This is a genomic window from Candidatus Nanosynbacter sp. TM7-075 (assembly GCF_022828255.1).
In the GTDB taxonomy this organism is placed as follows: domain Bacteria; phylum Patescibacteriota; class Saccharimonadia; order Saccharimonadales; family Saccharimonadaceae; genus Nanosynbacter.
Genome location: NZ_JAJQJW010000002.1, coordinates 57,672 through 172,440, shown reverse-complemented (window position 1 = coordinate 172,440; position 114,769 = coordinate 57,672). Strand labels below are relative to the sequence as shown.

The following is a 114,769-nucleotide window of genomic DNA, read 5'->3' as shown; positions in this document are numbered from 1 at the left end:
ACAGGTTCGTATTTTGACGATTAACGACGCAGTGTTAGAATATGTTGATAAAATAACAACTATATTATCAGACATTACCCTCATGGAGCCAGTTAGATATAACGATGTAAGATTTACAATAGATTCTAGAAATGAATCATTAGGCAAGAAGATTAGGGAAGCTACCTCTATGAAGATACCTGTTCAATTTATCGTAGGACCAAAGGACATGGAGGCTAACGAGGTTAGTGCTCGCACGCAATCTGGCGAAGAAAAAATATCGTTGGAACAGCTCGCTGAGTATATAAAATCTTTGTAGGGTTGAGTTAATTGGATAGGTTTATAAAATTAGATAATGGCGTTGATGAAGGTCGCCTACCACTAATTGTAATTGTTGGTCCTACCGCTAGCGGCAAAACGTCATTAGCTATACAATTGGCAAAGAAGTATAGAGGAGAGATAATTTGCGCTGATAGTAGGACTGTCTATCGTGGTATGAATATTGGGACAGCTAAGCCTTCTTTGGGTGAACGGCAAGGGGTCTCTCATTGGGGTCTTGACTTAGTAGATCCAGGAGATTCTTTCAGTGTGTCGCAATTTAAGGACTATGCCTGTCAAAAGATTAAAGAAATCCGAAGTCGAGGAAATATTCCATTTCTTGTTGGTGGAACGGGGTTGTATATTGATTCTGTTATATTTGATTTTCAATTTGGAGGTAAATCCAGCAAAGAAAAGAGAGCTAACTTACACAAAATGACGATATCTGAACTTCAACAATACTGCGTCAATCACGATGTAGCCCTGCCGGAGAATAGTAAAAATAAAAGATATCTAATTAGGGCTATTGAGCGAGCCGATGAAAAGCCGTCTGGACTGGAGGCTCCATTGAATAATACTATCGTTGTCGGAATTACCACAGGTAAACAACTATTAAAACGGAGGATTACAGATAGAGCAAAAAAAATGTTCAAGGACGGTGTTGTAGAAGAAACAATAGGACTAGCCAATAATACCGGGTGGTGTAATGAGGCTATGACGGGTAATGTTTATCCTATTATTAAGAAATTAATCGAGAAAGGAATAGACGAAAATCAGGCTATTCAGGAGTTTATTGTTAGTGATGTAAGCTTAGTAAAACGTCAGTTGACGTGGTTTAGGCGAAACCCATTTATTGAATGGGGAGATGTCCATTCGTGTGAACAATATTTATCTCGAGTATTAGATAGTAAGTAAAAAATATGTTACAATTATAGTACAATGATTGATTCATTATTTGGTTCAAAAACTAGGGTAAAATTATTACATCTTTTTCTGAATAATCCAGAAAAGTCATTTTATGTGAGGGAAATTACTAGGATGATCGATGAGCAGATAAACTCCGTCCGTCGAGAGCTAGCTAATATGGTGTCTGTAGGCATAGTGCAGCAAGATGCTATTGATAATAAACTGTACTATAGTGTAAACGAAGACTATCCTTATATTAAGCCGCTTGCAGCTATATTCTCAGATAAAAGTACAGAAGGCGGCACGGGTGCTGCAAGTAGTGTTTCCTGGAAAGATTCTTTAGGGAGAATGAGAGGTTTAAGATTGGCTATTATTTCGGGGAAATTAGTAGTCGGATCAAGCTCTGCCGTTGATTTGCTATTGGTCGGCGATGATATGTCTGCCGTAACTATAAAAAATCTTGTTAAAAAAATCGAAAAAGATAGAAAAATAGAAATAAATTATGCAGTAATATCTTATGATGATTTCTATTATAGGATGAGTGTCAAAGATAGGTTTATAATGGATATCGTAAGAAACAAGCACTCTGTATTAGTAGATACGGAAAATATAATGAGAAAGGAGTAGGTATGTTTGAAATAGAGTATAAAGGAGCAAATGCTGTTATTATTACCACAAAGAAACTTCGTGTGGTATTTGATCCGAATTTAGAGATTGTCGGAGGAAAAAATGTTTCTGTGAATAATGACGTAGAAGTGGTTACGGAGGATCGGTTTGCTGTTGTGGATTCTACACCAAGACTACTATTTTCGGGTCCAGGTGAATATGAAGTCGGAGATGTCTCGTTATTAGGAATTCCAGCGCGCCGACATATCGACGCTGCGGATGATGTTAAAAAATCTACAATATATAAAATTACGATTGGTGAATCTAAGGGAGTGGTTGTTGGTAACATTGAGAATAAACTAACTGATGATCAGCTCGAAAATATAGGTGTTGTTGATTTTGCAATATTACCTGTCGGTGGAAATGGATACACATTAGACGCAATGGGAGCAACTTCAATAATTCGTCAATTGGATCCTAAGGTGGTGATTCCGGTGCATTACAATGACACTACTCTGCATTATGAAGTTCCACAGGATGGTGTGGATGAGTTTGTAAAAAATCTAGGAGCTCCAGTTGTTGAGGCTGGTCCAAAGTGGAAGCTAAAGAAAATAACGGACTTGCCGGATAATTTAACGGTTGTTCAGATATCGAAAAGCTAGGGTCTTCTCGTTGAATTAAAAATAACTCCGATAATACAATCGGAGTTATTTTATTAAAATTTGATTTAGCGATTACTTATCAGCAGTTGCGCTCAAAATACCTTTTTTCTTCAGGGTGCGAATAGCTTTCGTGCTTAAAGTCATGGTAATTTTTTGACCGTCAACAACAAAAGTCTTCTTCTGAAGGTTTGGTTTGAAAACACGCTTAGTGCGGCGCAGGGAGAAGCTGACGTTGTTGCCATGCTGCTTGCCTTTGCCTGTTAAATCACATCGTGATGCCATTTCCACTCTCTTTACTTTATTATTAATAACAATCCTTATTATTGTAGCGACATTTGTGTAATTAGTCAAGATCGTGTATTGATGCTATAATAACACTTATGATTTTAGAAATAATAATAGTTTTGATTGTTATATTATTGTCTATGACTATTCACGAGGCTATGCATGCTTTTATGGGATATGCATTGGGTGATAATACCGCAAAAGAAGAGGGGAGATTGACACTTAATCCCATAAGACATATCGATCCTGTGATGACTATTTTGCTTCCTTTGATTATGGCGATACTGCATGCTCCAGTTTTTGGAGGAGCTAAACCTGTTCCATTTAGTCCAAATAGAGTCCGTTTTAGCGATTGGGGGGCGGCTCTTGTTGCTCTTTCTGGTCCAATTACTAATTTAGTAATCGCCTTTATTGCGTTTGGCGTCGGAGTGTTTAGTGGCGTTATTAATAGTGTTGGAACAGTACAGTCTACGATATTTGGACTGATTATTTCTACCGCTGTATCGGTGAACCTGGGTTTTTTTGTTTTTAATATGCTACCAATTCCACCTCTGGACGGGTCTAGAGTACTGTATGCCGTAGCGCCAGATAGCGTCAGGGGCGTTATGCAAAAAATTGAGCAAAACGGCGTTCTTTTGGTGATGATTATAGTTGTGCTGTTCTCTGATGTAATCGGGCAGGTTATGTCGGGCTGTATTCAGGCAATTTTGCGTGTATTTATGAACATATTTGGTGTATAATAGGAGTGTACCCTGGATTTATCCGTGGGCGCGTATGATTTTCCTAACATCATACAATAGGGAGCTTTAATGATTTATTGTCGTGGCAATAAGTTGCGAGCACCCACCTTGCATTTATGCGGGGAATATCTAGCGCCCACAGACAAGTCTGGGGTTTAGTGCTATAATATATCATGTAGTCTGTTAGGCAATCGCTTAAGTTATACTTAAGAGGAAAGTCCGGGCAGCGAAGGATACGACAGTCGTTAACGGCGACCGGAGGCAACTCTAGGGAAAGTGCCACAGAAACGAAACTACCTTCGTATTTTATATACGATGGAAAAGGTGAAACGAGTGGGGTAAGAGCCCACAGTCGTCTATGGCGACATAGACGAGAGGTAAACCCTGTCGGCTGCAAGGAGATTTGCAAATAGGATTATCCGTCCGCAGATCGATAACCGCTTGATTTGTTTGGCAACAAGCAAACTAGATAGATGATTGCCCTAGACAGAACCCGGCTTATAGGCAGACTATGAATAAAACACCCTGCGCATAATGTCAGGGTGTTTTATATTGGTAGATTTTCCGACTATAGACTAGCTTTTACTATTTCAGCGAAAGCTTTTGGCTCGTTAACTGCCAATTCTGCTAATATTTTTCTATCAATCTCAATGTTTTTAGATTTCATAGAAGCTATAAGTTTGCCGTAAGTTGTGCCTTCTTGTCGAGCGGCTGCATTGATTCGGGTAATCCATAGACCGCGTAGATCGCGTTTCTTGTTTCGGCGATCGCGGTAGGCGTACTGTAGAGCTCTAATAACACCCTGTTTTGCAAGACGGAAACTTCTGGTGCGATTATGCTGCATTCCCTCAGCTGCTTTTAAGATTTTCTTGTGCTTAGCGCGTGCGGCAACTCCTCGTTTTACTCGCATAACTATACTCCCATTGCTCGACGGGCGTTCTTAGCCATCGAACCAGTTACTGTTGCTGTTGTGTTGATTGCGCGCTTACGACTTTTTGACTTTTTAGCCAACAAGTGGCCGCCAAATGCGCGCTGGCGGGTCAATTTTCCGGTGCTGGTCAGCTTGATACGCTTCGCAGTGCCTTTGTGGGTCTTTAGCTTTGGCATTATTTACTCCTTATTACTACACTCAGATTGCGACCAGCCATCTGAGGTTTTTGCTCTAATATTGCGTCCTCACTAAGGTGTTCCATGATTTTGTCGATCAATTCGTAGCCGATCTCTTTATGGGCTATTTCGCGACCTTTGTAGACCACTTGTATACGAACTTTATGTCCGCCCTCTAAAAATTTACGGATCTTCTTCAGCTTGACCTCTAGGTCTCCAGCTCCTATCTTTAGACCGAAGCGCATTTGCTTTAGGTCTCCAGATTTGGCTTGACGCCGATTCTTCTGTTGATCCTTCATCTTTTGATACTGGTATTTACCCCAGTCAATGATTTTAGCAACTGGCGGATTGGCTCCCGGTGATATTTCAACTAGGTCAAGATTCATGTCGTTGGCCTTACTTAAAGCCTCTTTAAGCGACATTATTCCTAGTTGCTCGCCATCAGGACCAATTATCCGCAGTTCTCTTGCACGGATTGCTCCGTTGATACGGATTGATTTATTAATCTCTGGCTCTCCTTTTTGAAGCAATTTTAGATTAACTCAGTTGCTATTGTAACAGAGATGTTTGTTATTTTCAAGGATAATAATTAACCTATGTTAATCTGTCTATATTGTAGGCTTTCTGCTATATGTGGAATTTCTATGGATGTGGATCCTTCTAAATCTGCGATAGTGCGAGAAACTTTTATGACTTTGAAGTAGCTGCGAGTGCTTAAGTCTAGTTTTCTGGCTGCGTTCGTCAAGAAGGTTTTTGCAGATTCTGATATTGATGTAATTTTATCAACACGATTACTTGAAATGTCATTGTTGTATTTATAGCTACACTTATATCTGCCTCTCTGAATAGAGTAGGCTTTATGTATCTCAGATAAAAATGTCTCTTGTTGTGATTTTGTCGACATTTTATTATTTAATAATTTTTCATGGGGAACTCGCGAAACCGATACAGTTAGATCTATTCGATCAAGTAGTGGCCCTGATAATCTTTTTTGATAATTGATAATTTGATTTTGTGAACATATGCAAGTTTTTTCTGGATCCCCAAGAAATCCACAAGGACAAGGATTCATTGTGGCTACTAATAAGAAATTGGCAGGGAAGTTGAATTTACCATTTGCACGGCTGACGGTAATTTCGTGATCCTCTAAGGGTTGACGAAGTGATTCAAGTACAGTGCGCGGATATTCGAGTAACTCATCAAGAAATAGGACGCCTCTATGAGCTAAACTGATTTCTCCCGGCTGCACTTTCGATCCTCCGCCAATAATAGAGGCTCTACTTGCGGTGTGATGTGGCGACCTGAATGGTCTATCTACTATGGGATTATTTATTATAGTGTGTTCTCCAAGACTGTGAAGTTTTGTCACTTCTACTATCTCATCCTCTGATAGGGCTGGTAATAGATTCTTCAAAGATTTTGCCAACATAGTTTTTCCTGACCCTGGAGGGCCGGACAATAAAATATTATGCCTTCCGGCAACGGCTATCTGGATAGCTCTCTTTGCTTGCTCTTGTCCGTAGATGTCGTCGATGGTTGGAGCGTTTTTATTATTGTGAGATACATTTTTTATTGATGATCTGTCTATTGGCTTAATAATCTTTTCTTTTTTGAGATGCAAGAAGAGTGATTTTAGGTTTTCTACTGGAAATACATCAATTTCAGTCACTAGCGCCGCTTGTTTGGCGTTTTGGGCCGGCACGTATACTGATTTAATCTTTTGGTTTTTAGCCACTTCAGCTGTAATAATTGCTGATCGTATTGGACGTAGGCTGCCGTCTAGCGCTAGTTCTCCCGCAAAAACCGCATTACTTACGTCGCTTTGGTTGAGTACGCCGTTGATGCATAAGATAGATAAGGCGATGGGAAGATCAAAGTGGGATCCGTCTTTTGGTAACTCTGCCGGTGCTAAGTTAATGATTATTTTTCCTTTCGGAAAATCCAGGGAAGAGTTTTTTATTGCACTACGTACTCGATCTCTGGACTCATCGATGGCCTTATTACCCATTCCGACAATTTGCAGACTAGGAAGTCCTTTTGACATATCTCCCTCAACTTCGATGATTTGCCCGCTAAATCCATAAGGTGTAGCTGAAATAACTCTACTAATCATGAATCTATTAAAACATAAGCATGTAGATTTTTGAATGAGATCAGGGTATAATATGAATCGATATGTGGGGCTGATATAGCTTTCGACAATTGGACCTTATCAGGATATTCTGCAAGCCGATGATACGCGTAACGTATATTTTTAGATGCAAAAAACTTTGCAAGCAAAGTTGCGGGCCTATTCCAGGTTCGTGCTTTCGCACCAGCTGTAGCGTAATTTTCTATAGCCATCTTGTCGCGCAGGCAACATAGTGTGGACGAGGTGTTATATTTATGTTGCTCGCTGTGATTCTGGAAGTAGCAGACTCATGGGACTTTTTCTACGTAACGTAGCTCGGTATTTTTGGCTTATTTTTAAGTCGAGTGGCGTTATAAATTAAATTGAAATAAGACTATGCTTGTAGACGAATATCGTGATACCAGTTGGACCCGGGGGCAGTACCCGGCAGCTCCACCATATAGATTAGATCAAAAGTCAGCCTTATCGCTGGCTTTATTTATGTTAAAGAGTAGAATTTATCTTTAATATAGAAAAACAACCACCTGCGAGTAGTGGTTGTTTTCAAAAAAGTGGAGTTTTACAATTTCTTTTTATTTTTGGCCTCTGTATAACTTTTTTATTCAGAAGCTACCCCTATAATAAGCTATATAAATGCTTATGTCAACAATATTTTTGTAAAAAGTTTAGTAAAAAATACCACACATTTTATAATCTTCTTTCTAATTTTCGCAACTATTTTTTCTAATGGCTTTTACTATGAAGTTATATGTCAGAGACTGATGTTTGTTTGATTGCTTTTTATGTCTTTTATGTGTGCGACAAATTAAATTATCGCACATTTTCTAGGACTCTTTTATTGAAGCGTAAAGGGTGGCTTTGTGTGCTATGAATAAACTTTATACTTTCGTTTTGTAATTTTTAATTAAAACTGTTGTATAACATTTTTGATGTATAGAATTTAATATGCGTACTAATGTTTGGATGTTCTTGTAATAATATAAAAAATAATTTTGTTAAGTTTGCTATAGTGCGACAATAAAAGTGAACAGAGTTTTATAAAGCGGGGAATAGAGAATATTATTTTATCGCGGATTCGAGTGTTAGGCGTCGGTCTGATATTGACTGTACGAACCTATTTTTGTGGCAATGTTTGGATGACGGGTGATCATAGGTTAGTCGTGCAATTGGGTGGTCGCTAAGTCAACGATACCTTCATTAAATGGTACGTAATCTGTGCTAGATAATACTCAAAAATGACAAGATTGTTGTAAAATACACAGATAGCTATAAAGTGATAAGAGAATAATTAACAGATGATAATTTTAACAACATTAAAAAATAGGTGAAAATTACAATATTTTTGGCCGAGTAATGGTTGACATATAAATAGGGCTATGCTAGTATAAGGTTAAGCTTTTAGAAAAACAAAAAAGCAAAAATACATTAACAATAAAATTTATATAAAGCCGCGTTTTTACGTATAAATCGACGGATAGTTGGCTGCATGATTTTTATAATGACGCAGCCAATGCTCCGCCCTTACTTCGTAAATTGTAAAAGCGTTGAGCGCGCGGTTAGTACCGCATACATCCAGTTAATCCTCGTTAAAGGACTAGCGGTGAGAATCCTGGATGTATGCAGAGGAACACTGCAAGGATGCTCCTTAATTAAGGAGCGGTCAAATCGCCTCGAGCGGTAATAGGCAAGTAGCACCCGCGCCTAATAGTTATTTTTTATCGGCGGATGGTTTGTGTCTATATGCTATAGTATTATCGCTCAGGCTTCTTGTGTATAGTATGATGTGAGTATGGGGATGAAGATAATTAGTTTTATAGCGTTGGTTGCATTGATTTTGACTGCGGTTATTTTGAACGCGACAAACCCGAGTTCTGCTGGTCCGTTTGGGATTTTAGCGTTTTTTGTATGTTTGTATGTACTGTTTATCTGTCTAACTTATGTAGTATTTTTAACATCGGAGCGAATAGCTGCGAAATTTTTTAATTTCAAGAATAGTCGCAATGAATCTAAGTATAAGACGTATTATTACTCTACTGTAATCTCTCTTGCTCCAGTTATTTATGTGGGTATGCAATCGATGGGAGATGTTGGGATTTTTGAGATATTATTACTTGGTGTGTTTGAGCTGCTGGCGTGCTTTTTTATACATAAAAGATACTAATTCCGTCCTGAATGTAGTCGTGTATTTTAAGTAGTTACGTGGTACAATATATTTATGAATCCCGAACTGCCACAAGTTAATAGGACCCCTGAGGTGCAGCCACAAAATATAGGTGGCGGTGAGTATAATGTAGAAAATACATCATTAAATCCTGAAATCGGAAGAGAGTCCGAGCAGTCACTTGGTGCTAGGGTTGAGCAATATAACAATATCCCCGTGGCTTTGCCTGTTGATAATACTACAACAGTTCCTTTATCTCAATCTCAAAACGACGATCAAAGTGCGAAGCAGTCAGGGGTAGTAGTTGATGATGATACTCCTCTGGTGGCAGCGGATGAAGACTTGATAGAAAGAGAATGGGTGGATAAAGTTAAAAAGATTATAGCTTTAACAAAAGATAATCCATATGAGAGGAATAGAGTTATTGCACAGCTGCAGGCTGATTATTTAAAAAAACGATATAATAAGACTTTAGGTCAAAATGACGACGGTAGTAAGTAGGGTTTTGTATGGGTGCGGGTCCTTTGATAGTTAGTTTTATCGCGATTGTTATTATAGCCGCTGGTTCTGCGGTAGCTTTTGTGTTGTATCGTAACATGCTGAGGGAAGCCAAAAATTATGAACGAGGCTTGAAGATGGTGCCGTTGCTTATACATTTGCCTCCGACAAGTGAAGACGTCAATAGTTCAAATCGAGATGAGCGAGATTTAACTGAAGAGGTGCTGTCGCAAGCCCAGGTGATGTACAATATTATCTCAAGTACGGCAACTAAAGGGTTTAAAAGTAAAGTCTACGGCCAACGTCATATATCGTTTGAGATTGTTGCACATGGTGGGTTAGTTCATTATTATGCTGTTGTTCCGCTAGTGTTAGTTGATGTTATTCGTCAAGCTGTAGCGGCAGCATATCCTTCTGCTAGGCTAGAAGAGGTATCTGATACTAATATATTCAGCAAGGTCGGCAAGATGAGCGGAACCATCGGCGGCGAATTCACCCTGAAAAAGTCCTTTGTTTATCCAATATCGACTTATCAGGAGTCGAAAAGAGATGCTTCCAGGGCGTTATTAAATGCTTTGTCTTCGGCATCTAAAGAAGATGGAATAGGTGTACAATTTTTACTGCGTCCGGCGTATGACGGTTGGTCTAAGGCTTCAGAGTCTCATATTGACGGCATGAAGAAAAATAAGGGCAAGAAGAAAGGCTTTGGAGGCGTTGCTCCTATGGATATTATGGAGGCTCTGTGGAAACCGCCGGAGAATAATGAAAAAGACGGTGGCTCTAGTTCTGAGGACAAGCAGCTAACATCTTTAGAGCAGGCGGAAGTGGATGCTATCAGTGAAAAAGCTCGCTATCCTGCGTATGAAGTTTTGGTGCGTGTTGTAATTTCGTCAAACACTGCGGCGCGCTCTCAAGTGTTGTTAAAAAATATAATAGCAGCCTTCTCGCTATTTGACTCACCGCGCAATAACGGGTTTAAGTTCTCTTTAACTAGGAATGTTGAGGAAATGACAACAGCATATATTATGAGGTTCTTCCCCCAGGAAACTCGTAGTAATATTCTCAACAGTGTAGAAATGGCAACGTTATTCCATTTGCCTGGAGCTAACGCGATTCCGACTTCACAAGTTAAGCGACAGATGTCTAAGCAGGTTGATGGACCAACAGACGTTTTGGATGAGGGTTTGCTGATTGGGTATAACGAATTTCGAGGAGTCAAAAAACCTATTCGAATCGGCACAAAAGACCGCCGCCGCCACGTATATATTATTGGTCAAACAGGCGTCGGTAAATCTGTCTTGCAGGAAAATATGGCTTATCAGGATATGATGGATGGTAGGGGATTCGCCTTTATTGATCCGCACGGTGATTTGGTTGAATCTTTATTGGGTAAGGTTCCGAAAGAGCGTGTCGAGGATATTATTTACTTTAATCCTGCAGATATGACTAATCCGATTGGCCTTAATATGTTTGAATTTGATTCGCCGGATCAAAAAGACTTTTTGGTTCAAGAGGCAATTAATATGCTTTATGGACTTTACGATCCTGGCCATACGGGAATTGTTGGTCCTCGCTTGGAGCATATTTTTAGAAACTGCGCCTTGCTGTTGATGTCGGATCCTGCTGGTGGAACGTTTATTGACGTGCCGAAGTGTCTTATTGATCCTGAATTTGTGAAAAGCAAGCTTAAGTATGTGAAAGATCAGCAAGTTATTGATTTCTGGACAAAGGAATTTCCTGCGTCACAGAGGTCAAATGAGGCGGGTGAGGTTATTTCATGGGTTGTATCAAAGTTTGGTCCATTTATTTCCAACGATGCAATGCGCAATATTATTGGTCAGACCAAATCTGGATTTAATTTGCGTGAAATTATGGATAATAATAAGATTTTGCTAGTTAACTTGTCAAAAGGTAAGATGGGCGAGCTTAATTCAAAGCTTCTGGGTATTATTTTTGTAATGAAGTTTCAAGCAGCAGCGATGTCTCGGGCGGATATTCCAGAGGATCAGCGAGTTGATTTCTCATTGTATGTTGACGAGTTCCAGAACTTCGCCACTGACAGCTTTGAGTCTATTTTGTCTGAGGCCCGTAAGTATAAATTGAGTCTTATTATGGGTAACCAGTTTATGACGCAGCTAACAGATAAGATACGAGAAGCTATCATTGGTAACGTCGGTACGGTTATTTCTGGACGTATCGGTGTGACTGATGCTGAATTGATGGTTAAGAAGTTCCAGCCGACCTTCGATGTCGACGACTTGGCTAAATTGCCAAACTTCCAGTCTATAACTTCTGTGATGATTAATAACGTGCCGTCTGCGCCGTTTAGTATGAATTGGATTCCTCCGATGGGGCAAGTTAATAATCAGCTGAGAGACGCGTTAGTAAGGCTATCTGCTGCTAAATACGGTAGACCGCGAGCTGTTGTTGAGAAGGAGATATTTGACAGGATTAGAGGTAGTGTGCAACCAAAGACGAGTCCTTCTCAATTAGCAACTTCTACTGGTCAAAAATCGTCGGGCGGTGGGTCATCGTTCTTGGATGAATGGCTAGCGAAGAGACAACAATTAGGAGGAAAGCCTGCTTCTAGCTCAACCGTAAGACCGGCAAATTCGCAAGCTCCACAGACTTCCTCGCAAATACAGAATCCGCAAGGCCGCCCAGGGGTGGTTAATAATGCGTCTTCTAATATAAATAGCGTAAATGCTACGGCTTCTACTCTTGTCAGCAAACAGAAAAGTCAACCTTCTGCGATAGATAGTGCTGTCATCAATAGAACAAATGCGTCTATGACTACGAATAATAACCCTGTCTCTTCTGTAAATGTAAAACCGAGCCAACCTGTGGTTAAGAATCGGCTCGATTTGCGTAATGGTGATGATGACGATAGTGAAGTGATGATTAGCTTGAGATAAGATTCAATATCTATCTAGCTATTTTTCCTGTTGTTAATAAACCCTACTCGAGCATACTCAATAACAGCGCCGATAGACCAGCCGGCTACAAACAGGATAATAGTTTCTGATCCTGATAATAGATATCCGTATCGTTTGGCGATAAAATACACGACAACAGAAGCTATTGCGCCTAAGGCGCCAGAGATGATTAAGTTAGGGCGGGCAACGGTATTGCCAATTGCGTCACTAGTTTTTTCGACGACTGGATTATGAATAACCTTGCTGAAAGCCCTGGATGGAGCTGATAGTTGGTCTTGTACACTTTCCAAAGTCTTCTTATACGAAGCTTCAATATCTTTTTTTGTAAGAGGCTTATCTTCTTTTATCTCTTTAGATTCTTTTTGTTCTTGCCGCTTTTCTTGGCGGGCGGCAATTTCTATAGCCTCATGTTTAATGCTATTTTCATTTTCGGCATTTGATTTTTCTTTTTCAGCCGCCTTTTCTAGGGATCTTTCGATTTCAGCGGCTTTTTCTCTGCTTAAATCTGCTAATTCTTTGACATCAACAGCATTCTCTATGGTAGATTTTAATTTTTCACTCATTTTTCACCTCCTATAAAGTTCCTGCGGACATGTCTCGCCGAATGATTCTAACTTCTTTATTCAATTGACGTGATCTAGCGTAGAAGTATACGACTACTGCTGCAATAATTCCTGCGAACATCATATTCTCGCTGGCACCAGTTTTTGGTAGTTGCGAAGTGGTTTGTTCAATAACTTTCGGTGCAGGACAGTCAATTTTTGTGCTGACAGTATTACCAAATGTGTTGTCGATCCTACAGTCATAAGACATTGGATTACTTTTACCGCTAGCCATTGCCGGAATGCTATTCTTTATTTGGACGGTAAAGCTGCGCTTCTGGGTTTCTCCTGGCTTGATCTTGATAGGGTTCCATACTAGTACTTTTGCGTTGCCGCTGCCCGCGCTAGCACCTTTATCATCTGTCAATGTTCCACCGCCAGCGTCGAATATGTCTGCATACTCTAATAGGTCACTGACTTGATCTTTAAACGTAAATTCTTCCTCTTTAAGACCTTTGTTTTTTACCGAAAGAGTGTAGGTAATTCGATCTCCAGATTTCGCAACCGTAGTTGTTGCATCGGCATTATTTTGGGTGAGATTAACTGCGGTTTTTGTCTGCACGAACGAGGCAGAACATCGACTATCGTTAATCCATATCGTAGAATCGCCTGGGCATGGTTGGCACTGAGGGTCGTCCTTTAACAATTTAGGGTTTTGAGGACATCTTGCTGGCTCTGGTATAGTAAATGTCTTTACGCAGGCGTCTGAGGTCTTATCGCCCAGCGAGCTTTTTACCGTTAGAACAACTTTGTATGATCCTGGTGTTTTCTCTGTATAAGTTACGATTTTATCGTTGCCTTCGATAGTCTTAACTAGAGTATTTCCTCGGTAAATGCTGTATACATATTTTTGGATTGTCGCACCGTTAGCTGCACTGGCGTTAGCAGTAAATTGATATGTATCGCCATTCTTCTTTATGTCTAAGGCGTTACACGTAGCTACTGGCTGTGGCGGAGTAGAGCAGTCGGGGTATGTTCCGACTTGCCCAGTTGGACATTGATGGTTCGGTGGTGCGATTTTAAGGATTAAGTTACCGCAGTTAAGCATGATTGCAAACCATCCGGTTCCAGCTGAATATCCAACGAATGCTCTATATGAGAAGCTGCCCCAGAGGTTGTGAGGTCGATAGTAGAAAGTGCGAGCACTGCCTTGTGACGTACGAACTACGTAAGATCCTTCACCTCTTGCTGCGCCAAAGTGAGGTGTAAGTCCCCATGAATAGGTACCCATATTGCTATTTAAGGTCTGAAGATTACCAGTAGCTGCTACCAAATCAGAGCGGCTAATACCAAGATGATCGTAGAGGTCGTGAATATTATTTGTGTTCGCGTCATAATGAGCCATCAGTTGCTGGCCACTAGAAATTCCGCCGTAAATTAGGTCGCTGGAATCTGCTGCGTTGGCTGATTCTGGCGGTGAAAAAACAGTGAAAGATTGCACAATAAGCGCTAGGGCAGTTAAGATAAGCCCGATCTTTCGAGTAGCTTCTTCCTTACGTAAGCGTTTCGCATAAAAGCCCAAACTGTGGATCATTGAAGGGCTGTATGGTAGGCGCGAGATAATTTTTTTGAACATTTTGACCTCTTTTATTTTTGTTGTTATATAACTTTAATCTAACTTTAGCATAAGCATACTAAAAAAGTAAATAGTTTGAGAATATATCTATTTTGATGTATAATAAGGTTGTTGAAAAGAGCTGATAATTCAGGTAATAGTGAGGGAGATATGGCTAAACAAACAAATGAACAATCTTATGATGGCTCACAAATCCAGGTCCTAGAGGGTCTTGAGCCGGTTCGTAAGCGTCCAGGAATGTACATCGGTAGTACGGGGTATGAGGGCGTACATCACTTGATTAAGGAAATCGCCGATAACTCAATTGACGAGGCAATCGCTGGTTATGCTACAAAGGTCGAAGTAACTTTGTTAAAGGATGGTGGTGTTCGAGTATCTGATGACGGTCGTGGTATTCCTGTCGATAAGCATCCAAAGACGGGTAAGAGTACATTGGAGACGGTATTAACAATCTTACACGCCGGCGGTAAGTTTGGTGGCGGTGGCTATAAGGTCTCGTCTGGACTTCACGGTGTTGGTTCTAGTGTTGTGAATGCGCTGTCTACTCGGATGATTGCTGAAGTTAGGAAGAACGGTAAAATCTATCGCCAAGAATACGCAACAGGCGTGCCTCAGACAGAATTAGAAGTAGTCGGAAAGTCTGATGGTTCTGGTACGACAATTACTTTCTATCCAGATCCAACCATCTTTAAGGAGACGGTTAATTTTGACTATAAATGGGTTGTTAATTATCTTCGTCATCAGGCATACCTTACGAAAGGTATTCACACGTCGGTTATTGACGAACGAACTGGCGAACGAAAAGCTTTCTACTTTGAGGGTGGCATTCAGAGCTATGTAAAAAACCTGAATATCGGCAAGGATGTTTTATCGGACGATATATTTTACGTCGAGAAGCAGGTTGAAGATTGTATGGTGGAAATTGCGGTTCAGTATAACGACACTTACGTTGAAGTGGTAAAGCCATTTGCCAATAACGTCTTAACTCCTGATGGTGGTACTCATTTGGTTGGTTTTCGAACAGCCCTCACGCGTGTAATTAATGATTATGCTCGTAAGAATAGTCTGCTGAAAGAAAAAGAGGATAATCTGACTGGTGATGACATCCGCGAAGGTTTGACGGCAGTTATTTTGGTGAAGTTGCCAGATCCTCAGTTTGAAGGTCAGACCAAGAATAAACTTGGTAATCCAGAGATGCGTCGCTATGTTGACCAGGTGATGAGCGAATATTTTGCGTATTACTTGGAGGAAAATCCAGCTACAGCTAAGAAGGTTGTTGGCAAAGCTACGCTGGCGGCACGAGCTCGTAAGGCGGCAAGGGCTGCGCGCGACAACGTTATCCGTAAGGGAGCATTTGAAGGCTTAAACTTGCCATCTAAATTGACGGATTGCTCATCTCGTAACCGAAAAGATTGTGAATTATTTATTGTCGAGGGTAATTCTGCTGCGGGTTCAGCTAAGGATGGTCGCGATTCAACTATTCAGGCTGTTCTTCCTCTTCGCGGTAAGGTGTTGAATACGGAGCGCGCAAGGTTTGATAAGATGTTTGCTAATGCTGAAATTGTTTCCTTGATTAAGGCTATGGGTGTTGGAATCGGCGACCAATTTGATATCAGTGGCATTCGTTACGACAAGATCATATTTATGACAGATGCCGATGTTGACGGTGCACACATTTCTACGCTTTTGATGACATTCTTCTTCCGATACATGTCTGAAGTGATTGAAGCGGGCCACGTGTATCTGGCGAAGCCGCCTCTGTTCGGGCTGAGTAGAGGAACTGGCAGTAATCGTAAGATAGATTACGTCTATGATGAAGTGGCTCTCGAACAAAAATTGAACGAAAAGATTAATGAGCGCAAGGCTGCTGGTGTAAAGATTGATGAAAATGCTGAGAAATTTAAGCAGGCGGGCTACACGGCACAGCAACGATTTAAGGGTCTTGGCGAGATGGATGCTGCTCAATTATGGGAAACGACTATGAATCCAGAAAATCGAACATTGGTGAAGGTTAATATTGAGGATGCAGAACGGGCAGACGCGATATTTACGAAGCTTATGGGTGATAGCGTAGAATTGAGGAAAAATTTTATTCAAACAAATGCCGCTAAGGTTAATGTGGAAGATTTGGACTTTTAAGGAGGAGATATGGCGGACAACGACAATAAAAATATAGTAGAACCGGAAATTCTGAACGAAGAGCCAGAAGTTCGCGGTATTGAAAAGTCGACAGTTGAGCGTGTTATGGAAGATTCCTTCCTTAAATACTCTATGTCGGTTATTATTGACCGTGCTTTGCCGGATGTTCGTGACGGATTGAAGCCTGTTAATCGTCGTATTTTGTATGCGATGAATAAGAATGGTTGGCGCGCCCCTCACGCTACAGTGAAGTCGGCAAAGATCGTCGGTGAAGTGATGGGTAACTACCACCCGCACGGTGACTCATCGATTTATGACGCTATGGTGAACTTGGCTCAACCTTGGAAGATGCGCTATACGCTAGTTGAGGGTCAAGGTAACTTCGGATCAATGGATGGTGATGAGCCAGCAGCCTCTCGTTATACTGAGGCGCGAATGGATAAAATTGGTGGCGAGTTGCTGTCTGACATTGACAAAGAAACTGTTGACTTTCGTGATAATTTTGACGGAACAGAGAAAGAGCCGGTGGTTTTGCCGTCGGCCGTTCCGAATATCCTACTGAACGGTCAGATGGGTATTGCCGTTGGTATGGCGACGAATATTCCACCGCACAACCTTAGTGAGGTGGTTGACGCTACAGTCGCTCAAATAGATAATCCTGAAATTACATTAGACGAACTATTGACACACATTAAGGGTCCTGATTTTCCGACAGGTGCGGAAGTCTATGGCGGTGCGCCAATGCGTCAAGCATATGAAACTGGGCGCGGCTCAGTTACGATTCGTGCGGTTGCGTCGATTGAAGAGCGCAAAAATGGCCGTTACAGTATTATAATCACCGAAGTTCCGTATGGTATGAGCAAGGAAGGCTTTGTTGATAAGGTTCGAGAACTTGTCCTTGCCAAAAAAATAACGCACATTGCTGATGCGCGAGATGAAAGTGCTCGCGGTAAGGTTCGAGTTGTTGTTGAACTGAAGAAGGATGCTTATCCAAAGAAGATTCTTAACCAGTTGTATAAATTGACTGGATTGCAAACATCATTCCATTATAATGTCCTGGCTTTGGTCAATGGTATTCAGCCTAAAGTTATGGGCTTGAAAGAGATTTTGGCGGAGTTTATTAAGCATCGTCAAGGCGTTATTCGACGCAGGACTGAGTTTGAACTTCGAAAAGCTAAAGAGCGGGCGCATATTTTGGAGGGTCTGAAAATTGCGCTTGATCATATTGACGAGGTGATTAAGACGATTCGCGAAAGTTATGATGATGCCGACAAGCGTTTGATGGAGAGATTCGGTTTGTCGGAAATTCAAGCGGCCGCAATTTTGGCGATGCAACTACGACGATTGCAGGGATTGGAGCGCGGCAAGATTGAAGAAGAATTGAAGCAGCTTCATGAACTGATTAAGAAATTGGAGTCAATTCTGGCTGACGAGAATGAGATTTTGCGTGTTGTTAAGGAAGAATTGCTTGCTATGAAAGAAAAGTATGGCGATGAGCGACGCAGTAAGATTATTAATCATGAATTAGGAAAGTTCTCTGATGAGGAATTGATTCCAGAGGAGGAGTCGGTAATTCTGCTTACGAGTGAAAATTACATCAAGCGAACCTTAGTAAGTGATTATCGTAGGCAAAATCGTGGTGGTAAGGGCAAGCGTGGAATGACGACCAAGGAGGAAGATGTCATTGATCAAGTTGTTCAGGCAAGCTCGCATGATTATTTGCTATTCTTCACTAATATGGGTAGGATCTTCCGATTGAAGGCTTACGAAGTGCCAGCTGCCAGCCTAAGTGCGAAAGGTGTTGCCGCGGTTAACTTATTGCAACTTCAGCCAGAAGAGAAGATAACGGCAATTATCAAGCACGAAAAGAACGCCAACGAAGACGGATATCTGTTCATGGCGACAAAGAAGGGTACAGTTAAGAAGACTCCTGTGAAAGATTATGCCAATGTCCGTACGAATGGATTGATTGCTATTAAATTGGACGAAGGTGATGAACTGCGCTGGATAAAGAGGACGACTGGCGAGAATGATGTGATTATCTCTACATCTGCAGGACAAGCCATTCGCTTTAATGAGAAAGATACTCGCCCAATGGGTAGATCAGCTCGTGGTGTCCGTGGTGTAAGACTGCGTCCAAATGACTCTGTTGTTGGTATGGATATCGTTACGGGTGATGACCAAACCTTGTTGGTGGTTAGCGAAAAAGGCTTCGGTAAACGCACAAAGGTGTCGAATTTCCCAAGTCATAAGCGTGGCGGAGTTGGTATAAAAGCCGCTGTCGTAACTGCAAAAACTGGTCCGATTATCTCTGTGCAGACTATTGATCCAGAAATAACAGAGGCGCTATTGGTTTCTCAGAATGGTCAAACTATCCGCCTGGGCTTGAGTGATATTAAATTGCTCGGAAGGACGACTCAGGGTGTGACGATTATGCGTCTATCTGATGGCGACGCTGTTTCGTCAATCGGCTTGATGGCGGATCGCCCGCAGGATGAGGGTAATTAGTAGTGAAGGTCTTGATAGTTCCAGTAGTCGCATGGGCGATATCCCAAGGGTTGAAGCAAGTGTTTCATCTCATGGGGCGTAATCGTCGAGTATTCAGTGGTGATACGAACCCAAAAATACTTCTATCTGGAGGTATGCCAAGCGCTCATAGCGCAATTGTCGTGTCATTGGCGGTATTTCTGGGGCTACAAGACGGCTGGGGCAGTTCTGTATTTGGACTAGCTACTTGGCTGGCTATTATAGTAATGTATGACGCTATGATGGTTCGTTATTCGTCCGGAATGCAGGGTGAAACGCTTAATAAGCTAATTTCGGAGCAGGGTAGTAAGTTGAAAAAACTTCGCGTTGCTCATGGTCACACCCCTGTAGAAGTGGTGGCTGGGGCGGCTATTGGTGTGGTTGTAGCTGCCGTTGTATTTTTCGCAACAAAATAATTGTGAAAATCTATTGACCTCGGCAATTATATACTGTAAGATTAGTAACAAGTCTGGTTGCTGGAGTGCGAGTTAAGCAACGATTTACAATCTGTAAAGCGAGGTAAATCATACTTCAGTCTGACTTAAGATGAACTTTAACAATTTGATTGTGCAATATCATCGTCAGTTTATATTTTTGTAGAGCCTTAATACTTTGATACAAAGTAGATTTTAACGGAGAGTTTGATCCTGGCTCAGGATGAATGCTGGCGGCGTGCCTAACACATGCAAGTCGAGCGGCAGCGAGTTTTACACTGAATTCTGGAAGCTTCTGGATAATATAGAAGATTTATTCAAGAATTTTGTGTAAAATGTCGGCGAGCGGCGGACGGCTGAGTAACGCGTAGGAATTTGCCCCAAAGTGAGGAATAACTGCCCGAAAGGGTAGCTAATGCCGCATATGGTCTTCGGATTAAAGCCTTCGGGCGCTTTGGGAGAAGCCTGCGTTGGATTAGGTAGTTGGTAGGGTAATGGCCTACCAAGCCGACGATCCATAGCTGGTCTGAGAGGATGATCAGCCAGACTGGAACTGAGACACGGTCCAGACTCCTACGGGAGGCAGCAGTGAGGAATCTTCCACAATGGGCGAAAGCCTGATGGAGCAACGCCGCGTGAAGGATGAAGGCCTTCGGGTTGTAAACTTCTTTTATGAGTGAAGAATATGACGGTAACTCATGAATAAGCACCGGCTAACTACGTGCCAGCAGCCGCGGTCATACGTAGGGTGCAAGCATTATCCGGAGTGACTGGGCGTAAAGAGTTGCGTAGGCGGTTTAATAAGTGAATAGTGAAACCTGGTGGCTCAACCATACAGACTATTATTCAAACTGTTAAACTCGAGAATGGTAGAGGTAACTGGAATTTCTAGTGTAGGAGTGAAATCCGTAGATATTAGAAGGAACACCGATGGCGTAGGCAGGTTACTGGGCCATTTCTGACGCTAAGGCACGAAAGCGTGGGGAGCGAACCGGATTAGATACCCGGGTAGTCCACGCCGTAAACGATGGATACTAGCTGTTGGAGGTATCGACCCCTTCAGTAGCGAAGCTAACGCGTTAAGTATCCCGCCTGTGGAGTACGGCCGCAAGGCTAAAACATAAAGGAATTGACGGGGACCCGCACAAGCGGTGGATTATGTTCTTTAATTCGATGATAACCGAAGAACCTTACCAGGGCTTGACATCCAGGGAAGGTCTGCGAAAGTAGACTGTGCCTTTTGGAACCCTGTGACAGGTGATGCATGGCCGTCGTCAGCTCGTGTCGTGAGATGTTAGGTTAAGTCCTTCAACGAGCGCAACCCTTGTGAATAGTTGTATTTTTCTATTCAGACTGCCCCGGTAACGGGGAGGAAGGAGGGGATGATGTCAGGTCAGTATTTCCCTTACGTCCTGGGCTAGAAACGTAATACAATGGCTAGTACAATGCGCAGCGAAGCCGCGAGGTGAAGCAAATCGCATCAAAGCTAGTCCCAGTTCGGATTGTAGGCTGAAACTCGCCTGCATGAAGTCGGAATCGCTAGTAATCGCAAATCAGCAAGTTGCGGTGAATACGTTCCCGGGTCTTGTACACACCGCCCGTCAAACCATGAAAGTGACCAACACCCGAAGTCCGATTCGTCGGCCTAAGGTGGGGGGCATGATTGGGGTTAAGTCGTAACAAGGTATCCGTACCGGAAGGTGCGGATGGATTACCTCCTTTCTAGGGAGTAACGATGCCAATCTGTCGAGCAATCACAGATTGAGCTAGGTCGGTCTCGTAAATGTGTCGAGCTTACATATTTACAATAGTCCTCTCGAGGACGAGACAAAAGTTCAACCTTTCTCTACGATAAACCGATTGATGAATTGCACAATCAAGTTGTTAAACGAAAAAGTCCCTCTATGAGGGGCTTTTTATATGGCATATTTAATTAAATCTGATATTTTGGTAGAACTGTGATTATAAAAAATAGCCAATAATGTTTGGCTATTTATGTTTTTTGTGGGCGCCTATTATAGTCCGCCGCCAAAAAGGGAGTTTAGTAACCAGTTTAATGGGATAGTGTGTAGGCTGAGCATAATAGCGAATCCTACTCCACATGTAACAAGTCCCCAAAATTTGAAACGGTCGTAACTACTTACGCCGCTTCCCAGATTGTCGGCTAATTTTTGATGGAAAACGACGACGATTCCACCAGCAATTAAGACTAAAATCCCAAAAAATAATGAGCCAAAACTAAATTGATATAACATATTATTAATTATACACTTGTCAGAATTAAAAAGATACTGTACAATTAAAAAGTCTCGGCAATTTATGGGGACATAGCTCAGTTGGCTAGAGCACCTGCTTTGCAAGCAGGGGGTCCAGGGTTCGAGTCCCTGTGTCTCCACCATATGGGGTGAAGTGGGCTTACGTCCACGACGCTCCACCAAGACGAATGAGGGCGATTAGCTCAGCTGGTTAGAGCGCGTCACTGATAATGACGAGGTCGGAGGTTCAAGTCCCTCATCGCCCACCATATTTTTAATATGGGCGCTTAGCTCAGTTGGCTAGAGCATCTCGTTTACACCGAGAGGGTCGGGGGTTCGAGTCCCTCAGCGCCCACCAATCATAGATAGTCAGGATTATCGCCGAGTAGGCGATTTTTTGTTTACAAGTAACCTTGCTTAATAAAGCATAGATAGTTATACTCTTAGAATATGTATAAGCGTATTATTAAGCCGATATTATTTTTGTTAACACCAGACTTTACTCATAAATTAATTATTTTTTGTGGACGCGTAGCACAAGCATTTTCTCCTATTAGATGGATTATTCGTAAGCTATGGGGCTTCCAGGACAAGTCGCTACAGCAAGAAATTGATGGAGTTGTATTTAATAACCCAATAGGCTTGTCGGCGGGATTTGATAAAAACGTACAACTGTCGCCCTTAATGGAAGACGTTGGATTTGGCTTTGCTTCTGGTGGATCTGTGACTATGGAGCCGAGAAGGGGGAATCTGCGACCATGGTTTCATCGATTGCCGAACACCAAATCTGTAGTTGTGTACGCTGGTATGCCGAATTATGGATTAGAGAAGATTAGTGACTACATTGAATTAAACAGATCTAAAGTTAAATCAATGCCGACAGCTGTGTCTGTGGCTGTTATTGCTGATAAATCCACGAAAGACAAATTTGGGCCAGTTGTTCCGGAGGAATATATAATTCGGGACGTAAAAAAAGCGGTTAGTTATATCGTAGAAAACAATCTGGCAAGCGTTATAGAGATTAATATTTCTTGTCCGAATGCTGGCAAGGAGCCGTTTATCTATGCTGATACGCTAGAGACTTTATTAAGCGAATTAGATTCTGTAGGGAGAAATGTTCCTTTCTGGGTTAAAATGCCACATTTGTATGATCTGAAGCAACTCGACTCGCTATTAAAGGTTATTGTTGAGCATAATATTCAGGGTGTAACGGTCGCTAATTTAATAAAGGATCGTGAGAAGGTAGATCTTAAAGATCCTTTGACTGATGATATTAGGGGAGGATTAAGCGGCGAACCTACTCGCGCACATAGCTTAGAATTGATTAAGCATACATATAAAAATTATGGAGATAAACTAACTATTATTGGTGTTGGCGGAGTTTTTTCGGCCGAAGACGCATACGCTAAGATTAAGGCAGGTGCTAGTCTAGTTGGGCTTATCACTGGGCTGTTTTTCGAAGGTCCGCAGTTAATTGGGCGAATGAATCGCGAGTTGTCTCAGTTGCTAAAAAATGACGGTTTTTCTAGCATTTCTGAGGCGATTGGCGCTGATTTTAATAAAAAGCAAAAAAAGTCGAAAAAACTTTGAAAAAACCCTTGCAAAAGAATCTCAGCTGCTGTATAGTTAATTACTAGTTAAGCGAATGTTCAAACGAACCTCTGGCAATACACTGCAAAGCGTGCGAGGGCAGTGAGAAAACATCTGAGTGTAGATAGATTTGTCAATTTATTGACTTGTCGATTGTGCACTCAAATGTGTGAGGCACTGATCATTAACAATTTGAGAGTAAAAGAAATTGAGTTTTTAATTGACGGTAGTAGTAATTGCAAAGTAGCAACTACTAGTTAAGTCAATGCATAAAAAGGTACTCAAGGGCGCTAAATGGATGCCTAGACGTATATTACCGATGAAGGACGTGGAAGACTGCGATAAGCTTCGGGAAGCTGTCAACAAGCTTTGATCCGGAGATCTCCGAATGGGGAAACCCAGCATGAGTCATGTCATGTTGCCACTTGCTGAACACATAGGCAAGCGAGCGGGAACCATCTGAACTGAAACATCTTAGTAGGATGAGGAAGAGAAAGTAAATAACGATTGCGAAAGTAGTGGCGAGCGAAATCGCAACAGCCCAAACCTTTTAAGTTTTTGCCTATTAATTTAGGCAAATAAGTTGATAGACGAATACTTATAAGGGGTTGTGATATTACATATGACCAAGTCAGAGAATTTGATTCATTCAAATAATCTGATTTGCGATAACTGGCTATCAACAGTTAATAAGGTAAGAAATCGGCGTGGTTAGTAGAATAGTTTGAATGACTAGCCAAAGAACGTGAAAGCCGTGTATATGAAAACGACGCTGACCTTATGTATGTTTTATCGAGTAGGACGGGGCACGAGAAACCCTGTTTGAATCTGGCTGGACCACCAGCCAAGGCTAAATATAATATACGATCGATAGTGAACTAGTACAGTGATGGAAAGGTGAAAAGAACCCCGGGAGGGGAGTGAAATAGATCCTGAAATTTAGTGCCTACAAGGAGTCGGAGCCGGCTTGTCCGGTGACGGCGTGCTTTTTGTAGAACGATCCAGCGAGTTAATTTTTACAGCGAGGTTAAGTCAATTGACGGAGCCACAGTGAAAGCGAGCCTGAATAGGGCGATTAAGTTGTAAGGATTAGACCCGAAACCGGGTGACCTAACCATGAGCAGGTTGAAGCCACTGTAACAGGTGGTGGAGGACCGAACCAGGATACGCAGCAAAGTGTTTGGATGACTTGTGGTTAGCGGTGAAATGCCAATCGAACTCGGAGATAGCTGGTTCTCCTCGAAATAGCTTTAGGGCTAGCGTCGTGTTAGTAGCACATGGGGGTAGAGCTCTGTAAAGGACTGGGGCGGGCAACTGTACCCACCCTTAACAAACTACGAATACCATGTGTGTAATCACGGCAGTTAGAACATCGGTGCTAAGATCGGTGCTCAAAAGGGAAACAGCCCAGACCATCATCTAAGGTCCCTAAATTAACGTTCAGTGGGAAACAAGGTGAGATTTCTTAAACAGCTAGGATGTTGGCTTAGAAGCAGCCATTCATTTAAAGAGTGCGTAACAGCTCACTAGTCAAGAGATCTTGCGTGGAAAATGTAACGGGGCTAAAACGTTATACCGAAGATATGGATTACACGCTAAGTACAAAGTTAAAGTTGTGTTACAATCAATTTATGGAAAATGAGATTTATATAGGTAGCGTTTATAAACACTATAAAGGCAATAAGTATGTTGTTGTAAGTATAGCTGTTCATACTGAGACGCTTGAAGAGCTTGTAGTTTATCGAGCCATTTATGGCGACGGAGAGCTGTGGGCTAGACCTAAGAAAATGTTTTTAGATAATATTGAAAAGAACGGAAAGATCATTCCAAGGTTTAAATTGATTAAAAAACTTTGATTTTGTTCTTAGTGTGTAGTGGTAGAGGAGCGTTCCTATCAGCAGTGAAGTCGAATCGGAAGGTTCGGTGGAGCGGTAGGAAGTGAGAATGCTGGAATGAGTAACCATAAGAGAGGTGAGAATCCTCTCGGCCGTAAGAGCAAGGTTTCCTGAGCCATGGTAATCATCTCAGGGTTAGTCGGGCCTAAGCCGAGGCGCAGAGCGTAGGCGATGGACATCAGGTTAATATTCCTGAACCGGTTAAGTTTTGTACACTGTTCACGGGGAAGTAATCGAAGCGGATTCATGGTTTATCCGTCCAACCGAGCGGGAACGCAAAGGGAGTGAAAGTGATTCTTCGGAGTCGCGATTTTGGTGAAAGCCCTGGCTAGAAAAGCAGGTGTACGCGTGGACTTAGCCGCCCGTACCGCAAACCAACACAGGTGCTCGAGTCGAGTAGACTCAGGCTTACGAGCGAACCTTCGCTAAGGAACTCGGCAATACAGCGACCGTAACTTCGGGATAAGGTCTGCCCCCACTTCGGTGGATATCAGCCGCGTTCACTCAGTGAATATTAGGTTAAAGAGTACATTTTTAATCACAAAACGAATTTTCTGAGATAGAGCAAACGAATTGTTCTTTTGAACGCGAACCTCTGACGTCTAACGATGTGGGGGCCGCAGCAAAAGAGCCCACGGAACTGTTTATCAAAAACACAGGTCTCTGCTAACACGAAAGTGGATGTATAGGGGCTGACTCCTGCCCAATGCTGGAAGGTTAAGGGGAGCGCTTCACGGTGCGAACTGAAGCCCTAGTCAATGGCGGCGGTAACTATAACCGTCCTAAGGTAGCGAAATTCCTTGTCAGGTAAGTTCTGACCCGCACGAATGGAGTAATCATGTGGGCACTGTCTCAGCGAAGGACTCGGTGAAAGTGCATTGGCGGTAAAGATGCCGTCTGTCCGTACCAGGACGAAAAGACCCCATGGAGCTTTACTACAGCTTTACATTGAATATGGTTTCAACATGTGTAGCATAGGTGGGAGACTTTGAAGCAGATACGCCAGTATTTGTGGAGTCACCAAGTGAAATACCACCCTTGTTGTGATTGTGTTCTCACGCTGACCGTTATCCGGTTAGCGGACCGTGTATGGTGGGTAGTTTAACTGGGGCGGTTGCCTCCTAAAGAGTAGCGGAGGCGTTCAAAGGTTGGCTAACTTCGGATGGAAATCGAAGTGATAGTGTATGCGCATAAGCCAGCTTGACTGTGAGGAGTACATTCCAATCAGAGACGAAAGTCGGAGCAAGTGATCCGCTGTACGTACATTTGTACATGAATGTGGGATCGACAGCGCAAACGGATAAAAGTTACCCTGGGGATAACAGGCTTATAGCGCCCAATAGTTCACATAGACGGCGCTGTTTGGCACCTCGATGTCGGCTCATCACATCCTGGAGGGGGAGCACCTTCCAAGGGTTCGGCTGTTCGCCGATTAAAGTGGTACGCGAGCTGGGTTCAGAACGTCGTGAGACAGTTCGGTTTATATCCGGTATGGACGATAGGAAACTTGAGAGGATCTACCCCTAGTACGAGAGGACCGGGGCGGACGCACCTCTGGTGTATCGATTGTGGCCACCTGCTGCATTGTCGAGTAGCTATGTGCGGACTAGATAAGCGCTGAAAGCATATTAAGCGCGAAACTAGCCTCAAGATAAGGTTTCCCTATGAGGACACAGAAAGACTATCTGTTTGATAGGCGCAAGGTGGAAGTACAGTAATGTATGGAGCTAAAGCGTACTAATAGTCCCATTGCCTTTTTATGTCCTTGTCCGTGGAGTTTATGCTTGCATAAACATTGCGGATAAGGTAGACTTAACTAGTAATTGGTGCTTTTCAAAAGTACCGGTCAATTAAAAATCAATTCCGTGCTGATGTTGGACATCGAAGAAAGGGGTTTGGCCCACCGTGGAGTATATACGGAACCAAGCGTCGTAACCCCCTCCTTCGGTGCCCATAGCGAGGAGGAAACACCTGTTCTCATTCCGAACACAGAAGTTAAGCTCCCCAGCGGCGATTATACTGCGAAAGTGGGAAACTAGCACGGTGCCGAATTATAAGAAAGCCATCCTAATAGGGTGGCTTTCTTCTTTGTCTTAAAACGTTTGTGGTATGTTTTGGTGGGTGATAGAATATAAGTATGTGTATAGTGTGCAGGGTGGCTACTGGCGGTATGGCGATTGCTGTTGCCCTAACGCCAACGGTTAATATAACGGCACCCAATGAGAATAAGAGTGATGCGAAGAAGGCGATTAGTGCTAAAATTTTCTCTGAAATAAAATCTCCCTCTTCTTTATCAGGCTTTAAAGCGCCAGATATTCAGATTCCAGATTGGCACTCCGCATCTCAATCGTCAAAAAAATCAAATTCTGGGGTGAAAAAAGAAGTCACATACACAATATCAACAAAGGGTAATGTCCGATCAAATTTGTCTGAATTCTCGAAACAGGTAAACGAAACCTTAAACGACAATCGAGGTTGGGCGCGTATGGGAATTGTTTTTAAAGAAGTGAAAGAGAGCGGGAGCTTCAATTTAGTTCTGTCGCAAGCTGAATTAATGTCCTCGTTCTCATCAGGTTGTGACGCGGATTGGAGTTGTCGAGTCGGGTCTTCTGTCATTATCAATGATAATCGATGGTCTGGCGCGACTACAGCGTGGAATAAAGCGGGTGGTGATATTCGTAATTATCGACATATGGTAATCAATCATGAAGTTGGACATTGGTTGGGGCATGGGCATTTGAATTGTTCTGGGGTTAATAATCCAGCGGCGGTTATGCAGCAGCAGTCAATTGATTTACAGGGGTGTGCTTTTAATCCTTGGCCGCTTGATAGTGAATTATGGTCAACTACGCTGGGGATAGAACTATGAAATTGATAAAAAATCATCGCACACTTAAATTGGCTATTGTCATGAGTTTTATAACGCTGATAATGATATTGGCATATGGATTTGTGAGCTGGAAATCTTGGGAAAATGTTCAAAGTGTAACAAAAAATACTAATGAAGTGGAGAGTTCGCTGTTTATTAATTTGCAAAAAGATAAATTATCCGCTAAAAAATTGAACGAATATTTGGCTGATTTAAAAAATAAACGCCGAAGCTGCGATGTAGTATTTTTTGTATCTTGGCAGAAGAACGTTAATACTAGATTTAAAAAGTATTCAGAAGAATGTAATGAATCGGTAGAGAAGATGAACCGAACTATACAGAGTATGGAGAAGATTGTTAGCTTTATGGAGTTTGATAAGGAATTGAGCGGTGAAATACGTATGGTGTCAGATAGCCTATCGAAGACCAAGCAAAATGACTTTATTGCTATGGAGAAAATATGGACTGGCGTAAAGAAGAGGTTGGAGTACAGAGAAGACGAGGTCGACTTACGTAAGTTAGTGATGAAGAGAATAGACGCTATTTTATTGGCTGTGCGTGATTTGAAGTCGGCTAACGAAAAGAAAGATAGCGACCAGTTTACTATAGCCAGGGATAGATTTACCGTGGCTATTAACGCCTGGATTGGCTTGCAAAATGAACTAACGCAAGAATCTCAGATTAGGATAGATAATCTATTAAGAGAGTTTTAGAATAAATCTGCAATAAAAAATATCCCTCTATGTGATAGGATATTTTTCTTCTCGAATCTCGCAGAAAACGAGAATTTTTTGTGGTGGAACTCATAATTTCTAAAGCTCCAACAGGTGCCGTCAGTAACTGACTTTATTAGTATAGCTAACGCGTCAGTAAAATGCAATATTTTATTCACAATAAAAAACTACTTATGTAAATATTGACAAAGTATTAGTAATATGCTAGCATATAAACATAACACATATCATGTGTGATATATAAAGGTGAGGGTTTCCATTTAAATTTATGTGGAAATCTTTTTTAAAAATGGAGGAAAACCTTCCTATGGCAGGAACAAAGGCTGGCGGCTTAAAGGCTGCTCAAAAAAATCTAGCTCGCGATCCAGATTTTTACGCAAAAATCGGACGTAAGGGCGGTAAAAACGGTCGAACTGGTGGCTTTGCTGCAAATCCAGCTTTGGCTCGTATCGCTGGTGCTAAGGGCGGACGCATTTCACGCCGTACTAAGAAAACAGTACAAAAAATTGCAGAATAAGACCGCTCCAATCTCTTAAAATTAGCCTCCGTATGAGAGGCTTATTTTATTTGATATCTTTTAAGTTGGCAGGATTTCGCCTGATTTACGCGCCATTCTGAGTGGCAATTAATACACTTGTAAGATGAGGAAGCGATCTGTAATCCAACTGCGCCACACTGAGGGCAAAGACTGCGTTTATGTAGCCAGTCCCTGTAACTATCCAAAGAATCTTGAATATTATCGTCGTCCATACTGAGGGTTAAGCCGTATTTTGACGCCAAAGTATCAACGGCGTACTCCCAGGCGGATCTTTCCATTTCGATCAGCTGGACATCATATTGATAATTTTTATGACCAAGCTTAGCGTGGGCGATTTCGTGTAAAAGTTGCACTAAGTCTTCTTGTGAATCTAATTTTTCGTAATAGATTGTTTGCGAATTAGGATTCCAGGAAAATACTTCGCCCTCCTTGAACTGCAGTTCTGGAAAATCGTGTTCAATTTGAGGCAAGCTGACTAATGGCATTGTCGTAGCATCCGTATAATACAATTTCTTCTGGGTTGGGAGCGCTGATTATTTTTGGTACTGATATGGCGGCGGGTAAGTTTTCTGCCAGAAGACCGCTTAAAATATCTGAAAAATAGGATGTGAATACTCCCACGCTCCCGCCAATAACAACAACATCTGGTTGTGTAAAGGCAATGAGCGGTTGCAATCCAGCTTTTATCCTATTGGCGACCTCTTCCCAGACTTCCAGGGGTGTGTCTGATGATAATTCGCCAAAAATTCTCTGTAAAACTCTACCCGCAGCAATCTCTTCCCAAGTGGTAATCTTGCCATTGTAATTTAAGGACATATGTCCACCTTCGCAATCGCTAAGCTCTTTATGCAGATTCCCATTCAGGATTAGGGAAGTGCCAACGCCGGTTCCTAAGGTGATGTATAGACCGCATCTGGGAGTTTTGGGCAATCTGAGCATACTTGCCAGTCCTGCCATATTGGCGTCATTTGCGATGAATATTGGTATATTAGGAAAGTATCGGGAAAGCAGCTCGCGGATAGGTTGATTTTTCCAACCGAGATTTTGACACCACACTGCCATGCCGTCTTTGACTACTCCTGGCAGGGCTATGGAAATTGCGTCAATTGGCTTATCATTCGTAATCAGGTGAATTTGATCGGCGACGCGTTGAATATATTGGTCTACGTTTTTAGGGGTGGGGAATTTAATGATATGCTTAGGATTTTTTTCCTCGTCAAAGCTGGCTACTAATGTTTTGGTCCCACCTGTGTCAACCGTAATAATCATATATTTATTATATCACCAGCTTTACTTATAAGAGGTCATTATGATATAATAAAGAAAATTTGAGTGGAGATATAATATGAAGCGAGTAAATCAGGCTGGATCAATTGGAGTTTTTGTAGTAGTAGGCGCTATTTTAGTGGCTATATCTTTGGCTGTTCTTTATGGAATTAGGCAGAATAATTTGTCGCAAGATGGGTCACCAATTTCTAGCGATTTGGTAGCATCAGATAATAGCAATAAGAATTCACAAAACAACAGCACATCTCAGCAGTCTGCAGATCAAAAAACGAATGGTCAGTCGGGTGGAAGAGGTGAGGCGCGAACCGACGTAAAGACTGAAGAGCCAAAAAAGACAACTCCTGCGTCTGAATCTTCTCAGTCTCAACAATCACCATCATCTACAACGCCAGCTCCATCTACTCCTTCTAAGCAATCTGATAAAGGATTGCCAAAAACTGGACCAGAAGATGTGGCTATTTCTGCAGTAACTTTTGGTATTTTGGCGTTTTTAACGGTGGCTTATCAGCGATCTCGCTATCTTATCTAGCTTTGACTTCTATCTATCTGTTGTGATATAATTGTGATAATCTGTGGGGATATTTTTATTATGTCCCTGAAGAATAATATCAATTTTAAGGAAGGGGTCTTTAGAAGACTTATGGCAGATGCCAAAATTACAATGGATGACTTGCTGGCTCAAGCAGGCGATAGTGTTAAACAACTTACTGTCGGTGAAACAGTTGACGGTACTGTTTTATCAGTAAAGAAGCACGAAATTTTAATCGATTTAGGACCTTTGGGTGTTGGCTTGGTTCCACGCCGCGAAGTTAGCCTTTCAAAGAACTACAATGTTGGCGATTCAGTAATTGCTAGCGTAATTGATACTGAATTGGAAGATGGCTATTCGCTACTTTCATTGCGCAAGGCTGCGAAAGATCGTGGTTGGGATGAAGTTATGGCTAAATTGGAATCTGGTGAAATCATCACAGTTGTGCCATACGATGCTAACCGTGGTGGACTATTGGTTGAATACGAAGGTATTCGCGGATTCTTGCCAGTATCGCAATTGTCAGCTGAACACTATCCTCGTGTAGGTTCTAGCGACAAGGACGAAATCTTGCAACGATTGAATAGCTTGGTAAAGAAAGATATCAAGGCGCGAATCTTGGATGCTGACCGAAAAGCTAACAAATTGATCTTCTCTGAAAAAGAGGCGGTTAAAGAAGGCTTGGCGGAGCGATTCCAGAAGTTGGCAATTGGCGACACAGTTACAGGTGTTGTTACAGGTGTTGTTGACTTTGGCGTATTCGTTAACGTTGAAGGTATTGAAGGTTTGATTCACATCTCAGAAATTAGCTGGGAGCGTGTTAATAACCCATCTGACTACGTAAAAGTTGGTCAAACTATCGAAGCTAAGATTATTGCAATCGACAAAGAGCGCTTGAGCTTGAGCATGAAACAATTGACCAAAGATCCATGGTTGGATGAAGTTGAGCAATTTAAGCCTGGTGAAAAAGTTGAGGGAACTGTAACCCGAATTACTCCATTTGGTGCATTCGTACAGTTAAGTCCAGCGGTTGAAGCTTTGGTTCACGTGTCAGAGCTTGGCGGTGACGGTACTGATCCTGAAAAAGTATTTACATTGAACGAGCGTAAAGAATTTACAGTTTTGGATATCGATAAGGAAAATCGTAAGATTTCTCTTTCACTCGGTAAATCATCAAAGAAAAAATAATACAAATCCCCTGAAGCGTAGTTACGCCCAGAGGTGAGAGGAGCTTATTATGGCAGAAAAAATCGTCAATATTGCGGATTCGGTAACGGTTGGCGAGTTGGCCGAAACTCTGGGATTGTCAGTAACTACGCTGATTGGTGAATTGTTTAAAAACGGAATCGCTGCGACAATTAATCAGCGACTAGATTTTGAGACTGCACAGATTATTGTTGAAGAATTGGGGCTGGATGTGCAGCTGAAGCGAAAGACGGTTTCTGCGGAAATTCATCACCATGCGCACAAATTATCAGACAAGGCAGTTCCTCGTCCACCAATTGTAGCTGTGATGGGGCATGTTGACCACGGTAAAACGAGTTTGCTAGATGCGATTCTTGATAAGAAAACAGCGGCTAGTGAAGCCGGAGGCATTACTCAGCATATTAGCGCTTATCAAGCTCAGCGCAACGGACGGACTATCACTTTATTGGACACTCCAGGTCACGAGGCTTTTGCGGCGCTAAGACAGCACGGAGCTACACTGACTGATGTGGTGATTATCGTGGTGGCGGCGGATGATGGAGTTAAACCTCAGACTGTTGAAGCTATTCGATTTGCTAGGTCAGCTAACGCTAAAATTGTGGTGGCAATTAATAAGATTGATAAAGAAGCAGCTAATCCGCAACTAGTAAAAACTCAATTGGCATCTGAGCATGGTTTGAACCCTGAAGAATGGGGTGGCGATACTGTGATGGTTGAGGTTAGCGCAAAAACCGGTCAGAACTTAGATAAGCTTTTGGATATGGTTTTATTGGTGGCGGATATGGAAGATTTACGTGCGGATGAAGATGTTCCTGCTGAAGGTTTGGTTATTGAGGCGCACATGGAAACTGGTCGTGGTGCCGTGGTTGGTTTATTGGTGGAAAATGGTCATTTGAGACCTGGTCATTATTTGGTTGCTGGGACGGCTTACGGGCGAGTCCGAACGCTTCAAGATTTCCGTGGTAAAACCGTTAAAGATGCCGGTCCAAGTATGCCAGTGAATATGACCGGATTTAAGGAATTGCCACAATTCGGTGATGGATTTGAGATTGCGAAGAGCGAAAAAGAAGCTCGCAATTTGGCGCAAAAGGCTAAAATTGAACAGGAGAGAATGGCAGCCACAACCAATGTTACTGGCGCAGATATTCTTAAGATGATGAATCGGAAACTTGATGCGGAAGAATTTAACGTAATCGTTAAGGCCGATGTTCAGGGTTCGGTAACGTCTGTGGTTGATAGTTTGAAGCTGATTGATACGAATGGCGAAGTTGAGCTCCATGTTGTTGGAACTGGTGTTGGCAATATTTCTGAGAACGATATTCATTTAGCGGTCGGTGAAAATACGGTGATTTATGGCTTTAATGTCGATTTGCCACCAGCAGTTAAGCGGTTGGCGGCGCGTGAACATGTGGAAGTGCGGATTTTTAAGGTAATTTATGAATTGTTGGATGACGCTAAGGCTTCAATGGAGGCTTTGCTAGCGCCAGAAATCGTTGAAACTGAAATTGGTGAGCTGGAGGTTAAGGGCGTGTTTAGGACGATGCGCGAAGAAGTGATTGCCGGCGGTGAAATGAAGCGCGGTAAAGTCGCTAAGGACTTGCTGGCGCGCGTAAAGCGTGGCGGAGAACAAATTGCTGAAGTGGAAGTTTCTTCTGTGCAGCGTCAGCAACAAGAGGCAAAAGAGGTCTTTGAAGGCGAAATGTGTGGGTTGAGCCTCAGGACGAAGAAAAAGATTACCTTAGAAATTGGCGACAAATTGGAGTTCTTTACTAGGGAATTAGTGAAGAAAACTCTGGGGTAAACTGTTCTAAGTATTGACTTTTTTATGTATTTATGATAGTATCTTAAATATACATAAGTTTATTGCCATTCTGCGTGCAGAAGGCGAAAGGAAACCACCACAAAATGGACAAGAACCAATCAGATAAATATAGAATACCTAGAGTAGTAGGTGAATATGATTCTGCAAAGCGTCGTGATAAAGGTTTGCCTGGGCGTATAGGAGAGGCTGTAATGAGAGCAGCTAGTCGTGTAGTAACGACAGGAAAAGAGTATGCTAAACGCATAGGCGCGGACGCAAAAAGGCCTGAAAATGATAAGGGATTGATGGGAAAGCTTGGTTTTCCTGGTAATCCCGAAAATCCAACTGGAGCTTCAGAAGGCTCTACTGATACCTCAAAACCTGGCGCGAATGAATCGAAAACTGAAAAGAGGAAGGTTAATGCTCTAGGAGAATCAGCGACGCTAGAAGATTCTAATGAAGGTAAAGAAATGAAGTCTGGTGATAATCCAGAAGGCTTAACGCCATACGAACAGGCTATGCGAGATAAATATCTTGGTGATGAGTATGATGAAGCGGAGTATGGCGACGATAAACCAGAGAAGAATGATAATCCAGAAGGCTTAACGCCATACGAACAGGCTATGCGAGATAAATATCTTGGTGATGAGTATGATGAAGCGGAGTATGGCGACGATAAACCAGAGAAGAATGAGCGGGTTGAAGATTTGAATTCCGAAGGCGCAACTTATGTTGATGACACCCCAACAGAGAAGATTGATTTGAAGACATATGAAGCTGCTACTAATCTTAAGATTGCTCGAAGTAGATTCGCTAAAGCGAGCGTTGCCGTTGAATCACACTTCTTTAAGAGGTTCTTTGGTGGAAAGAAGCGCCAAGCTGAATTAGAAGCTGCTACGGAACAATTGAAGCAGTGCGAATTGGAATACATGCGTCTTAAGTTTGCTGATAAAATCGAAGCAGCAAAACAGGATCCAGAAAAGCAGGCTGAATTAGCAGCGGAAATGGGTCAAGCGGCGTTTGCAAGTATGCAAGAAACCTCAAGAATGACGACAGATAAGTATGACGACATGCTTGATGATCGTGGTAAATTTAAGAAAGCTGCCGCTAAAGTTGGTAAATGGTTTAATAAGGGTGGTAGGATTGCTCAGTTGTTGAAGTTGGGCGGTACTGGTTTTGCGGTAGGTGCTACTACAGCAACCTTCGCTGGATGGCCTATTACTACGGCTGTCGGTATTGTAACGGAATTAGGAGTTGCTGGAGCAACAAAGCAAGCTGTTCTGGAAGAGCGTCGTGGCGAAGATCGCATAGATGACGACAGTCTTGAAGCTATAGATCCTTCATTTAAGGATACTGTGGCTAACATGAAAATTGACGATGTTATGAAGCATGCAGTCAATGTATCGATTGACAATCTTAAGGATGTGAGTATAGAGAGGCAGGATGCCCTGCGTAAGAAAGTACGATCGTCATTAGGTAAGTATGGTGCTGGTTTTGCCTTGGGTGGTTTTGCTGGTAAATTTGCCGGTGACTGGGCTAACTCTGCGCACGCTACTGGGGCTGAGAGTAACACTACAACACCTCCACAATCTGGTAGTGGGCAAATACCACAGCAGCCTAGCGGCGCATCTTCTATGGACAACTCTATTGCCAAAACAATCGTAAATAATATTAATCCAGATACATCAAACTTCAATTCTTACGACTATCCTTGGGACTGGGCTGCCGAGAAGTTTGGTGACGCAAACGCAATGGATCAACTTCATAATCTGGCCGATAAAGCCATGGCTAATGGTCACACCGTGGAATGGTTTAATAACCCTGACGGATCAGTTTGGATGAAAGTTGACGGATCTAGCGTTACTGCTGACGTATTGAAGGTATTGAATAAATACGCTTAATAGGTAAAATATAAAAATAAACAAGGAGATAAAAAATGTTTGAAATTACTGACGAATTCTTAGCACAGGCTGGTTTTGGATCATTGCCTGCAGATAAAAAAGAGCAAATGAGGGAAGACGTCGCTAACAGTGTACAGGATAAGATTACAAGGAAGATTTTACTGGCTGTTGGCGAAGTGAGGCTGGATGAGTTTATGAGATTACTGGATGGCGACGATGTTTCTGCAGTATTGAATTGGTGCGCAAATAATGGTGTTAATTTAATGGAAATTGTTCAAGCCTCGATGAATGAGACTATGATTGAGCTACAAAAATTATACAATGACGCGCTGAATATGATTCGCGGATAGTAATATTAAACAGTTACTGGTATAATTTAACTTAATCATATAGACGAAAGAAAAGGAGGACTATGTTCCAACTGAATGAAGAATTTCTTAAAGAATTGGGGCTGGACCAGCTGCCGGAAGATCAGCAAAAATCGTTGTTGCAGCATATTTATAGCGAGTTAGAGCTTCGAGTTGGCGAACGATTGAGTCAAGGAATGAGCGATGCTCAGCTGGAGGAGTTTGCAGGAATTATTGATAAAACTCCGGGTGCTGTGGATGATTTTCTGATGAAACACGCGCCTAATTATCAACAGGAACCGATGTTACAGAAAATGTCACAAGCTTCAGGTTTGCCTGTTGACGATCCGCGTCTGAAGGATGAGTTTGCAGCTACTAAGTGGCTGGAGGTCAATCGACCAGATTATCGTGACGTTGTGGCTGCGGTGATGGCTGATCTTAAGAAGGAAATTATAGCGAATAAAGATGCTATTTTAGGTTCAGTCCAAGCGTAATTTTATACGGATGATAAAATAACCCCTCGTGTGGGGTTATTTTTTTATTTGTAGCCTCTTAGGTAATCTTCTGCGGTCATTGTTTTTCCGCTGGGTGCGATGAGCTCGTCGATAATTAAATAGTTGCCGTCGGCAAATTTTTTATCAAGATGAGAATTCGGAGTTTTGTCGCAATGAGATTTCGTGATAATGATATCTCGATCGTCAATTGTCATTCGGCTACGCGGAAACCCGAGGTGTGCGCGGACGTGGGCTTCAGCCTCGGCGGCGGTCATACGTTCCGTATCGAGCCATGAGTTATCCTTGTTTAATAATTGGCAATATGAAGCTTGAGAATCGTCCTGTGGTGTTGGCTGAAGACTCCCATTGATGATGTCTGGTAGGTTTTTTATTAGCAGAGAAGTGCCATCGTGAAATAATTTGTCGTATAATTCGAACTTTGTTTCTTTTCCAGTGAGGGCTTGTCGAGTTTGGGTGTATATGGGGCCGGCATCCATTTTACTATCAAGTTGCATTATTGATACGCCAGTTTCGGTATCTCTGTTGACTATGGCTGATTCAATGGGTGAAGGTCCTCGATATTTTGGTAGTAGAGAAGGGTGAACATTGATAATTCCTGGTGTAAATAAGTCGATAATTGACTGGGGAATGATTTTTCCGTATGCAACCAAAACTCCCGTTACTGGCTGAAGTTGTTTTATATAGTCGGTAATTTCGCTGACTTTGCTTGGCTGCAAAACTGGAATATTGTGAGATTTAGCGAATGTTTTTACTGGAGGTTCAGTAAGTTTGTGTCCGCGACCGCGCTTGGTGTCGGGTTTGGTGATAACACAAACAACGTTAAATCCCTCTTCGACGAGAGCTTCTAGGGTAATTAGGCTGTAATTTTCAGTTCCAAAGAATACTATTTTCGGCGATATCTTTGTCATAATCTAACGGTTGCAACTCGCCTTTCTCATCGAGCGTATAAAAAGCGTCTTTTTTATCCTTAATATGGTCTATAAAAACTAATCCATTACAGTGGTCTATCTCATGCTGTAATACGCGTGCCAAAAATCCTTCGGCTTTAATTCGCACTTCTTCGCCATCTAAATTCATGGCTTTTACGCGAATTTTACTGTAGCGAGGAACTTTTCCGTAAATGCTTTTAACGCTTAAGCATCCCTCGAAATCTTCAACAACTTCGCCTTCATATTTCACGATTTCTGGATTGATAAGAGTGATGAAATCGCGAGTTGATTTTCTTTCAAAGTCGGCTCGAACAATCACAACACGCTCTAATTTGTCGACTTGAACTGCAGCGAGGGCAGCGCTAATCTCGTGAGGTCTGGAGTCTTCCCAGTCCAGTGCGGCTGCGGTCATTTCGTCTGCCAGTTTTACAACGTCATTAGTAACTACGTGGATTTTTGATGATTTTTGGCGAAGATGTGGATTTGGTAATGTGATAATATCGTCTTTTGTCATTGTTATAATTATACCAGAAATTACAGTAGACTTACAGGGTCAAGCTCGTACTGCCAGTGTGACGATGGCAGGAAGTTTAAGACGTCAAGAAGCTCTTGTCGTTTGGGGCTTTTTATTACGATTTGCCATCGATATGTATCGCGGACGCGTTCATAAAAAGCGGGCGTTGGTCCAAAAACTTCAATGTTGTCAAAATTGGATTTTAATAGTTCGGACAATTTTTTAGCGTTCCTTATGGCGGCGGCTTCGGTTTTATAAACGCAAGTCAGTTTTAATAAGTAAGTAAAAGGTGGAAAGTTGGTTTTTTGTCGTTGGGATATAGTTCTTTGATAAAATTCTGTATAGTTTTGAGAGAGTCCGTTTGTGATGGATGGGTGACTTGGCTGGTATGATTGGACGACGACTTCCGTTGGCGTGCTTGACCTGCCGACGCGACCGACGACTTGGGCGAGCAATTGAAATGTTCGTTCGGGCGATGAATAGTCAGGGAGAGAAAGTCCGGTGTCAGCTTGAACGACCCCGACGACTGTTAAATGTGGTAAATCTAGTCCTTTGGCGATAACTTGCGTGCCGATAATTATATCTATTTCGCCATTTTTCAGTTCATCATAACGCTCGTCCACGGTAGCTTTCAAATCGGTGTCTTTATCAAATCGAGCAATTTTTTTGTTCGGGAATAACCTCTGTAATTCGTCTTCAATTCGCTTAGTTCCGATACCTTTGTGGATGATGTCGGCGTTTTTACACTCAGGACAACTAGTAGGAACTTTGATCGAAAAACCGCAAATGTGACATGACAATTTATGACTATCCGCGTGCAGAGTGAGCGGAATAAAACAGCGTGGACAACCAGCCTGCCAGCCGCAGTTATCGCATAATGTGATTGATGCCGTGCCGCGTCGATTGTGAAAAATAAGAACTTGCTCATTTTTTGATAGAGCTGTGTTTATAGATTTCAAGAGTGGGTCGGAGAGGAATTGATGTTGAGTAAAATTGTTGCGCTTTGTCATATCGACCAGCGTCACGTTGGGGCGAACGGTGTCTGGTCTTGCTGGTTTTGTCATTGTAATGATTGGTGTGTTTGATTTTTTGGCAATGTAATAGTCGGCGACTGCTGGGGTGGCGCTACCTAAAATTAGCTTGCCGCGATGTTGATTTGTAAGAACTGAGGCGACGCGAAGAGCTGAATATCGAGGAGACTGCTCCTGCTTGAAGCTCGGTTCATGACACTCATCAATTACCACAAGTCCAAGTTGTTGCACGGGCGCAAAAAGGGCAGACCGTGGACCGATGATTACTACTGGATCATTTGAGCCAATAACTCTTTTCCAGGTTGCATATCGTTGAGCTTCGGTTTGCTTGGAATGAGTAACAATAACATTTGGCAGATGAGCGGAAAATTCGGCAACTAGTTGTGAGGTTAAGGCAATTTCGGGGACTAAAATTATCGCCGATCGCTCTTCTTCTAAGGCTTGTTTGACGGCTTCTATGTACACTAGGGTTTTTCCTGAGCCAGTTACGCCATGTAAAAGCACTGTCCCGGAATGGAGATTTTCGATGGTCTGGAGGGCTGATTTTTGCTCATCTGTGAATACATTTTTTGTTCGATTTTCTGCTGGATTAACTGGGGTGGACTGGTTAATTGAGCGACGTTTTTTGGATAATCCGCTGGGTAAAATTGTTTGCCAGACAGTCGCTTGGTGTGTGGCGTAATATTTGCTCATCCATATAGCAGTCTGAACGAGTTCGATTGGCAAGGGATATTCTTCAACGATTTTACTAATTGGCTTGGCTTCAAAATCTGGTTGGCGAACTTCTTGTAGAACTACACCAATAGCATTGATTTTGCCGATTTCTATAGCAACAATCATTCCGGTCGGCAGTCTTTCTTCCGAAGAATACGTAAACGAACTTGCATCGGCGCGGACGATTCTTGTTGGCGAAACCAAATAGTAATGCATGTTCATATTATATCGCGAAAAAAATGCTAAAATAAGCATATGTATTTTGAGAGTCGTTCGCAGGCTGGGGCAATTCTGGCTGATCAAGTACTGGAAAAGTATCGCTATGAAAACTGCGCGGTGGTTGCAATTGGCGAAGGTGGCGTGCTGATTGGTGAGCAAATTGCAGTGAAACTTCATTGTGTTCTTATGATGTTGCTTAGCGAGGGGATTGAGATTCCTGGGGAAAGTTTAAGCATCGGGGCGATGTCGCAGTCTGGGCAATTTACGTATAATAGTCAATTTTCTGACGGTGAAATTAATGAATATACTAGTGAATTTCACGGTTATCTGGAAGAGAAAAAGCGCGAGGCTCATCAGAAAATGAATAGGCTTTTGGGCGATGGTGGAATCATTGATAAGGATATGTTGAAGGATCGGGTGGTGATTTTGGCGAGTGATGGTTTTGGTGATGATTTGTCGGTTTTGGACGTGGCTTTGAGTTTTCTGAAGTCAGTTCGGATTGAGAAATTGGTGATTGCGGTGCCGTTTTGTGGCGTGGCAGCGGTGGATAAATTGCACATGACGGTTGATGAAATGCATATCTTGGATGTGAAGGAGAATTTTATGGGATTAAATCATTATTATGAGGATAATATATTGCCGTCCAAAGAGGAAACGATAGCGAAAATTAATCAGGTTATTTTGAATTGGAAGTAAAAAACTTGTCGGGTGTTGTAAAATTGTGATAAACTTTAATTAAGAAAGATGCGTTAGGGAGGTTATGTTAGACGTTTTTATTACATCTAGGGTGCGGCGAAAAATTGTAGTAGTATACGCTAAGTATCCTGATTTTCACACACATGTTCGCGGGTTAGCAAAGCTAATTAAGGAAGATCCCGGAAATATTCAGCGAGAGTTGAAGCGATTAGAAAAGGTTGGATTTTTGCAGAGTGAAAAGCAAGGTAACTCACGTACGTATTTCACTAATAAACAATTCCCAATTTTTAAGGAATTGCAAAGTATGGTGATTAAATCTCAGCAATATTCAGCGCGATCAAAGCGCGGCATGGCTGATAAAGACTAATGACATTATTTGAGAAAATTTTAGCGGCTCGAGGCTTGACTACGCGTGCGGCGCGTGAGGAATTTTTGCATCCGAATTACGCGTCAGTAAAGCATGATCCGTTTTTATTACCAGATATGAGAAAAGCGGTGGACCGCTTGAAAAAGGCGCACACTGAGGGTGAGAAAATTGTTATTTACGGCGATTACGATATTGATGGGCTGAGTGCAACGGCAATTTTATTGGATGCGTTTGGCAAGTTTGGCTTTAAGGAAGTTGGTGCATTTATTCCGAACCGGTTTGTTGAGGGTTACGGAATGACGATGGGCGCCGTTGATAAGGTGCGAAATATGGGCGCGGATTTAATTGTCACAGTTGATACGGGAAGTTTGTGTCATGCGGAAATTGAATATGCATCGAGTTTGGGGATTGATACGGTAGTGACTGATCATCATAATGTTGCCGAGACTCCACCGCCGAGCGTTGCTGCAGTTAATCCGAAGTTTCCTGGTCATAAATATCCGTTCCGCGATTTGTGTGGTGCGGGCGTGGCGTTTAAATTAGTTCAGGCTCTGCAAACTGAGCTGGACGGGTTGCCAGATGGTTACGAGAAGTGGCTATTGGATCTGGTGGCGCTGGGAACGGTTTGCGACATAGTTACGTTGGCGGATGAAAATAGGGCGAATGTCTATTGGGGCTTGGAGGTTTTGAAAAAGCAGAGGCGTCCTGGTTTGAAGGCGTTGATGTCGGTGGCGGGAATTGATCCAGAGAAGGTTAATGCTAGACATCTGGGATTTGGTCTGGGTCCGCGAATGAACGCGGCGGGTAGGCTGGAAACGGCGCAATATGCTCTGGATATGCTGACGGCGAGTGATGGACTGGAGGCGTTGGAGGCTAGCGAAAAGCTGGAAGAATTGAATATCAAACGTCGCAGTATTCAGGATGAGATTTTTGACGAAGCTTGCCAGCAGGCGGACAATATGACTGATGATCGAGTTTTGGTGGTGAATAGCGGAAATTGGAATCACGGAGTCATTGGCATTGTGGCGTCAAAGTTGGTTGAAAAATATAAGAAGCCGGTTTTTATAATTGGCGAGCGTGGTGACGAGGCTACGGGCTCGGCGCGAAGTTTTGGTGATTTTTCCGCGGCTGACGCGGTTCGTGCAGCTGACGACATCATTATTAAAGGTGGTGGTCACGGAGCGGCGGCGGGTGTGACGCTGGCGACCGAGAGAATCGACGATTTTAGGCGACGAGTGAATGAGTTTTACGATTCGTTACAATTAAAAAATCAGGAATTATATTTGCTGCCGAGGGCTGACGTGGAGATCGACGATTTTTCGGGAATTAATGAAGAGCTGATTGATAATTTGGCAAAGATGGAGCCGTTTGGCAATGGTAACGCGGAGCCTATATTGAAGATAACCAAAGCGACGGTTTTGAGTGTGAGGAGAATGGGTGTGGACGGGCAACACGTGAAATTGACCTTGCGTGATAAAAATAATATTACGCTGCAAATGTTGGCATTTAACGCACCAGAGGAATTTTTCCGAGAGGCGGGAGATGTGGCGTCTGCATGGTTTCAGCCAACCATAAATGAGTGGCAGGGAATGAAGTCGGTTGAAGGGCGATTGTTGTATTTGGCTTAGGCGTAATAGTTGCGTTCCGTATAGAGTAAATATATTATTAGAGTGTATTAATATTTTTGGGTGGAAGGAAGGATTTTTTGGGAGGTTTGGTAATATGGAGTTTTCTAATAGCGGCAGTGAAATTATATATCAGAAAGATACACATACTAGCCTGGGGAGGGTAGCGCTAAAGTTACTGACTAATTATCACGAAGATACACGCTCGGAGCTGCCTGGCAAAGCCTTAGCGGATCTTAAAGAAGAGTATGATGACGTAGCGGGTAAACATAAGGAATTCGCTGAACATTTGAATGAAGCTTCTAGCTTGAGTTCTTTAGTAGCAGCTGCTGGTCACTTAATTTCCCTAAAGGACGTAATGTATGAGATAAATAATGGCGTTCAATTGTCTTTATCCAGTGATGCGAATGGAGAAGTTCCTGGCGATTCGGCTTTGCCAGAAAATATTCCTTGTGACCTTGCCAAAGTTAAAATTTCTGAAAATGATGATGGTACGTATACTGCCAAGATCCCTGTTACAGAACACAGATTTGACTGTAATAGGCATATACGGGCTGATGTGACCACTTATACTATTACGTTTACTCCTGATGGTGAGGTATTAAATCTCACGTCAAAGAAGGTGAAGGGATAATCTAGTTGGCAAATACTTTCTCATCTGTTATAATGTTTGCAGTATGGTACAAGTAACACGTAAAGATCAGAAGGAAGCGAACGAAAATATCATTCGTCGTTTCAACCGCAGGGTTTTACAAAGCGGTGTTTTGGCTCGCGCTAAGAGCGTTATGCGTTTTGAAAAACCAATTTCAAAGACCGAGCGTCGTAAAAAAGCTATTATTCGCCGCGAGCGACGAGCTGAAAAAACGGCAAAAATGCGCCTAGGGGTGCGTTAATGTCTGCGCTAAAAGAGCGCATTACTAGTGAAATGAAAGCCGCTCTATTGAGCGGCGATCGTTTTCGTGGTGATGTTTTGCGTAATCTAAAGGCAGCAATCTTAAACGAAGAAGTTTCTTTGGGCAAGCGAGGAGACGGCTTGGATGATGCTGAAATTGAAAAAGTCGTTGCTCGAGAAGTGAAAAAGCGCGTCGAAAGTGCGGATTTATATCGAAAGAATGACCGTGCAGAGTTGGCGGAACCTGAAGAAAAAGAAGCGGAAATTTTACGAGAATTTTTGCCAGAGCAACTTGGTGAAGCGGAAATCTCAAAGATTGTAGAAGAAGCTATTGCGAATATGGATGATGTTTCAATTCAGAAAATGGGACAAGTTATTGGCGCGGTAAAAAGTAAGGTCGGCAATGCTGCGGATGGCGCGTTGGTAGCAAAAATTGTTAAAGAAAAACTCACAAAATAGGAGGAAAAATGATTGTATTTTTTGGGCCGGCGGGTGCTGGTAAGAGTGTGCAGGGGCAGATTTTAGCGGCGCGTCATGGTTGGCGTTGGCTTAGCGCTGGACAGTTATTGCGCGACACTCACGATGGCGAATTGATTCATCGTATGCAATCTGGCGAACTGGTGCCGATGGAAACCATCAACGGCTTGATGGGCGAGGCTCTTAATAAAGCTAAGGATATTAATGGTGTAATTTTGGACGGCTATCCAAGACAATTAGAACAAGCTAAATGGCTGATTGAGTCGCGTTCACATCACGGAAAAGACGTTAAGTTGGTGATTGTGCTGGAAGTTCCGCGCGATGAAATTTTGGAGCGTTTGAGGGTTCGCGGTCGAGTTGACGACACGCCTGAGGCAATTGACAAACGACTCAGTATTTATCGAGGTGAAATTTACCCAATTCTGGATTATCTAAATGACAATGGTGTTCCAATTGTACATATGAGCGGCGTTGGAACTGTCGGGCAAGTTCATGATGAAATTGAGAGAGAGCTGGTCAGTCGCGGCATTGTTGAGGGCGTAAAATGAGCCAATTGATCACCGGAGAAAAAACGCCGCAACAGATGAAAGATATGCGCGAGTGCGGCAAAATGCTTGCGACAATTTATGATGAGTTGAAAAAATCCGTAACGGCTGGAATGAGTGAGCTGGACGCTAATGATTTTGTAGCCAAGCGAATTAAAGATTTTGGCGCAGAGGCGACTTATCTTACGGACGAAGTGAAGTTCCCGGGAGTGATTTGTATATCGACGAATGAGCAATTGGTGCATTCTTTCCCGACCGAATATGTTTTTGAAAAGGGCGACGTGGTCAGTTTCGATTTGGTGATTGGCTATCGTGGAATGAAAACGGATAGTGCTTTTACTATGGTTGTTGATGAAGAGCCTAAGGGTGCGAAGAAACATTTATTGCACGCAACAGAGCAGAGTTTGTATGCGGGAATTGACGCGATAACTGGCGATGGAACGCGAGTTGGTGATATTTCAGCGGGAGTGGAAGCTGTGTTGAAGAAGGCTAAACTTGGTATAATTCGTGAACTAGTTGGTCATGGCGTGGGGCTGAGTATGCATATGGAGCCAGAAATTCCGAATTACGGCAGGCGAGGAACTGGCCCGATGTTGCACGCTGGCGACACAATTGCAATTGAACCGATGGCGAGCTTGGGCGGCGAAAAAATTATTACCGACAGCGACGGCTGGACAATTAGCATGAAAGATGGCAGTCTGGGTGCGCATTTTGAACATACGGTATTGATTACCGAAACTGGCGCTGAAATTCTGACGAAGCTTTAGGCTAATTCGCTTGCCAAATTATAGGCATAACCTGTATAATAGAGCTTATGCAGGAGCAATCTCGATATGTGGTAGGAATTGATATTGGCACGAAAAACGTGCGCTGTGTCGTTGGTTATATTGACGCAGAAAATGGTGCGCCAAAAATTGTTGGCGTCGGTGAAGCGCCGAATAGCGGAATGCGAAAGGGGACTGTAACGAATTTGAGCGGTCCAGCTGAGGCTATTGATAAGGCGCTGGAACCAGCTGAGCGAATGAGCGGCCATCAGATTAACGCAGCCACGTTGAGTATTAACGGATCTCATTTATTGAGTACAAAAGCCGACGGAATGATTACCGTTGGAACCGTTAATAATGAAGTTACGCACGATGATATATTAAGGCTGGAGGAAGTTGCTACAACTGGAAAAGTGCCACAGAATAGAGAGATTTTAGATATTATTGCGCACGCGTATAGGCTGGATGGTCAGGATAATATTAAAGATCCAATTGGTATGACTGGCGCGCGTCTGGAAATTAGGGCGAATGTCGTGTCTGGTTTGGTTCCACACATTACTAATTTACAGAAGTCGGCGGAAATGGCTAAGGTTGAGGCTGTGTCTGTTGTTCCGTCGGTTTTGGCGGCAGCTCAATCCGTTCTTACGGAAAGTCAGCGTGAAAATGGCGTTGCGGTGATTGATTTTGGTGCGGCAACTACAGGAATTGCCATTTACGAAGAGGGCGATTTGCAACATCTGGCGGTTATCCCAATGGGCGGCCAGAATGTAACGAATGATTTGGCTATTGGGCTTAGGACAGATCCGGAAATCGCGGAAGTTGTGAAATTGGCGAACGCGAGATTTGGCGGCGACGTTTTGGGCGAAGTTGAAACGAAGGTTGAAAAGCAGACATATAAATTTAACCAAGAAGAAATTGACGAGATTGTCCAAGCGCGATATGAAGAGATTTTTGAAGCAATTGCTAAAGAATTGAAGCGAGCTGGGCGACTAGGAAAACTGCCGAGCGGCGTTGTGCTGGTTGGCGGTGCGGCGAAAGTCAAGGGTATGGTGGAGTTCACGAAAGATCAATTGAGTGTGGCGGCACGCTTGGGTGTTCCGGCTGGCTATAGCGGAGTTAGCGATGAAGTAAAAGGTGCGGAATTTTCGGCTGCGGTTGGTCTGATGTTGATTGACTCTATGGGCATTTCGCAGCAGGTAAAACCGATAGTTGGCGCAAATGATGTCACTAAAAAAGCTGGCGGTTTACTCAAAAATATTTTCGCTAGATTTAAATAAATGATATACTTTATGTAAGGATTAAGAGAGGGAATATATGCCGCAAATACAACCAAGTGAAGTTCAAACATTTGCCAGCATAAAAGTCGTCGGTGTCGGCGGCGCTGGTGGTTCAGCTATTAACCGAATGAAAGACGCTGGTCTAACTGGCGTTCAGTTCATTGCTATGAATACGGATGCTCAGGCGTTGCATAATTCGAAGGCTGACATAAAAATTCACCTTGGTCGTGACGCAACTAATGGTTTGGGCGCTGGTGCTGACCCTACTGTCGGCGAGGCTGCGGCTAATGAATCTCGTGACGAAATCAGGGAAGCGCTAGAAGGCGCGGACATGGTATTTGTGACAATTGGTGCTGGTGGCGGAACTGGTTCTGGTGCTGGCTATGTCGTGGCAGAAGTGGCACGCGAGCTTGGTATTTTGGTGGTTGGCGTGGCAACTCGACCGTTTAGCTTTGAGGGTGAAAAGCGCCGAGTTAACGCGGATTGGGCGATTTCTCACTTGGGACGCGAGGTTGATACCTTGATTACTATTCCAAATGACAGATTGTTGCAAACGATTGATCGTCGAACGCCGCTACTAGAAACATTTAAGATTGCCGATGATGTTTTAAGGCAGGGTGTTCAGGGTATTTCTGAACTGATTACTGAGCATGGTTTGATTAACCTTGACTTTGCTGACGTTAAGGCGATTATGAGTAATGCTGGTTCGGCATTAATGGGAATCGGGCGAGCGAGTGGTGATGACCGAGCGGTTCAGGCGGCGCAACAAGCTATTGAAAGTCCGCTAATTGAGGTGTCGATTGATGGCGCCAAGGGTGTGCTATTCAATGTAACTGGCGGCTACGACATGAGTATGGCAGAAATTCAAGAAGCCGCAGAAATTATTACTAGCGCTGTTAGTCCGAATGCCAACATTATTTTTGGTGCGACTTTGAAGCCGGAGATGGAAGACGAGCTGGTTATTACGGTGATTGCGACAGGATTTGATAGTGATACGTTCCGCCAGCAGGAAGTTAGTTTGACTGTAGGCGACGACACGAAACCCGCCGAAACAGAAGTTGATGACGAAATGGTTAAAAATATTGACCTAGAGTTGGATAAGGAAGAACCTGCCGAAAGTTTTGCAGCTGAACCAGAAACTAATATTTGGGAAACTCCAACCGTTGAAGCTGACGATGATGAGGACGATACGCCGGCATTTCTGAGGCGACGAAAGAAGAACAAGGAGTAGATAAAATGGTATTTAATATCGGCAATAGTCGCGTTATTGAATCACGCGAAGTTTCTGACGGTGCCGCAATTCGACGTCGCAGGGAAACCCCAGATGGCAAGCGATTTACTACGTATGAGCGAGTTGAAAAACCGAATCTAGCGGTGATAAAGAAAAACGGCGATCGCGAACTGTTTGACCGAGTGAAATTGGCGAATTCTACGCGCCGTTCGGTCGGAAAATTCTTTAAGTCTGATGAGGAAGTCGATAATATCATTACGGCGGTTGAAGACTCTTTATACGCGCTGGGCGAATCGGAAGTTACGTCAAAACAGATTGGCGATCAAGTTTTGGACGAGCTAGAAAAACGCAACGAAGTGGCGTATGTTCGTTTTGCTAGCGTTTTTTACGAGTTTAAGACGTTGGATGATTTTGTGGAGATTTTAGCAAAGCGACGCAGTAAGGGCGAGCGGGAATTATAATGCGAGTAGTTGTGATTTATCGTTCGGAAAGCGATTATGCGCGTCAAGTCTCAGACTTTTTGCGTGATTTTAGCCGACAAACTGGTCAGGTTTTAGAGGAAATGAGTCCTGATTCTGTGGAAGGCAATAATTTTTGCGAAGTGTATGACATTGTGGAATACCCAACAATTATCGCGCTGAGCGACAGTGGTCAACTGCAGAACCTTTGGCGTGGCTTGCCACTACCAACAATTAGCGAAGTGAGTTTTTATGTTTAGTAAAATCAAAAACTGGTTATTCCACGAAGATTTGAAAAAGCAAAATTTGGCGGCGTTTATAATGCTTGTCGGTAGTGGTTTAGGGTTATTGGCGTCATTCGTATTGTCTATTGAAGCCTTAGAACTAGCAAAAAACTCTCATGCTGTATTAAGTTGCGATTTTAGCTCGGCTCTGAGCTGTTCGGCGGTGGCGAATCATTGGTCGGCGGCTATTTTAGGATTTCCAAACAGTTTTATCGGCGTGATGACTTTGCCTGTTATGGTAACAATTGCAGTGGCGTTGTTGGCGGGAGCAAAGTTTCCGAAGTGGTTTATGCAGGCGGCGCAGGCTGGTGCTATCATCGGAATGATATTTGCTATTTGGATGTTTTATATGAGCTACGTTGAAATTGGTGTACTTTGTCCATGGTGTTTGACCTTGGATCTTGGAATGCTGATGATTATACTCGGTTTGACGCGCTATAATGTTCTACAGAAAAATATCTCTTGTCGTTGTGCGCAGAAGATCGTTGGTGGTGGATATGATGTGCTTACTATAATATCGTTGGTTGTCGTGGTAATTGTCGCGATAATCGCCAAATTCGGCAGCCAATTGTTCTAGTTTTGCTTGCTTTATATAAAGTGCTTATGTTATATTTATGACGTATATTTATGCTCAATTTATACCACCACTATGGAACATAATAGAACGTTATCAATAATAAAAGACCGTAAAGCCAAGAGATTTTTTATTCTTGGCGGTTTTATTGTCGTTAGCGCAGCTTTAGGATTTATGTTTTTGATCTCGCAACAAAGTCGTGCGACTATTCCTAGTGGTGGCAAGCAGGTTGAAGTGGAGCAAGTTTCTTATCGGTTATACGAATCGTCCAATGGTATTAATCCAGGCAGTCCGTTGGCAAATACCAACACCGTTGCCACATTACCAAAAGTCGGCGCTGATTTTAGGCTGAGGGTTGGTCTGCAAAATAAGAGTGTATATTTTAAAAAATTAGCTGAGTACGGAAGCGGGTATGAGCATAACTGCGCCATTATGTCGGATGATAGTGTTTATTGTTGGGGTAATGGTCAATATGGAGTTCTTGGTACTAATTCAACCACCTCATCAACGGTCCCAGTACCTGTATATACACAAGACGTACTCAACGGTAAGACTATAAAACAGATTACTACTGGTTATTATCACACTTGCGTAATTGCTTCTGACGATAAAGATTATTGCTGGGGTTATGGGTTGGCTGGAAGACTAGGGGATAATGGTATAGTTCAGAGGAATGCTCCATATCCAGTTAGGGAATTCGCAACCACAGTCGTCTCTCAAATTGCGGCAGGTAATGAGCATACTTGTTCGCTTAACTCGGAGAGAAAATTGTACTGTTGGGGTAGAGGTGTAAATGGAGAATTAGGTCGTGACGTACTCTTAGGTTCAACCACGCCAACAGCAGTTAATATGAATAACTTTGGGACGGAATCGGTTAAACAGGTTGTTGCAGGAGATAAATTTACGTGTGCTTCGACAGTTGAAGGCACAGCATTCTGCTGGGGGTCTAATATTACGGGAAGGACTGGAGTAGGACTTGCTGCTGGTAGAACTCAATATCCTACTGAAGTCAAAGGTTTTAATGGAAAAAAAGTTGAGTCAATATCTGCTGGTGATTCACATGCCTGTGCTGTTATTTTTGGCGGTCAAGAAGTGTATTGTTGGGGAAAAAATACCAAGGGTCAGTTGGGTGTTACAGCAATGGGCTATAGAAATATTGCTTCAAGAGTTTCTTTTGGTAGTAGTATCCTTTCTGGAGGGAAGACTGTTAAAAATGTTTACGCTGGTGGCGAATTTACGTGTATGGTATTAAACACTGGCGAAATTTATTGTTGGGGTGCTAATTCTAAGGGTCAAATGGGTAACGGGTCTATTACGGGATATTTGCCCGCCCCTGTAAAAGTGAATGTTCCATTTACGAGTTCCGGTGAAACTTCTATGTATGCAGGTAAAGACTTTTTATGCGCTTTACGTACAGGTGAGATGTATTGTTGGGGTAATAATAACAAGGGTCAGATAGGGAATGGCCAGTCGAGTAATAGTCCTGTCATGCGTCCTGCGCTAATAGCACCTCCAGGGGGAGCCGTTGAATCCTCGTCAATGAAGCTGCGTGTCGAATATGCAAAAAAGGGTAGCACGGCAACTTGTTCGGCGGTAAGTAGTTCAGATTGGCAAGTCGTGACCGGAGTGTCAAAACTTGCTTATTCTGCGAGCGGTCCCGCTGACGGCACTAATATCAATAGCAACTCGACTGATCCAGAATTGCCGGCAGGAGCTATCGCTTCTCGACCTCAAAGTCTGGTGAGAAAAAGCGGAGTGGCTGGAACGTTCACGAATGCGCAAAAAATATCTGCTGGCGAAGTGGGTGTGTGGGATTTGGCGCTTGTCGATAAAGGGCTTGATAGGAACGAAAATTATTGCGTCCGTGTAGCAACTGACACGACTGTCGCTCCTGGATCTAGCATTGATAGCTACACAATGTATCCAGAATTTAAGACTGCTCCTGGGTCGTTAGATATTCGTTTTAGAGATAATGCTGGCGCTACAATTACGGATACTGGTACGAAGTTTGGCAACTCGACTATAAGTAATAGCAGCGTAGCCACCAGCGCCCTCTTGTCCAACTCAAGCTCGAAGCAAATTGAAGTGACGAATACACAGACCAGCTCTGGGTGGAGTGTTGTGTTGTCGGCATCTGACGGCGCGACCGCCAAGTGGAAGCGAACTGGTGGTACGGAATCGTATATGTTCAACGGCACTAATGGCGATCAGGGATTTCTGTCTGTCAATTTTGGCGCATCATCTGTCTTAGCTTCGGGTAGTTCATTGAGCGGTTCAACTTGCCAAATATCAGGAATATCAAAGGGCGTTGATTCTCAATTTAAGGTAGGGACTGCTACGGCTAACGGCGTTACGTTGATGAGCAGCAGCGGGTCAACTAACCAATTGGGGTGCGCATTTTTGCTACGGAACGTTCGATTAAACCAGACTATTCCAGCATATCAAAAACCAGGAACTTATGAACTACCAATGACATTAACGGTAACAGCGCAATAAGGTTGAGTATGAAAAATAGAGTAAAAAAATTATTCATCGTTATAACATTACTAGCTACTTTGAGTAGTCCTTATTCGGCTTTTGCAGATTCGTCGGCTAATTCTAATTTGTCGCAAGTGATTACTGATTGCGCTCATGATTCCCTGGAAACTGGCAGCCAGATGAATGAGTCAATTTGTCCGATTTTTCCGCCAAAATTCTCTAAGTTTGATTTGGTAAATGGGAAAGATCTGCTGGTGTATGGCGTTTATGATGCGGTGCATACGGTAGCTAATCCCGCGACGGGTCAGCACGATTTGAAGGTTGAGTTTGGTGGTAGGACTTTTGTTTTGGGACGGGATAGCAAGCTTAAAGTTAACGGAAATATATGGGTGTTGGATTTTTCAAATTGGCAGAATAATCATCCAGGTGATAATTTTATGCCGCCAGTTCCAGAATACACCCATAACGGTCGTGTTACAGCTAAACTGAAGGCTAATGCAACATCCCCGGAAATAGTGCGGTTTGCTGATTTTTCATCTACTACTCCGAAAAAGACCGTGGAAAAGACCATTGAAGATGTTATTGGTATTCCAAAGATTGTTAAAGAGATAAGTAAGGCTTTGGCTAATACGGGAATTAATTTATGGATGATTATGGCTGCTGGTATTGGTGTAATTGTTGCGGCGTTCATTATGTTATTTATTGTTAAAAAACAGAAAAAGAGGGATAAATGAAAAAGTAAGCATAATAAGTTATAATGTAATAAATTAAATCAATTAAGTAAGGAGAAAAAATGAAAAAGTTAACATTATTGATCGTTGCGAGCGTAGGCGTGATTGGTCTATTGGGATTGTATAGTATGGCGAACTCCTCTGTTGCTAATGCGGTGTCTACCGCTAATTCTAAGCTTTCTCAGACAATCAACCCTGGAACATTGACTACTGTCATTACCGACACTCCTGGACTCACGCCTGTAAATCCTCCAACATTCGCGATGAGCGCGGTAACTGTTAAGGGGACTGCTCAGCTGTCTACGGGTACGTTTGGTAATAACACGGATCGTATTTATGTATTAAATACAGGCGCTGCAGATAACGGTTGGACTCTGACCCTCAATGCAACTACTCCAGGAACTGGCGTATGGGGTGCAGCAGGTGGTAGGCAGTACAAATATAACGGCACCGCCGCTCAAGGTCGACTAACTGTCGATCCGTCAGCAGGCACGGTTACTCCAGAGTCTGGATCTTCGACTACACTTACCGGTATTACAAAAGGTAGCTCAGCGTCATTTTCTGGAAGCACTCCGATTACCTTAATGTCCGCTTCAGCCGGTGCTGACAAAATATGGGAAGGATACATTACGGGCATTGGTCTAAAGCAGGACATTCCGGCTGGTCAGCTATCGGGTACATACATTCTTCCAATGACTCAAACTGTCACGGCTATTTAATAAAAAAGACTTAGTTTATTAAGCGAGAATAGATATTCTGATGAGTGTCTATTCTTTTATGTGTAACATTGATATAATAAGCATAATAGGTTTTTAAGGAGGGATATGAAGAGTTCGTTGTGGAGTAAGGTTATTGGAGTGGCGATGATTGCAGGGCTGGTTTTGCCTATGTCGGTGTCTGCTAACGGTATTGGTGGTCGACCAGCAAATCCTGATCCGAATAATCCCAGGACAAGCTCAATTTTCATCTATAATCTTTCTGGTGGCGATTCGAAATCTGACCAATTGTATGTTCAAAACGGGTCTGATAAAGAAGAAACGATTGAAGTTTATTCGGTTGACGGTACGGTTACGACGACTGGTGATATGACTTGCAAGGAGAAGTCGGAGGATAAAGTTGGTGCGGGCAAATGGATTTCTGTCTCTAAGAAAGAGGTGACTCTTGGCGCGAACGAGAACACGCTTGTTGATTTTACGGTAAATGTCCCAAGCAAAGCAGATGTTGGCGAGCATAATGCATGTATGGTTGTTCAGCGGAAGGTTAAGCAGTCGTCAAATAATGCTGGCGGCATTCAAGTTCAGACTCGTCAGGCTATCCGTATGGCGATAACAGTTCCTGGTGATATTCACCGCGACGTGACGATTGAGAAGTTTAACGTTAAGAATTCTAACAGTAGTCAATTGTATGAAATCGCCTTAAAAAATTCTGGCAATGTGTCGGCTGATGTTGACGTAAAGCTGGTTGTGAAAGACCCGATGGGGAATGTTGTCTATAAAAACGGTGGCGTGAATGCGATGATTGCGAATGAAACGCGGCAGTTTAATTTTGATAGCAATTTGGCGCCGTTTTGGGGAGGAAAATATAAGGTAGAATTGTCGATTTCCTATAAAAAGAAGGCTGGCGAGTGGGGAATTAGCCAGGACAAAAATGAGCTAATCACAAAAACCGCCGAGCCAAAAGAATTGTTCTTCTGGCCATCAACTACAGCGCTAATGATGATTGGCGGTGGAATACTTTTGTTCATTATTTTGATAGTGATAATTATCATAAAATCAAAGCGGAACAAAAAAACTGTTCAATTTAAAAAACGTTAAGTTTATAAAAAAGTGATAGAATAATTGTATGAAGAAAAGTTCTCTGATTAGAGCGTTTTTGAGCATTGTAGTCGTGGCGCTCGGCGGGGTTTTACTATTGAAGAACCTCGAAATTATTAACATTAGCTGGGATATTTTCTGGGGTACGGTTTGGGCTGCAGGATTTGTATTGTCTGGGCTGGTGAATATATTCAATTATCGAAATAAAACGGCGTGGATTTGGGGATTATTATTGATTGCGATTGGTGTTCTGATTGGCTTAAATTCTTACGGAATAGTTGACGTTAGTGTCTGGAAAGTGTTCTGGCCTGTAGTTTTGATTGCTGCTGGTTTGGCAATGATGTTTAATACTAGTCCTAAGGGTGTTAAGCGTTCTAAAAAGCTGAACAAAGACTGCGCAGGTAATGAGAAGATTGCTTGTTTTTGGGGCGAAGAAGACGCCGTAAAAGGTGATTATACTGGCGGTTCGTTGGTTGCAATATTTGGCGGCGTGGATTTGGATTTGCGTCAAGCAAAGATTAAAGACGGTTCTGTGATTGAAATTTTTACATTTTGCGGTGGCATTAATATTACTTTGCCAGACGATGTGATTGTTAAGAACGAAGTGCGCGGATTTTTGGGTGGAACTGATGACAAAACTCTACCTAAAGATTCTGCCAAAAAGACTCTATATCTGAAGGGTGAGTGTATTTTAGGCGGTCTGGAAATTAAATAAAGTTCTTGGGATTTTGATGAAAACGCGCTACAATAACAGTAGGGCGTTTTCGCGTATGTTGAATTGGCGTGAAATGAGCGGTTATCAGCCGTGAAGTCTGCGGGAAGAAATCGGCATAAAGTCGAGATTAGAACCTGCCGTGAGCTTGCGTAAATAGCAAATAAAGAGCTGAAAGAATCACTTCTTTTGGAATCGAGATGGTACCGTCCGCATAAAACACCTAAGCGGATTCTCGAAGTCAGAAGAGGTGATTTTTAATTGAAAAATAGCTATCAAAAGCCTAAAAATAAGGAGGTAGTACAATGAAATTCAAACATGGAACACGTCGTCGAGCTGTGGAATATGAGAAAGATTGGGTGCAGCGATGGAAAGAGGATGACACATTTAACAAGTCGATCGCGCAGCGTCCTGCTGATAATTCTTGGGTTTTTTATGACGGTCCTCCATTTTTGACGGGAACGCCACATCACGGACATTTGTTGGTTAGCACGGTGAAGGATACGATGGGACGCTTCCACACGATGAAAGGTCAGCGAGTTGAGCGACGTTGGGGTTGGGATTGTCACGGACTGCCAGCGGAGGTTTACGTTGAAAAAACGCTAGGCATTTCTAATAAAAAAGAGATTGGCACAAAAATTAGCGTTTCAGATTATGTCAAGGAATGTCGAGCGGCTATGGTTCGAACTGGCACCGAGTGGGAAGATACGATTGAGCGAATTGGTCGTTGGGTCGAGTTTAAGGGCGCTTATAAAACCATGGATAACAATTACATGGAATCTGTTTGGTGGGCGTTCAAGAGACTTTATGAAGAAGGCAAAATCTACGAAGGCGAAAAGATTTTGGTCTATTGCACAAAGGATGCGACGCCAATTTCTAAGAGTGAAGTGGCTATGGAAAATAGCTATCAAATGGACACCGACCCGAGCTTGTTCGTCTACTTTAAGCTGGAGGATGAGGATGAGTATCTGCTTGCGTGGACGACGACGCCGTGGACTTTGCCGGCAAATACGGTCTTGGCGGTGAATCAGGATGTCGATTATTCTTTGGTGGCGTACGGCGATAAAAAGTTTTACGTTGCAAGCGACCGCGTTGAGAAAGTTATGACGGACGAAAAGCACCAGCCGCTGGAATATTCGATAATTAAGACGATTAAGGGCTCTGAATTGGTAGGTAAAAGATTTGAGCCGCTATTCGAAAATCGTGGGCCGGCTGCGCATAAGATTCTTCACGCCGATTTTGTGACGACCGAGGATGGTACGGGAATTGTTCATATTGCGCCAGCTTACGGCGAGGACGACTATGAATTGTGTCGAAAAAATGACGTTCCAGTGTTATCGTTGGTTGACGGTGATGGAAATTACACGGAGGGCAGATGGTTGGGTCGCAATATTTGGGAAGTAAATAAAGAGATAGCGAAGACTTTACTGGAAGAGGGTCGAGCGCTGAAAATTGAATATATTCGCCACGAATATCCGCATTGTCATCGATGTGGCACGAAATTGATGTATCGTGCTCATCCAAGTTGGTTTATGGATATTCAGAGCCAGAAAAAGGAAATGTTGGAGGCGAACGAGCAGACAAGCTGGACGCCAGACAATCTGAGGACTGGACGATTCCACAACATCATCGAGCAGGCGCCGGATTGGAATTTGAGCCGCGATCGTTATTGGGCAACACCAATCCCAGTGTGGAAGGGCGTGAAGAATGATGGCACGGAAGTGGTGAAAGTGATTGGAAGCTTTGCAGAATTTGAAGAAGTTACGGGTCGCAAGTTGGACGATTATCACTTGCCGCAAGTTATGGACGTTACGTTTGAGTGCGACGGCGCAGAAATGCATCACATCGGTAAGGTTTTAGACTGTTGGTTTGAGTCTGGCTCGATGCCGTTTGCTCAATTCCATTATCCATTTGAGAACAAGGAAAAATTTGAAGCAAGTTTTCCAGCTGACTTTATTATTGAGGCGATTGATCAAACTCGTGGCTGGTTTTATAGTTTAACAGCGGTAAACGTGGCTTTGTTTGGTAAATCTCCATGGAAGAATTTGATTTGTACTGGATTTATCAATGCTGCCGACGGTAAAAAAATGAGCAAGAAGTTGAAGAATTATACCGACCCGATGGAACTTATGAATAAGACTTCGGCTGACAGCTTCCGATTTTTGATGCTTTCAAGTCCACTAACAAACGGCGAAAACTTTGCCTTGGCGGATAAGGATGTCATGGATGTAGCGCGTAAGCTTGGTATGATCTGGAATATGTACGACTTCTTCACGATGTATGCTGAAGTTGACGGCTGGGAGTTTAATGGCGATTTGTCAGATCCGCTTCATGATTTAACAAATCCGTTGGATATTTGGATTGTGTCTAGATTGCATCAATTGATAACAGAGGTCGAGCGAGGTCTTAATAATTACAATCTTCAGGATGCGACTAAGCCGATTTTGCCATTCTTAGATGATGCAAGTAACTGGTATGTCCGACGCAGCCGCCGCCGCTTCTGGAAATCTGAAGATGATGGTGATAAAAATGACGCTTACCGCACGCTCCATTATGTTTTGGTGCGACTAAGTTATATGCTAGCGCCGTTTACACCATTCTTAGCGGAAGAATTGTACCATAATTTGACGGGCGATAATGAGTCAATTCATCTTAAAGATTGGTTGCCAGCTGGTGAAATAGATAATTCAATGCTACGCGACATGAATGCACTGCGTACTGCGGTGAATGATGGCTTGTCGAAGCGCGCATCGGAGGGAATTAAGGTGCGTCAGCCGTTGGCGTCTGTGAAGCTTATCAATACTATTTCTCAGGATACACCAGCGGAAGTTGCGCAGTTCTTGATCGATATTGCTAAAGATGAATTGAACGTGAAATCTGTCGAAATTGTTGCAGATTCAGAGTCTGAGTCGGCGCAACCGAGCGTTGTTTATGACTTAACAATCACTCCTGAACTAAAGCGCGAAGGCTTGATGCGTGAAATCGTTCGCCATGTCCAAAGCGCGCGCAAGCAAGCTGGTCTGCAGATAGATGATCGAATTGTACTGAGCATTTCCAGTGACGATTCTGAAATATCTCAAGCTATTGACGCTTTCGCTGACGTCATTAAATCTGAAACGCTTGCTGTAGAGTTGAATTCTACGGCTGATGAATCAGAAAAATATGATGCCAAAATCGAGGGTAAATTGGTAGAAATTTCCCTGAAAAAGGCTTAAAGGGCAGTAAGTGAAATGAGGATATCCTCTCCATGGGGAGGATATCCTATTGACTTTTAATCATACTTATGCTAATATATCATTGTTAATTGATAAAAATAAAAAAGTTATGCAAAATTTATTCAACAAATTATTTGGTAGTAAAGTAGGATTTTTGCCGATTGATCCGCTGGCGGATGGACTTGCTGAAGAGATTATTAAAGAGCAGCGGGAGCCACAGGCAATTCGTCTAGATGCCGACGATATAGAGGATATTCGCAAGTTTTGGTCTCGTGCGGATGGAGATTTTGATAGCTGATAGTGTATAATTAGCTCATGTTAATTGAGTTTTTTACTTTTTTTGCTCGAGCTGGCGGAGGAGGGTCGGGCTCCTCTGGGGGGTCCTTAATTTTGATGCTACCTGCAGCTGTATCGGGCGGTGTGGCAGGCTTTGTAAAAAGGAAGACTAGATCAAAAATAGCAGGCTTCTTGGTGGGTGTTGCCGTTGGACTAGTTTTTAGTTTACTGTATTTAGCCGATTTGATGTGGTTCATATGTGCAGTTATTTCTACTTTTGTGGGGGCTGCTATCTCTGTATTTGTTGATAAGCTCAAAGTATTTCGCCAAAATAGTGAGGCGGCTACGAATACAGTTCGCCAAGCCTCCTCTGCCGATTCGTTATGGCAGCCAGATAATCTTACTAATTACGCTAGGCAAGTTTTCGAGAGGTTTCAGTATGATTGGAGTAACTTAGATTATGAGTCAATTCATAAGTACACGACACAGAGATATTCAAATCATATTGGACTAGTAATGCAGGCTTTGCGTCAAATGGGTCGTAGGAATGTCGTCGATAACGTGCGGATAAATGAGGCCATTTTTGCTGACGCGCATGACGATGCTAATAATCAAAGCGATCGGGTGAGTGTAGTATTTTTGGCGGAAGCAGACGATAGGCTAGAGGAGGTTGCTACAGGTAAGAAAATCCGAAGTGCTAACGAAGAATTTGCAGAGAAGTGGAACTTTGTTCGTGAAGGCAATGAGTGGAAATTAGATGGCATAAATCAGCCAACTGAAGATGTAAGTACGTTGATTGGCTCACTCAATAAGTTTGCCGAAGATAACGGTATGTATTTTAGCCTGGATTGGGGTAGACTACTTCTTCCGAAGGGTGGTAACTTATTTTTGCCGCGCTATTTTAACTCTGCTGACGTAAATAACCACGTTATTGGTGTTTGGGATGGTGGCATTCTTGTTCAGCTTTATACTTGCGTGCTTAAAAATGGCAATGGATTTACAGATGAAGGTAAAAATAAGGATGAAGTTAATTACCTTATTGGTCAGATTATGCTACCCAAATCTTACGGCGGAATTTTGATTGATAGGGACGATAACAGCATTTTTAGGAAGCGGATAATATCGCCAATTGGCTACAAGAAAATTAAAATGGAGTGGGGTGATTTTAATAAGCGCTATACTATTTTTGCCACAAACGAAGATCAGGCGGCAAGCTTTGAGTTATTAAATCCGAGTTTTATGGCGTGGCTGTATGACCAGGATATAAAAGCTAACATTGAAGTGATGGACAATATAGTTATTCTATATGCCCGGGTTTCTTCTGATGAAAAACGCTATGCAGAAATGTTGGAGATTTTAAGAAGAGCTCACAAAGAGCTGAAAATGTAGGAGGTGCTATGATTACTAAAGCCATTATTCCAGTTGCGGGCTGGGGCACGCGAATGTTGCCGATTACCAAATCTATCGAAAAGTGTATGTTGCCGGTCGGTACTCGCCCAGTGATTGATTATATTGTGCAAGATGTTGTGCGAGCGGGCGTAAAGGATATTTACTTTGTGGTGGGTGAACAGAGCACACAGGTGCAGAGCTATTATCGATCGAATATTCAATTGAACGATTATTTATGTCGAGCGGGCAAACAGGATAAGCTTCCTCTGGTGGCTCCACTTCGCGACGTCCGAATACATTTTTTAACTCAGCCGGGAACTGGTGGCTACGGAACAAGCATTCCAGTTGGTTTGGCAAGTGAATTTATCGAACAGGGCGAGTCGGCATTTGTAATTATGGGCGATCAATTCTTTTGGCGTGACGACGGTGGCTCAAATGCGGCTGATTTGGCGGAGTTGGTGGAGTCGCGCGGATTGTCGGCTGGGCTATTGGGAAATCCTGTCGAAGAGGAATTTATTCCGCAAACAGGAATTATTGAAACTGACAATCAGGGCAATTTTGTGCGAATAATTGAAAAGCCAAAATTGGAAGAAGCTCCAAGTAATCTCAGTAATTCAAGTTTTTACGTCTTGAATAAAGAGATTTTTGAGTTGGCGCGAATTTTGCCGGCGAATCCTAAGAGAGGCGAGTTTGAGCTAACGGACGCGATTAATGCGTACATCGATGGCGGCGGCGTGATTGTTGTTGGCGAAGCTAAGGGCGAATATATGGAATGCGGCTCACCGAGCGGTTGGTTGAAGGCGAATAACGCCATGGCGAAAAACGCCACTTGCTAACTTGACTATGTGTACTTGATTTTATTGCTAGTTTTTGATAGAATTATTAGAGTTAATTCATAATAATTAAGGAAAGAAATGAAAGCAGTCGTAAAAATCTCTGGCAAACAATATCTTGCCAGCGAAAAAGAGTCCCTCTTGGTGGATCTCCTCCCTGAAGGCACAAAAGAACTCACTCTCGACGCACTTTTAGTGATTGATGGTGATAAAATTAAGGTTGGTACGCCAACTGTAAAAGGCTCTAGCGTTAAAGCTAAGGTTGTAGAAGCGGAAGTTAAGGGCGACAAGCTTCGCGTTATCCGCTACAAGAGCAAGAAGCGTGTACACAAAGAAACTGGTCATCGCCAGAAGTACACGAAGATTGAAATTACGTCAATCAAATAATCTAAAGAGCCGCTTTCGCAAAGGAAGCGGTTTTTTGATGTCTGTTATTTATGTTCTGCTCATGCTATAATTAAGGCAGGTAAAAAGGGGAACGAATGACAAAAATCATTGCGGTGACAAATCAAAAAGGTGGCGTCGGCAAAACAACGACGTCAATTAACGTAGCATATTTTTTGGCAAAAGCTGGCAAGAAAACGTTGTTGGTGGATTTTGATCCACAGGGCAATGCCACTAGTGGACTTGGAATAGATAAGCAGAATTTGGGCGCAACAATATCAGAGGTGATTATGCGACAAATTGACCTGGCGAATATTATATTGCCAACGGAATATAAAAACTTATCAATCGCTCCAGCTACACCTCATTTGGCAAATACGGAAGTGGAATTGGCGCAGGCGCAGGGAAGGTTTGTTCGCTTGCGAGAGGCTTTACAGAAGGCGACGGATTACGATTATATTATTATTGATAGTCCGCCAAGCTTGAGTCTGTTGACGGTCAACGGTATGATTGCCGCTAATTATGTATTGCTTCCAGTTCAGGCGGAATTTTACGCATTGGAAGGATTGGGGCAGCTTTTGGAAAGTATGAAATTGATAAAGAAGGGGCTTAATCCACCTCTGGAATTATTGGGTGTTTTACTGACGATGATGGACTCCAGGACTACATTATCTGGGCAAGTTCATGCTGAGGTTAAAAAGTATTTCCCAGATAAGATTTTCAAGAATAGCATTCCGCGAAATATTCGCTTGGCTGAAGCTCCTAGTCATGGCGCGCCAGTTGGAGCGTACGATCGTTTTTCAAAAGGTTCTCGGGCTTATAAGGCGCTAACGAAAGAAATTATAGAGAGGGTGGAACGATGAAAAAAGGTTTAGGCAGAGGTTTTGGGTCATTGATTCCAACCAATTTGATTGATGAAACGTTTGATCCAACCGCACAACAAGATGTGAAAGTTTCTCATTTGAGAGATATTGCTATTGACCAAGTCGTCCCAGATCCAGATCAGCCGCGTCGCTTTTTTGATGAGAATGCTTTGAATGAGTTGACGGAATCGGTGCGCGAGCATGGCGTGGTTCAGCCGATTGTTGTGACGCCAAAGGGTGATAAATATCTGATCGTGGCAGGCGAGCGACGCTGGCGTGCGGCGAATAGGGCGAATTTAAAAGAGGTACCATGTATTGTTAGGAGTATGAGCGATCAAAATCGCCTGGAGATTTCTTTGATTGAAAACTTGCAACGACATGATTTGAATGCGCTTGAAACTGCGACTGCTTATCAAAAATTGCGCGACCAATTCAATATGACGCTGGAGGAAATTGGCAAGCGTCTGGGTGGCAAATCTATAAGCGCGGTCAGTAATACGTTGAGGCTACTGAAATTGCCGAAGTCTGTGCAGCAGGCGTTGTTTGAGGGGCGATTAAATGAAGGGCAGGCAAGGCCTCTAATCGGTTTGCCTGATGACGCCGCGGAAGATATTATGGAGCGAGCTATTCGCGAGGAGTGGTCGGCGCGACGGATCGAGCAAGTTGTTACTTTGTGGAAACAGGCGAAGTCTAGTCCAATCGAGAATAAACGACGTCCAGTAGATATTCCTCATGCAGATGCTGTTGAAAGTCTTTCAAAGCGATTTGGAACAGGGGTGAAAATTCGTACAAACGGCCGTGGAGCTGGTCAGATTAGTATCAAGTTTAAGGATAATCTTGAATTTGAACGAATAAGAGAATTACTCGAAAAATAATTTTTATTAGAACGAGCGGATCTTATTGAACGGGAATATTCGTAGGCTAACTGGCCCAACGATGTCATAAAGGGGGATCGGTCCCATGCAGTTTCGAGAGTCGCAAGAATAGCTTCCTTGGCGGTGATCGCCCATAACGAATATTGTGCCTTCTGGTACGATCGTATCGACATCTCCAGAAGTAGGCTGTCCTGGCTCATTTTTATTGACTGAGGTGTCAGGGTCAAATCCGTCGGGATTTTCTGTGTTGTAAACAGTTACGGTGCCGTTTTTCACAGTAACTCGCTCACCAGCAAAGGCAATTACACGCTTAACAATGTACTCGTCTTTACCTGTGGATGCATTGAAATTTGGATTCTTAAACACAATTACTTGTCCGCGCTTTGGGGTATAATTTTTATTTTGCAATTTTGAGCTAGTAACGGGCAATCGATTGACGATCAGGCGATCACCGGTGTACATCGTCGTTTCCATACTGGCGCCTTCAACATTGAAAGTTTGAAATACAAAAGTGTTCAATAAAAGTGTGCCAATCACCACGCCAACAACGAAAATGACCATTCCCAGGCCATCTTGTAATTTCGGATGACGATCCATAAAAGTAGCGTCCATTGTTTCAATTATAAGCGTTTTGTGTGTTATAATCAATAGATATGAAACCACGCAAACAGTCGATGGACGGATTTGTCGCCAAGCGACCACAGCGAACTTCGTTGGGGGAAATTACTAGCAAAAGAACGACTACGCTCGGGCATCCTCGTAGTAACGAAGATAGTCCGCAGGTGTCGAATAATACGACAAGAAATATTCAGCAACCAACTTCTGCTAATAAATTAAAGCAGAATATTAGCGAATCGTTGGCGGCAATTGATGAAAACACCAAGCCTTCTCATCGGCAGGAGCGCAAACAGAAGCGTAAGAAAAAGTTAATTACCAGGATTATTCTTGCGATTATCGGAATTATTATTGCAATTGTGGCGGGCTGGCTGCTATTAAAATTATGGCAGACGATGAACTCGGTGTTCCATAATGGCGGAATCTTAGGACTATTTTCTCAGCAGAAGCTGAAAGAGGATGCTTATGGCCGAAGCAATGTGCTGATTTTAGGTACAACAGATGACGATCCAGACCATCCAGGTGCGACATTGACCGACTCGATGATGATTCTTAGCGTCAATCAGACAAAGAAAGACGCGTATATGTTCAGCATTCCACGTGACTTGTATGTAAAATTTGGCATGGCATGTAATTCTGGCTACGCTGGTAAAATCAATGAATATTTTGGTTGCGTGAATAACGGAGATAGCGCACAGGCGGAAGCCGAACGAATGGATAAAACGAAGAAATTCATCGGCGATATATTCGGTATGGATATTCAATACGTGGCGCATATTAATACTGCGGTGATTCGTGATGCTGTCAATGCGGTCGGCGGAGTTACCGTTGACGTACAGAGTCGTGATCCACGAGGAATCCTTGATCCAAGTATGGACTGGATGTGTCGGGCGAAGGAATTGAATTATCAGCAACGTCGCGAACGATGTCCAACGGGTCACTATATGCAATTGACTAACGGCAAGCACGAAATGGACGGCGAAAAGGCGATGTGGTTCTCTCGAGCGCGTGGTTTGGTGGCGCCAACTTACGGATTGGAACAATCCAACTTTGACCGAGAGAAAAACCAGCAATTGGTACTTATGGCTCTGAAAAACAAAGCTACTTCCACGGGAACGCTGACTGACTTTGGCAAGGTGACGTCTCTGATGGATGCTATGGGCAAAAACTTGCGCACAAACATTGACACGAAAGAAATCCGTACAATTATGAACCTTGGCTCGGAGATAAAAGAATCTGATATTCACAGATTGAGTTTTGTGGAGGAAAATAACGTACTTATGACTACTGGTACGGCGGGTGGCGCAAGCATAGTTCAGCCAGCTGCGGGATTGTATGATTATGACGATATTCGCGCTTATATAAAGTCTGAGATTTACGCAACGCCATTATCTAAGGAAAAAGCCACAGTTGCTGTCTTGAATGGCTCCGGCGTGGCTGGTGCAGCGCAGAAAGAAGCGGACAAATTGACAGAATTAGGAATGAAAGTTGTTCATGTCGGCAATGCTCCAGGTAGTGAAAAGCTAGGGAAGACTCAAGTTTATCAATTGCCAGCTGGTAAAGAAAAAACTGCCACAAAAGATAAATTTAAGGAGTTGTACGGTTCGGTTTCGTCAGATTCCTCGAAGTATAATTTGAATGTTGACGCACAATTCATCGTTGTTGTGGGAACTGGCTCATAATTTGGTATAATAGAGTAAGTTATGGAGTTACTGAAAACTGTTAAACGAAGAACGTTTTGGAGCGAGTTAGTTTACTATGTCTTAAATATTGGCTTGGCGGCTGCATTGCTCGTTATTGCTCAAGCATTTCAGACCCCGTTTCCAGCATTAGCACTTGTTGTACTGAGTAAATGGCGCATAATTGCCGTTCGTCCGCGTTTTTGGTGGGCAAACATTCAGGCTAATTTAGTTGACTTAACGGTCGGAATTGGCGTTGTTGGTCTGATGTATCTACCTACGTCAGTGTTTTATTTCCGCGTAGCATTGGCAATATTATATGCGATTTGGCTAGTTGTGATTAAGCCGATGTCTAAGCGCTGGCAGGTTGCTATGCAGTCGTTGATCGCTATTTTTGTCGGCGTAACTGCGCTTATGGTGGTATCGTACGAGTGGTCAGTTTCTGTAGTTGTTGTTCTGATGTTCTTGATCGGCTATAGTTCTGCGCGTCATTTCTTGCACAGTTATGACGAAGAACAAACGGTTTTACTTTCGGCAATCTGGGGACTCGTCTTTGCTGAACTGGGTTGGCTATCGTATTATTGGACTTATAGTTACGGAAAGTCATTATTTGGCGGCGTTTCACAGGTTACGATAATCTTATTGCTATTTTCGCTCGTCGCCAGTAAAGCTTACCAGTCTTACAACAAACACAAAGCTATTCGATTTTCAGACATATCCGCTCCGGTGATTCTTACGATTGGAGTTATCTTAGTGATGCTAGTGTTCTTAAATTCCGTAGTGATTTAATCTTTAGCACCAGTGAAACGCAGGACTAGGATGTAATTGAGAACTCTCTCTTTTACAAAACCATTTTTCACGGCTTCGTCAATTATTCTATTGTGCTGCTGGGGATCCGCCTCGATAAATAACAAACCTTCTGAGGTGAGACATCGTGGTGCTTGTGAGATCAATTGCAATATCAATTTCAATCCTTCCTCTTCGGCGAAAAGCGCAATTTCTGGTTCGTATTGAAGTTCTGGAGATACGTCCCAATTTTTGTCAACGTAAGGCAAATTGGCAAATATATAGTCAACAGGTCGAAGTTGACCATTAAGTAATGATTGCTGTTGAATATGGGCGTCTGCATTTAAGGCATTCGCATTTTTTTCTGCAATATTTAAGGCCGGTTTGCTGATATCGGATAAAATTACTGACAAGTTGTTTCTCTCTAATTTGGCAGTAATTCCCAGACAACCAGATCCTGTGCCAACGTCAATTAAAACTTTTTCGGCAATTTCACTGGCGGTTAGTTCTAAGAACAATGAAATTAGATCTTCGGATTCAGGGCGGGGAATTAAAACGGAAGGAGATACGGTAAATCTACGCCCGTAAAATTCTTTATAGCCCAGAATGTAGGCGATTGGTACGCGGTCTAATCTCAGATCTAGTCTGGCATTTGCGATATCAAATCTTCTGGGGTCAATTTCTTCGTCCAGGTGAGCGTGTAGGTAAGTGCGGTTTTTTCGTAAAGTGTTGGCTAATATCAATTCAGCGTCTAATCTGGCGGACGGGATGTTTGCCGTTTTTAAGGATTTTGTGGCAATTTTTAGCCATTCAGAGATAATCATATTGCTAATTATAACATATATCTATGGAATGTAAAAAGCGAGGGAAGATAGTTGACATTGACAAATAAAGAAAAAGATAGTACTATATAGATATATTATTAAGCGGAAGAAAAGGATTATATTAGATAATATGACAAAAAAGTATGAGCTTCCTATCGCTAACGTGGTTATGGGAATAGGTCTTGAAGTGGGAGCTGATTATGGATGGAATAAGACTAAAGAGACTCCAGCTGCAACAGTAGAGAGTGATACTGATGTGTTGTTGAGCCAACGAGAGGAAGAGCGTCGAGAGATGACTCCCGAGGAGCAGAAGGCGGCTGATGAAGCGGCGATTAAGAGTTTGTACGGAAAATATAAACGACGTGCTAGCGACGAATCTCTAAGTCTTGACGACCGTGATAAGTGGAGTGAGGCTGCGCTTGATTTAGAATTTAGGAATCCAGACCTCTTTAATGATTAGCATTCTGAGCTTTCAGCTCACGCTCATATCTCTGTAGATTTTCAATCAAATCGTCGATATCCCCGTTCATTGCAGCGGGGATATTGCTGCGACTGTAGTGAATGCGGTGGTCGGTGATTCGGTCTTGCGGGAAGTTGTAGGTTCGGATTTTTTCCGAGCGGTCGCCAGTTCCGACCAATGAGCGTCGCTCGGCACTTAATTTGGCGTTTTCCTCGTCAATTTTCATCTGCAACAATCGCGAACGAAGCACGCTCATGGCTTTTTCTCGGTTTTTAATTTGCGACTTTTCATCCTGGTTTGTAACTATCATTCCAGTCGGCAAGTGGGTGATTCGCACCGCTGAGTCTGTTGTGTTCACACTTTGACCACCGTGTCCACTGGAGCGATAAATATCAACTCGCAAATCGTTCGGATTTATCTCAATGTCAGCTTCTTCTGCTTCTGGCAAAACCGCCACCGTTACGGTTGAAGTGTGGACGCGACCTTGGCTTTCGGTTACTGGAACTCGCTGAACTCGGTGTACGCCACCTTCGAACTTCAATTTAGAGTATGGCGCATCGCCCTTGATCATGAAAATAACTTCTTTATAGCCGCCAGAATCGTTGGCTGATTCGCTAATTAGTTCTACTTTATAGCCGTTAGATTCGCACCAACGTAAATACGTGCGGTATAGTTCCGCCGCAAACAACGACGCTTCATCACCACCCGCACCAGCGCGGATTTCCATGATGATATTTTTCTCATCGTTGGGGTCTTTCGGGGTAAGCAGGATGAATAATTCTTCTTCTAATTCGGTCAATCGAGCTTCAGTTTCAGTGATCTCAAGTTTTGCCAGGGCAGCCAATTCACCGCCTTCGCTAGCTAACTTTTTGGCCTCTACTAAGTTTTTTTCCAGGTTTTCTCGCTCTTCACCTTTGGAAATAAGCGTTTCTAATTCTGAAAATCGTTTGTTTTTTACTGTAAAATTTGGCGAGCTGTAAGCGTCAGGTTGCGCTAAAAAATTGCTTAAATCAGCTCGTTCATTTTTCAGAGAATCCATATCTAAAGAAATCTTTGCCATATCTATAAAATTATATCATACATTGACAAATGTTTCTCAGTATTGTATTATATAGTGATAATGAGAGAATGCAAGGTTGATTCGCGTGATTTGGTTTACGAAAATACTGATAAGTTGGCGCTTTGTGATGTTGGAAAGTCGCCTGAACTGGTGCAGTGTATTGAAGATCTTCCAGAGGATATACCAGCAAACGATCCGAGGATTGATTTGATCGTGAAGAGTTTGTTTGAGATTGATACCAATCCAATAGAGAAGCCGGTTTCATTACGCGATTTGAATGAATCAATTAAAGGTAATATTGCCAGTGAAACAAAAATATCTATATATGAGGGTGAGTGGCCTGACATGAGAGCGATTCCGGAATCTGACATTCCGTTGCCGGTTGAATTATTTGTGGCTGCACCGATGATTAAAGATTGGCGAGAAGGGCGAATGTCGGAGTCGAAAGGTGGGAAAAGTAGTCGCGATATTATTAGGCAATACGCAGAAATGAATCCGAAAACTAGCCCTCCAATACGCAGCGTAGATATTGTAGTGGATTCTGACGGCGGAGTATTTTTGGCTTTGCAAGGCGATGGTGCTCACCGCTTATGTGCTGCAAAAATGCGGGGAGACCGTGAAATATTATGTCGCGAGATAAGTATTGTCAGATTGAACTAACGTAAAATAAAACCGCCCAGTGATTGAGCGGTTTTTGAGTTGTCGGACTAATTCGTCAGATTATTTAGTCTTTTTGTCTGATTTTGGAGAATCAGTTTTAGCTGCTTTTTTAGCGTTAGCTTTCTTTGCTTTGTTTGCCAAAGCTGCTTTACGAGCTTCAGCGGCTGCTTGACGAGCCTTAAAGCGATCAACACGACCTTCGGTGTCGATAATCTTTTCTTCACCAGTAAAGAATGGGTGTGAAGCTGATGAAATGTGAACCTTAACTAATGGATATTCGTTGCCGTCTTCCCATTTGATAGTTTCGGTTGTTTGCGCTGTTGACTGAGTCAAGAACGCGAAGCCCGCTTGTTCGTCGCTAAATACGACAGGGCGATAGTTCTGTGGGTGAATACTGCTTTTCATAACTGTTCAATTGTACATAATTTATCGGAAAATGTCAAAAGTCCGTTACCCTAACTTTGCTATTTTGGCGAAATTATGACATAATATAGGTATGATTGAGTTACCGACCAGTCCTGATGCTTTGAGTGAGTTAAGTCCAGTGGCGCCGCCAAAGTTATTATCGCAGGCTCAAGACGCTAGTCGAGATAATCTTATGGTCTATGTGAAAGCGGATAATTATCTGGGCACGGAAACGAGTGACCCTTCATTTATGAAAAGTCGATGTGAAATGACTGAATACGAAGCGATAAATGATTTTGTGCAATTTATAGAGATGACAAAGCATTATTTACCTGATTACATGGAGTATTGCGCTAAAGAATTAATAGATGAATTGGTTTTTTTGGGCATGTCGGAATTGCATTTTGCGGCAACAGCGCTAGCAAAAAGACTTAGGCACCATTTAGAAGTTGATAATAATCCAGTCTATATTGACGTAGGAAATTCGCTAAGTCAGTGTCGTGTTAAAAACGAGATGAAAAGTAGTCAGTATATTCTAAGTCTGGTCTTATCTAAATTTCCAGACGATGAATTCGAAGAATATGAAGGTAGACTGAAAGTGTATGGCGGTAGAGGTGAGATTGACAAGAGTTCTAAGGTTTTATTTCTTGATGATTGGATTATTAGCGGTGATCAAGTAAAGAAGCGAATTGCAGGATTTGGAGTAGATAATGATCCTGAGAGTCATGAGGCAAGTGTTTTGGTTATGGCAGCTAGTAGTAACTACATTGATAATGGTATAGGTGCGGACTCTCTGTGGGGGGAGGCGACATATCCTGTAGAGGCTTACTACAGACTCAAAAATGACCATAATGATTGGGGTGTGAGTAGAGTAACAGGTATACATTCTTCGACTGATAGCGCATTTGGCTGTGAGGTTGATGATATAGCTTATCGTGCTATCGATGGGGGGATTCTCAAGGGGGAGAGAATTGATAGGTTAACTTTACCTGCGTTGGTAAATATAGTGCGACCGTATCGAAACGGTGAGGATTTTGATGGTCTGTCGCGATTTAGACAATTGCTAGAGAAAGGGTAATATTTGCAGATTTACTGATTATTTGGTATAATTACCAGGTAACTAATTTTAATGACACAATCCGTTTCACACTCCAAATCGTGGGCGGATGAGGCAAAAGGAGAAAAGGATGTCTGTAAAGGTAGACATTAAGGCTTTGCTGGAGTCAGGTGTTCATTTTGGACACAAAACCAGCCGCTGGCACCCAAAGATGGCGCCATATATTCACAGTAAGCGTCAGGATAGTCACATTATTGACTTGACTAAAACTGTTGAAGCTTTGGATAAGGCTTTGCCAGAATTGACAAAAATCGCCGCATCAGGCCGCAAGGTTTTGTTCGTTGGCACCAAAAAACAAGCCAAAGACGTTGTTCGTGAAGCAGCTGAAAAGATCAACCAGCCATATGTAGTTGAGCGCTGGATTGGTGGTATGTTGACTAACGGTTCAACTATTGCTCAGCAAATTAAGAAGCTGAAGAATCTTGAAAAGCGAATGGCTTCAGGTGACTTGGAAAAGCGTTATAACAAGCTTGAAGTGCAGCGTTTCCAGGAGGAAATCGACAGCTTGAATATGAAATATGGCGGCATCAAGGATTTGATGGGCAAGCCAGGCGCCGTTGTTGTAGTTGACGCATTGACTGACGCAAATGCAGTTCGCGAGGCTCAAACTTTGGGCGTGCCAGTATTTGCAATTGTTGATACCAACGTTAACCCAACAGGAATTGATTACGTAATTCCAGGTAATGACGACGCTGTTAAGGGTATTCAATTGCTATTAGACTACTTCACTGCGGCTGTTGCTGAAGGTGCAGGTAGCGTAAAGGTTGAAGAGAAACCAGCTAAAAAAGAGGAGAAATAGGATGGGCGTTTCTGTTGACGATATCAAAAAATTGCGCGAATTGACTGGCGTAGGCTTGACTGACGCTAAAAAAGCTTTGGTTGAAGCTGAGGGCGATTTCGATAAAGCTTTGGAAGCTATGCGCAAAAAAGGCTTGACGAAAGCTGAAAAGAAAGGTGATCGTGAAGCTCGTGAAGGTTTGATCGAAAGCTACGTTCACTCTGGTCGAATCGGCGTTATCGTTGAGGTAAACTGTGAAACCGACTTTGTGGCTCGACTTGACGACTTTAAGACATTGGCGCACGAAGTTGCTATGCAAATTGCAGCGATGAGCCCAAAGTATGTTTCTGAAGCTGACATTCCAGCGGAGGAAGTGGAGCGCGTTAAAGCTGAACTTATGGCGAGCGAATCTTTGGCAAGCAAACCTGAAGAAATGCGCGAAAAGATCGTTGAAGGTCAATTGAAGAAGCATTTTGCTGAGCAAGTTCTTATGAGTCAGTCTTACATCTTAGACGATTCTAAGACTGTTGAGCAACACGTCAAAGAAGCGATTGCGAAATTAGGTGAGAACATTGTGGTTCGTCAGTTTAAGCGAATCGAGCTGGGTGTAAGCGAATAATTCCTAGTTTAGAAAATTGTCCCAGGAAAGAAATCGGCTGTAATAATGCGGCCGATTCTTTATTGTGTGGAAATTATTGAGCAGCCGTCTTTTTGGTGGCGTGCATCTGTCGTGGTGACGATGAATTGGTGATTTTGGATCGTTTCTTGGAGGAGTTTTTCGCGAGTGGCGTCTAATTCAGAAAAAACGTCATCCAGTAGAATTAGCGGTCGAGATTGACTAGTCTCCGTCTGCATTTCAAGCTCTAGCAACTTGAACGCCAGCATAATGGTTCGCATTTCGCCACGTGAAGCAACTTTAATAGCGGGCTGATCATGGAGGAAAATTGTGAAATCTTCACGGTGTGGTCCGGCAGAAGTGAAGCCTGTAGCTATTTCATATTCGCGGGATTTTCCTAAGCGATTTAGTAGGGCTTGGTCGTAATTTTCCAGAGGTACAATAGCGCCATATTCGATTGATAATTGCGTGTCTTTTCCCGCCAAAGATTCGTATAAATTTTTTATGCGAGGCTCGTTTATCTGGAGAAATTTGGCTCGTTTTTGGGCAATGTTGGTCGCGTATTGGACAAATTTTATGTCCCAAGCAAACAGGTTGTCGCGCCAAATTGATGAGTCTTCTTGGTGGGATTTTAAGAGTTCGTTGCGCTGTAAAAGAGTGCGATTGAAAGCTCTTAAATCCGTGTCGTATTTGGGGTCAAGTCGGGCGATTAAGCCGTCCAAAAAGTCGCGTCGTCGGGACGGTGAGGAGGAAATTAATCTTAGCTCGCTTGGCTCAAATAAAACGACAGGCAAGCGGTTTTTTCTGGTTAAGACCTTTGATTTATTGTCATTTATGATGAATTCTTTGTTGATTTTTCCGGAAATTGAGTCTAGCTTAATGCGTCGCTCGCCGAAATCACCTTCCAGATGAACAATTGTTTGCGGAGCGTTCAGTGCCATACAATCGCTAAGGCTGCCACGAAAACTACTGCCGCGCAGCGCCACATAAACCGCTTCAAGCAGATTCGTCTTGCCGGTGCCATTTGGTCCAACGATTACCGTCCCAGAATTGCTAAAAGTCGCTTCGTGCAGATGATAAGACCGGAAATTGTATAGCTTAATCTTAGAAATCACTCTGTTATTATAGCACGGGGCGTAAGGCAAAATTAGCAGACAAGACGCTTGAAGTTTGATATAATAACGGATAGATAAATTGGAGGAAATATGTTCGACACAAACCCTTATGAAGAAAAAATGAATGCAGCGTTTAGCTTTTTTCAAGATGAGTTGAAGAAGGTGCGAACGGGCAGGGCACACGCTGGAATGCTCGACGGCGTTATGGTTGAGGCTTACGGTACGAAAATGCCACTTAATCAAGTCGCAAACGTAACCGCTCCAGAGGCACAAATGCTGCTAGTTACGCCATTTGACCCGAGTAACATTACGGCAATTTCTTCTGCAATTCGCGATAACCAAAGCCTAGGTTTTAATCCGTCTGACGATGGGCGAGTGGTTCGCGTTCCAGTTCCAGCTTTGACGGAAGAGCGCCGCCACCAATTGGTAAAACAGGTTAGCGAAAAGGTTGAGGAGGCTCGAATTGCGATGCGTAATATTCGTCAGGATGCATTAAAGGACGCTAAGCGAATGAAGGATAATAAAGAGCTGAGCGAAGACGATTTGAAGCGCGTAGAGAAAGAAATTGACGGCTTAATGGGTAAGATGCAGACGCAAATTGACGAGGCATTTAAGGCGAAAGAAAAGGGCGTCTTAACAGTTTAATGAGCGAAACTTTTGCCAATAAAGTGAAGGCATTGGATTTGCCGTTGGATCAAATTATTGTTATTGGTAGTGGGATTTTGGATCAATTGGGAATTCGTCCAGCTAGTGATATTGATCTTGCGGCGAGTTCTGATTTGATGAAAAATCTCTCTGAGGAAAGTGGCGATTGGTCTAAAAAGTTTGACGATAATCAGCGTTTTTATTTTGTAAAAGATGATGGTTCGGCTGAAGTTTGGGACGGCTGGGTTTTTGATGGGCAAGCTGTTAGTTATGACGATTTGCTTGATTACGCGGTGGAATATGATGGCGTGAGGTTCGTCAATTTAGAGTTTTTATATCAATGGAAAAAATGGCGTAGTCGCGAAAAAGATGTTCAAGATGTAAAATTAATTGATGAATGGAGGGCAGATAATGAGTGAAAATGTGAGTTTGCCGCGACACATCGGGTTTATTGTTGATGGAAATCGGCGATGGGCAAAACAGCATGGCTTGCCGACATACGAAGGACATCTGGCGGGCTATAACGCGCTAAAAGACGTGGCGCTGGAAGTTCTTCATCGAGGCGTGAAATATGCGAGCGCTTACGTTTTTAGTACGGAAAACTGGAAACGGTCAGAGGAAGAAGTCCGACATTTGATGAAATTGCTATTGAACATACTGAAGGCTGACCTGCCGATATTTATTGAAAACGAGGTTCGCTTGAGGGTTATCGGATCCAGGGAAGGTTTGTCGGATCAATTGATCAAAGCGATTGACGAGGCTGAGGAGAAAACTGCCGATTTGAAAAACGGAGAACTGGTTTTATGCTTGAACTATGGCGGACATTTGGAGATTGCTGATGCGGTTAAAAAAATTGTTCAATCTGGAGTTTCTGCTGAGGAAATTACACCCGAGTTGATTGCTCAAAATATATACGCGCCAGAGGTGCCACCGTGTGATTTGATTGTTAGAACTTCTAGCGAGCAACGGCTCAGCAACTTTATGTTGTGGCGATCAGCGTACAGTGAGTTGATGTTTATTGAGAAAAATTGGCCAGACATGACGGTAGAAGACGTGTCGGTGATTTTAGAGGAATATGCTAATCGGAATAGGCGGTTTGGGAAATGATTATTTGGGGAGTACTTTTAGGGCTATTCGTTCTCATTTTATTGGTGGTTTTGCATGAATTAGGTCATGCTATTGTCGCCAAGAGAAACGGCGTCAAGGTTGAGGAATTCGGAGTCGGATTTCCGCCTGCCGCAAAAAAATGGAAAGTAAAGCGAAGCTTCTTGGGCGAAAACGTAACGTTTAGTCTGAATTGGCTGCCGCTTGGTGGATTTGTTAGATTGAAAGGCGAATACGATTCCGCAAAAGGCGAGGGTACATATGGCGGATCAACATTTTGGGTGAAGACGAAAATCTTGCTGGCTGGCGTCGTGACGAACTGGATAACTGCAATTGTTTTGTTCACGATTCTTGCGGTAATTGGCATGCCGAAAATCCTGTCGAACCAAGTTCAATTGCCATTTGACACAGAGGTTAGGCGTTCACCAGTGGCGATAGCGAAAGTTACGCCAGGTTCGCCTGCCGATAAAGCTGGACTTAAGGTTAATGATCAATTGATGCAAATAAATAATCAACCGCTTACAGAGGCGGGAAAGTTGCCAATTGTAACGAAGGAGAATGCTGGCAAAAAAATCAACGTCAAGTACAGGCGTGACGGCAAAGAGTCAGCTGTTGACGTCCAGCTGAATGATGAAAAGTCCGTGAAGGGAAGCGGATATTTGGGCGTTATTCCGGGGCAGACGGAGAAAATGTATAGCACATGGTCGGCGCCTATTGTGGGTGTGGCGACCACCGGGCAATTGTCATACGAAACTATCAAAGGCGTTGGTGTGTTATTAGTAAAAACCGTGCACGGATCAATTGGACAAATATTCGGTTCCGCAGAATCAAAAGAATCCGCACGAGCTGATTTGGCATCTGTTAGCGGGAGTGTAGTAGGACCAATTGGCATGCTAGGCGTATTGTTCCCGTCGGTTGTCAGTTCTGGAATTGAAAATATCATTTTCGTGGCGGCGTTAATCTCGCTGATGATGGCTGTGATGAACATTCTACCAATCCCAGCGCTCGACGGCGGTCGTTGGTTTACGATGACAATTTTCCGCTTATTTAAGAAAGATTTAACAAAAGAACGTGAAGAAAATATTCAGGCAACCGGTATGTTGATTCTATTAATCTTAACAATTTTGGTGACGATCAGTGATGTTGGAAAGTTCTTCTAAGAAATTAAAAAACCGCAAATGGTGGCTGATTTTGGCGCTCCCAGCTTGGGTTTATGGCGTATTTTTGGCGGTGGAAGTTATTGTTTCATTGGCGGTCGGTGCTTTAATAAAAATCGGCGTACCTCTCAATTCTGCGAATCCAGTTATTTTTAATACGGTGCTTTCGGTTGTTGTATATATTTTGTCGCTAATTGTCGTGATTGGTGTGCCGTTTTTGGTTAAGAAGCGCCGAACAACTTTGAGCAATTTGGGCGTGAACGATTGGCCGACGTTTTTGGAAATATTCATTTCTCCGTTTGCTTTTGTGGCGTACTTTTTACTAACAATGGTTATGATGAGCATCGCCAGTGGTATTTTCTCGGTTGACATACAACAAAAACAAGCCATACCGTTCAGCCAGAGTATGTTGGCGACCCATTGGCAATTTATCATGGCTTTCGTTGTGTTGGTGGTGCTGGCGCCGATTGTTGAGGAACTTTTGTATCGCGGATATCTTTACGGTAAGTTGCGCAATTCTTTCTCAATTTGGCTATCAATTATCATAACGAGCATAGCGTTTGGCGCGGCGCATCTTTGGGTTGGTCCGGATTCGCCATTGCAATGGGCGGTGGCAGTTGATACATTTACTTTAAGCCTAGTGATGTGTGCGACCAGGGAATACACTGGCGCAATTTGGGTGCCGATTATGATGCATATGGCGAAAAACGGAATAGCTTTTTATTTCTTGTTTGTCAATACGGGCGCAATCAATCAGACGGAATCGTTATTGCCATTTATATTTATGTAAAGGAGAAAAATATGCGAATGACACAACTTTTTACTAGAACTTTGAAACAGGCGCCAGCTGGCGAGGTTGCGCGAAACGCCCAGCTTTTGATTCGTGCTGGCTACGTACATAAAACGATGGCTGGCGTTTATTCGTTTTTGCCGTTGGGTTTGAGGGTTCTTGAGAATATTAAGCAAATTGTTCGCGAGGAAATGGATAAAGTCGATAGCCAGGAATTGGTGATGAGTACTTTGCAGCGAAAGGAATTGTGGCAAGAAACTGGTCGCTGGAGTGATGAATTGGTCGACGTTTGGTTTAAGTCTAAATTGCAAGACGGCACGGACATTGGCTTTGGTTGGACACACGAGGAGCCGATTGTTGATCTTCTCCGTAATTACTTAAAGAGCTACAAAGATTTGCCAATTAGCGTTTATCAATTCCAGAATAAATTGCGAAATGAACTTCGCGCTAAGAGTGGAATTATGCGTGGTCGTGAATTTGTGATGAAGGATATGTATTCGATTCACGACAACAAGGAGAGTTTGGATAATTATTACAATTCAGTCATCGAGGCATATAAGCGTTGTTATGACCGATTTGGAATTGGCGATGAAACGTATGTGACGTTTGCTTCTGGCGGCGCTTTCACGAAGTTTAGCCATGAGTTTCAGACGATTTGCGATGCTGGTGAGGATTATATTTATTTGCATCGCGGTAAAAATATCGCTGTTAATGAGGAAGTTTTGGACGAGGCGATTAAGGAGCTCGGTGTTGATCGTAGTGAGTTAGAGAAAGTGAAAACTGCTGAAGTTGGCAATATCTTTAATTTCGGTACGCAGAAATCCGAAGAAATGAAGTTGGTGTTTACCGACGCCGAAGGTAAAGAGCGATACGCTTATATGGGAAGTTATGGTATTGGAATTACGCGAGTTATGGGCGTGATTGTCGAGAAGTTCGCTGATGATAAAGGTTTGGTTTGGCCGGAAAATATTGCGCCGTTTAAGGTTCATATTGTTGCAATTGGCAAAAAAGGGCAGGAACTAGCAGGTAAGTTTTATGACGAGCTGGCTAATAGCGGCGTCGATGCGCTACTTGATGATCGCGACGAGCGTCCAGGCGTGAAATTTGCCGATGCTGAACTTATGGGTCTGCCGTGGCGGATAACGATTGGAGATCGAGCGATTGACGGTGATGGCTTGTTTGAATTGACGGAACGAGCAACTGGCGAAACGCGAAAAATGGATTATCAGCAATTGATGGATTTTTGCTTGAGTCGGTAAGGCTGATTATATTGACATAATAAATAGCGATTGATATACTCAGATAGACTTAATCAAGACTAATTAAAAACACTATATTTAGTGTAGATCGTAAGACTAATACCACTACATACAGTAGAGGAGGAAATTTTTATGAAAAAAACTTATCAAATTACAGAAGCTGGAAAGGCTGATTTAGAAAAAGAATTGGCAGAGTTGAAAGGGCGACGTGGCGAGATTGCTGAAAAAATTGCGGCAGCGCGAGATTTTGGCGACTTGAGTGAAAACGCGGAATATGACGCTGCACGCGAAGAGCAGGGCTTGGTGGAAACGCGAATTTTGGAAATTGAAGATATTATACAGAACGCCGAAATTATTAAATCCAACGGCAGCTCAAGTGTTGGTTTGGGCAGTACAGTTGAATTGCAATGCCCAGAAAGAACCGTATCTTACACGGTAGTTGGACCAGTTGAAGCTGATCCATTGGCTGGACGAATCTCAGATCAGTCGCCAATTGGTAAAGAATTGATTGGTAAGAAAATTGGTGATGAAGTAACGATTAAAACGCCAAAAGCCGAAATTACCTACATTATTAAGTCGATATCTTAAACCTAGCGGGATTTGCCGCGTATAATGTGCTATAATTATCTCTGTTATGGCTACACTTCAAGATTATCGCAATGAACGACTACGAAAACTGGAAACGTTACGTCAATTAGGCGTTGAACCATATCCAGCAAAATCAGAACGAACTCATACTTGTGCTGAGGTTTTGTCTAAGTATGATGAGCTAGCTGGTAAGGAAGTTGTTGTTGCGGGTCGTGTGGCGTCTATTCGCAGTTTTGGTAAATTGGCATTTATTAAATTACGCGATCAATCTGGTGATGTGCAACTTTACTTGCAGCGTGATGACGTGGCGGAATTAGATGCTGCGCGCGGTGTGCTTGGAATGAGGCAACTTAAATTGCTGGACACGGGCGATTTTATTGAGGCGAAGGGTGTGATGACCACGACGCAAACGGGCGAAAAATCCGTTGGTGTGCGCGAACTTAGATTGTTGACTAAATCGTTGAGACCAATGCCAGAAAAATTAGAGAATAAGGAAGAGCGCTTGCGCCGACGTTATGTTGATATGAACGTCAATCCTGAAGTTCGCGAGCGATTTATTCGCCGAAGTAAGTTTTGGCAGGCAACGCGAGATTATTTGAACAGTCATGGATTCATTGAGATTAATGTTCCTGTTTTGGAGCACACCACTGGCGGTGCGGACGCGAACCCATTTGTGACGCATATGGATGCGCTGGGTGATCAGCAGTTTTACTTGCGAATTAGCCACGAATTGCCGTTGAAGCGATTGATTGGTGCTGGATTTGAGAAAGTCTATGACCTCGGTCCGCGTTTTCGCAATGAAAATTACTCGGACGAGCATTTGCCGGAGCATATTGCTATGGAGTGGTATGCGGCTTACTGGGACTGGAAACAGGGAATGCGTTTTATGGAGTCGATGTATAAAGATGTGCTTCAGAAGACTTTTGGTACTTTGCAATTCCAATTGGGCAAATTCAATGTCGATATGAGCGGCGAGTGGGAAGTTTGGGATTACGCTGAAGTTATTCGCAAGCATTACGGAATCGATGTTTATAACACGACGATTGAAGAGGTTGCCGCTAAACTGAAAGAGTATAATTTGGAAGTTGAAAAAACTGATTCTATTCCACGCAGCATTGATAAATTATGGAAGAATATTCGTAAAGACGTTGCTGGTCCGGTCTGGTTGGTGAATACGCCGAAGTTTATTAGTCCGTTGTCAAAGACTAATCCGGAAAATCCAGAGACGGTGGAGCGTTTTCAGCCGGTGATCGCTGGTTCGGAATTGGGCAATGGATTCTCTGAGCTGAATGATCCGATTGACCAATTGAATCGTTTCCTTGAGCAACAGCAAATGCGTGACGCTGGTGATGAAGAGGCGATGATGCTTGATATTGATTATGTTGAGATGTTGGAATATGGAATGCCGCCGGCTTGTGGTTGGGGATATTCTGAAAGGGTATTTTGGATTTTCGAGGGCGTTACAGCGCGTGAAGGTGTGCCGTTCCCACAGCTTAAGAGCGAAATTGACGAAACAACTCGGGCGATTTATCCGCAAGTCAACTTGTAATTTTGCTATAATTAAAGATATGGATTTTTTATTGGAGTTATTTTCTGGCAGGCTATTTTTAGCTGCGATTCAGAGTAGAGGTTGTAATTATGTCTGATATTCTATTGTGGTTGGCGGCGACTGTTCTATTGGCGCTTTCTGGGCTATTTTCCGGGTTGAATATTGGTCTAATGATGGCGCGACCTGATGACTTGAAGCGAAAGGCCAGGCAGGGCGACAAAATTGCGGCGCGAGTATATCGATATCGAAAAGACGGCTATTATTTGATTTTCTGTATTTTGCTCGGCAACGTCGGCGTGAATACCGCGATGTCAATTTTACTTGGCAACATGACGAATGGCGTGGTTGGTGGCTTGATTGCGACACTCCTCATTACGATGTTTGGCGAGATTTTGCCGCAGGCGATTTTCTCGCAGCGTGGATATCGATTTGTGCGATATTTCTTTTGGCTGCTTGATGTGATTTACGTGCTATTTTGGCCGCTTGCTCAGCCGATGTCGAAATTGTTGAATCGCTGGCTGGGTAAGGAAACGCCGCAATTATATTCTCATCAGGAGTTGGAGGAGATCATTCATGAGCACGCCGTTAGGTCTGACAGTCCGGTTGATTATGATGAAAGTCGAATCGCGGCGGGAGCGCTACAGTTTAGTAAAAAGACGGCTGGCGATTTGGTTACGCCGATGAGCGAGGTTTTTGTCGTGGATTTGGATGACGAGCTGGATGCAACTCTACTCGCTCAGATTAAGCACGCTGGACATTCGCGAATTCCAGTTCAATCTGACGGGGAATTGGTCGGAGTTTTATACGTGAAGGATGTCGTTGGACGAGATTTGCCGTTGCCAATTAGCCAATTGTACCGCGATAAAATTTACGATATTGACAAGAGGTCGCGCCTGGATACGGTCTTAAGTCGATTCATTCAAACGCGGAATCATTTGTTTGTGGTGATGGATGATGAGGCGGAGCTGGGAATTATTACGCTGGAAGACGTGATTGAAGAGATTCTGGACCAAGAGATTGAAGATGAGTATGATGAGGAATAAGATTAAATTGAGGAGGTCATAAAATGTCTGAAAAATATAATAATGGAGTGCCTGATAGATTACGACAAGTTACAGCCGAGACAATGTCTCCCGAAGTGCTATACACACTCGATACTTATCCGGACGTATCGCCACAGGATGTGATGTATATTGATGAGTCTAGAGCAGAGGGGAGTGGTCGTCTAATTATCAGTAAAGGACAGTCTGTTAAGTTGCTTAAGGAGGCTGATCTGTCTACTTCTGATCTGGTGATATTGATGAGCGTATGGCAGAGAAATGACCAAGGTGATTTGTGTCGTGGCATTATCGCCGATTGTCGATTTTATAGCGGGCGCTTTGACGTTGAATATGGCGACGAAGAGATCGATGATTGCGATGGAATTGATGATGAAATCTACAATAAGGACGACGAGCAGGTTATTTCCGCAGTAATTGATTGCGGAGATGATGAAGAAGTCAAGATTTGGGGAGATCCGACGTTTTTTGATGCTGCTAGATATATGGCTGGCTTGGTGGATAATGAGTCGATAGAGAAGAACGAGGTTGTTGCGGGCAGCCACGAGATTCAGGACGATGTGAGTGACGACGAGCCGCGGGAACGTGTGAACGTTGACTCTTTTTATAAGCGCGCGCTTAATGGATTGGCGAAGATAGTTAAAGCTAGGCGAAAATAGCGATACCTAAGCTGACAGAATCTACGATTTTTTGAATATTATTTTCAAAAATACCTTGACTATTTAAGGTACCTTGTATAACATAGTACTATGTATAGTAAATCAACAAGGAGCTTAATGTGAGAAGAATTGACATTATTAAACGCGCCGGTCGAAATTTGGGACAGTCAAAAGGCCGCACGATTTTAACCGCGCTGGCAATTTCAGTTGGAGCGTTTACGATTGGTCTGGCGCTGATGGCTGGAGAAGGCGGTCGGCTGTATACAAACAGCATGGTCGACGCGGCTGGCGATAAAAAATCCGTTTCGGTCTATAAAAAAGTGACCTCGTCAGGACCTGATAGCAATCTTCCAGAATATAGCGACTCGGAAGATACGGAGAAGGATCAGTCTAAGGCGATAGAAAAATATTCGATGACTGATAACGACGTGAAAAAAATACAGCAAACCCCGCACGTAGAAAAAGTGACGCCAGCTTATTCTATGTATGGAGTTTTATACGCCAAAAGTTCGGCAAATAACAAAAAATTCGTGCCTAATGTAACCGTGAAGTTTGATAAAACTCGAATGAAGTTTGCGGCTGGTAATTTGGACAATTTTATGCCGAAAAAAGGCGAAGTTGTTATTCCGGAATCTTACGTAAAAGAAATGGGATTTAGTGATGCGAAATCGGCAATTGGACAAACGATTACGCTAGGATTGAAAAAAGGAGATTCGCCGAGCAAGAACGCTGACAAGGAAATATCTCTGAAAGTCGCAGCAGTCGATAAACCTTCGGATACGATCCTGTTTTACCAGCCAGCTGTGCGCGTTTCTGTGGATGATGCTAAGGAGATTTACGCCTTCAGCCACGCCAAAGATTTGCCTAATGATTATTCTTACGTAATTGCGTCGGTTGATGATGAGAAAAATGTTGAGGCGGTGAAGAGTGAGCTTGGCAAGGACTATATGGCGTCTTCGGTTCAGGATGTACGCAAGGCTATGCTGACTTTTGTGAATATGGCTCAAATGGCGCTAATTGGGTTTGGCGCTTTGGCGCTACTTGCGAGCGTGTTTGGAATTGTTAATACGATGTACATTTCGGTTCTGGAGCGAACTAGTCAGATTGGACTAATGAAAGCTTTGGGAATGCGAGGTCGTGATATCGGTAAAATGTTCAGGTATGAAGCGGCGTGGGTCGGGCTTCTCGGCGGTTTGATCGGCGTTGGTTTGGCGAGTTTGATGTCGCTGCTCAATCCTATGATTGCTAATTTCCTGAAGTTGGAGCAAGGTACGAATCTATTAGTCGTTAATCCTCTGCAAATGGGACTTTTGATAATCGGGCTGATGATTATGGCGGTGCTTTCTGGATGGCTGCCGAGCCGTAAGGCAACAAAATTAGATCCAATTGAGGCGTTAAGGACGGAATAGGAGAATTGTTATGATTGAGCTTAAAAATGTGACGAAAATTTACGGCAAAAAGAAGAACCAATTTGTGGCGCTAAATGATGTTAGTATGCAAATTCCGACTGGTGTGAGCGTGGCGATTTTGGGAAAATCTGGTTCGGGAAAATCGACGCTGATGCATGCAATTTCTGGCTTGGATCGACCGCAGCAAGGTCAAGTGATTATTGACGGTCAGGATATTTTGAAATTGAAACAAAAGCAAGTTGACGAGTTCCGCGCGAGAAAAATAGGTTTTATTTTCCAGAGTTTCTTTGTTCAGGGCAATGAAAGCGTGGCGGATAATGTGAGTTTGCCACTGGAAATTGTGAAAATGCCAAGGGGCTTGAGGGAAAGTAAAATCAATGAGGCGCTGAAGGCGGTTGATCTGTATGAGAAGCGTAAGAATCGTGCAAAGGATTTGTCGGGCGGTCAGAAGCAGCGTTTGGCGATTGCGCGGGCGATTGTCAGCAGTCCTCAGATTATTTTTGCGGACGAACCTACGGGAAATTTGGATAGCGAAACTGGCGCGAAGGTGGAAGAATTGCTGTTCAATTACAACAAGCAAGAAGGCGCAACTCTGATTATCGTGACACACGACGTTGATTTGGCTAAGAAATGCGATTATCAAATCCTAATTAAAGACGGCAAAATTAAGGGCTCTAACATACCGAAAGAAGGTAAAAGTGGACGTTGATAGCTATGCGGAAAGCTTGGCGGTCCAATTGCGAAAAGGATTTTTGGTTTATTGCGTTTTACTGGTTTGTTCTAATAAAGCGCAGTACGCCGGCGACATTGTTAAGCAGTTGAACGATTCGGACTTAACAGTGGTCGAAGGTACGATTTATCCGCTGCTGAACAGGCTGCAGAAAGACGGATATTTGCAACACGAATGGCAGGAAAGCGAGCAAGGTCCGCCGCGAAAATATTATTCATTGACAGATCACGGCGATCAATTGATTCACGAACTCAAAGATCGCATAAATATGCTAAATAATTCGCTTGATAACTTAGAGAAAGGAATAAAATAATGAAGGAAATAACCAGGATTCATCTGGCAAAAACGGCGTTTAGCGTGGAAATTGACGCTAAGAAATCGCTAGAAAAGTACCTTAATTCGATTCAGAAAAATATGCACGCCGACGCGGAAGCGATGAAGGAAATTGAGGCGCGAATGGTTGAAATTCTAGCCGAGCGTGGCGTTATGAAAGAGGGTGTTATTAGCGACGATGACGTTTTGGCGATTAAAAATCAAATGGGTGAGCCGCGTGATTTTTCGGATGATAGTGATGGCACAATTGACGAATTGACGGATGATAATGAAAAACCAGAAAAGCAATTGATGCGCGACACGGACGGAGCTGTCATTGGCGGCGTGTGCGCGGGAATAGCGGCGTACTTTAATATCAATCCGTTGTGGGTGCGACTGATTGCAATTATCTCGCCGTTCGTAACATTTGGTACGATGGTGCTGGTTTACCTCGCGATGTGGGTGTCGATGCCGCCAGCAAAAACCGTGTCGGACAAGTTACGAATGCGCGGAAAGCCAGTAACTTTGGCTGCGCTTAAGGAAGCTTCCGCTGATGGAATTTCAACTGTGTCTGTCGGAAAAACCCCAATTGCGAAATTTTTCCAATATTTTGTCGGCACTGTGGTACTGTTTACGACGCTAGCGATACTGTTTGGGCTGATTGTTGGCGGGGCGCTTGGTATTTCCATGGTTGATATGCTCGGCGGTTTGGGAATGCAAATGTGGGCGTGGGGAGTATGGATTTCCTTGGCAATTGGCGGAATCGCGACGGTAATATTTGGCGCAATTGTAACGCGTAGCATATTTGTTTGGAAGGTCAATCGAATGTCTGTAATCACAATGATCGTGGCGGCATCCGTTGTTTTCATGAGTTTGGCAAGCGCCGCAATATTTAGCGCGCACGCTGGCTTGGAATATGCACGTGAATCGCAGCAGCTCACGAAGAAAGTGAATATCGATATTCCAGATACGACAAACGCTAATTCAATTTTTATTGATATGCCAGTGGGGAATGTTTCGCGAATAAATTCTGACAAGTTTAAGGTGGAAGCGGAGTTTGTGGATTTGCCAAAGGCGAATAAACCAGAAATTAACGTGCGCCGCGATGGCGATAAAATTGTACTGTCCGTTTCTAGGAAGTGTAACGCGATATTCTTTGACGGCTGCTTGAAGTTTTATAAGCCGATAACCGGCTTGAAAATTTATGCTCCTGCGGGTGTGAATGTCAGCGGTTTGTTCTATCAAAACTCGATTGAAGCAGAAAATTCCGAATCTTAGGCTCATGCATTTGAATGATTTTACCGCTAATGCTACACTTGAAGGATGAAAGGTAATTTTTAAGCGTGGCTTGGTGGCAAGCGATTATTCTCGGCATAATCGAGGGAATTACGGAATTCTTACCGATTTCTTCGACTGGACATTTGACAATTGCTGAGAAGTTGATGGGAATGCGAATTGACGATCCGAGCGTCGTGGCTTTTACGGCGATAATCCAGATCGGAGCAATTTTGGCGGCGGTGATTTATTTCTGGAGCGACATCTGGCGAATTTTACAGGCTTGGTGGCGTGGTTTATGGTGGAGACGAGCGCGTCGAAAGTTTGATTATAAATATGGCTGGGCAATTATTATCGGTTCAATTCCTATTGCGATTGTCGGACTGTTATTCAAGCACGAAGTTGAAACAGTTCTGCGCAGTTTGTGGTTTGTGGCGTTCGGGCTTATTGGCTGGAGTGTTGTTATGTGGCTGGCTGACAATCGTGCGGCAAATAACAAGCGTGGCGAAACTGAGACGAGTTGGAAAGACACGCTGGCTATTGGCGCGGGGCAATGTTTGTCGCTCATTCCGGGAATTAGTCGCTCTGGCGCAACGATTTCAGTCGGTTTATTCCGTGGATTTGACCGCGTGTCGGTTACGAAATTGAGTTTCTTCTTGGGTATTCCAGCGCTAGTCGCGGCGGGGTTGTTGGAAGTCGCTACCAAATATAAACACATTTCTGGCGGCGTTGGCTGGACTCCAACTATAATCGCCACGGTAATTTCATTCGGCGTCGGTTATTTGGCTGTGTCGTGGCTGTTAAAATTTATTCAGAGCAATAATTTCCGACCATTCATAATTTATCGATTTGTCCTGGGGCTGTTTTTATTGGTTATGCTTGGCGTAGGAATGATTTCTCACGTTTGAAAGATTTTATTCAGAATTGTTATATAATGAAGATATGTTAGACATCAAGTTCATCCGAGAAAATGCCGATTTGGTGCAAAAGTCGGCAAATGATAAAGGCTATAAAGTTGATATTGCGGCGTTGTTGCAATTAGACGATGAGCGCCGCGATTTGCAGAAGCAGGTTGAAGCGTTACGCGAACAGCGCAATGCTATTTCAGCGAAGATGAAGGGCGGTCGACCAGATCAAGAGTTAATTGATCAGGGCAAGCAATTGAAAGTTGAGCTAGCAGAGCGTGAGAGTTATTTGAAATCGACCGAGGAAAAAGTTGCGGCAATTCTTAAAAACGTCCCGAATATCACTTTTGACGACGTGCCTTTGGGTGGTGAAGAAGATTCTGTTGAAATAAAAGTTTATGGCGATTGCAAAACTGGCGCAAAAGATCATTTGGATTATGCCGTAAGTCGCGGTTGGGCGGACTTTGAACGTGGCGCTAAAGTGGCTGGTGCGAAGTTTTATTATTTGAAGGGCGATTTGGCTTTGCTGGAAAATGCCGTAACTCAATTTGCCTTGGATTACGTAACAAAGCAGGGCTTCACATTTATGACCGTGCCACATATGGTCAATTTGCGAACGGCTGAGGGCGCAGGTTTTACTCCGAAGGGTGAAGGCAGCAATGAATATGTAGTTGACGGTGAAGATTTGACGCTAATCGGTACGGCGGAAATGCCATTAACCGGCTACCACGCGGATGAGATTTTGGACGAAAAAGATTTGCCATTACTGTACGCTGGCTATAGTCCTTGCTATCGAAAAGAGGCGGGAACATACGGCAAGCACACACGTGGTCTATTCCGAGTTCATCAGTTTAATAAGCTGGAAATGTACGCGTTCTGTCTGCCGGAGCAATCTAAAGAGATTCATGAGAAAATTCTTAGCGTTGAAGAGGCGCTTTGGCAGCAAATTGGGATTTCTTATCACGTGGTTAATATTGCGGCGGGCGATTTGGGTGCGCCGGCTGCGAAAAAGTACGACATTGAATATTGGTCGCCGGTTGACCAAACTTATCGTGAACTGACGAGTTGTTCAAATTGTACTGATTATCAAGCTCGTGGTTTGAATATTCGAGTCAGGCGAGAAAACGGCACGATTGAATCTGTTCACACGTTGAACGGAACTGCGGTGTCGCTGGCTCGCTCATTGGTGGTGATTTTGGAGAATTTCCAGAATCCAGATGGAACTTTGACTGTCCCTGAAGTACTTCGTCCGTATATGAATGGTCGTGACGTGATATAATAGAGAGCATACTAGTTAGTAGGAGGAAAAATGATTAAGGATATTACAATTACTGGCGTTAAATATGAGCTGAACGCCACAACAAAAAAATATGTTGAAAGGAAAATTGGTTCTCTGGGAAAATACTTGCCACGCCACGCGCGAAAAAGTGCATCTGCAGACGTTAAGATTAAGCAGATTGACAATCCTGGCGGCAACAAGTACGAGGTTGAAGTTATCATCAATGTGCCGGATAAGAAGATTGTAGCTAAGGATTCAACCATGAACGTTTTGGCTGCAGTGGATATTGTTGAAGCTAGGTTGAATGGTCAAGTTCGTAAGTACAAAGACGATGTGCTGGCTCACGTTGGCGGAAGTCGTGGGGTTTTGGCGAAGCTAAAGCAAACTTTCGGTCGAAAATAATTGATAGATGAAATTAGCAGGAAAGCGTTCAGATTCTGGGCGCTTTTTCTTTTCAAATTGCCTGAAAAAAGTTATAATAAAAGAAGTTTTTGAAAATGCCTGAAAGTGAGGGAGTTTTAAGGTTTATGGCAATTACACAACAAAAAGCGCTGAGTAAGATTTTTGGCGATCCACAGAAGAAGATTTTGAAACGATTGCGTAAGCAAGTTGATGTTATTAACGGTCTGAATGACAAATATGAAAAGATGTCCGACAAGGAGCTTCGGGCGCAAACTGACGAGCTGAAAAAGCGTTTGTCGAAGAAGAGTGTGACACTTGATACGATTTTGCCAGACGCGTTTGCTGTAGCAAGGGAAGCTGCTAAGCGTGTGATTGGCGAGCGTCCGTATGACGTGCAGTTGATTGGCGGTATGGTTCTTCATGAGGGTAACGTTGCCGAGATGAAAACTGGTGAAGGTAAGACTCTTGTGGCGACATTGCCAACTTATCTGAACGCTTTGGAAGGCAAGGGTGTTCACGTGGTGACGGTTAATGACTATTTGGCTCAGCGCGACGCTGGCTGGATGGGTCAAGTGTATGATTTTCTGGGCTTGACCACCGGTGTGATTATTAACGAAGCGTCATTTGTCTATGATAAAGATTATGACAATGAGCATCACGACGACCCTCGAATGCGCAAGCTTCGCCCGGTTTCACGTAAAGAAGCTTACGCTGCGGACATTACATATGGCACGAATAACGAGTTTGGCTTTGACTATTTGCGCGACAATATGGTTAATGATGTCGATTTGCTCAGGCAGCGTGAATTGAACTTCGCAATCGTTGACGAGGTTGACTCAATTTTGATTGACGAAGCTCGTACGCCACTTATTATCTCTGCTCCAGCGGCTGAAAATCCTGATAATTATTATACGTTTGCTAAAATCGCCGCGAAGTTGGTTCCGGAAGATTATGTTTTGGATGAAAAGCGCCGAAGTGTTGCTTTGACTGACGAAGGCGTTGAAAAAGTTCAGAAATTGTTGGGAATAAAAAACTTGTACACGCCAGATCACGTGCGCAGTGTTTATCACATGGATCAAGCTTTGCGAGCACAGACATTATTCAAGCGTGATAAGGATTATGTTGTAACCAATGACGGCGAGGTGATCATCGTTGACGAACACACTGGTCGTTTGATGCAGGGTCGCCGCTACAACGAAGGTTTGCATCAGGCAATTGAGGCAAAAGAAGGCGTTCCTGTGCTGGAAGAGAGTATGACCTTGGCGACAATTTCCTTCCAGAATTATTTCCGTTTGTACAATAAATTGAGCGGTATGACCGGTACGGCATTTACTGAGGCTGAAGAGTTCCAGCAAATTTATTCACTTGATGTTATTCAAATTCCACCGAACAAACCAGTTATTCGCGAGGATAAGGAAGACCTGATTTTTAAGACTGAAAAAGCCAAACTTAAAGCTGTCGCTGAGGCGATTAAGGATTACCACAAGCAAGGTCGTCCTGTTTTGGTTGGTTCTGGCTCTATTGAAAAGAATGAGCAAATTGCTAAATATTTGGAAAAAGAAGGTATTAAATTTGAGATTCTGAACGCTAAGAACAATGAGCGTGAGGCTGCGATTGTTGCGAAAGCCGGCGAAAAAGGCGCGATTACTTTGGCTACGAATATCGCTGGTCGTGGTACCGACATTAAGCTTGGCGAGGGCGTGAAGGAATTGGGCGGACTGGTTGTTATCGGTTCAGAGCGACACGAATCACGCCGAATTGACAATCAGTTGCGCGGTCGTGGCGGACGTCAGGGTGATCCAGGCGAGACTCAGTTCTATGTTTCGACCGAAGATGATTTGATGCGAATTTTCCAGGGTGAGCGAATTGCGTCATTGATGGATAGGCTGGGCGTTGATGATGATACGCCAATCAGAACTCGCGCCGTATCGAAAACATTGGAAGCAGCACAGAAGCGAGTTGAGGGTTATAACTTTGATACGCGCAAAAATGTTGTTCAATACGACAATGTGATTAACCGTCATCGCCGCGTCGTTTATGTCATGCGACGCAGGATTTTGGAAGGTGACAATATTAAGCCAGAAATTGAGCGATTATTGCGAGCTAAAGTTCACGAATTGACGACTCTTCCATCAAAGAATAACCCAAAGTTTGTCGAGGATTTCTCAGTTATTTTCCCAATTGATAAGGAAAAAATTGAAAAGGTTGGCAAGGAGAAGAAAGATCGTTTGCGCTATGAGAAGGCGCTGGAGCTGGCTGAAGAAGCTTACGCGGAGAAAGAGCGTGAGATTGGCGCTGATGATTTGCGCGGAGTTGAGCGCGAAGTTTACATGGCGGTGCTGGATACATTGTGGATGCAACATTTGGAAAATATGCAACATTTGCGTGAGGGAATTCACTGGCGAAGTGTTGGACAGCGCGATCCTTTGGTAGAATACCGATCAGAATCCCAGAAGTTGTTTGAGAGTTTACAGGCTAATCTCCGCGATGAAGTTCTGGCGACGATATTTAATATTCATAAAGCCGATGCTACGGTTCGTCAATCTCAAGACGACGAATATGACACTGAGCTAACTAGGTTGGCAGAAAATGCCGTTGAGCGTGGCGTAAATGAAATTGGTTCGGGCGAGGAAAATCGAGACGATGACTTCTCTGTGAAAAAAGGCAAGACTAGCGCGGAATCAAATCGTGCGAAGAATCAAGCTCGAAAGAAGAAAAAGGCTCAGCGACAGAACCGTAAGAAAAATCGTAAATAATCAGAGAATTAGGCAATGAAACATACAGTTGAGGAAATTAGACTGAAGAATGGTGCGCGCGGCTTGTTGATTGACGTTCCAGATGCTACGGTAATGAGTTTTCAGGTGCAATTCAGGGCAGGCAATCGCTATGTTCTGAATAAAGATATTTACGAAACGGCTCACATTATGGAGCATATGGCGTTCGGTGCGAATGAAAAGTTTCGTTCGGAGCACAATTACGAGCAGGAATTTACCAAGAACGGCGCCTATCACAACGCTTACACTTCTGACTATTCAATGGTTTATGAAGCGATTTGTGCGGATTTTGAGTGGGACAGGATTTTGGAGCTTCAGAGATTGGCTATTACAACGCCGCGATTCAACGCTGATGAGCTTGAGGCGGAAAAGGGCAATGTTCGCTCTGAATTGACTGGCTATCTCAACAATCATAACCGCGTGATGTGGCCGCGCATTCAGCAGGCGCTGGGTGAAGATATTTTGACGTATAATCAGCGCTTAAAAACAATTGCTAATATTGAGCTGAAAGACATTAAAAATCATCACAAGCGAACGCATACCTTGAAGAATATGCGGTTTGTGGTGGCTGGAAAAATGGCTGGACGAAAAGCGGCTATTAAAGAACATCTTGAGGGATGGCAATTAGAGACGGGCGAGCGGTTCGTTATTCCGCGCGATGAACCACGCAGGGCTAACCCAGTCTTAGTTAAGCGAAAAGAGGCGACGAATTTGACGTTTGGCTGGTCGATGATGACTCCACGTGAGCTAAGTGACGAAGAAGTCACGGCCATGAACGCATTGAACCACATTCTGACCGGCACGATGAGCTCGAGGATTTTTGGCGCGGCTCGTAAAAAAGGCTTGGCGTATGGTATTTTTAGTGATACGTCGATTGGTTTTTACGATTCGGCTTGGGATTTTGGTGGACAAGTAAACGTCGAAACTGCAGAAAAACTCTTTGATATTATCGTGAGAGAGTTGAAGAAGGTTTTGGCTGGATCTATTTCCGAAGAGGATTTGGAAAGTGTGAAGTCATATTCGTTGGGTCGTTATCAAATGGGCGCTCAAACTGTTGGGCAAGTAAGTAATTTTTACGTAGGACGATATTTTGCTGATGATTTCGTGAGAGATTATGCCGCCGTTCCAGATTCTATTTTAGCGGTAACTCCTGATCAGTTGATTGAAACGGCTCGTCAATTTTTCGCATCCAACACGTGGACGTTGGCGGCAGTTACTTCGGAAGAAAAAGAGCTATTAACAAAGCTGTATGATAAGCTCGACAAGCTGTTTTAGGGTGTAATCGTAAATTGCTCGTGATATAATCAGGTTATGAAAAATGTCATTGCTGGTTTTGGTGTTGAAGGTCAATCTAATTTGCGTTATTTTCGGGAGAAGTTTCCGGAAGCTGATTTTTTAGTGGCGGACGAGTGTGAAAAAGTAGATAATTTGCCGGAAAATGTGGCTTATCAGACGGGATTTTCGGGGCTGGAGGATGCAGATTTAATCGTTAGGTCGCCAAGTCTTCCGCCAAAAAAGATAAAGACTAGCGGTCAAATTTGGTCGGCGACAAATGAGTTTTTTGCCAATTGCCCAGCGACTATAATTGGCGTGACTGGCACAAAAGGCAAAGGGACGACGTGTAGTTTTATCTCGTCGATTTTGCGCGCGGCAGGTAAAACCGTTCATTTAGTGGGAAATATTGGCGTGCCAGCTTTGGATATTTTGCCGAAAATTGAGAAAGATGACATTGTCGTTTATGAATTGTCCAGTTTTCAATTGTGGGATTTGCAGAAATCTCCGCACGTTGCTGTGGTGCTGATGATTGAGCCTGACCACTTGAATGTCCACGCTGATTTTAATGACTATTTGGCGGCAAAAGCGAATATTGCCAAGTTCCAAACCGCGGACGATTATGTTGTCTATAATTCTCAAAATGAGTTTAGTTCGTCGATTGCAGATGCGAGTTTGGCACAGAAAAAGGAGTACCCATTTGTTCTTTCGGACAGCATAACTTCTGCGATTCGCTTGCCGGGGAAACATAATATTGATAATGCGTGCGCGGCGATAGCGGCGGTGAAATCGATTTTGCCGAACGTGTCGGATGATGAGATAAAGAGAGGGCTTAGCGAGTTTACGGGGTTGCCGCATCGATTGAAGTTTGTTGCTGAAAAATACGGCGTGAAATATTACGATGACAGTATTTCGACAACTCCGGGCAGTGCGATTGCGGCATTAAAAGCTTTTGCGGAGCCGAAAATTTTGATTTTGGGCGGATCGGATAAAGGCGCGGACTATTCTGAACTAGCAAAAGAAATTGCCCGACAAAACGTACGACTGGTAATTATCAATGGTGCCAACTCTGATGAAATTAGGGAAGTCTTAAGGGAAGAGAAAATTGATTGCGAAATTATCCAATTAGATATGGCGACAATGAAAGAGGTTGCCAAATCAATCAAAAATAAAGCGCAATCTGGCGACGTGGTGATTCTTAGCCCAGCGGCCGCCAGCTTTGATATGTTTAAGAGCTATTCTGATCGTGGCGAGCAATTTGTTGCCGCCGTAGAAGAACTTTAATCTTGATAGACTTCTGGTTTTAAGATGCCGATGTATGGCAAGTTACGATATTGCTGGCGAAAATCCAGACCGTAACCAACGACAAATTCGTTTGGCGTATCGATGCCGACATAATCAGCTTCCGCGTCAACTTCGCGCCGCGCTGGTTTGTCTAATAGCGAGCATATTTTTACCGACGCAGCATTTTTTGCGGCAAATAATTCTCTTAGCGCTTGGGCGGTTCGACCGCTGTCAATTATGTCCTCAACGATCAACACGTGCCTATCCGCCACGTCGGTGTCCAAATCTTTGATAATTTTTACAGATCCAGAAGATTTTGTGTCGTCGCCGTAGCTGGAAACCGCCATGAAATCAATTTCCATATAGCAATCCATCGCCTGTATCAAGTCGATCATAAACGGCGCTGCGCCGCGTAAAATACCCACGACGACAGGATTTTTATCGTGATAATCCTCGGTCAATTTTTTCCCAAGTTTTTGAACTGCCGTTTTTATATCTTCGTTTGTAAATAGAATTTTCTCAATATCTTTATCCATCTTTTTATTTTAACAGAGAATTGAGTGTTGAAAAATGGTACAATAAAATACATGCAACCGCTAAAAAAGAAAATTGGTGAGTTAGAAAAAGAAATTGAACAGGCTAAAAAAGCGCTGAAGTTTTCTGATTTGGAGCAGAAATTGGCGGAGCTGGATGATCAATTGAACCAGCCGGAAATTTGGAATAATCCTGATTACGCCCAAGAATTAACGAAACAAGCCGCTAGCCTTCGTCAGACCGTCGAGCCTTGGCAGACTTTGACGGTGCAGGTTGGTGATATGGTTGAGTTGATGGAACTTGGTGATGACGATTTGTTGCCGGAATTCCAGGCGCAAGTTTCGGCAATTGAGAAGAGTTTTGATAGGCATAAAACCGATTTATTATTCTCTGGCGAATATGATAATCGTTCGGCAATTATGCGCATTTCCGCTGGCGTGGGCGGGCTAGATGCACAGGATTTTGCGGCGATGTTGGAGCGAATGTATTTGCGCTGGGCGGAAAAGTCTGGCATGAAAGTTGATACGCTGGAACGCTCGACGAATGACGACGCTGGAATTAAAACGGTCGTCTTGGAGATTTCTGGATCCTTTGCTTATGGAAAATTGCGGTCGGAAAATGGCGTGCATCGTTTGGTGCGATTAAGTCCGTTTAACGCGGACAATTTGCGGCAGACTAGTTTTGCGCTTGTCGAGGTTTTGCCGAAAATTGACGCGCCAGATGAAATATCAATTGACCCGAATGATTTAAGAATTGATGTCTATCGTTCGGGCGGCAAGGGCGGTCAAGGTGTGAATACGACGGATTCGGCGGTTCGGGTGACGCATGAGCCGACAGGGATTACGGTGGCTATTCAGAATGAGCGCTCGCAGATTCAGAATAAAGAAACGGCACTGAAGATTTTGCGGTCAAAATTGTTAGCGATGAAATTAGAGCAACATGCCGAAACTTTGTCTGATCTTAGGGCTGGTGAATCGGCAAACTGGGGCAGTCAAATTAGAAATTACGTTTTGCATCCATATACGCTAGTTAAAGATACGCGCACAAAGCACGAAAATCGCAACGCTCAAGGTGTTCTGGACGGCGATATTGACGAATTCATTACGGCGTATTTAGAACAAAATGCTAATTCTAAAAATATTTAGCTTATGGTATAATACTAGTAATGATTCTGTTAGATAGGGTAACGAAGAACTACGGAAAAAGTAACAAGCCGGCGCTGAACCGAGCAAGCATCCATGTTGGCGCTGGTGAATTTGTGATTATTGTTGGTACGTCGGGTGCTGGCAAATCGACACTTTTGAAACTTCTGACTCGTGAAGAAAAGCCAAGCTCTGGAAAAATTGTGGTTGGCGGAATTGATTATGACAATTTGAAGGACAAACATATTCCGCTGTTGCGTCGGAAAATTGGCGTGGTCTTTCAGGATTTTAAGTTGCTTCCGAATCGAACGGTGTTTGAAAATGTGGCGTTTGCGCTGGAAATTGCTGGAATGACAAATCGGGAAATTAAGGCAACTGTGCCGAAGGTGATCGAACTGGTTGGTCTTAAGGGGAAGGAAAAGCATTTTCCTCATCAGCTTTCTGGCGGTGAGCGTCAGCGTGTAGCGATTGCTAGGGCGGTGGTGCGTCAGCCGAAGATTCTGATTGCAGATGAGCCGACTGGAAACTTGGACCCGAAGCATAGCTGGGATATTGTTCGCTTGCTGGAAAAGATTAACAAATATGGTACGACGGTTATTTTGACGACTCACAACGTGGAGATTGTTAACAAATTGAAGCGGCGCGTTATTACAATTGATCATGGTAAAATCACCTCTGATCAGGCGAGAGGGAGTTATAAACAGTAATGAAATCAGCTAGTAAATCCAACAAGAGCAAAGAAACTATTCGTATACGTCAGTGCCGACGAGGTTGGTTGACGTTTGTCAGAATGTGTCGATATGGCATCAATAACTTTAGCCGTAATGCCTGGCTGACAATTGCTGCGACTGCGGTGATGAGCGTCACGTTGATCATCGTGTTTATAACGTTATCAGCGCGTCAGGTTTTGGTTGATACTGTTTCAAACGTTTCCAAGCGTGCCGATATGTCAATTTACTTAAAGGGCGACACGCCAGAAAAAACGATTAAAACGATTAAATCTCGAATTGAAAAATTAGATAATGTCGATAGCGTTAAGTATATTTCCGCGGAAGAAGCGCGCGAAAAGCAAGCTGAACAATATAAGGACAATCCAGACACGCTCGAGGCAATTCGTGAGTCTAGCAATGAGATGTCGGCAACGCTTCGTGTTTCCGTGAAGGAATTGAACAACCAGCAGTCATTAAATAATTTTGTTAAAACAGATGATCTGTATAAAAAGTACAAAGATCCTAACAGGGAACCATCATTCTCAGGTGAGCGCCAGCAAGCTATTAAAACAGTTGGCAATTGGGTGAGATTGGCGAGTATCGGCGGGTCGATCGCTACGGTTGTTTTCGTGGTGATTTCATCGCTTGTGGTCTTTAATACAATTCGTATGGCAATTTTCAACCGCAAGGATGAGATTGAGATGATGAAGTTGATTGGCGCAGAACGCAGTTTCATCAGAGGTCCGTTTATCGTTGAGGCTATAATGTACGGATTTATCGCGGCAATTATCGCAACGGTGGTTGGGTATGGACTGCTAATTCTTGCGCATGATCCGATGGTAAAATACGGAATTCCTATCGATAATCTTTTGAATCATCTAAAAATGTACGGCGTGCTGGTTTTCTTGAGCATGATTCTGGTTGGCGCGGCGATTGGCGTAGCGTCATCCTGGGTGGCAACTCGCAAATATCTTAAGTTGTAAAAGTCCTTGACATACTGATTATGCTTATGCTAACATAGACGTATGAAACTACGGTCCACCACACCAGTTTCGGCATCATTAGTCAGCAGAGCTTCTCTGGTGGCGATGTCTGCATTGCTCGCTGGATCGGGCATTTTTGGCTTGGCATCACACGTATTAGCTCGCGACTATAACGCCGAAATTCAGGCAAAACAACAAGAAGCAGACAATTATAACTCTGAGGCTTCACGCTTGGGTGAGATGGCTGATAGTTTACAGGCGGAACTTGATAAGATAAACGGACAAATATCAGCTATTCAAGCGCAGATTTCTGATAGCCAAAAGAAGATAAATAGCCTTAATGATCAGATAAAAAAGAACGAAGAGTTAATTAAGCACAATCGTAAAGCGATGGGGCGAATTTTGGCGGATTTGTATGTTGATGATCAGATTTCGCCACTGGAGATGCTTGCTAGTTCAAAAAATATTAGCGATTACATTGACAAGCAAGAACAGCGTAATTCTCTGAAAACTTCGTTGAATGATAAAATTAAAGAGATTAAGTCTCTGCAGAAAAAGCTGGAAGAGAATAAGAAGTCTGTCGAGAATACGCTTCGCGACCAAGAATTGCAGCGCAATGCAATGGCGGCTAAGCAATCTGAGAAGGCGAAACTGATTACTGACACGAAGAATGACCAGAATAACTATGCGGCTCTGGCTCAGAAACGTAATTCTGAAGTAGCGAAGTTGCGAGAAGAGCAGGCTGCGGCCAACCGACGAGCTCTTGGTGGCGGCAATGTCTCCATTCCAGGCGGCATACCTGGCGGTGGCGGTTATCCTGGTGTCTGGGCGAGTGCTCCACTTGATGCTTATATCGATCCATGGGGACTATACACGCGTGAATGTGTGAGCTACGTGGCTTGGAAAATTCATAGCACTGGACGGTATGTTCCGCATTTTGGTGGCGCAGGTAACGCGAATCAGTGGCCGTCAACTGCAGCGCGCTATGGTATTTCTAGCGGCTCAACACCAAAAGCTGGTGCAGCAGCTGTGATGAATATTGGATATTACGGACACGTTATGTATGTTGAGTCTGTCAATGGCGATGGAACCATTACTGTTAGTGACTACAACTTTGCCTGGGACGGTTTATATAGGCATTACACACGCTCAGCTTCAGGATTGACATACGTTTACTTCTAATCGGCATAAAGTGATATACAAAAACGCTCGTGTTAAACGGGCGTTTTGTAGTATAATAAGCATATGGTTACGGGAGAGAAAAGACAACAATTAAGTTGGTTTTTGACGCTTGTTATTGTGGCTATTGTTAGTTTTGTGGCGGGAGCTCGCTCTGATGCGCTGTTTGCTAATGTGGCGTCGGTATTTGGCGTTAGAACTTCAAATAAAACGATTGACTTATCTAGCGTTCAAAAAACATACCAAGAACTGATTGCTAACTACGATGGAAAATTGGACACCCAAAAGTTAATTTACGGCGCTAATCGTGGGCTAGTTGAAGCGGCTGGCGATCCTCATACGGCGTATATGGACCCAGATGAGACGAAGGAGTTTGACAAGTCATTAAGTGGTCAAATTGGTGGTGGAATTGGTGCGGAGATTGGCCTTAGGAATAATAAGCCGACTATCATAAAACCTCTGGAAAACAGTCCAGCTCAGAAGGCGGGAATTAAGGCTGGCGAGGCGATTGTTAAGGTGAATGACGAGGCTTCTTCTGATTGGTCAGTGGAAAAAGTTGTGAGTAAAATCCGCGGAGAAGTTGGTACGTCTGTTAAATTGACGTTATTAAGCGGTGGTCAAACGCGTGAAGTGTCGGTTGTGCGTCAGAATATAGTTTCTCCGGCAGTGGAGTCGGAAATTGATGGAGAAATTGGTATTTTGAAAGTTAATCGATTCGGCGATGATACAGTAAGCTTGTCCAGAAAATACGCTTCGGAATTTGTTGAAAAAGGCGTTAAGAAGGTGATTTTGGATCTGCGAAACAACCCGGGCGGAACGGTTGGGGCTGCTCAAGGGCTATTGGGCATCTGGCTGGACAATCAAATAGCTATGACCGAGCGTCGAGGTCCTGAAATTGTTAAAACGCTGCGTACGACCGGAACGCCAATTCTGGGCAATATGAAGACGGTGGTGCTTATTAACGGTAACAGCGCCAGTGCTAGCGAAATTACAGCTGGGGCGCTTCGTGAATACGGAAAAGCCACGCTGGTTGGTCAGAAGAGTTACGGCAAGGGAAGCGTGCAGATTGTACTTGGACTACCTGGCGGGTCGCAAATGAAAGTTACTGAAGCCAGATGGTATACCCCAAAGGGCAAAAATATAGATAAAACAGGTATAGAACCTGATGTAAAAGTTGATCTTTCGTCGGACGATGTCAATAATAACGTAGATCCGCAGATGGATAAGGCGAAGTCGTTATAAAGCTTGTGTTTTTGGGCTGGACAACATAAAATGGAGATAGTATGAACGGACAAAAAAAGAAGATTTTACTAGTTGAGGATGATATGGCTCTGTCTGCGGTCTATAGGTCGCGACTAGAGATTGAAGGGTTTGATGTTAGAGAAGCCAACAATGGAGAAGACGCTCTGTCTGCCACTGTTGAATATCGTCCAGATTTGATTCTTTTGGATGTGATGATGCCAAAGATTAGTGGTTTTGATGTTTTGGATATTCTTCGCAATACGCCAGAAACTGCTAATGTGAGGATTATTATGTTAACGGCACTCAGTCAGCCAAAGGATAAGGAACGTGCTGAGAGCTTGGGTGTTGATGATTATTTGGTAAAATCTCAGGTTGTAATTGGCGACGTTGTGGCGCGTGTAAAACATCATTTGGGTATTCAGTAGAGAAGTAAATCGAGCGAAAGGTCAGCTTTTTAGGGGTTGACTTTTTGCTTGTTTTTTGGTATAAAGTAGTTATATATGGAAAAACCAAAACCAACACAGAACCATGAACAAGAACAACGAAAAACCCTGAGAGATTATGTAGTTGCAACTTTCCATGCTGATTTAGATATTGCGAAACGTCCATTAACTGTTATTCGTAGCGGTAAAGACAAGGAGGATGTTATATATGAGGGGGGTTGGGTTCCTAGCGCTATGTTGTGTGTATGCAACACTGATCCAGAGAAGGGTGCTGGTCCGACTGAATTGTTTGTGGAAGTATATAAAACGATTAAAGTTAATGGAGAGCATGTTCCTGTAACTGGGATTGCGCCATTGAATATTCTTCGAAATCTAAAAGAAAATGGGGTCTTTACGGAGTCCTATATTCAGGCACTTTACGGAAAATCTACTGAGGAAATGCTTAAAGAAGGAGCAGAGGCTGCTGAGCGAATTTGGCAGCAGAAACATCCGGATAGTAGGAGGATTGAGTCTTTAGTCGCAAAGAAGCATCCGGAAAATTCCAGTAATAGTTTGGTCGTGAAAAAGGACGGTTCTGATCACGAGAGACCTTCAATTAGTAAAGTCAGTCCTAAGGTAGGAAGCACGGCGGTTAAGGCTGCTGGAGTTAGAAAGCCGATAGATACGAATAGGGTAGAAACCAACGAGCCAGTTAAAAAGCCAGCGGTTAAGGCTACTGGAATTAAAAAGCCGGTGGAGACGGGGCTAGATGAAAGCGATAGCCCAGAGCTAAATCGTTTTGACGAGAGAGTGCGAGAACTGATGAAGCCTCTAGAGACTGATGTAGACGGCATGCCTTTTGAGAACGAATCTGTGCGAGTAAACTATTATGATTATCTATACGATCCAAATTATGTGCCGTCAAATAATGTAGAGGACGCTGCCGTTAGAAACCCAAAAGGAGTTCCTGTATCTGAGAATAGCTTTAATGCTGCGAAAGAGGCTATTTATGATCTAGCTACGAATCCATCGTTAATGCAAATAATTAATCCCGAGAGAGCGCTTGACCCTGAAGTGATCATAAACGGCGTTAGATCTAGTCACCTTACGCGTTGCCGCTTGTTTGAATATTTAACCTCCAGTCTTGATAGGCTGGCGGTAGTTAATCCAGGCGCTTTGGCAGACAGAGTCCTTCGCGACTCATATGATAATCTAAAATCTCCTAATTACCTCGGAGGTAATTATTATGCGGGCAAAATGCGCAGTCGTGAATATACTGTAGTGCTGGCAATTGCTATGATGGACGGCTCATTTGATGTAGACAGACAAGACAAGATGGTTACTCATTACAGGGGTGGCAGGGAGAGAAGTGGTATGCATAGGGATTCAGCAAGGGCACTTCTCGAATATGTAAGAAATAATTATTAATATTAAAATAACTCCGTATTTACCGGAGCTATTTTAATAAAAAAGTTTTTACTGACTAAAGAACAACAACTTGCGTTCGGCGTTCTGATTTGCCGGTAAACTTGGTTTTCTTAACTGACTTAAAGCCAACTACGCCATCTTTTGCAGCGTGGATGGTGAAATTACGGCTAACATATGTGCCGTCACCAGCAATCTTTGTGGCGCCAGTTTGACGAACTAGAACTTCTCCAGCGGAAACTTTTTGACCGCCAAATCGCTTAACGCCAAGACGTTGACCAGCATTGTTGTGGATGTTCTTACTAGAACCACCAGCTTTAACCTTTGACATTCTTTACTCCTTATAGTTTCTATAAAACAATCTGTTCTAGTTTATCGAAAATAAAGCCAGTTGTCAAGCGGTTTTGGCTATATCTGCCGGTTTTAACACCAATATTTCTCTGGCAACAACTTGATCTTCACGGTAATATAAGAGGTTTTTATCGATAATTTGCTGATATCCAAGTTTTTTAAGATTTTTTATCAGAGGCAAGTGAGTAAATTTACCTTCGTGATTTTGCCACGCTGGAATGGCTATGCAAAGCGTCGTGTTTGGGCGGATTTGCGAATGGATATTTTGCAGAAAACCGCTAATTATGTGATTACAATTTCCGACTACTTCGTGAAGTTTTTCTGGACTAGGTGGCGCGGAAAACGGCTGACCTAAATATGTTTCGCAAACAACGCGAGAAATCCGCTCCTTCTGTTCATTTGTTAATTTTACAGAGGTGGCGTCGGCCTGATGCGCTTGCCAGAAAGTGTTTGTTGAAAAAGTTTTTTCCACCCAGTTCATATTTTCAGTCGTGTAAGATATCATCTTGTCGCTCAAATCGCTACCATAAGCATTCACGCCAATAAGCGCAGCTTCTTGCAATACTGTTCCTGTGCCACAAAACGGATCCCAGAGGTAATCGTTAGGTTTTGCGTGAGACAGGTTAATCATAATTTGCGCAAGCTTAGGTGGGAGCATTCCCACGAAAGCGTCGCGTTTCGGTCTCTCGCGGTCGCGCTGAGTGTATGAATTGATATTTTGAGCGCCACGGCTTTCGGCAACTATCAAATCTCCATACACGTTCTTAGCTATAATAATTTCAATTTTTGCTTCAGACCTGCCGAGTTTATTATTATGAGAGGTCGCAGTGGACAGCGCGGCGGTTTTATTAGGAATTAGGCGCAAACTGACGCCAGATTTTCTCAGGTTATTTTTCAGGATAATTCCGATTTTTTGGACATTCCTCGGATCTGTTTTATTGCCATAAAAACTTATTCCAAGCGTTATTTTTTTCTGACTATTCGAAAGTTTTTTCGTGTATTTTTCAACAATAATTTTTGAGGCTTGGAGCAGGGTATTGCGGTCTGATTTTTGCGATTTTATCTTCGTGATGACTTGTCCGCACTTAATCGTTCCGCCGAGGTTGTCAATTGAAAAATTGTCGCAATTAACCGTGGCAGCTTGATTGGAGATTTTTTGGACATTTTTAGTACCGTAAACCGCCTCTAATTCAGCGATAGAGATTTCTGGTTGACGGCCAAGAATAGCTATAAACATGTCGTAATTATAACATTTATCGTGGTATAATGAAGGTTATGTTACCGAAGGTGTTGCAATTGTTGAAATCGCCACGAGCCATTATGAGCGTTTTGACGTTGGCGGTTTTGGCAATAATAATTTTTCTATCTCGGCATGAGCTCGTGAAGGCTTGGAATTTGTTTTTGCATGCGGATTTATGGCTATTGTTCTTATTGTTGCCGTTTCAGATTATCGTGTACTTCGCTGGCGGCGAGATGATTTTTTCATATTTAAGAGAGAAGAACCTGATTCATCATATTTCCAGGCTGGAGCAGACGAGGATTGCGCTGGAGCTCAATTTGGTCAATCATATTTTTCCGTCGGGCGGAGTTAGCGGTATTTCGTATACGACGTGGCGAATGCATAAACTTGGCGTGAGTTCGGCGCGTTCGACATTTGCGCAGGTGATTCGTTACGTTACGGGATTTTTGTCGCTTTTGGTTTTATTGGTGATTGCTGTGTTGGCGCTGGCTATTGACGGTAAGGTTAATCGTTATATCGTTGCGGCGAGTTTCTTGCTGATTATCGTGGTTTTGGCGCTGACGTTTGGTCTGATTTTCGTGTTTTCGTCAAAGCGGCGTATGCAGATGACTGCCGCTAAATTGTCTAAATTCATCAATACATTGGTAAAAATCGCAACCTTAGGTAAGAAGCGACGAGTGATGAAGTCGAAGAAAGTCGAAGAGTTTTTTGTTGACATGCAGGACGATTTTCAAGATTTGTCCAATCATCCGAAACTTCTGATAAAACCGATGATTTGGGGAGCTGTTTATACTGTTTTTGATGTAGCGATGTTTGCCGTGGCGTTTCTATCTCTGGGTGTTTTTGTTAATCCGGCGATTCTGATGGTTGGATATGGCGTGGCGGGATTGGCAGCAATTGTCGTGTTTACGCCTGGAGGGACGGGTGTTTATGAGACCATTATGATTATTTTCTTGAGTATGGCAGGCACTCCGCCAGATTTGGCGATTGCTGGAATAATTTTGACGCGAGCAATTTTACTTACTGGTACGATTATCTTTGGCTATATTTTCTATCAACACGCACTGATTAAATACGGCAAGCCAGATGATTCCCAGGTTTAGTGTTAGCAATTTCATAGCAATTGTCAATCAAACCTTTGACGTGGCTTTTGCTGGAATGGTTGAAGTTGAGGGCGAGGTTTCTAGTTTTAAGTCTTATCCTCCGAAATACGCTTTTTTCGATCTGAAAGATGATGATGGGCTGGTTCGGTGTTTTGTTGGTTTTAGTAATTTACGTACGCCAATTGAAGATGGAATGAAAGTTGTCGTTCGAGCGATGCCGGCGCTTAGGGATAATGGCGCCTTTAGCTTGAATGTTCAAGAGATTCGCCCATTAGGCAAGGGAAGTTTGAAGCGAAGTTTTGAGCTTTTGAAGCAAAAATTGACAGTTGAGGGTTTGTTTAATTCTGAAAGAAAGCGTCCATTACCGCAATATCCTCAGAGGGTGGCTGTTATTTCCAGTACGAAAGCAGCAGGATATGCGGACTTTATGAAGATTTCTAGCGAACGTTGGGGCGGCGTGAAGTTTGTAGTCGCCGATGTTAATGTACAGGGCGTGAACGCTGCAGATCAAGCTGTGCGGGCAATATCATATTTTAGTCAAATGTCAGAATCTCCAGATGTGATTGTTTTGATTCGTGGCGGTGGCAGTGCGGAAGATTTGGCGAGTTTTAACGATGAAAAACTAGTACGGGCGGTGGCGAGTAGTCGCATTCCGACAATGACTGGAATTGGTCATGAGATTGATGAGAGTTTGTGCGATTTGGCAGCGGACGTTCGCGCAGCCACGCCGAGTAACGCTGCGCAATTGCTGTTTCCTGACAAGCGAGAAGTGATTCGGCATTTGCATTACAGGCTAATTGACGCGAAAGATTCAATTTGTAGAGTTATCGAAGAACAGTCGCTTAATGCAACAATGTTGCAAAAAGAAGCACTAAAACAGTGGTCAAGTCGTGTGGATGTGGCTGCAAATGCAACATTGTCGCAACAAAAAGTAATCGCTGAGTATGATCCGGAAATGGCGCTTCGTCGCGGTTATGCAATGATCAAGGGTGATTTACAGATTGGTAATATTGTAGAGATTACAACAAAAGATATAATTATGAAAGCGAGGATTGAGAATAGTGAACAACGATATGACAATTGAGCAAATGATGGCTGAATTGAACGAGCAAATCGCGTGGTTCCAAGGCGATGATTTTAATCTGGATGAGGCAAAGCAGAAGTTTATTGAGGCGAGAGAATTGTCGAAAAAAATTACTGCCACTCTGGAAGATATGCGACATGACATTGAAGTTCTTAGTGAGGATTTCAACGCTGAGTAGGATCTTTACATCAATTAAAGCATAAGCTATACTTTACAGTATGATGACGAGAGATAAGAGTGAGCGTGGCTCAGTTAATGGCTGGATGGTCGGCACAATCGGCTGTCTGATATTGTTTTTGATTGCTGGATCTTTGGCAATTTGGGCGTACATGCAATATTCCCGAGAAAAAAGCAGCGTTGATAGTAAAGTTGCGATTGAAGTTGCTAAGGGGAAGAGTGAACAAGCCGAATCAGACCAGAAGAAATTTTCTGAAGAAGCAAAAAACCCGCGTATTGAATTTGTTGGTCCTGCTGAATATGGTCGAGTATCGTTCATGTATCCAAAGACTTGGAGTGTATATGTAGGGAATGACGGCAGCGACAGGGGCGATTACAAAGCTTATCTTCACCCTATTTCAGTTCCTTCGACAACTAATAAAAATAGTCGGTTTGCGCTGAGGCTAGAGATTATCAATAAGAATATGGATACGGTGCTGAATGACTATCAATCACGACTAAAGAAGGGTGAATTGACCTCAAGTAGTACTGAGTTTAATGGAATTTCAGCAACTCGGATTGACGGTACGTTTGAGAAAGAATTGCGCGGCTCTGTGGTTTTGATGAAAGTTCGCGATAAAACTATTCGTTTTTCAACCGATGCGGATACGTTTAAGCCAGATTTCCAGACTATATTGAGCACCGTAAAAATCTCTGAATAGAAAAACCCGAGACATATTTGCTATACTAGAATTGTATGGCAGGTAAAGAGTGGAGTGATGCTGATTTTGGGGGATTGCCGAGCGTTTTGGTGGCGGCACACGAGCTGAAAACGCCGTTGGCTTTGATTAGGCAATTGGCGCTACTGTTGGACGATGATTTAACCAGTTCTGCCGATAAAACTCAGATCCAGCAACGAATCATTCGGACTTCCGAGCAGGCGTTGCAACTTACGATTGATTTGGCAAATTCAGCCAATTTAACGCCGTCGTTATTTCCGCTTGAGCCGGTCAACCCGTTGGCTTTATGTCAGCAAGTAGCGATGGAAACGAAGTTCAACGCAATACTTTATGGGCGAAAAGTTAGCTGGCCTAAGAGTAGTCGAAATAGTCAATTGATATTAGCGAACCGAATACTTTTGGGGCGAATTTTAGCGAACTTTTTGAATAACGCGTTGGCGTATACGGAGGATGGATCGGAGATTAAGGTTTCGGTTAAGGCGACAAAAGATGCCGTAAGGATGAGCGTGCGGGATTTTGGACCGATGATGAGTTTGAAGGAATATCGGCTTTTGCTTGATGAAATGGAAATGCGAAAAACCGTGCGAACAAGGCCGGAAAGTAGCGGGCTGGGGATTTACGTGGCGAATCAATTTGCGCGGGCGATGAACGGGCGAATTGGTCTGATTCGTCATCGTGATGGACTGACTTTTTATGTAGAAATGCCAATTAGTCGGCAGTTGAGCTTGATATGAAAAAACTGTTAATCGTTGAGGATGATAAGAATTGGGCGGATATTCTGGGCAAGTTTGCCGCGGATGTTGGCGCGGAATATCGAGTGGCGGTTTCTGGTGGTCAGGCGATTGAAATTATTGACGATTGGCAACCCGATGCTTTAATTTTGGATATGCTGTTGGCTGGCGAAACGGCGATTGCTTTGTTGAATGAGCTACGATCGTACGCGGATTTGGCGAGTTTGCCGATTGTGGTTTGTACGAATATTGACGTTAAAATGGACAATTTGCGTCCGCTTGGCGTGAAGGCGATTTTGAATAAAACATCGATGCGTCCGAATGAGGCGCGGGCGATTTTTCGCGAGGTTCTAAATGACGGGGCAGAGTGAGCGAGTAAAAGCAATTGTTCTGAGGCGAACGAATTACGCCGAAGCTGATCGAGTTTTGCAGTTATTAACGCCAAAAGGTCGACGTAGCGTAATCGCAAAAGGTGTGCGTCGGGAGCGCAGTAAATTGGCGGGCGGAATTGAATTATTCGCGATTTGCGACGTGGTTATTCGTTCTGGTCGGGGCGATTTGGGGCTATTAACTTCCGCTCGATTGTCGGCTTTTTATCGGCATATTTTGGAAGATTATGATCGAATGCAATTTGCATATTCGGTGATGAAATTGGTCTCTGCAGCGAGCGAAAATATTGACGAACCAGAGTGGTATTATGTACTGAGTCAAGTTTTGGAGCAATTGAATAATCCTGCGATAAACCAAAAATTGATTGAAACGTGGTTTTATTTGCAATACGCGAGTTTGCTGGGAGATGAACTGAATCTTCGAACGGACGTAACGACTGCGGCGCTACTTCCTGATAAAAAATATATGTACGATAGCGCGGAAAAAGGTTTGAGATTGGCGGAACAGGGCGATTTGGGTGCAGACGCAATCAAATTGTTAAGGTTAATCCAGGCCAAGCCGCTCGCGAATGTGGCGCAAATTGGCGGAATAACTGAGGTTATAAACGATTGTTGGTTGACCGCCAGACAGCACGCGGCAGTGTAAAATTGCTCGTAAAATGGTATAATTTGGGTAATAATGTGAATCGCCATGTTGCCAACATGGAGAAAGGTTTTTTGATGAGTCAAGCAAAAATGGAAGATATTATTAGCCTGTGTAAGCGCCGTGGTTTTATTTATCAGGGTTCGGATGTTTATGGCGGTTTGTCTGGAACGTGGGATTACGGTCCACTGGGCGTTCAATTGAAGCGAAACATCATGAATTTATGGTGGCGAATGTTTGTTGATGAGCGTGATGATATCTATGGCGTCGATGCGGCGATTTTGATGAATCCGAAAGTTTGGAAGGCGAGTGGGCATGTGGATACGTTTGTTGACCCATTGTGCGAAGATACGGTTAATCATCGGCGTTATCGCACTGACCACATTCTTAAGGACAATGGTATTGATGTTGACGGCTTGACGATGGAGCAAATGGACGAAGTGATTGCAGAAAAAGGAATTAAAAGTCCAGATGGAAATCCGCTAAGCAAATCGCGAACGTTCAATATGATGTTTAAGACGAGCGTCGGCGCCACCGAAAGTGAAGACAGTGTTGCATATCTTCGCCCGGAAACTGCTCAGGGAATTTTTACCAATTTTAAGAACGTTGTTGATAGTTTTTATCCAGACTTGCCGTTTGGAATTGCTCAGCAGGGCAAGGCGTTTCGCAATGAAATTGCGCCGCGAGATTTTGTTTTCCGTAGCCGTGAGTTTGAACAAATGGAGATTGAGTATTTTGTCAATCCAGAAAATTGGCAGGAAGCGTTTGATGAATTGTTGAAGTCGACGCACGAGTTTTTGGAGGCGTTGGGATTAAATCCTGATAATATTCACGAGTTGGATGTTCCGGCGGAAGACAGGGCGCACTACAGCAAGAAGACGATTGACATCGAATACGATTTTCCAATTGGCAAAGAAGAGCTGATGGGAATTGCGTATCGGACTGATTTTGACCTGATGAATATTCAGCGCGTCAGCGGGAAGAGTATGGAATATACGATTAAGGGGACGAATGAAAAGTTCGTGCCGCATGTGATTGAGCCGAGTTTTGGCGTCGAGCGGGCGCTGATGGCGGTGTTGTCGAGCGCGTATCGTGAGGACGAGCAGAACGGCAGTAAGCGTGTTTATTTGGCGCTTCCAGAACATTTGGCGCCGGTTAAATTTGCCGTTTCGCCGTTGCTTAAAAATAAGCCAGAATTGGTGGAGAAGGCGCGTGAAATTTACGCTAACCTATCTAAGAAAAATCCTGGACGCGTTATGTGGGATGACAATGGAAACATCGGTAAGCGTTATCGCCGTCAGGATGAAATTGGTACGCCGCACTGCGTAGTTATCGATTTTCAGACGCTGGAAGATGACACCGTTACCATTCGTGAGCGAGATACGACGGAGCAGAGGCGAGTTAAGGTTGAGGACTTTATACGGTAAAACGCTAGTGTATACAGTCTTGTATAAATATATCTATGGTGTAAAATGGATTTATGCTAAAAAGGAGGATAAATTTATGAGAGAAATTTTAACTATTAAGCCAAACAATATGACCGATGCTCAAATGGGGGGGTGAATTATCTAGCTTCTCTAGGGTTTGAACAGTCTGAGTCTGCAATGTATCAGGATACAGAGGCGCATGTTTTGGAATCTGATTGCATACAGTTGGGCTATGTTGATGGTGAATTGAAGGGATTTGCTTTGTACAGTGCGTGTGTTGGCAGTTTAGCGGTGGAGCTTGTGGGCATAGCAATAGATCCACGATATCAGGGCAATGGATTTGGTGGACAATTAGTAGCCGATTATGTAGAAAACGAGAGACCAACCTATCTGACTGCATATACTAGAAATCCATCTACAGTAGGCATACTCAATCGTTATAGTGGGACATTTCCTCTTAATGCGGATAAAGAACTAGAATTGTTGGCTGGTAGTATGAATGGTGCGGAATTTGTGGATGGAGTTGCTTATCATGTTGGTAGATATGGTCAAGAGGGTCTTTATGGTGTCAGTGACCCTGCTAATCGTAACCTAAGAGGCGATAACATATCACTAAAGGAAAGGTTTCCCGAGCTCTCTAATCCGGGTAGTGCATTAGTCTTGGCATCAAAAGTTATTAAAGAAAGTGAGGCGTAATGACGAAAATACTTGCAATTATTTCTACTCATGGCAATGAGTTGCTGGGACCGAACGTGCTTTCGTATATGTTAAATAAACGTTCGGAGCTGTTAGAATACGTTGATTTTATGGTGGCTAACCCCAGAGCTTATTCGCAGAACGTTCGATACGTTGAGTCTGATTTGAATAGGAGTTATGGGTCTGGTTTGGATACGTACGAAGCGCGACGATCGAAGGCTATAGAAGATCGAATTAAGTTGTTGCAGCCAGAATTGGTGCTAGATTTTCATACGACCACTGCTGAGCAGCCAGATTTGCTAATTACTGCGAACGTAGAAGATAAAGTCTCTCGTGATTTTATTAATGCGAGTGCGATTAAAGATGTGCTAGTTGTTGAACCGCTTAATGATATCACGACTGTAGCTCCGCATTTTGTAGCTTATGAGGTGCCAAATTCTCATTTGAATGCCGATTTATATGAACAGATCTGTACGGATATTCAGAAATATCTAGACGGAAAAGTGTCAGATCAAGAGCATACTTTTTATAAGATGATAGGGAAAATTTTACCCGAAGAAGTGCAGGCGGATTCTGGTCTTGAGAATTTTGTATATAGCAATACGCTCGGGGCAATTCCGTCATTCCTCGGAGAGGAGGCATATCGACAAGATGGCACGTATGCCGGTTTTAAGCTAGAAAAGTTCATATAATAAAATAAGATCGCTTACGTGGTAGTTGAGTAAAAAATTGTGATATAATTGCTATTATGTCAAACGCCATAAACGGACAGCTCATCACACACGATTCAGAAGGTGCTATCAAGCGCGATTATCTCTATCGCGTTTCCATAAAGGCTCTGATTTATAATGATGCTGGGCAGATTTTGGTTGTTAAAGAGGATGGGCGGCCGCTTTGGGATCTTCCTGGCGGCGGAATGGATTATGGTGAAACTTTTGAGTCGGCTTTGAAGCGGGAATTATATGAGGAGGTTGGATATAAGGGCAATCTTCGCTATCAGCTTTTTGATGCGTCGGACGAGATTTATATTGAGCGAATTGATGCTAATCAAATTTGTTTTTCTTGTCGTGTGTGGACGGAAAACTTTGATTTTTCAGCGGGCGTTGATGCGGACGAAGTAACGTTTATGGATCCTGAAGAGTTGCGACTTCAAGAGAGCGAGTCGGGTGCGCCGCTTCGATATAAAGTGCATTTGAAGTGGCAGAAATTGTGTGGTGCAAATAGTTTGCCGACAGAGTAGTATTGACTTTTTCCATAAAATAGTATAGAATATCAGGCATGGAAAAAAGTACAGGTGGCGTATCTTTTGATTGATATAGCTAATGTATAAGGTTTAACGTATGAAGAAAACTGATAATTACGGCGCCATAGTTAAAATCGAGAATATTATCGAGGGTGACCTCAGTAAAGTCGATGAGAATTCGCTATTTACACTATTGACCAGATTGGCTATTAAAAAAGGTCGGATTTTTGACATGGGCATAATATTGGCTAGTCGTGATGATAAATATTCGGGACACGTTGAATTAGCGGAGAAGCGTCTCCCTAGTCAGTCCACATCTATACAATCGCCGTCTCAGTTTCCGTATGATAGGGTTGAGTTGCGAAGCTGGCGAGATAAGCTGGGTGTGCAGTCTTTCGGCAGAATGAAAGGGGATTTCGACAAGGATGCCTATTTTTCTTCAGATAATGCGGAATATCTCATGAGACGAGTGGCTGCCGTGGCTGTTGGGCTTTGTTTGGAAACGCCTTTACAAGAGCTGGATTCTGTCAAGGAATTTTCAGCCGAGGAGCTGGCGGAAGCTTGGCCGAGGCTTAGATACGGAATTTACATTTAATATTGTCGTTGCTATAATAACCATATGCATATTATTCTTGGTGGGACGAGTGGGCTTGGTTTGGAAATGGCGAAGCAGTTACGGAAACGTGGCGAGCGTGTGCTGGTTTTGGGTAAGACTCATAATCCACAGAAGCACGGCGAAGGCTTTCCTCTGGATGTGTATTATTCAGATCAAGTGGAGGCGGCGTCGGCGCGAATTGAGCAGATTTTAAACGGTGATGATATTGATCAATTTGTGTGGGCGGCTGGATATGGCTGGCGCGGCAATTTTGAAGATCAGCCGAGCATTCGCAGTATGGCGGAAGTTAATTTTTCAGGCGCGTTGCCGCTGGTTCAATGGGCTTGGCGTAAGATGTCAACGCAGAATCGTAAGTCTGTACTGACGATTATTGGGTCGACAAGTAGCGTTAAGGCTCGTTCAGACGAGGCTGTTTATGTTGCCACGAAGCACGCTCAAGCGGGTTTGGCGCGAAGCTTGGGAATGCAGGCGGATGAGCAAAAACTTCCAGTTAGGGTTGCGCTATTTTTGCCGGGCGCCATGAAAACTCCGTTTTGGAATGGGCGCGATCTTCCGGCTGACTATGTGTTTTTCAACGATCCAGCAAAGATCGCCACACACATTATCAACGCGATTGATTGTCAGCAGCAACCGTTCCTGGAATGGGCGTTGCCAAAAGGTACGTTGGTTTAGGCTTTCCAAGGTGCTATAATTCAAGCATGACAAATGGTTCGAATAATGATTATTTTGGGGTAAAAGTTGTAGTTATCGGCGGTGGGACGGGAAGTTTCACGCTGCTTTCTGGATTGAAAAAATATACACACAGCATCACAGCGTTGGTCAATATGGTCGACGATGGCGGCTCAACGGGCGTGTTGCGCGATGAATTGGGCGTGTTGCCAGCGGGTGACGTCAGGCAATGCTTGGTGGCGCTGAGTACTTCGCCGAAAGTTCGCGATTTGTTCAATTATCGGTTCGGCGAGGGCAGTATGAAAGGCCACGCGTTCGGCAATTTATTCATGGCGGCGCTGGAAAAGATGACAGGAAGTTTTGCTGATGCAGTTGAGTTGGCTAGCGAAGTTTTGGGCGTCAATGGTCGAGTTTATCCGATTACTCTGGACGATACGACAATGTCGATTAAGCTGAAGGACGGCACGGTTGTTGATGGTCAGCATGCGGCTGAGTCGCTAAAGATTCCACGTGGCGAGCGTCCGTGGTTAGAGCTTAAACCGCCAGCTACGATTAACCCGCGAGCTCGTCAAGCGATTTTGGATGCCGATTTGGTGGTAATTGCGCCGGGGCTTTTATATGGTAGTTTGGCGCCAGCGTTGTTGGTTCGAGGTGTTACTCGAGCGCTTGCTGAAACGAAGGCGAAGAAAGTCTATGTTTGCAATTTGGTTACCAAGCCAACGCAGACTGATGGATTTACCGTGGCGGATTTTGCGGATGAAATTGAGCGATTTTCAGGGGTGAATATGGATTATGTGCTTTACAATAATCATCGTCCGCCAGAGGAATTGATAAAGAAATATGCCCACGACGGCGAATATTTGGTCGAGTGGGATAAGGAATTGCTGAAGAAAAAGCATTATTACGCGTCGGGCAAGCGTCTGATTGCTGATGACGTGTGGGTCAATACGAACTCCAGCAGCGATCCATTGGCGGCTCAACGTAGCCTAATTCGTCACGATGCCGACAGAGTAGCGCGCGAATTGATGCGGATTTATTTTGCGTAGATAGTCCGGGGCAGTCTAGCTATTGCAAAAATTTATAGTTTGTGATATAATTTACAAGCTATATTATGGAAAGTAAAGAATCATTAGACAATATCACCAACCTTCAAAATCAAGGCGAAGCTGACTTTTCTCTTGAAAGGAAAGAACTGGCTATGGGGTTGGTGGAGACATTTAGCGGAGACCACTTAACTCCGTCGCGTAAACTGGCTGCAGAGATTATTATCGGGATGCCGGAAGATTTAAGTCGTAGGCAACGTACTGAATATATTACGAGGTCGCTAGATGGCGCCCCTGAAGAGATTAGTAAGGATACTGTTATAGGTATAGTTGAGGACTATAAGGTCTTACAAGAGGCTTTTTCGTCGTACATGGAAGATATTGATGAGGGTTCACTAGCGGGAAAAGCGCTAAAGCTTAAGGATAATCAAACAATTCCTGACGATTTAGGCGTGGACGGTGATAATTATGGTAAGAGTCCGTGGGCTGAAAATCCGTCAATTCCAGCACCGCATCTTGATAACTTGATAAAGGTATTCTCAACAAAAGGCGAAGGAGCTGAAGGTGTAGGCTTGGAGACTGCGATGATTGCTGGAGCTATAACCTTATCTAACTTAAAAATCGCCCCTTATCACAGCGCGTTCGCGTATAAATGTGCAGTATTTGCTGAAAATTTCTTAATTCCAGTGTGTAGCATTATTGGACTAGATAACTTGGAATCTGAGCTAAAAGATGAAATTGGTGTTATGACGGGTCGTAATATTGGCGATGCTTTATATCGCAAAGATGCCTTAAGTAATGATATCGATTCGATCATGAATGAGGTTGACAGGGTTGTGTCGTTGCATTTTGGTAGCAGGTATTCGACTGATCCTACGCGATTTGATTTTGCTATGGGCAATTTTAATGGCGTGTTCTCTGAGTTGCTAGGGGAGTCAGATCTGAAACCTGCCGTAAATACCAATTCCTCGCATAGTACATTTTTTGGATCTGGTACTGTAAAAACCCCGAATGGAGCAGAATTGGAAGTAAGGGCTCGAGGTAAGGGTCGCGGCTCGTATTGTAAAAAATTGCTACAGACCATAGGTTATTACGATAAACGTTCTCAACCTCTGAAGGATTCGGGGGAATTCCATCCGATCGACTTATATGGTATGACGGTAATTTGTCAAGACAACGAACAGCTAGCTGATGC

At 43.3% G+C, this 114,769-nt stretch carries 116 protein-coding genes, 3 tRNA genes, 3 rRNA genes and 2 other RNA genes (2 of these 124 only partly in view); 103 read left to right on the top strand and 21 right to left on the bottom strand.

Annotation, left to right across the window (positions count from 1 at the left end):
• The 4 genes in view from thrS to LRM42_RS02405 are tightly spaced (at most 24 nt apart) and all read left to right on the top strand, a layout consistent with a single transcriptional unit that may run on beyond the window.
• Positions 1 to 298 carry the final stretch of a threonine--tRNA ligase gene (gene thrS / locus LRM42_RS02420; RefSeq protein WP_243816613.1) on the top strand. It extends 1,514 nt beyond the left edge of the window, so only the last 298 of its 1,812 coding nucleotides appear in the window; the start codon falls outside the window, past its left edge; it ends in the stop codon at positions 296 to 298.
• Positions 299 to 309: 11 nt separating this feature from the next.
• A complete protein-coding gene (locus tag LRM42_RS02415) occupies positions 310 to 1,212 on the top strand; it encodes a tRNA (adenosine(37)-N6)-dimethylallyltransferase (protein ID WP_243816612.1) in 903 nt (300 codons plus the stop codon).
• A 24-nt stretch (positions 1,213 to 1,236) separates the two neighbouring features.
• Positions 1,237 to 1,830 (top strand): hypothetical protein, encoded by a 594-nt coding sequence (locus LRM42_RS02410; protein ID WP_243816611.1) that lies wholly within the window; start codon positions 1,237 to 1,239, stop codon positions 1,828 to 1,830.
• Between the two features lie 2 nt (positions 1,831 to 1,832).
• The gene (locus LRM42_RS02405; RefSeq protein WP_243816610.1) at positions 1,833 to 2,471 is read left to right on the top strand and encodes an MBL fold metallo-hydrolase; all 639 of its coding nucleotides are present in this window, start codon (positions 1,833 to 1,835) and stop codon (positions 2,469 to 2,471) included.
• A gap of 72 nt (positions 2,472 to 2,543) precedes the next feature.
• Here the strand turns inward: LRM42_RS02405 and rpmB are convergent, their stop codons facing one another.
• Complete coding sequence (gene rpmB / locus LRM42_RS02400; protein WP_243816609.1) at positions 2,544 to 2,753, bottom strand: 50S ribosomal protein L28; 210 nt, start codon at positions 2,751 to 2,753, stop codon at positions 2,544 to 2,546.
• Between the two features lie 98 nt (positions 2,754 to 2,851).
• Between rpmB and LRM42_RS02395 the strand changes: the two genes are divergently transcribed.
• Entirely contained in the window at positions 2,852 to 3,496 is a 645-nt protein-coding gene (locus LRM42_RS02395) for a site-2 protease family protein (protein WP_243816608.1), read from the top strand.
• Positions 3,497 to 3,671: 175 nt separating this feature from the next.
• An RNA gene (gene rnpB, locus LRM42_RS02390) (RNase P RNA component class A) lies at positions 3,672 to 4,013 on the top strand.
• Between the two features lie 51 nt (positions 4,014 to 4,064).
• Here rnpB and rplT read toward each other — a convergent pair.
• Genes rplT through LRM42_RS02370 form a run of 4 tightly spaced genes read right to left on the bottom strand, consistent with a single transcriptional unit; the run spans position 4,065 to position 6,716 of the window.
• Positions 4,065 to 4,406 (bottom strand): 50S ribosomal protein L20, encoded by a 342-nt coding sequence (rplT, locus tag LRM42_RS02385; RefSeq protein ID WP_129743558.1) that lies wholly within the window; start codon positions 4,404 to 4,406, stop codon positions 4,065 to 4,067.
• A 2-nt stretch (positions 4,407 to 4,408) separates the two neighbouring features.
• Positions 4,409 to 4,603, bottom strand: coding sequence for a 50S ribosomal protein L35 (gene rpmI, locus LRM42_RS02380; RefSeq protein WP_129743559.1), 195 nt, complete (start codon positions 4,601 to 4,603; stop codon positions 4,409 to 4,411).
• The gene (gene infC, locus LRM42_RS02375) at positions 4,603 to 5,133 is read right to left on the bottom strand and encodes a translation initiation factor IF-3 (RefSeq protein ID WP_243816607.1); all 531 of its coding nucleotides are present in this window, start codon (positions 5,131 to 5,133) and stop codon (positions 4,603 to 4,605) included. Before infC ends, rpmI begins: the two co-directional genes overlap by 1 nt.
• Before the next feature lie 59 nt (positions 5,134 to 5,192).
• Positions 5,193 to 6,716: a YifB family Mg chelatase-like AAA ATPase gene (locus LRM42_RS02370; protein ID WP_243816606.1), complete on the bottom strand. Its 1,524-nt coding sequence runs from the start codon at positions 6,714 to 6,716 to the stop codon at positions 5,193 to 5,195.
• Positions 6,717 to 6,782: 66 nt separating this feature from the next.
• On the opposite strand from LRM42_RS02370, the gene ssrA reads away from it, so the two are divergent.
• The 4 genes from ssrA (at position 6,783) to LRM42_RS02350 (ending at position 12,308) form a co-directional block, all read left to right on the top strand.
• Positions 6,783 to 7,172, top strand: a transfer-messenger RNA (tmRNA) gene (ssrA, locus tag LRM42_RS02365).
• Positions 7,173 to 8,523: 1,351 nt separating this feature from the next.
• Positions 8,524 to 8,895 carry a hypothetical protein gene (locus tag LRM42_RS02360; RefSeq protein ID WP_146423691.1) on the top strand — a complete coding sequence of 124 codons (372 nt, stop codon included), beginning with the start codon at positions 8,524 to 8,526 and terminating at the stop codon, positions 8,893 to 8,895.
• A 54-nt stretch (positions 8,896 to 8,949) separates the two neighbouring features.
• Positions 8,950 to 9,396, top strand: a complete 447-nt coding sequence (locus LRM42_RS02355) for a hypothetical protein (protein ID WP_243816605.1) — start codon at positions 8,950 to 8,952, stop codon at positions 9,394 to 9,396.
• Between the two features lie 8 nt (positions 9,397 to 9,404).
• Positions 9,405 to 12,308, top strand: coding sequence for a type IV secretory system conjugative DNA transfer family protein (locus LRM42_RS02350; RefSeq protein ID WP_243816604.1), 2,904 nt, complete (start codon positions 9,405 to 9,407; stop codon positions 12,306 to 12,308).
• Between the two features lie 14 nt (positions 12,309 to 12,322).
• On the opposite strand, the gene LRM42_RS02345 is transcribed toward LRM42_RS02350, so the two are convergent.
• Positions 12,323 to 12,892 (bottom strand): hypothetical protein, encoded by a 570-nt coding sequence (locus tag LRM42_RS02345; protein WP_243816603.1) that lies wholly within the window; start codon positions 12,890 to 12,892, stop codon positions 12,323 to 12,325.
• 10 nt (positions 12,893 to 12,902) lie between these two features.
• A complete protein-coding gene (locus tag LRM42_RS02340; RefSeq protein ID WP_243816602.1) occupies positions 12,903 to 14,507 on the bottom strand; it encodes a hypothetical protein in 1,605 nt (534 codons plus the stop codon).
• Positions 14,508 to 14,657: 150 nt separating this feature from the next.
• Between LRM42_RS02340 and LRM42_RS02335 the strand changes: the two genes are divergently transcribed.
• The 4 genes from LRM42_RS02335 to LRM42_RS02320 all read left to right on the top strand — a co-directional run bounded on the left by LRM42_RS02335 (position 14,658) and on the right by LRM42_RS02320 (position 21,328).
• Positions 14,658 to 16,646, top strand: a complete 1,989-nt coding sequence (locus tag LRM42_RS02335; RefSeq protein ID WP_243816601.1) for a DNA gyrase/topoisomerase IV subunit B — start codon at positions 14,658 to 14,660, stop codon at positions 16,644 to 16,646.
• 9 nt (positions 16,647 to 16,655) lie between these two features.
• Entirely contained in the window at positions 16,656 to 19,154 is a 2,499-nt protein-coding gene (gyrA, locus tag LRM42_RS02330) for a DNA gyrase subunit A (RefSeq protein WP_243816600.1), read from the top strand.
• Between the two features lie 2 nt (positions 19,155 to 19,156).
• On the top strand, positions 19,157 to 19,588 hold the full coding sequence (locus LRM42_RS02325; RefSeq protein WP_243816599.1) for a divergent PAP2 family protein: 432 nt from the start codon (positions 19,157 to 19,159) through the stop codon (positions 19,586 to 19,588).
• Between the two features lie 213 nt (positions 19,589 to 19,801).
• Positions 19,802 to 21,328, top strand: a 16S ribosomal RNA gene (locus LRM42_RS02320).
• A 293-nt stretch (positions 21,329 to 21,621) separates the two neighbouring features.
• Here LRM42_RS02320 and LRM42_RS02315 read toward each other — a convergent pair.
• Complete coding sequence (locus tag LRM42_RS02315) at positions 21,622 to 21,861, bottom strand: hypothetical protein (protein ID WP_146422321.1); 240 nt, start codon at positions 21,859 to 21,861, stop codon at positions 21,622 to 21,624.
• Between the two features lie 66 nt (positions 21,862 to 21,927).
• Here LRM42_RS02315 and LRM42_RS02310 point away from each other — a divergent pair.
• The 9 genes from LRM42_RS02310 to LRM42_RS02270 all read left to right on the top strand — a co-directional run bounded on the left by LRM42_RS02310 (position 21,928) and on the right by LRM42_RS02270 (position 29,466).
• Positions 21,928 to 22,004: transfer RNA gene (locus tag LRM42_RS02310), tRNA-Ala, on the top strand.
• 49 nt (positions 22,005 to 22,053) lie between these two features.
• Positions 22,054 to 22,130: transfer RNA gene (locus tag LRM42_RS02305), tRNA-Ile, on the top strand.
• Between the two features lie 12 nt (positions 22,131 to 22,142).
• Positions 22,143 to 22,219 (top strand) — tRNA-Val (locus LRM42_RS02300).
• 92 nt (positions 22,220 to 22,311) lie between these two features.
• Entirely contained in the window at positions 22,312 to 23,451 is a 1,140-nt protein-coding gene (pyrD, locus tag LRM42_RS02295) for a dihydroorotate dehydrogenase (quinone) (RefSeq protein WP_243816598.1), read from the top strand.
• Between the two features lie 270 nt (positions 23,452 to 23,721).
• Positions 23,722 to 27,108 (top strand): 23S ribosomal RNA (locus LRM42_RS02290).
• Positions 27,109 to 27,289: 181 nt separating this feature from the next.
• Positions 27,290 to 27,398: ribosomal RNA gene (rrf, locus tag LRM42_RS02285) — 5S ribosomal RNA — on the top strand.
• A gap of 118 nt (positions 27,399 to 27,516) precedes the next feature.
• On the top strand, positions 27,517 to 28,215 hold the full coding sequence (locus LRM42_RS02280; RefSeq protein ID WP_243816597.1) for a DUF3152 domain-containing protein: 699 nt from the start codon (positions 27,517 to 27,519) through the stop codon (positions 28,213 to 28,215).
• Complete coding sequence (locus tag LRM42_RS02275; protein ID WP_243816596.1) at positions 28,212 to 28,928, top strand: hypothetical protein; 717 nt, start codon at positions 28,212 to 28,214, stop codon at positions 28,926 to 28,928. The genes LRM42_RS02280 and LRM42_RS02275 overlap by 4 nt, the downstream gene beginning before the upstream one ends.
• 328 nt (positions 28,929 to 29,256) lie before the next feature.
• Positions 29,257 to 29,466, top strand: a complete 210-nt coding sequence (locus LRM42_RS02270) for a con-10 family general stress protein (protein ID WP_129637339.1) — start codon at positions 29,257 to 29,259, stop codon at positions 29,464 to 29,466.
• Between the two features lie 41 nt (positions 29,467 to 29,507).
• On the opposite strand, the gene LRM42_RS02265 is transcribed toward LRM42_RS02270, so the two are convergent.
• Positions 29,508 to 29,972, bottom strand: coding sequence for a hypothetical protein (locus LRM42_RS02265; RefSeq protein WP_243816595.1), 465 nt, complete (start codon positions 29,970 to 29,972; stop codon positions 29,508 to 29,510).
• The gene (locus LRM42_RS02260; protein ID WP_243816594.1) at positions 29,944 to 30,756 is read right to left on the bottom strand and encodes an ROK family protein; all 813 of its coding nucleotides are present in this window, start codon (positions 30,754 to 30,756) and stop codon (positions 29,944 to 29,946) included. Before LRM42_RS02260 ends, LRM42_RS02265 begins: the two co-directional genes overlap by 29 nt.
• Positions 30,757 to 30,832: 76 nt before the next feature.
• On the opposite strand from LRM42_RS02260, the gene LRM42_RS02255 reads away from it, so the two are divergent.
• From LRM42_RS02255 to LRM42_RS02230, 6 genes are all read left to right on the top strand, one after another.
• On the top strand, positions 30,833 to 31,303 hold the full coding sequence (locus LRM42_RS02255; protein ID WP_243816593.1) for a hypothetical protein: 471 nt from the start codon (positions 30,833 to 30,835) through the stop codon (positions 31,301 to 31,303).
• Between the two features lie 111 nt (positions 31,304 to 31,414).
• On the top strand, positions 31,415 to 32,491 hold the full coding sequence (locus tag LRM42_RS02250) for a 30S ribosomal protein S1 (protein ID WP_129635204.1): 1,077 nt from the start codon (positions 31,415 to 31,417) through the stop codon (positions 32,489 to 32,491).
• A gap of 49 nt (positions 32,492 to 32,540) precedes the next feature.
• Positions 32,541 to 34,310 carry a translation initiation factor IF-2 gene (infB, locus tag LRM42_RS02245; protein ID WP_243816592.1) on the top strand — a complete coding sequence of 590 codons (1,770 nt, stop codon included), beginning with the start codon at positions 32,541 to 32,543 and terminating at the stop codon, positions 34,308 to 34,310.
• 104 nt (positions 34,311 to 34,414) lie between these two features.
• Complete coding sequence (locus LRM42_RS02240; RefSeq protein WP_243816591.1) at positions 34,415 to 36,211, top strand: hypothetical protein; 1,797 nt, start codon at positions 34,415 to 34,417, stop codon at positions 36,209 to 36,211.
• 35 nt (positions 36,212 to 36,246) lie between these two features.
• Positions 36,247 to 36,561: a DUF5663 domain-containing protein gene (locus tag LRM42_RS02235; protein WP_243816590.1), complete on the top strand. Its 315-nt coding sequence runs from the start codon at positions 36,247 to 36,249 to the stop codon at positions 36,559 to 36,561.
• A 62-nt stretch (positions 36,562 to 36,623) separates the two neighbouring features.
• On the top strand, positions 36,624 to 37,052 hold the full coding sequence (locus tag LRM42_RS02230; protein WP_129743837.1) for a DUF5663 domain-containing protein: 429 nt from the start codon (positions 36,624 to 36,626) through the stop codon (positions 37,050 to 37,052).
• A 44-nt stretch (positions 37,053 to 37,096) separates the two neighbouring features.
• Here the strand turns inward: LRM42_RS02230 and fmt are convergent, their stop codons facing one another.
• Genes fmt through priA form a run of 3 tightly spaced genes read right to left on the bottom strand, consistent with a single transcriptional unit; the run spans position 37,097 to position 40,477 of the window.
• Positions 37,097 to 37,981 (bottom strand): methionyl-tRNA formyltransferase, encoded by an 885-nt coding sequence (gene fmt, locus LRM42_RS02225; RefSeq protein ID WP_243816589.1) that lies wholly within the window; start codon positions 37,979 to 37,981, stop codon positions 37,097 to 37,099.
• A complete protein-coding gene (gene def, locus LRM42_RS02220) occupies positions 37,941 to 38,516 on the bottom strand; it encodes a peptide deformylase (protein WP_243816588.1) in 576 nt (191 codons plus the stop codon). The genes fmt and def overlap by 41 nt, the downstream gene beginning before the upstream one ends.
• Positions 38,517 to 38,536: 20 nt before the next feature.
• The gene (gene priA / locus LRM42_RS02215) at positions 38,537 to 40,477 is read right to left on the bottom strand and encodes a replication restart helicase PriA (RefSeq protein WP_243816587.1); all 1,941 of its coding nucleotides are present in this window, start codon (positions 40,475 to 40,477) and stop codon (positions 38,537 to 38,539) included.
• Between the two features lie 39 nt (positions 40,478 to 40,516).
• On the opposite strand from priA, the gene LRM42_RS02210 reads away from it, so the two are divergent.
• The 25 genes from LRM42_RS02210 to LRM42_RS02090 all read left to right on the top strand — a co-directional run bounded on the left by LRM42_RS02210 (position 40,517) and on the right by LRM42_RS02090 (position 63,240).
• Positions 40,517 to 41,176, top strand: a complete 660-nt coding sequence (locus LRM42_RS02210; protein WP_243816586.1) for a phosphoribosyltransferase — start codon at positions 40,517 to 40,519, stop codon at positions 41,174 to 41,176.
• A 64-nt stretch (positions 41,177 to 41,240) separates the two neighbouring features.
• Positions 41,241 to 41,543 carry a helix-turn-helix domain-containing protein gene (locus LRM42_RS02205; RefSeq protein ID WP_129632285.1) on the top strand — a complete coding sequence of 101 codons (303 nt, stop codon included), beginning with the start codon at positions 41,241 to 41,243 and terminating at the stop codon, positions 41,541 to 41,543.
• A complete protein-coding gene (gene recJ, locus LRM42_RS02200) occupies positions 41,543 to 43,171 on the top strand; it encodes a single-stranded-DNA-specific exonuclease RecJ (protein WP_243816585.1) in 1,629 nt (542 codons plus the stop codon). Before LRM42_RS02205 ends, recJ begins: the two co-directional genes overlap by 1 nt.
• A gap of 94 nt (positions 43,172 to 43,265) precedes the next feature.
• On the top strand, positions 43,266 to 43,802 hold the full coding sequence (locus LRM42_RS02195; RefSeq protein ID WP_243816584.1) for a hypothetical protein: 537 nt from the start codon (positions 43,266 to 43,268) through the stop codon (positions 43,800 to 43,802).
• 43 nt (positions 43,803 to 43,845) lie between these two features.
• On the top strand, positions 43,846 to 44,061 hold the full coding sequence (locus LRM42_RS02190) for a 30S ribosomal protein S21 (RefSeq protein ID WP_039326918.1): 216 nt from the start codon (positions 43,846 to 43,848) through the stop codon (positions 44,059 to 44,061).
• Positions 44,061 to 44,519: a GatB/YqeY domain-containing protein gene (locus tag LRM42_RS02185; protein WP_243816583.1), complete on the top strand. Its 459-nt coding sequence runs from the start codon at positions 44,061 to 44,063 to the stop codon at positions 44,517 to 44,519. The genes LRM42_RS02190 and LRM42_RS02185 overlap by 1 nt, the downstream gene beginning before the upstream one ends.
• A gap of 8 nt (positions 44,520 to 44,527) precedes the next feature.
• Complete coding sequence (locus LRM42_RS02180) at positions 44,528 to 45,085, top strand: adenylate kinase family protein (RefSeq protein ID WP_129634944.1); 558 nt, start codon at positions 44,528 to 44,530, stop codon at positions 45,083 to 45,085.
• On the top strand, positions 45,082 to 45,849 hold the full coding sequence (gene map, locus LRM42_RS02175) for a type I methionyl aminopeptidase (protein ID WP_129744655.1): 768 nt from the start codon (positions 45,082 to 45,084) through the stop codon (positions 45,847 to 45,849). Before LRM42_RS02180 ends, map begins: the two co-directional genes overlap by 4 nt.
• A 47-nt stretch (positions 45,850 to 45,896) precedes the next feature.
• The gene (gene ftsA, locus LRM42_RS02170) at positions 45,897 to 47,123 is read left to right on the top strand and encodes a cell division protein FtsA (RefSeq protein WP_243816582.1); all 1,227 of its coding nucleotides are present in this window, start codon (positions 45,897 to 45,899) and stop codon (positions 47,121 to 47,123) included.
• Between the two features lie 37 nt (positions 47,124 to 47,160).
• Positions 47,161 to 48,354 (top strand): cell division protein FtsZ, encoded by a 1,194-nt coding sequence (gene ftsZ, locus LRM42_RS02165; RefSeq protein ID WP_243816581.1) that lies wholly within the window; start codon positions 47,161 to 47,163, stop codon positions 48,352 to 48,354.
• A 5-nt stretch (positions 48,355 to 48,359) separates the two neighbouring features.
• On the top strand, positions 48,360 to 48,815 hold the full coding sequence (gene nrdR, locus LRM42_RS02160; RefSeq protein ID WP_129632309.1) for a transcriptional regulator NrdR: 456 nt from the start codon (positions 48,360 to 48,362) through the stop codon (positions 48,813 to 48,815).
• Positions 48,815 to 49,072 (top strand): hypothetical protein, encoded by a 258-nt coding sequence (locus tag LRM42_RS02155; protein WP_243816580.1) that lies wholly within the window; start codon positions 48,815 to 48,817, stop codon positions 49,070 to 49,072. The genes nrdR and LRM42_RS02155 overlap by 1 nt, the downstream gene beginning before the upstream one ends.
• Entirely contained in the window at positions 49,065 to 49,673 is a 609-nt protein-coding gene (locus tag LRM42_RS02150; protein WP_243816579.1) for a vitamin K epoxide reductase family protein, read from the top strand. The genes LRM42_RS02155 and LRM42_RS02150 overlap by 8 nt, the downstream gene beginning before the upstream one ends.
• Before the next feature lie 72 nt (positions 49,674 to 49,745).
• On the top strand, positions 49,746 to 52,166 hold the full coding sequence (locus LRM42_RS02145) for an RCC1 domain-containing protein (RefSeq protein ID WP_243816578.1): 2,421 nt from the start codon (positions 49,746 to 49,748) through the stop codon (positions 52,164 to 52,166).
• A gap of 8 nt (positions 52,167 to 52,174) precedes the next feature.
• Positions 52,175 to 52,882: an LPXTG cell wall anchor domain-containing protein gene (locus LRM42_RS02140; RefSeq protein ID WP_243816577.1), complete on the top strand. Its 708-nt coding sequence runs from the start codon at positions 52,175 to 52,177 to the stop codon at positions 52,880 to 52,882.
• 59 nt (positions 52,883 to 52,941) lie between these two features.
• Complete coding sequence (locus LRM42_RS02135; RefSeq protein ID WP_129745502.1) at positions 52,942 to 53,598, top strand: hypothetical protein; 657 nt, start codon at positions 52,942 to 52,944, stop codon at positions 53,596 to 53,598.
• Between the two features lie 105 nt (positions 53,599 to 53,703).
• Positions 53,704 to 54,693 carry an Fn3-like domain-containing protein gene (locus tag LRM42_RS02130; protein ID WP_243816576.1) on the top strand — a complete coding sequence of 330 codons (990 nt, stop codon included), beginning with the start codon at positions 53,704 to 53,706 and terminating at the stop codon, positions 54,691 to 54,693.
• A 28-nt stretch (positions 54,694 to 54,721) separates the two neighbouring features.
• Complete coding sequence (locus tag LRM42_RS02125) at positions 54,722 to 55,408, top strand: LiaI-LiaF-like domain-containing protein (protein ID WP_243816575.1); 687 nt, start codon at positions 54,722 to 54,724, stop codon at positions 55,406 to 55,408.
• A 302-nt stretch (positions 55,409 to 55,710) separates the two neighbouring features.
• Positions 55,711 to 58,620: an isoleucine--tRNA ligase gene (ileS, locus tag LRM42_RS02120; RefSeq protein WP_243816574.1), complete on the top strand. Its 2,910-nt coding sequence runs from the start codon at positions 55,711 to 55,713 to the stop codon at positions 58,618 to 58,620.
• A 109-nt stretch (positions 58,621 to 58,729) separates the two neighbouring features.
• Positions 58,730 to 58,918 carry a hypothetical protein gene (locus LRM42_RS02115; protein WP_243816573.1) on the top strand — a complete coding sequence of 63 codons (189 nt, stop codon included), beginning with the start codon at positions 58,730 to 58,732 and terminating at the stop codon, positions 58,916 to 58,918.
• 17 nt (positions 58,919 to 58,935) lie between these two features.
• Positions 58,936 to 60,285, top strand: coding sequence for a TIM44-like domain-containing protein (locus tag LRM42_RS02110; RefSeq protein ID WP_243816572.1), 1,350 nt, complete (start codon positions 58,936 to 58,938; stop codon positions 60,283 to 60,285).
• Positions 60,286 to 60,293: 8 nt separating this feature from the next.
• Entirely contained in the window at positions 60,294 to 61,121 is an 828-nt protein-coding gene (locus tag LRM42_RS02105) for a sugar phosphate nucleotidyltransferase (RefSeq protein ID WP_243816571.1), read from the top strand.
• Between the two features lie 78 nt (positions 61,122 to 61,199).
• Positions 61,200 to 61,505 (top strand): 50S ribosomal protein L21, encoded by a 306-nt coding sequence (gene rplU / locus LRM42_RS02100; RefSeq protein ID WP_243816570.1) that lies wholly within the window; start codon positions 61,200 to 61,202, stop codon positions 61,503 to 61,505.
• A 95-nt stretch (positions 61,506 to 61,600) separates the two neighbouring features.
• Positions 61,601 to 62,365 carry a ParA family protein gene (locus tag LRM42_RS02095; protein ID WP_129632346.1) on the top strand — a complete coding sequence of 255 codons (765 nt, stop codon included), beginning with the start codon at positions 61,601 to 61,603 and terminating at the stop codon, positions 62,363 to 62,365.
• Positions 62,362 to 63,240, top strand: a complete 879-nt coding sequence (locus tag LRM42_RS02090) for a ParB/RepB/Spo0J family partition protein (protein ID WP_243816569.1) — start codon at positions 62,362 to 62,364, stop codon at positions 63,238 to 63,240. The genes LRM42_RS02095 and LRM42_RS02090 overlap by 4 nt, the downstream gene beginning before the upstream one ends.
• A 6-nt stretch (positions 63,241 to 63,246) precedes the next feature.
• On the opposite strand, the gene lepB is transcribed toward LRM42_RS02090, so the two are convergent.
• Positions 63,247 to 63,852, bottom strand: a complete 606-nt coding sequence (gene lepB / locus LRM42_RS02085) for a signal peptidase I (RefSeq protein ID WP_243816568.1) — start codon at positions 63,850 to 63,852, stop codon at positions 63,247 to 63,249.
• A 41-nt stretch (positions 63,853 to 63,893) separates the two neighbouring features.
• Here lepB and LRM42_RS02080 point away from each other — a divergent pair, with 41 nt between their 5' ends.
• Positions 63,894 to 65,537: an LCP family protein gene (locus LRM42_RS02080; protein ID WP_243816567.1), complete on the top strand. Its 1,644-nt coding sequence runs from the start codon at positions 63,894 to 63,896 to the stop codon at positions 65,535 to 65,537.
• A gap of 21 nt (positions 65,538 to 65,558) precedes the next feature.
• On the top strand, positions 65,559 to 66,323 hold the full coding sequence (locus LRM42_RS02075) for a hypothetical protein (RefSeq protein ID WP_243816566.1): 765 nt from the start codon (positions 65,559 to 65,561) through the stop codon (positions 66,321 to 66,323).
• Here LRM42_RS02075 and prmC read toward each other — a convergent pair.
• Positions 66,320 to 67,144: a peptide chain release factor N(5)-glutamine methyltransferase gene (gene prmC, locus LRM42_RS02070; RefSeq protein ID WP_243816565.1), complete on the bottom strand. Its 825-nt coding sequence runs from the start codon at positions 67,142 to 67,144 to the stop codon at positions 66,320 to 66,322. The genes LRM42_RS02075 and prmC overlap by 4 nt on opposite strands.
• Positions 67,145 to 67,274: 130 nt before the next feature.
• Here prmC and LRM42_RS02065 point away from each other — a divergent pair, with 130 nt between their 5' ends.
• Entirely contained in the window at positions 67,275 to 67,604 is a 330-nt protein-coding gene (locus tag LRM42_RS02065; RefSeq protein ID WP_243816564.1) for a hypothetical protein, read from the top strand.
• On the opposite strand, the gene prfA is transcribed toward LRM42_RS02065, so the two are convergent.
• Positions 67,594 to 68,664: a peptide chain release factor 1 gene (gene prfA / locus LRM42_RS02060; RefSeq protein ID WP_320412646.1), complete on the bottom strand. Its 1,071-nt coding sequence runs from the start codon at positions 68,662 to 68,664 to the stop codon at positions 67,594 to 67,596. The genes LRM42_RS02065 and prfA overlap by 11 nt on opposite strands.
• Positions 68,665 to 68,724: 60 nt before the next feature.
• On the opposite strand from prfA, the gene LRM42_RS02055 reads away from it, so the two are divergent.
• On the top strand, positions 68,725 to 69,324 hold the full coding sequence (locus tag LRM42_RS02055; RefSeq protein WP_243816563.1) for a hypothetical protein: 600 nt from the start codon (positions 68,725 to 68,727) through the stop codon (positions 69,322 to 69,324).
• A 60-nt stretch (positions 69,325 to 69,384) separates the two neighbouring features.
• On the opposite strand, the gene LRM42_RS02050 is transcribed toward LRM42_RS02055, so the two are convergent.
• Positions 69,385 to 69,729 (bottom strand): type B 50S ribosomal protein L31, encoded by a 345-nt coding sequence (locus LRM42_RS02050; protein ID WP_129636941.1) that lies wholly within the window; start codon positions 69,727 to 69,729, stop codon positions 69,385 to 69,387.
• Positions 69,730 to 69,820: 91 nt separating this feature from the next.
• Between LRM42_RS02050 and LRM42_RS02045 the strand changes: the two genes are divergently transcribed.
• The 3 genes from LRM42_RS02045 (at position 69,821) to tsf (ending at position 72,243) form a co-directional block, all read left to right on the top strand.
• Positions 69,821 to 70,807, top strand: coding sequence for a phosphoribosyltransferase-like protein (locus tag LRM42_RS02045; protein ID WP_243816562.1), 987 nt, complete (start codon positions 69,821 to 69,823; stop codon positions 70,805 to 70,807).
• Positions 70,808 to 70,916: 109 nt separating this feature from the next.
• Entirely contained in the window at positions 70,917 to 71,645 is a 729-nt protein-coding gene (rpsB, locus tag LRM42_RS02040) for a 30S ribosomal protein S2 (RefSeq protein WP_165000018.1), read from the top strand.
• Between the two features lies 1 nt (position 71,646).
• Positions 71,647 to 72,243: a translation elongation factor Ts gene (tsf, locus tag LRM42_RS02035; protein ID WP_243816561.1), complete on the top strand. Its 597-nt coding sequence runs from the start codon at positions 71,647 to 71,649 to the stop codon at positions 72,241 to 72,243.
• Positions 72,244 to 72,302: 59 nt separating this feature from the next.
• Here tsf and recF read toward each other — a convergent pair whose 3' ends face one another.
• Positions 72,303 to 73,355 carry a DNA replication/repair protein RecF gene (gene recF, locus LRM42_RS02030; RefSeq protein ID WP_243816560.1) on the bottom strand — a complete coding sequence of 351 codons (1,053 nt, stop codon included), beginning with the start codon at positions 73,353 to 73,355 and terminating at the stop codon, positions 72,303 to 72,305.
• A gap of 90 nt (positions 73,356 to 73,445) precedes the next feature.
• On the opposite strand from recF, the gene frr reads away from it, so the two are divergent.
• The 20 genes from frr to murD all read left to right on the top strand — a co-directional run bounded on the left by frr (position 73,446) and on the right by murD (position 93,806).
• A complete protein-coding gene (gene frr, locus LRM42_RS02025; RefSeq protein WP_243816559.1) occupies positions 73,446 to 74,000 on the top strand; it encodes a ribosome recycling factor in 555 nt (184 codons plus the stop codon).
• Positions 74,000 to 74,419 carry a hypothetical protein gene (locus LRM42_RS02020; RefSeq protein WP_243816558.1) on the top strand — a complete coding sequence of 140 codons (420 nt, stop codon included), beginning with the start codon at positions 74,000 to 74,002 and terminating at the stop codon, positions 74,417 to 74,419. Before frr ends, LRM42_RS02020 begins: the two co-directional genes overlap by 1 nt.
• Positions 74,412 to 75,107 (top strand): polyprenyl diphosphate synthase, encoded by a 696-nt coding sequence (gene uppS / locus LRM42_RS02015; protein ID WP_243816557.1) that lies wholly within the window; start codon positions 74,412 to 74,414, stop codon positions 75,105 to 75,107. The genes LRM42_RS02020 and uppS overlap by 8 nt, the downstream gene beginning before the upstream one ends.
• A complete protein-coding gene (locus tag LRM42_RS02010) occupies positions 75,104 to 76,264 on the top strand; it encodes a M50 family metallopeptidase (RefSeq protein ID WP_243816556.1) in 1,161 nt (386 codons plus the stop codon). The genes uppS and LRM42_RS02010 overlap by 4 nt, the downstream gene beginning before the upstream one ends.
• Positions 76,245 to 77,051 (top strand): CPBP family intramembrane glutamic endopeptidase, encoded by an 807-nt coding sequence (locus tag LRM42_RS02005; protein ID WP_243816555.1) that lies wholly within the window; start codon positions 76,245 to 76,247, stop codon positions 77,049 to 77,051. Before LRM42_RS02010 ends, LRM42_RS02005 begins: the two co-directional genes overlap by 20 nt.
• A gap of 17 nt (positions 77,052 to 77,068) precedes the next feature.
• Positions 77,069 to 78,310: an aminoacyl--tRNA ligase-related protein gene (locus LRM42_RS02000; RefSeq protein WP_243816554.1), complete on the top strand. Its 1,242-nt coding sequence runs from the start codon at positions 77,069 to 77,071 to the stop codon at positions 78,308 to 78,310.
• A 132-nt stretch (positions 78,311 to 78,442) separates the two neighbouring features.
• Entirely contained in the window at positions 78,443 to 78,898 is a 456-nt protein-coding gene (greA, locus tag LRM42_RS01995; RefSeq protein WP_243809589.1) for a transcription elongation factor GreA, read from the top strand.
• 46 nt (positions 78,899 to 78,944) lie between these two features.
• Positions 78,945 to 80,447, top strand: a complete 1,503-nt coding sequence (locus LRM42_RS01990; RefSeq protein WP_243816553.1) for a lysine--tRNA ligase — start codon at positions 78,945 to 78,947, stop codon at positions 80,445 to 80,447.
• Between the two features lie 89 nt (positions 80,448 to 80,536).
• Entirely contained in the window at positions 80,537 to 81,490 is a 954-nt protein-coding gene (locus LRM42_RS01985; protein ID WP_243812533.1) for a CNNM domain-containing protein, read from the top strand.
• Positions 81,491 to 81,513: 23 nt separating this feature from the next.
• Positions 81,514 to 82,164 (top strand): hypothetical protein, encoded by a 651-nt coding sequence (locus LRM42_RS01980; protein ID WP_243816552.1) that lies wholly within the window; start codon positions 81,514 to 81,516, stop codon positions 82,162 to 82,164.
• Positions 82,165 to 82,283: 119 nt separating this feature from the next.
• Positions 82,284 to 83,573 (top strand): FtsX-like permease family protein, encoded by a 1,290-nt coding sequence (locus LRM42_RS01975; RefSeq protein WP_129745572.1) that lies wholly within the window; start codon positions 82,284 to 82,286, stop codon positions 83,571 to 83,573.
• 4 nt (positions 83,574 to 83,577) lie between these two features.
• A complete protein-coding gene (locus LRM42_RS01970; protein ID WP_445083041.1) occupies positions 83,578 to 84,282 on the top strand; it encodes an ABC transporter ATP-binding protein in 705 nt (234 codons plus the stop codon).
• Entirely contained in the window at positions 84,272 to 84,616 is a 345-nt protein-coding gene (locus LRM42_RS01965) for a PadR family transcriptional regulator (RefSeq protein WP_232736394.1), read from the top strand. The genes LRM42_RS01970 and LRM42_RS01965 overlap by 11 nt, the downstream gene beginning before the upstream one ends.
• Entirely contained in the window at positions 84,616 to 85,893 is a 1,278-nt protein-coding gene (locus tag LRM42_RS01960) for a PspC domain-containing protein (RefSeq protein WP_243816550.1), read from the top strand. Before LRM42_RS01965 ends, LRM42_RS01960 begins: the two co-directional genes overlap by 1 nt.
• A gap of 65 nt (positions 85,894 to 85,958) precedes the next feature.
• Entirely contained in the window at positions 85,959 to 86,798 is an 840-nt protein-coding gene (locus LRM42_RS01955; RefSeq protein ID WP_243816549.1) for an undecaprenyl-diphosphate phosphatase, read from the top strand.
• 34 nt (positions 86,799 to 86,832) lie between these two features.
• A complete protein-coding gene (serS, locus tag LRM42_RS01950; RefSeq protein ID WP_243816548.1) occupies positions 86,833 to 88,074 on the top strand; it encodes a serine--tRNA ligase in 1,242 nt (413 codons plus the stop codon).
• A gap of 30 nt (positions 88,075 to 88,104) precedes the next feature.
• Complete coding sequence (gene hpf / locus LRM42_RS01945; RefSeq protein WP_129632445.1) at positions 88,105 to 88,476, top strand: ribosome hibernation-promoting factor, HPF/YfiA family; 372 nt, start codon at positions 88,105 to 88,107, stop codon at positions 88,474 to 88,476.
• A 125-nt stretch (positions 88,477 to 88,601) separates the two neighbouring features.
• A complete protein-coding gene (gene secA / locus LRM42_RS01940; protein WP_243816547.1) occupies positions 88,602 to 91,232 on the top strand; it encodes a preprotein translocase subunit SecA in 2,631 nt (876 codons plus the stop codon).
• A gap of 15 nt (positions 91,233 to 91,247) precedes the next feature.
• Positions 91,248 to 92,525 carry a M16 family metallopeptidase gene (locus LRM42_RS01935; protein ID WP_243816546.1) on the top strand — a complete coding sequence of 426 codons (1,278 nt, stop codon included), beginning with the start codon at positions 91,248 to 91,250 and terminating at the stop codon, positions 92,523 to 92,525.
• A gap of 36 nt (positions 92,526 to 92,561) precedes the next feature.
• Positions 92,562 to 93,806, top strand: coding sequence for a UDP-N-acetylmuramoyl-L-alanine--D-glutamate ligase (murD, locus tag LRM42_RS01930; RefSeq protein WP_243816545.1), 1,245 nt, complete (start codon positions 92,562 to 92,564; stop codon positions 93,804 to 93,806).
• Here murD and hpt read toward each other — a convergent pair.
• Entirely contained in the window at positions 93,803 to 94,342 is a 540-nt protein-coding gene (gene hpt / locus LRM42_RS01925) for a hypoxanthine phosphoribosyltransferase (RefSeq protein ID WP_243816544.1), read from the bottom strand. The two genes, murD and hpt, sit on opposite strands and share 4 nt — an antisense overlap.
• 51 nt (positions 94,343 to 94,393) lie before the next feature.
• On the opposite strand from hpt, the gene prfB reads away from it, so the two are divergent.
• The 7 genes from prfB (at position 94,394) to LRM42_RS01890 (ending at position 101,446) form a co-directional block, all read left to right on the top strand.
• On the top strand, positions 94,394 to 95,485 hold the full coding sequence (gene prfB / locus LRM42_RS01920; RefSeq protein ID WP_243816543.1) for a peptide chain release factor 2: 1,092 nt from the start codon (positions 94,394 to 94,396) through the stop codon (positions 95,483 to 95,485).
• A gap of 20 nt (positions 95,486 to 95,505) precedes the next feature.
• Positions 95,506 to 96,189, top strand: coding sequence for a cell division ATP-binding protein FtsE (gene ftsE, locus LRM42_RS01915; RefSeq protein ID WP_129632464.1), 684 nt, complete (start codon positions 95,506 to 95,508; stop codon positions 96,187 to 96,189).
• Positions 96,189 to 97,175 (top strand): cell division protein FtsX, encoded by a 987-nt coding sequence (locus LRM42_RS01910; protein ID WP_243816542.1) that lies wholly within the window; start codon positions 96,189 to 96,191, stop codon positions 97,173 to 97,175. The genes ftsE and LRM42_RS01910 overlap by 1 nt, the downstream gene beginning before the upstream one ends.
• A 42-nt stretch (positions 97,176 to 97,217) precedes the next feature.
• The gene (locus LRM42_RS01905; RefSeq protein WP_243816541.1) at positions 97,218 to 98,357 is read left to right on the top strand and encodes a CHAP domain-containing protein; all 1,140 of its coding nucleotides are present in this window, start codon (positions 97,218 to 97,220) and stop codon (positions 98,355 to 98,357) included.
• Positions 98,358 to 98,420: 63 nt separating this feature from the next.
• Positions 98,421 to 99,596 (top strand): S41 family peptidase, encoded by a 1,176-nt coding sequence (locus LRM42_RS01900; RefSeq protein WP_243816540.1) that lies wholly within the window; start codon positions 98,421 to 98,423, stop codon positions 99,594 to 99,596.
• Between the two features lie 41 nt (positions 99,597 to 99,637).
• Positions 99,638 to 100,021 carry a response regulator gene (locus tag LRM42_RS01895; RefSeq protein ID WP_129632476.1) on the top strand — a complete coding sequence of 128 codons (384 nt, stop codon included), beginning with the start codon at positions 99,638 to 99,640 and terminating at the stop codon, positions 100,019 to 100,021.
• Between the two features lie 75 nt (positions 100,022 to 100,096).
• Positions 100,097 to 101,446 carry a hypothetical protein gene (locus tag LRM42_RS01890; RefSeq protein ID WP_243816539.1) on the top strand — a complete coding sequence of 450 codons (1,350 nt, stop codon included), beginning with the start codon at positions 100,097 to 100,099 and terminating at the stop codon, positions 101,444 to 101,446.
• Between the two features lie 55 nt (positions 101,447 to 101,501).
• Here LRM42_RS01890 and LRM42_RS01885 read toward each other — a convergent pair whose 3' ends face one another.
• Positions 101,502 to 101,774, bottom strand: a complete 273-nt coding sequence (locus LRM42_RS01885) for a 50S ribosomal protein L27 (RefSeq protein WP_129632482.1) — start codon at positions 101,772 to 101,774, stop codon at positions 101,502 to 101,504.
• A 63-nt stretch (positions 101,775 to 101,837) separates the two neighbouring features.
• Positions 101,838 to 103,031, bottom strand: coding sequence for a TRM11 family SAM-dependent methyltransferase (locus LRM42_RS01880; RefSeq protein WP_243816538.1), 1,194 nt, complete (start codon positions 103,029 to 103,031; stop codon positions 101,838 to 101,840).
• 38 nt (positions 103,032 to 103,069) lie between these two features.
• Between LRM42_RS01880 and LRM42_RS01875 the strand changes: the two genes are divergently transcribed.
• The 15 genes from LRM42_RS01875 to LRM42_RS01805 all read left to right on the top strand — a co-directional run.
• A complete protein-coding gene (locus LRM42_RS01875; protein WP_243816537.1) occupies positions 103,070 to 104,137 on the top strand; it encodes a lysylphosphatidylglycerol synthase transmembrane domain-containing protein in 1,068 nt (355 codons plus the stop codon).
• Positions 104,121 to 105,221, top strand: a complete 1,101-nt coding sequence (xseA, locus tag LRM42_RS01870) for an exodeoxyribonuclease VII large subunit (protein ID WP_243816536.1) — start codon at positions 104,121 to 104,123, stop codon at positions 105,219 to 105,221. Before LRM42_RS01875 ends, xseA begins: the two co-directional genes overlap by 17 nt.
• Positions 105,199 to 105,399, top strand: coding sequence for an exodeoxyribonuclease VII small subunit (locus LRM42_RS01865; RefSeq protein WP_243816535.1), 201 nt, complete (start codon positions 105,199 to 105,201; stop codon positions 105,397 to 105,399). Before xseA ends, LRM42_RS01865 begins: the two co-directional genes overlap by 23 nt.
• A gap of 40 nt (positions 105,400 to 105,439) precedes the next feature.
• A complete protein-coding gene (locus LRM42_RS01860) occupies positions 105,440 to 106,099 on the top strand; it encodes a hypothetical protein (protein WP_178143242.1) in 660 nt (219 codons plus the stop codon).
• A gap of 35 nt (positions 106,100 to 106,134) precedes the next feature.
• Positions 106,135 to 106,851 (top strand): sensor histidine kinase, encoded by a 717-nt coding sequence (locus tag LRM42_RS01855; RefSeq protein ID WP_243816534.1) that lies wholly within the window; start codon positions 106,135 to 106,137, stop codon positions 106,849 to 106,851.
• A complete protein-coding gene (locus LRM42_RS01850) occupies positions 106,848 to 107,219 on the top strand; it encodes a response regulator (protein WP_129744619.1) in 372 nt (123 codons plus the stop codon). The genes LRM42_RS01855 and LRM42_RS01850 overlap by 4 nt, the downstream gene beginning before the upstream one ends.
• Positions 107,203 to 107,883 (top strand): DNA repair protein RecO, encoded by a 681-nt coding sequence (gene recO / locus LRM42_RS01845; RefSeq protein WP_129636524.1) that lies wholly within the window; start codon positions 107,203 to 107,205, stop codon positions 107,881 to 107,883. Before LRM42_RS01850 ends, recO begins: the two co-directional genes overlap by 17 nt.
• A 56-nt stretch (positions 107,884 to 107,939) precedes the next feature.
• Positions 107,940 to 109,307 (top strand): glycine--tRNA ligase, encoded by a 1,368-nt coding sequence (locus LRM42_RS01840; protein WP_445083040.1) that lies wholly within the window; start codon positions 107,940 to 107,942, stop codon positions 109,305 to 109,307.
• Positions 109,308 to 109,484: 177 nt separating this feature from the next.
• Positions 109,485 to 110,003, top strand: coding sequence for a GNAT family N-acetyltransferase (locus LRM42_RS01835; RefSeq protein WP_243816532.1), 519 nt, complete (start codon positions 109,485 to 109,487; stop codon positions 110,001 to 110,003).
• Complete coding sequence (locus LRM42_RS01830) at positions 110,003 to 110,695, top strand: M14 family metallopeptidase (RefSeq protein WP_243816531.1); 693 nt, start codon at positions 110,003 to 110,005, stop codon at positions 110,693 to 110,695. The genes LRM42_RS01835 and LRM42_RS01830 overlap by 1 nt, the downstream gene beginning before the upstream one ends.
• 56 nt (positions 110,696 to 110,751) lie before the next feature.
• Positions 110,752 to 111,243 carry an NUDIX hydrolase gene (locus LRM42_RS01825; protein ID WP_243816530.1) on the top strand — a complete coding sequence of 164 codons (492 nt, stop codon included), beginning with the start codon at positions 110,752 to 110,754 and terminating at the stop codon, positions 111,241 to 111,243.
• A 100-nt stretch (positions 111,244 to 111,343) separates the two neighbouring features.
• Positions 111,344 to 111,841, top strand: a complete 498-nt coding sequence (locus tag LRM42_RS01820; RefSeq protein WP_243816529.1) for a hypothetical protein — start codon at positions 111,344 to 111,346, stop codon at positions 111,839 to 111,841.
• Positions 111,842 to 111,865: 24 nt separating this feature from the next.
• The gene (locus LRM42_RS01815) at positions 111,866 to 112,534 is read left to right on the top strand and encodes an SDR family NAD(P)-dependent oxidoreductase (RefSeq protein WP_243816528.1); all 669 of its coding nucleotides are present in this window, start codon (positions 111,866 to 111,868) and stop codon (positions 112,532 to 112,534) included.
• 26 nt (positions 112,535 to 112,560) lie between these two features.
• Positions 112,561 to 113,577: a gluconeogenesis factor YvcK family protein gene (locus LRM42_RS01810; protein WP_165000139.1), complete on the top strand. Its 1,017-nt coding sequence runs from the start codon at positions 112,561 to 112,563 to the stop codon at positions 113,575 to 113,577.
• Between the two features lie 65 nt (positions 113,578 to 113,642).
• On the top strand, positions 113,643 to 114,769 hold the 5' portion of the coding sequence (locus LRM42_RS01805; RefSeq protein ID WP_243816527.1) for a hypothetical protein. 559 nt of this gene lie beyond the right edge of the window; 1,127 of the gene's 1,686 nt are visible here — the first part of the coding sequence; it begins with the start codon at positions 113,643 to 113,645; the stop codon falls past the right edge of the window.

Coding starts and splice junctions, on each gene's coding strand:
- LRM42_RS02410 (WP_243816611.1), top strand. CDS start 1,237: ATGATTGATTCATTATTTGGTTCAAAAACTAGGGTAAAATTATTACAT.
- LRM42_RS02405 (WP_243816610.1), top strand. CDS start 1,833: ATGTTTGAAATAGAGTATAAAGGAGCAAATGCTGTTATTATTACCACA.
- rpmB (WP_243816609.1), bottom strand. CDS start 2,753: ATGGCATCACGATGTGATTTAACAGGCAAAGGCAAGCAGCATGGCAAC.
- LRM42_RS02395 (WP_243816608.1), top strand. CDS start 2,852: ATGATTTTAGAAATAATAATAGTTTTGATTGTTATATTATTGTCTATG.
- rplT (WP_129743558.1), bottom strand. CDS start 4,406: ATGCGAGTAAAACGAGGAGTTGCCGCACGCGCTAAGCACAAGAAAATC.
- rpmI (WP_129743559.1), bottom strand. CDS start 4,603: ATGCCAAAGCTAAAGACCCACAAAGGCACTGCGAAGCGTATCAAGCTG.
- LRM42_RS02370 (WP_243816606.1), bottom strand. CDS start 6,716: ATGATTAGTAGAGTTATTTCAGCTACACCTTATGGATTTAGCGGGCAA.
- LRM42_RS02360 (WP_146423691.1), top strand. CDS start 8,524: ATGGGGATGAAGATAATTAGTTTTATAGCGTTGGTTGCATTGATTTTG.
- LRM42_RS02355 (WP_243816605.1), top strand. CDS start 8,950: ATGAATCCCGAACTGCCACAAGTTAATAGGACCCCTGAGGTGCAGCCA.
- LRM42_RS02350 (WP_243816604.1), top strand. CDS start 9,405: ATGGGTGCGGGTCCTTTGATAGTTAGTTTTATCGCGATTGTTATTATA.
- LRM42_RS02345 (WP_243816603.1), bottom strand. CDS start 12,892: ATGAGTGAAAAATTAAAATCTACCATAGAGAATGCTGTTGATGTCAAA.
- LRM42_RS02340 (WP_243816602.1), bottom strand. CDS start 14,507: ATGTTCAAAAAAATTATCTCGCGCCTACCATACAGCCCTTCAATGATC.
- LRM42_RS02335 (WP_243816601.1), top strand. CDS start 14,658: ATGGCTAAACAAACAAATGAACAATCTTATGATGGCTCACAAATCCAG.
- gyrA (WP_243816600.1), top strand. CDS start 16,656: ATGGCGGACAACGACAATAAAAATATAGTAGAACCGGAAATTCTGAAC.
- LRM42_RS02315 (WP_146422321.1), bottom strand. CDS start 21,861: ATGTTATATCAATTTAGTTTTGGCTCATTATTTTTTGGGATTTTAGTC.
- pyrD (WP_243816598.1), top strand. CDS start 22,312: ATGTATAAGCGTATTATTAAGCCGATATTATTTTTGTTAACACCAGAC.
- LRM42_RS02280 (WP_243816597.1), top strand. CDS start 27,517: ATGGCGATTGCTGTTGCCCTAACGCCAACGGTTAATATAACGGCACCC.
- LRM42_RS02275 (WP_243816596.1), top strand. CDS start 28,212: ATGAAATTGATAAAAAATCATCGCACACTTAAATTGGCTATTGTCATG.
- LRM42_RS02270 (WP_129637339.1), top strand. CDS start 29,257: ATGGCAGGAACAAAGGCTGGCGGCTTAAAGGCTGCTCAAAAAAATCTA.
- LRM42_RS02265 (WP_243816595.1), bottom strand. CDS start 29,972: ATGCCATTAGTCAGCTTGCCTCAAATTGAACACGATTTTCCAGAACTG.
- LRM42_RS02260 (WP_243816594.1), bottom strand. CDS start 30,756: ATGATTATTACGGTTGACACAGGTGGGACCAAAACATTAGTAGCCAGC.
- LRM42_RS02255 (WP_243816593.1), top strand. CDS start 30,833: ATGAAGCGAGTAAATCAGGCTGGATCAATTGGAGTTTTTGTAGTAGTA.
- LRM42_RS02250 (WP_129635204.1), top strand. CDS start 31,415: ATGGCAGATGCCAAAATTACAATGGATGACTTGCTGGCTCAAGCAGGC.
- infB (WP_243816592.1), top strand. CDS start 32,541: ATGGCAGAAAAAATCGTCAATATTGCGGATTCGGTAACGGTTGGCGAG.
- LRM42_RS02240 (WP_243816591.1), top strand. CDS start 34,415: ATGGACAAGAACCAATCAGATAAATATAGAATACCTAGAGTAGTAGGT.
- LRM42_RS02235 (WP_243816590.1), top strand. CDS start 36,247: ATGTTTGAAATTACTGACGAATTCTTAGCACAGGCTGGTTTTGGATCA.
- LRM42_RS02230 (WP_129743837.1), top strand. CDS start 36,624: ATGTTCCAACTGAATGAAGAATTTCTTAAAGAATTGGGGCTGGACCAG.
- fmt (WP_243816589.1), bottom strand. CDS start 37,981: ATGACAAAGATATCGCCGAAAATAGTATTCTTTGGAACTGAAAATTAC.
- def (WP_243816588.1), bottom strand. CDS start 38,516: ATGACAAAAGACGATATTATCACATTACCAAATCCACATCTTCGCCAA.
- priA (WP_243816587.1), bottom strand. CDS start 40,477: ATGCATTACTATTTGGTTTCGCCAACAAGAATCGTCCGCGCCGATGCA.
- LRM42_RS02210 (WP_243816586.1), top strand. CDS start 40,517: ATGTATTTTGAGAGTCGTTCGCAGGCTGGGGCAATTCTGGCTGATCAA.
- LRM42_RS02205 (WP_129632285.1), top strand. CDS start 41,241: ATGTTAGACGTTTTTATTACATCTAGGGTGCGGCGAAAAATTGTAGTA.
- recJ (WP_243816585.1), top strand. CDS start 41,543: ATGACATTATTTGAGAAAATTTTAGCGGCTCGAGGCTTGACTACGCGT.
- LRM42_RS02195 (WP_243816584.1), top strand. CDS start 43,266: ATGGAGTTTTCTAATAGCGGCAGTGAAATTATATATCAGAAAGATACA.
- LRM42_RS02190 (WP_039326918.1), top strand. CDS start 43,846: ATGGTACAAGTAACACGTAAAGATCAGAAGGAAGCGAACGAAAATATC.
- LRM42_RS02185 (WP_243816583.1), top strand. CDS start 44,061: ATGTCTGCGCTAAAAGAGCGCATTACTAGTGAAATGAAAGCCGCTCTA.
- LRM42_RS02180 (WP_129634944.1), top strand. CDS start 44,528: ATGATTGTATTTTTTGGGCCGGCGGGTGCTGGTAAGAGTGTGCAGGGG.
- map (WP_129744655.1), top strand. CDS start 45,082: ATGAGCCAATTGATCACCGGAGAAAAAACGCCGCAACAGATGAAAGAT.
- ftsA (WP_243816582.1), top strand. CDS start 45,897: ATGCAGGAGCAATCTCGATATGTGGTAGGAATTGATATTGGCACGAAA.
- ftsZ (WP_243816581.1), top strand. CDS start 47,161: ATGCCGCAAATACAACCAAGTGAAGTTCAAACATTTGCCAGCATAAAA.
- nrdR (WP_129632309.1), top strand. CDS start 48,360: ATGGTATTTAATATCGGCAATAGTCGCGTTATTGAATCACGCGAAGTT.
- LRM42_RS02155 (WP_243816580.1), top strand. CDS start 48,815: ATGCGAGTAGTTGTGATTTATCGTTCGGAAAGCGATTATGCGCGTCAA.
- LRM42_RS02150 (WP_243816579.1), top strand. CDS start 49,065: ATGTTTAGTAAAATCAAAAACTGGTTATTCCACGAAGATTTGAAAAAG.
- LRM42_RS02145 (WP_243816578.1), top strand. CDS start 49,746: ATGGAACATAATAGAACGTTATCAATAATAAAAGACCGTAAAGCCAAG.
- LRM42_RS02140 (WP_243816577.1), top strand. CDS start 52,175: ATGAAAAATAGAGTAAAAAAATTATTCATCGTTATAACATTACTAGCT.
- LRM42_RS02135 (WP_129745502.1), top strand. CDS start 52,942: ATGAAAAAGTTAACATTATTGATCGTTGCGAGCGTAGGCGTGATTGGT.
- LRM42_RS02130 (WP_243816576.1), top strand. CDS start 53,704: ATGAAGAGTTCGTTGTGGAGTAAGGTTATTGGAGTGGCGATGATTGCA.
- LRM42_RS02125 (WP_243816575.1), top strand. CDS start 54,722: ATGAAGAAAAGTTCTCTGATTAGAGCGTTTTTGAGCATTGTAGTCGTG.
- ileS (WP_243816574.1), top strand. CDS start 55,711: ATGAAATTCAAACATGGAACACGTCGTCGAGCTGTGGAATATGAGAAA.
- LRM42_RS02115 (WP_243816573.1), top strand. CDS start 58,730: ATGCAAAATTTATTCAACAAATTATTTGGTAGTAAAGTAGGATTTTTG.
- LRM42_RS02110 (WP_243816572.1), top strand. CDS start 58,936: ATGTTAATTGAGTTTTTTACTTTTTTTGCTCGAGCTGGCGGAGGAGGG.
- LRM42_RS02105 (WP_243816571.1), top strand. CDS start 60,294: ATGATTACTAAAGCCATTATTCCAGTTGCGGGCTGGGGCACGCGAATG.
- rplU (WP_243816570.1), top strand. CDS start 61,200: ATGAAAGCAGTCGTAAAAATCTCTGGCAAACAATATCTTGCCAGCGAA.
- LRM42_RS02095 (WP_129632346.1), top strand. CDS start 61,601: ATGACAAAAATCATTGCGGTGACAAATCAAAAAGGTGGCGTCGGCAAA.
- LRM42_RS02090 (WP_243816569.1), top strand. CDS start 62,362: ATGAAAAAAGGTTTAGGCAGAGGTTTTGGGTCATTGATTCCAACCAAT.
- lepB (WP_243816568.1), bottom strand. CDS start 63,852: ATGGACGCTACTTTTATGGATCGTCATCCGAAATTACAAGATGGCCTG.
- LRM42_RS02080 (WP_243816567.1), top strand. CDS start 63,894: ATGAAACCACGCAAACAGTCGATGGACGGATTTGTCGCCAAGCGACCA.
- LRM42_RS02075 (WP_243816566.1), top strand. CDS start 65,559: ATGGAGTTACTGAAAACTGTTAAACGAAGAACGTTTTGGAGCGAGTTA.
- prmC (WP_243816565.1), bottom strand. CDS start 67,144: ATGATTATCTCTGAATGGCTAAAAATTGCCACAAAATCCTTAAAAACG.
- LRM42_RS02065 (WP_243816564.1), top strand. CDS start 67,275: ATGACAAAAAAGTATGAGCTTCCTATCGCTAACGTGGTTATGGGAATA.
- prfA (WP_320412646.1), bottom strand. CDS start 68,664: ATGGCAAAGATTTCTTTAGATATGGATTCTCTGAAAAATGAACGAGCT.
- LRM42_RS02055 (WP_243816563.1), top strand. CDS start 68,725: ATGAGAGAATGCAAGGTTGATTCGCGTGATTTGGTTTACGAAAATACT.
- LRM42_RS02050 (WP_129636941.1), bottom strand. CDS start 69,729: ATGAAAAGCAGTATTCACCCACAGAACTATCGCCCTGTCGTATTTAGC.
- LRM42_RS02045 (WP_243816562.1), top strand. CDS start 69,821: ATGATTGAGTTACCGACCAGTCCTGATGCTTTGAGTGAGTTAAGTCCA.
- rpsB (WP_165000018.1), top strand. CDS start 70,917: ATGTCTGTAAAGGTAGACATTAAGGCTTTGCTGGAGTCAGGTGTTCAT.
- tsf (WP_243816561.1), top strand. CDS start 71,647: ATGGGCGTTTCTGTTGACGATATCAAAAAATTGCGCGAATTGACTGGC.
- frr (WP_243816559.1), top strand. CDS start 73,446: ATGTTCGACACAAACCCTTATGAAGAAAAAATGAATGCAGCGTTTAGC.
- LRM42_RS02020 (WP_243816558.1), top strand. CDS start 74,000: ATGAGCGAAACTTTTGCCAATAAAGTGAAGGCATTGGATTTGCCGTTG.
- uppS (WP_243816557.1), top strand. CDS start 74,412: ATGAGTGAAAATGTGAGTTTGCCGCGACACATCGGGTTTATTGTTGAT.
- LRM42_RS02010 (WP_243816556.1), top strand. CDS start 75,104: ATGATTATTTGGGGAGTACTTTTAGGGCTATTCGTTCTCATTTTATTG.
- LRM42_RS02005 (WP_243816555.1), top strand. CDS start 76,245: ATGTTGGAAAGTTCTTCTAAGAAATTAAAAAACCGCAAATGGTGGCTG.
- LRM42_RS02000 (WP_243816554.1), top strand. CDS start 77,069: ATGACACAACTTTTTACTAGAACTTTGAAACAGGCGCCAGCTGGCGAG.
- greA (WP_243809589.1), top strand. CDS start 78,443: ATGAAAAAAACTTATCAAATTACAGAAGCTGGAAAGGCTGATTTAGAA.
- LRM42_RS01990 (WP_243816553.1), top strand. CDS start 78,945: ATGGCTACACTTCAAGATTATCGCAATGAACGACTACGAAAACTGGAA.
- LRM42_RS01985 (WP_243812533.1), top strand. CDS start 80,537: ATGTCTGATATTCTATTGTGGTTGGCGGCGACTGTTCTATTGGCGCTT.
- LRM42_RS01980 (WP_243816552.1), top strand. CDS start 81,514: ATGTCTGAAAAATATAATAATGGAGTGCCTGATAGATTACGACAAGTT.
- LRM42_RS01960 (WP_243816550.1), top strand. CDS start 84,616: ATGAAGGAAATAACCAGGATTCATCTGGCAAAAACGGCGTTTAGCGTG.
- serS (WP_243816548.1), top strand. CDS start 86,833: ATGTTAGACATCAAGTTCATCCGAGAAAATGCCGATTTGGTGCAAAAG.
- hpf (WP_129632445.1), top strand. CDS start 88,105: ATGATTAAGGATATTACAATTACTGGCGTTAAATATGAGCTGAACGCC.
- secA (WP_243816547.1), top strand. CDS start 88,602: ATGGCAATTACACAACAAAAAGCGCTGAGTAAGATTTTTGGCGATCCA.
- LRM42_RS01935 (WP_243816546.1), top strand. CDS start 91,248: ATGAAACATACAGTTGAGGAAATTAGACTGAAGAATGGTGCGCGCGGC.
- murD (WP_243816545.1), top strand. CDS start 92,562: ATGAAAAATGTCATTGCTGGTTTTGGTGTTGAAGGTCAATCTAATTTG.
- hpt (WP_243816544.1), bottom strand. CDS start 94,342: ATGGATAAAGATATTGAGAAAATTCTATTTACAAACGAAGATATAAAA.
- prfB (WP_243816543.1), top strand. CDS start 94,394: ATGCAACCGCTAAAAAAGAAAATTGGTGAGTTAGAAAAAGAAATTGAA.
- ftsE (WP_129632464.1), top strand. CDS start 95,506: ATGATTCTGTTAGATAGGGTAACGAAGAACTACGGAAAAAGTAACAAG.
- LRM42_RS01910 (WP_243816542.1), top strand. CDS start 96,189: ATGAAATCAGCTAGTAAATCCAACAAGAGCAAAGAAACTATTCGTATA.
- LRM42_RS01905 (WP_243816541.1), top strand. CDS start 97,218: ATGAAACTACGGTCCACCACACCAGTTTCGGCATCATTAGTCAGCAGA.
- LRM42_RS01900 (WP_243816540.1), top strand. CDS start 98,421: ATGGTTACGGGAGAGAAAAGACAACAATTAAGTTGGTTTTTGACGCTT.
- LRM42_RS01895 (WP_129632476.1), top strand. CDS start 99,638: ATGAACGGACAAAAAAAGAAGATTTTACTAGTTGAGGATGATATGGCT.
- LRM42_RS01890 (WP_243816539.1), top strand. CDS start 100,097: ATGGAAAAACCAAAACCAACACAGAACCATGAACAAGAACAACGAAAA.
- LRM42_RS01885 (WP_129632482.1), bottom strand. CDS start 101,774: ATGTCAAAGGTTAAAGCTGGTGGTTCTAGTAAGAACATCCACAACAAT.
- LRM42_RS01880 (WP_243816538.1), bottom strand. CDS start 103,031: ATGTTTATAGCTATTCTTGGCCGTCAACCAGAAATCTCTATCGCTGAA.
- LRM42_RS01875 (WP_243816537.1), top strand. CDS start 103,070: ATGTTACCGAAGGTGTTGCAATTGTTGAAATCGCCACGAGCCATTATG.
- xseA (WP_243816536.1), top strand. CDS start 104,121: ATGATTCCCAGGTTTAGTGTTAGCAATTTCATAGCAATTGTCAATCAA.
- LRM42_RS01860 (WP_178143242.1), top strand. CDS start 105,440: ATGATGACGAGAGATAAGAGTGAGCGTGGCTCAGTTAATGGCTGGATG.
- LRM42_RS01855 (WP_243816534.1), top strand. CDS start 106,135: ATGGCAGGTAAAGAGTGGAGTGATGCTGATTTTGGGGGATTGCCGAGC.
- LRM42_RS01850 (WP_129744619.1), top strand. CDS start 106,848: ATGAAAAAACTGTTAATCGTTGAGGATGATAAGAATTGGGCGGATATT.
- recO (WP_129636524.1), top strand. CDS start 107,203: ATGACGGGGCAGAGTGAGCGAGTAAAAGCAATTGTTCTGAGGCGAACG.
- LRM42_RS01840 (WP_445083040.1), top strand. CDS start 107,940: ATGGAGAAAGGTTTTTTGATGAGTCAAGCAAAAATGGAAGATATTATT.
- LRM42_RS01835 (WP_243816532.1), top strand. CDS start 109,485: ATGTATCAGGATACAGAGGCGCATGTTTTGGAATCTGATTGCATACAG.
- LRM42_RS01830 (WP_243816531.1), top strand. CDS start 110,003: ATGACGAAAATACTTGCAATTATTTCTACTCATGGCAATGAGTTGCTG.
- LRM42_RS01825 (WP_243816530.1), top strand. CDS start 110,752: ATGTCAAACGCCATAAACGGACAGCTCATCACACACGATTCAGAAGGT.
- LRM42_RS01820 (WP_243816529.1), top strand. CDS start 111,344: ATGAAGAAAACTGATAATTACGGCGCCATAGTTAAAATCGAGAATATT.
- LRM42_RS01815 (WP_243816528.1), top strand. CDS start 111,866: ATGCATATTATTCTTGGTGGGACGAGTGGGCTTGGTTTGGAAATGGCG.
- LRM42_RS01810 (WP_165000139.1), top strand. CDS start 112,561: ATGACAAATGGTTCGAATAATGATTATTTTGGGGTAAAAGTTGTAGTT.